The 115343-nt window shown below is 39.9% G+C and carries 107 protein-coding genes, 2 tRNA genes and 1 pseudogene (1 of these 110 running past the window's edge); 63 read left to right on the top strand and 47 right to left on the bottom strand.

Features of this window, described 5'->3' with window-relative positions; translation table 11 throughout:
- From WH223_RS11175 to WH223_RS11155, 5 genes are all read right to left on the bottom strand, one after another.
- Positions 1-73 carry the 5' portion of an asparaginase gene (locus tag WH223_RS11175; protein WP_340047735.1) on the bottom strand. It extends 950 nt beyond the left edge of the window, so 73 of the gene's 1023 nt are visible here — the first part of the coding sequence; it begins with the start codon at positions 71-73; the stop codon falls past the left edge of the window.
- An 8-nt stretch (positions 74-81) separates the two neighbouring features.
- Positions 82-864 (bottom strand): TatD family hydrolase, encoded by a 783-nt coding sequence (locus WH223_RS11170; RefSeq protein ID WP_340047734.1) that lies wholly within the window; start codon positions 862-864, stop codon positions 82-84.
- Between the two features lie 116 nt (positions 865-980).
- Positions 981-1970 carry an FKBP-type peptidyl-prolyl cis-trans isomerase gene (locus WH223_RS11165; RefSeq protein ID WP_340047733.1) on the bottom strand — a complete coding sequence of 330 codons (990 nt, stop codon included), beginning with the start codon at positions 1968-1970 and terminating at the stop codon, positions 981-983.
- Between the two features lie 21 nt (positions 1971-1991).
- A complete protein-coding gene (locus WH223_RS11160; protein WP_340047732.1) occupies positions 1992-3002 on the bottom strand; it encodes a DHH family phosphoesterase in 1011 nt (336 codons plus the stop codon).
- A gap of 98 nt (positions 3003-3100) precedes the next feature.
- A complete protein-coding gene (locus tag WH223_RS11155) occupies positions 3101-5725 on the bottom strand; it encodes a hypothetical protein (RefSeq protein ID WP_340047731.1) in 2625 nt (874 codons plus the stop codon).
- A 324-nt stretch (positions 5726-6049) separates the two neighbouring features.
- On the opposite strand from WH223_RS11155, the gene WH223_RS11150 reads away from it, so the two are divergent.
- Together WH223_RS11150 and priA are read left to right on the top strand one after the other, a co-directional pair.
- Positions 6050-6439: a DUF423 domain-containing protein gene (locus WH223_RS11150; protein ID WP_340047730.1), complete on the top strand. Its 390-nt coding sequence runs from the start codon at positions 6050-6052 to the stop codon at positions 6437-6439.
- A gap of 160 nt (positions 6440-6599) precedes the next feature.
- Entirely contained in the window at positions 6600-9080 is a 2481-nt protein-coding gene (gene priA / locus WH223_RS11145; RefSeq protein WP_340048291.1) for a replication restart helicase PriA, read from the top strand.
- 4 nt (positions 9081-9084) lie between these two features.
- On the opposite strand, the gene ispG is transcribed toward priA, so the two are convergent.
- On the bottom strand, positions 9085-11085 hold the full coding sequence (gene ispG / locus WH223_RS11140; protein WP_340047729.1) for a (E)-4-hydroxy-3-methylbut-2-enyl-diphosphate synthase: 2001 nt from the start codon (positions 11083-11085) through the stop codon (positions 9085-9087).
- A gap of 107 nt (positions 11086-11192) precedes the next feature.
- Positions 11193-12125 (bottom strand): LiaI-LiaF-like domain-containing protein, encoded by a 933-nt coding sequence (locus WH223_RS11135; RefSeq protein ID WP_340047728.1) that lies wholly within the window; start codon positions 12123-12125, stop codon positions 11193-11195.
- 176 nt (positions 12126-12301) lie between these two features.
- On the opposite strand from WH223_RS11135, the gene WH223_RS11130 reads away from it, so the two are divergent.
- From WH223_RS11130 to WH223_RS11115, 4 genes are all read left to right on the top strand, one after another.
- Positions 12302-13036: an MlaE family ABC transporter permease gene (locus WH223_RS11130; RefSeq protein ID WP_340047727.1), complete on the top strand. Its 735-nt coding sequence runs from the start codon at positions 12302-12304 to the stop codon at positions 13034-13036.
- Positions 13037-13038: 2 nt separating this feature from the next.
- Positions 13039-13794, top strand: coding sequence for an ABC transporter ATP-binding protein (locus WH223_RS11125; protein WP_340047726.1), 756 nt, complete (start codon positions 13039-13041; stop codon positions 13792-13794).
- A gap of 31 nt (positions 13795-13825) precedes the next feature.
- Positions 13826-14728, top strand: coding sequence for a class I SAM-dependent methyltransferase (locus WH223_RS11120; protein WP_340047725.1), 903 nt, complete (start codon positions 13826-13828; stop codon positions 14726-14728).
- A gap of 235 nt (positions 14729-14963) precedes the next feature.
- The gene (locus WH223_RS11115) at positions 14964-16088 is read left to right on the top strand and encodes a lipid II:glycine glycyltransferase FemX (RefSeq protein ID WP_340047723.1); all 1125 of its coding nucleotides are present in this window, start codon (positions 14964-14966) and stop codon (positions 16086-16088) included.
- Between the two features lie 56 nt (positions 16089-16144).
- Here WH223_RS11115 and WH223_RS11110 read toward each other — a convergent pair whose 3' ends face one another.
- Positions 16145-16723, bottom strand: a complete 579-nt coding sequence (locus WH223_RS11110) for a pentapeptide repeat-containing protein (RefSeq protein ID WP_340047722.1) — start codon at positions 16721-16723, stop codon at positions 16145-16147.
- A gap of 185 nt (positions 16724-16908) precedes the next feature.
- Between WH223_RS11110 and WH223_RS11105 the strand changes: the two genes are divergently transcribed.
- The 5 genes from WH223_RS11105 to WH223_RS11085 all read left to right on the top strand — a co-directional run bounded on the left by WH223_RS11105 (position 16909) and on the right by WH223_RS11085 (position 20810).
- Positions 16909-17457 carry a YeeE/YedE family protein gene (locus tag WH223_RS11105; protein ID WP_340047720.1) on the top strand — a complete coding sequence of 183 codons (549 nt, stop codon included), beginning with the start codon at positions 16909-16911 and terminating at the stop codon, positions 17455-17457.
- Between the two features lie 17 nt (positions 17458-17474).
- Positions 17475-17888: a DUF6691 family protein gene (locus WH223_RS11100; RefSeq protein ID WP_340047718.1), complete on the top strand. Its 414-nt coding sequence runs from the start codon at positions 17475-17477 to the stop codon at positions 17886-17888.
- Positions 17889-17962: 74 nt separating this feature from the next.
- On the top strand, positions 17963-18742 hold the full coding sequence (locus tag WH223_RS11095) for a sulfite exporter TauE/SafE family protein (protein WP_340047717.1): 780 nt from the start codon (positions 17963-17965) through the stop codon (positions 18740-18742).
- Between the two features lie 52 nt (positions 18743-18794).
- Complete coding sequence (locus WH223_RS11090; RefSeq protein ID WP_340047716.1) at positions 18795-20180, top strand: MBL fold metallo-hydrolase; 1386 nt, start codon at positions 18795-18797, stop codon at positions 20178-20180.
- A 3-nt stretch (positions 20181-20183) separates the two neighbouring features.
- Entirely contained in the window at positions 20184-20810 is a 627-nt protein-coding gene (locus tag WH223_RS11085; protein WP_340047715.1) for a Crp/Fnr family transcriptional regulator, read from the top strand.
- A 102-nt stretch (positions 20811-20912) separates the two neighbouring features.
- On the opposite strand, the gene WH223_RS11080 is transcribed toward WH223_RS11085, so the two are convergent.
- From WH223_RS11080 to WH223_RS11060, 5 genes are all read right to left on the bottom strand, one after another.
- Complete coding sequence (locus tag WH223_RS11080; protein WP_340047714.1) at positions 20913-21818, bottom strand: serine hydrolase; 906 nt, start codon at positions 21816-21818, stop codon at positions 20913-20915.
- 100 nt (positions 21819-21918) lie between these two features.
- Positions 21919-22920, bottom strand: a complete 1002-nt coding sequence (locus tag WH223_RS11075; protein WP_340047713.1) for a beta-ketoacyl-ACP synthase III — start codon at positions 22918-22920, stop codon at positions 21919-21921.
- 382 nt (positions 22921-23302) lie between these two features.
- Positions 23303-23806: an FKBP-type peptidyl-prolyl cis-trans isomerase gene (locus WH223_RS11070; RefSeq protein ID WP_340047712.1), complete on the bottom strand. Its 504-nt coding sequence runs from the start codon at positions 23804-23806 to the stop codon at positions 23303-23305.
- Between the two features lie 5 nt (positions 23807-23811).
- Positions 23812-25839 carry a thioredoxin domain-containing protein gene (locus WH223_RS11065; RefSeq protein ID WP_340047711.1) on the bottom strand — a complete coding sequence of 676 codons (2028 nt, stop codon included), beginning with the start codon at positions 25837-25839 and terminating at the stop codon, positions 23812-23814.
- 70 nt (positions 25840-25909) lie between these two features.
- Positions 25910-26398 carry a SixA phosphatase family protein gene (locus WH223_RS11060; RefSeq protein WP_340047710.1) on the bottom strand — a complete coding sequence of 163 codons (489 nt, stop codon included), beginning with the start codon at positions 26396-26398 and terminating at the stop codon, positions 25910-25912.
- Between the two features lie 414 nt (positions 26399-26812).
- On the opposite strand from WH223_RS11060, the gene mraZ reads away from it, so the two are divergent.
- The 14 genes from mraZ (at position 26813) to WH223_RS10990 (ending at position 43978) form a co-directional block, all read left to right on the top strand.
- Entirely contained in the window at positions 26813-27286 is a 474-nt protein-coding gene (gene mraZ, locus WH223_RS11055) for a division/cell wall cluster transcriptional repressor MraZ (RefSeq protein WP_340047709.1), read from the top strand.
- Positions 27279-28193, top strand: coding sequence for a 16S rRNA (cytosine(1402)-N(4))-methyltransferase RsmH (gene rsmH / locus WH223_RS11050; protein WP_340048290.1), 915 nt, complete (start codon positions 27279-27281; stop codon positions 28191-28193). The genes mraZ and rsmH overlap by 8 nt, the downstream gene beginning before the upstream one ends.
- Positions 28194-28205: 12 nt before the next feature.
- Positions 28206-28610, top strand: coding sequence for an FtsL-like putative cell division protein (locus WH223_RS11045; RefSeq protein WP_340047707.1), 405 nt, complete (start codon positions 28206-28208; stop codon positions 28608-28610).
- 21 nt (positions 28611-28631) lie between these two features.
- Complete coding sequence (locus tag WH223_RS11040) at positions 28632-30752, top strand: penicillin-binding protein (RefSeq protein WP_340047706.1); 2121 nt, start codon at positions 28632-28634, stop codon at positions 30750-30752.
- 4 nt (positions 30753-30756) lie between these two features.
- Positions 30757-32211: a UDP-N-acetylmuramoyl-L-alanyl-D-glutamate--2,6-diaminopimelate ligase gene (locus WH223_RS11035; protein ID WP_340047704.1), complete on the top strand. Its 1455-nt coding sequence runs from the start codon at positions 30757-30759 to the stop codon at positions 32209-32211.
- A gap of 9 nt (positions 32212-32220) precedes the next feature.
- Entirely contained in the window at positions 32221-33465 is a 1245-nt protein-coding gene (gene mraY / locus WH223_RS11030; RefSeq protein ID WP_340047702.1) for a phospho-N-acetylmuramoyl-pentapeptide-transferase, read from the top strand.
- Positions 33466-33468: 3 nt separating this feature from the next.
- Entirely contained in the window at positions 33469-34845 is a 1377-nt protein-coding gene (gene murD / locus WH223_RS11025) for a UDP-N-acetylmuramoyl-L-alanine--D-glutamate ligase (protein ID WP_340047701.1), read from the top strand.
- Positions 34846-34856: 11 nt separating this feature from the next.
- Positions 34857-36050 carry an FtsW/RodA/SpoVE family cell cycle protein gene (locus WH223_RS11020; RefSeq protein ID WP_340047700.1) on the top strand — a complete coding sequence of 398 codons (1194 nt, stop codon included), beginning with the start codon at positions 34857-34859 and terminating at the stop codon, positions 36048-36050.
- Between the two features lies 1 nt (position 36051).
- A complete protein-coding gene (murG, locus tag WH223_RS11015) occupies positions 36052-37149 on the top strand; it encodes an undecaprenyldiphospho-muramoylpentapeptide beta-N-acetylglucosaminyltransferase (protein WP_340047699.1) in 1098 nt (365 codons plus the stop codon).
- 3 nt (positions 37150-37152) lie between these two features.
- Complete coding sequence (gene murC / locus WH223_RS11010; RefSeq protein WP_340047698.1) at positions 37153-38511, top strand: UDP-N-acetylmuramate--L-alanine ligase; 1359 nt, start codon at positions 37153-37155, stop codon at positions 38509-38511.
- Complete coding sequence (locus tag WH223_RS11005; protein WP_340047697.1) at positions 38504-39325, top strand: cell division protein FtsQ/DivIB; 822 nt, start codon at positions 38504-38506, stop codon at positions 39323-39325. The genes murC and WH223_RS11005 overlap by 8 nt, the downstream gene beginning before the upstream one ends.
- A 39-nt stretch (positions 39326-39364) precedes the next feature.
- Entirely contained in the window at positions 39365-40732 is a 1368-nt protein-coding gene (gene ftsA, locus WH223_RS11000) for a cell division protein FtsA (protein ID WP_340047696.1), read from the top strand.
- Between the two features lie 139 nt (positions 40733-40871).
- Positions 40872-42578, top strand: coding sequence for a cell division protein FtsZ (gene ftsZ / locus WH223_RS10995; protein ID WP_340047695.1), 1707 nt, complete (start codon positions 40872-40874; stop codon positions 42576-42578).
- Between the two features lie 260 nt (positions 42579-42838).
- Complete coding sequence (locus WH223_RS10990) at positions 42839-43978, top strand: sugar phosphate isomerase/epimerase family protein (protein ID WP_340047694.1); 1140 nt, start codon at positions 42839-42841, stop codon at positions 43976-43978.
- Between the two features lie 6 nt (positions 43979-43984).
- Here the strand turns inward: WH223_RS10990 and WH223_RS10985 are convergent, their stop codons facing one another.
- A complete protein-coding gene (locus WH223_RS10985; RefSeq protein ID WP_340047693.1) occupies positions 43985-44632 on the bottom strand; it encodes a response regulator transcription factor in 648 nt (215 codons plus the stop codon).
- A gap of 176 nt (positions 44633-44808) precedes the next feature.
- On the opposite strand from WH223_RS10985, the gene mscL reads away from it, so the two are divergent.
- From mscL to tsaB, 5 genes are all read left to right on the top strand, one after another.
- Positions 44809-45213 (top strand): large-conductance mechanosensitive channel protein MscL, encoded by a 405-nt coding sequence (gene mscL / locus WH223_RS10980; RefSeq protein ID WP_340047692.1) that lies wholly within the window; start codon positions 44809-44811, stop codon positions 45211-45213.
- A 153-nt stretch (positions 45214-45366) separates the two neighbouring features.
- Complete coding sequence (gene rpmH, locus WH223_RS10975) at positions 45367-45525, top strand: 50S ribosomal protein L34 (protein ID WP_075991291.1); 159 nt, start codon at positions 45367-45369, stop codon at positions 45523-45525.
- Between the two features lie 51 nt (positions 45526-45576).
- On the top strand, positions 45577-45984 hold the full coding sequence (locus WH223_RS10970; protein WP_340047689.1) for a ribonuclease P protein component: 408 nt from the start codon (positions 45577-45579) through the stop codon (positions 45982-45984).
- A complete protein-coding gene (gene yidD, locus WH223_RS10965) occupies positions 45947-46201 on the top strand; it encodes a membrane protein insertion efficiency factor YidD (RefSeq protein ID WP_340047688.1) in 255 nt (84 codons plus the stop codon). The genes WH223_RS10970 and yidD overlap by 38 nt, the downstream gene beginning before the upstream one ends.
- Positions 46202-46210: 9 nt before the next feature.
- The gene (gene tsaB / locus WH223_RS10960; protein ID WP_340047687.1) at positions 46211-46903 is read left to right on the top strand and encodes a tRNA (adenosine(37)-N6)-threonylcarbamoyltransferase complex dimerization subunit type 1 TsaB; all 693 of its coding nucleotides are present in this window, start codon (positions 46211-46213) and stop codon (positions 46901-46903) included.
- Here tsaB and WH223_RS10955 read toward each other — a convergent pair whose 3' ends face one another.
- Entirely contained in the window at positions 46904-47782 is an 879-nt protein-coding gene (locus tag WH223_RS10955; RefSeq protein WP_340047685.1) for a CorA family divalent cation transporter, read from the bottom strand.
- A 136-nt stretch (positions 47783-47918) separates the two neighbouring features.
- Positions 47919-48542 carry an OmpH family outer membrane protein gene (locus WH223_RS10950; RefSeq protein ID WP_340047684.1) on the bottom strand — a complete coding sequence of 208 codons (624 nt, stop codon included), beginning with the start codon at positions 48540-48542 and terminating at the stop codon, positions 47919-47921.
- 199 nt (positions 48543-48741) lie between these two features.
- Here WH223_RS10950 and gyrB point away from each other — a divergent pair, with 199 nt between their 5' ends.
- Together gyrB and WH223_RS10940 are read left to right on the top strand one after the other, a co-directional pair.
- Complete coding sequence (gyrB, locus tag WH223_RS10945; protein ID WP_340047683.1) at positions 48742-50700, top strand: DNA topoisomerase (ATP-hydrolyzing) subunit B; 1959 nt, start codon at positions 48742-48744, stop codon at positions 50698-50700.
- A gap of 90 nt (positions 50701-50790) precedes the next feature.
- The gene (locus WH223_RS10940; protein ID WP_340047682.1) at positions 50791-51669 is read left to right on the top strand and encodes a pirin family protein; all 879 of its coding nucleotides are present in this window, start codon (positions 50791-50793) and stop codon (positions 51667-51669) included.
- Positions 51670-51711: 42 nt separating this feature from the next.
- Here the strand turns inward: WH223_RS10940 and WH223_RS10935 are convergent, their stop codons facing one another.
- The 7 genes from WH223_RS10935 to WH223_RS10905 form a co-directional block, all read right to left on the bottom strand.
- Positions 51712-52284, bottom strand: coding sequence for a hypothetical protein (locus WH223_RS10935; RefSeq protein WP_340047681.1), 573 nt, complete (start codon positions 52282-52284; stop codon positions 51712-51714).
- Entirely contained in the window at positions 52284-53096 is an 813-nt protein-coding gene (locus tag WH223_RS10930; RefSeq protein WP_340047680.1) for a metallophosphoesterase family protein, read from the bottom strand. The genes WH223_RS10935 and WH223_RS10930 overlap by 1 nt, the downstream gene beginning before the upstream one ends.
- 159 nt (positions 53097-53255) lie before the next feature.
- Positions 53256-55187 carry a 30S ribosomal protein S1 gene (rpsA, locus tag WH223_RS10925; RefSeq protein WP_340047678.1) on the bottom strand — a complete coding sequence of 644 codons (1932 nt, stop codon included), beginning with the start codon at positions 55185-55187 and terminating at the stop codon, positions 53256-53258.
- Between the two features lie 155 nt (positions 55188-55342).
- Positions 55343-56323, bottom strand: a complete 981-nt coding sequence (locus WH223_RS10920; protein WP_340047677.1) for a YihY/virulence factor BrkB family protein — start codon at positions 56321-56323, stop codon at positions 55343-55345.
- A gap of 3 nt (positions 56324-56326) precedes the next feature.
- A complete protein-coding gene (locus tag WH223_RS10915) occupies positions 56327-56734 on the bottom strand; it encodes an acyl-CoA thioesterase (RefSeq protein WP_340047676.1) in 408 nt (135 codons plus the stop codon).
- Positions 56735-56788: 54 nt separating this feature from the next.
- On the bottom strand, positions 56789-57832 hold the full coding sequence (gene mltG / locus WH223_RS10910) for an endolytic transglycosylase MltG (RefSeq protein WP_340047675.1): 1044 nt from the start codon (positions 57830-57832) through the stop codon (positions 56789-56791).
- 13 nt (positions 57833-57845) lie between these two features.
- Positions 57846-58544 carry a PASTA domain-containing protein gene (locus tag WH223_RS10905; protein ID WP_340047674.1) on the bottom strand — a complete coding sequence of 233 codons (699 nt, stop codon included), beginning with the start codon at positions 58542-58544 and terminating at the stop codon, positions 57846-57848.
- Between the two features lie 272 nt (positions 58545-58816).
- Here WH223_RS10905 and WH223_RS10900 point away from each other — a divergent pair, with 272 nt between their 5' ends.
- The 7 genes from WH223_RS10900 (at position 58817) to WH223_RS10870 (ending at position 63965) form a co-directional block, all read left to right on the top strand.
- Entirely contained in the window at positions 58817-59824 is a 1008-nt protein-coding gene (locus WH223_RS10900; RefSeq protein ID WP_340047673.1) for a D-alanine--D-alanine ligase, read from the top strand.
- Between the two features lie 79 nt (positions 59825-59903).
- Entirely contained in the window at positions 59904-60662 is a 759-nt protein-coding gene (locus tag WH223_RS10895; protein ID WP_340047672.1) for an MlaE family ABC transporter permease, read from the top strand.
- 6 nt (positions 60663-60668) lie between these two features.
- Positions 60669-61442, top strand: a complete 774-nt coding sequence (locus WH223_RS10890) for an ABC transporter ATP-binding protein (protein WP_340047671.1) — start codon at positions 60669-60671, stop codon at positions 61440-61442.
- Between the two features lie 6 nt (positions 61443-61448).
- Positions 61449-62411: an MlaD family protein gene (locus WH223_RS10885; protein WP_340047670.1), complete on the top strand. Its 963-nt coding sequence runs from the start codon at positions 61449-61451 to the stop codon at positions 62409-62411.
- A gap of 119 nt (positions 62412-62530) precedes the next feature.
- Positions 62531-63220 (top strand): RluA family pseudouridine synthase, encoded by a 690-nt coding sequence (locus WH223_RS10880; RefSeq protein ID WP_340047669.1) that lies wholly within the window; start codon positions 62531-62533, stop codon positions 63218-63220.
- A gap of 63 nt (positions 63221-63283) precedes the next feature.
- Positions 63284-63553 carry a hypothetical protein gene (locus WH223_RS10875; RefSeq protein WP_340047668.1) on the top strand — a complete coding sequence of 90 codons (270 nt, stop codon included), beginning with the start codon at positions 63284-63286 and terminating at the stop codon, positions 63551-63553.
- A 4-nt stretch (positions 63554-63557) separates the two neighbouring features.
- On the top strand, positions 63558-63965 hold the full coding sequence (locus WH223_RS10870; RefSeq protein ID WP_340047667.1) for a DUF983 domain-containing protein: 408 nt from the start codon (positions 63558-63560) through the stop codon (positions 63963-63965).
- Here the strand turns inward: WH223_RS10870 and WH223_RS10865 are convergent.
- Complete coding sequence (locus WH223_RS10865) at positions 63962-64252, bottom strand: DUF4286 family protein (RefSeq protein WP_340047665.1); 291 nt, start codon at positions 64250-64252, stop codon at positions 63962-63964. The genes WH223_RS10870 and WH223_RS10865 overlap by 4 nt on opposite strands.
- A gap of 143 nt (positions 64253-64395) precedes the next feature.
- Between WH223_RS10865 and WH223_RS10860 the strand changes: the two genes are divergently transcribed.
- From WH223_RS10860 to WH223_RS10815, 10 genes are all read left to right on the top strand, one after another.
- The gene (locus WH223_RS10860) at positions 64396-66288 is read left to right on the top strand and encodes a S9 family peptidase (protein WP_340047664.1); all 1893 of its coding nucleotides are present in this window, start codon (positions 64396-64398) and stop codon (positions 66286-66288) included.
- Position 66289: 1 nt separating this feature from the next.
- Complete coding sequence (locus WH223_RS10855) at positions 66290-67963, top strand: sensor histidine kinase (RefSeq protein WP_340047663.1); 1674 nt, start codon at positions 66290-66292, stop codon at positions 67961-67963.
- Between the two features lie 5 nt (positions 67964-67968).
- On the top strand, positions 67969-68664 hold the full coding sequence (locus WH223_RS10850) for a response regulator transcription factor (protein ID WP_340047662.1): 696 nt from the start codon (positions 67969-67971) through the stop codon (positions 68662-68664).
- Between the two features lie 125 nt (positions 68665-68789).
- Positions 68790-69263, top strand: a complete 474-nt coding sequence (gene greA / locus WH223_RS10845; RefSeq protein ID WP_340047661.1) for a transcription elongation factor GreA — start codon at positions 68790-68792, stop codon at positions 69261-69263.
- A gap of 126 nt (positions 69264-69389) precedes the next feature.
- A complete protein-coding gene (locus WH223_RS10840; RefSeq protein WP_340047660.1) occupies positions 69390-69812 on the top strand; it encodes an HIT family protein in 423 nt (140 codons plus the stop codon).
- 58 nt (positions 69813-69870) lie between these two features.
- Positions 69871-70515 carry a DedA family protein gene (locus WH223_RS10835; RefSeq protein ID WP_340047659.1) on the top strand — a complete coding sequence of 215 codons (645 nt, stop codon included), beginning with the start codon at positions 69871-69873 and terminating at the stop codon, positions 70513-70515.
- Between the two features lie 8 nt (positions 70516-70523).
- Entirely contained in the window at positions 70524-71066 is a 543-nt protein-coding gene (locus WH223_RS10830; RefSeq protein ID WP_340047658.1) for an inorganic diphosphatase, read from the top strand.
- 10 nt (positions 71067-71076) lie between these two features.
- Complete coding sequence (locus WH223_RS10825) at positions 71077-72393, top strand: hemolysin family protein (RefSeq protein ID WP_340047657.1); 1317 nt, start codon at positions 71077-71079, stop codon at positions 72391-72393.
- 9 nt (positions 72394-72402) lie between these two features.
- On the top strand, positions 72403-73119 hold the full coding sequence (locus WH223_RS10820; protein ID WP_340047656.1) for a 16S rRNA (uracil(1498)-N(3))-methyltransferase: 717 nt from the start codon (positions 72403-72405) through the stop codon (positions 73117-73119).
- Between the two features lie 94 nt (positions 73120-73213).
- Positions 73214-73981: a DUF3050 domain-containing protein gene (locus tag WH223_RS10815; protein WP_340047655.1), complete on the top strand. Its 768-nt coding sequence runs from the start codon at positions 73214-73216 to the stop codon at positions 73979-73981.
- Between the two features lie 8 nt (positions 73982-73989).
- Here WH223_RS10815 and WH223_RS10810 read toward each other — a convergent pair whose 3' ends face one another.
- From WH223_RS10810 to WH223_RS10800, 3 genes are read right to left on the bottom strand one after another with little or no spacing between them, the layout of a single operon-like run.
- Positions 73990-74472, bottom strand: coding sequence for a hypothetical protein (locus WH223_RS10810; protein ID WP_340047654.1), 483 nt, complete (start codon positions 74470-74472; stop codon positions 73990-73992).
- Between the two features lies 1 nt (position 74473).
- A complete protein-coding gene (locus WH223_RS10805) occupies positions 74474-75943 on the bottom strand; it encodes an ABC transporter permease (RefSeq protein WP_340047653.1) in 1470 nt (489 codons plus the stop codon).
- A gap of 2 nt (positions 75944-75945) precedes the next feature.
- Positions 75946-76584 carry an ABC transporter ATP-binding protein gene (locus WH223_RS10800; RefSeq protein WP_340047652.1) on the bottom strand — a complete coding sequence of 213 codons (639 nt, stop codon included), beginning with the start codon at positions 76582-76584 and terminating at the stop codon, positions 75946-75948.
- 280 nt (positions 76585-76864) lie between these two features.
- On the opposite strand from WH223_RS10800, the gene WH223_RS10795 reads away from it, so the two are divergent.
- The 5 genes from WH223_RS10795 (at position 76865) to rlmB (ending at position 83893) form a co-directional block, all read left to right on the top strand.
- Positions 76865-79594, top strand: coding sequence for a TonB-dependent receptor (locus WH223_RS10795; protein WP_340047650.1), 2730 nt, complete (start codon positions 76865-76867; stop codon positions 79592-79594).
- A 98-nt stretch (positions 79595-79692) separates the two neighbouring features.
- Positions 79693-80862, top strand: coding sequence for a hypothetical protein (locus WH223_RS10790; RefSeq protein ID WP_340047649.1), 1170 nt, complete (start codon positions 79693-79695; stop codon positions 80860-80862).
- A gap of 356 nt (positions 80863-81218) precedes the next feature.
- Positions 81219-82361 carry a DNA polymerase III subunit gamma/tau gene (locus tag WH223_RS10785; RefSeq protein WP_340047648.1) on the top strand — a complete coding sequence of 381 codons (1143 nt, stop codon included), beginning with the start codon at positions 81219-81221 and terminating at the stop codon, positions 82359-82361.
- Between the two features lie 33 nt (positions 82362-82394).
- Entirely contained in the window at positions 82395-83027 is a 633-nt protein-coding gene (locus WH223_RS10780) for a hypothetical protein (protein WP_340047647.1), read from the top strand.
- A 92-nt stretch (positions 83028-83119) separates the two neighbouring features.
- Positions 83120-83893, top strand: a complete 774-nt coding sequence (rlmB, locus tag WH223_RS10775; protein WP_340047645.1) for a 23S rRNA (guanosine(2251)-2'-O)-methyltransferase RlmB — start codon at positions 83120-83122, stop codon at positions 83891-83893.
- Positions 83894-84167: 274 nt separating this feature from the next.
- Here rlmB and WH223_RS10770 read toward each other — a convergent pair whose 3' ends face one another.
- From WH223_RS10770 to WH223_RS10755, 4 genes are all read right to left on the bottom strand, one after another.
- Positions 84168-86039: a DEAD/DEAH box helicase gene (locus tag WH223_RS10770; RefSeq protein ID WP_340047643.1), complete on the bottom strand. Its 1872-nt coding sequence runs from the start codon at positions 86037-86039 to the stop codon at positions 84168-84170.
- Positions 86040-86307: 268 nt separating this feature from the next.
- Complete coding sequence (locus WH223_RS10765) at positions 86308-87624, bottom strand: OmpA family protein (protein WP_340047642.1); 1317 nt, start codon at positions 87622-87624, stop codon at positions 86308-86310.
- A gap of 145 nt (positions 87625-87769) precedes the next feature.
- Complete coding sequence (locus tag WH223_RS10760; RefSeq protein ID WP_340047641.1) at positions 87770-88642, bottom strand: universal stress protein; 873 nt, start codon at positions 88640-88642, stop codon at positions 87770-87772.
- Positions 88643-88655: 13 nt separating this feature from the next.
- Entirely contained in the window at positions 88656-89507 is an 852-nt protein-coding gene (locus WH223_RS10755; protein ID WP_340047640.1) for a universal stress protein, read from the bottom strand.
- Positions 89508-89676: 169 nt separating this feature from the next.
- Here WH223_RS10755 and alaS point away from each other — a divergent pair, with 169 nt between their 5' ends.
- The 5 genes from alaS (at position 89677) to WH223_RS10730 (ending at position 97690) form a co-directional block, all read left to right on the top strand.
- Positions 89677-92289, top strand: coding sequence for an alanine--tRNA ligase (alaS, locus tag WH223_RS10750; RefSeq protein WP_340047639.1), 2613 nt, complete (start codon positions 89677-89679; stop codon positions 92287-92289).
- A gap of 16 nt (positions 92290-92305) precedes the next feature.
- The gene (locus WH223_RS10745; protein WP_340047638.1) at positions 92306-93403 is read left to right on the top strand and encodes a TlpA disulfide reductase family protein; all 1098 of its coding nucleotides are present in this window, start codon (positions 92306-92308) and stop codon (positions 93401-93403) included.
- 95 nt (positions 93404-93498) lie between these two features.
- A complete protein-coding gene (locus tag WH223_RS10740; RefSeq protein ID WP_340047637.1) occupies positions 93499-94188 on the top strand; it encodes a response regulator transcription factor in 690 nt (229 codons plus the stop codon).
- A gap of 149 nt (positions 94189-94337) precedes the next feature.
- Positions 94338-96380, top strand: coding sequence for a heavy metal translocating P-type ATPase (locus WH223_RS10735; protein WP_340047636.1), 2043 nt, complete (start codon positions 94338-94340; stop codon positions 96378-96380).
- 188 nt (positions 96381-96568) lie between these two features.
- Positions 96569-97690 carry a Fic family protein gene (locus WH223_RS10730; protein ID WP_340047634.1) on the top strand — a complete coding sequence of 374 codons (1122 nt, stop codon included), beginning with the start codon at positions 96569-96571 and terminating at the stop codon, positions 97688-97690.
- 242 nt (positions 97691-97932) lie between these two features.
- Here WH223_RS10730 and WH223_RS10725 read toward each other — a convergent pair.
- Positions 97933-98014: transfer RNA gene (locus tag WH223_RS10725), tRNA-Leu, on the bottom strand.
- A 243-nt stretch (positions 98015-98257) separates the two neighbouring features.
- On the opposite strand from WH223_RS10725, the gene WH223_RS10720 reads away from it, so the two are divergent.
- Complete coding sequence (locus tag WH223_RS10720) at positions 98258-99442, top strand: class I SAM-dependent rRNA methyltransferase (RefSeq protein ID WP_340047633.1); 1185 nt, start codon at positions 98258-98260, stop codon at positions 99440-99442.
- Between the two features lie 30 nt (positions 99443-99472).
- Here the strand turns inward: WH223_RS10720 and WH223_RS10715 are convergent, their stop codons facing one another.
- The 15 genes from WH223_RS10715 to rplS all read right to left on the bottom strand — a co-directional run bounded on the left by WH223_RS10715 (position 99473) and on the right by rplS (position 113504).
- Positions 99473-100228 (bottom strand): SGNH/GDSL hydrolase family protein, encoded by a 756-nt coding sequence (locus tag WH223_RS10715; RefSeq protein WP_340047631.1) that lies wholly within the window; start codon positions 100226-100228, stop codon positions 99473-99475.
- A gap of 45 nt (positions 100229-100273) precedes the next feature.
- Positions 100274-101461, bottom strand: coding sequence for an aspartate aminotransferase family protein (locus WH223_RS10710; RefSeq protein WP_340047630.1), 1188 nt, complete (start codon positions 101459-101461; stop codon positions 100274-100276).
- Positions 101462-101524: 63 nt separating this feature from the next.
- Positions 101525-101944, bottom strand: coding sequence for a hypothetical protein (locus WH223_RS10705; protein WP_340047629.1), 420 nt, complete (start codon positions 101942-101944; stop codon positions 101525-101527).
- Complete coding sequence (locus WH223_RS10700) at positions 101944-102126, bottom strand: hypothetical protein (RefSeq protein WP_340047627.1); 183 nt, start codon at positions 102124-102126, stop codon at positions 101944-101946. Before WH223_RS10700 ends, WH223_RS10705 begins: the two co-directional genes overlap by 1 nt.
- Positions 102092-102760, bottom strand: a complete 669-nt coding sequence (locus WH223_RS10695) for a hypothetical protein (protein ID WP_340047626.1) — start codon at positions 102758-102760, stop codon at positions 102092-102094. Before WH223_RS10695 ends, WH223_RS10700 begins: the two co-directional genes overlap by 35 nt.
- A gap of 35 nt (positions 102761-102795) precedes the next feature.
- Positions 102796-103341, bottom strand: a complete 546-nt coding sequence (locus WH223_RS10690) for an RNA polymerase sigma factor (RefSeq protein ID WP_340047624.1) — start codon at positions 103339-103341, stop codon at positions 102796-102798.
- Between the two features lie 15 nt (positions 103342-103356).
- Positions 103357-104310: a transketolase family protein gene (locus WH223_RS10685; RefSeq protein WP_340047622.1), complete on the bottom strand. Its 954-nt coding sequence runs from the start codon at positions 104308-104310 to the stop codon at positions 103357-103359.
- 129 nt (positions 104311-104439) lie between these two features.
- Complete coding sequence (locus WH223_RS10680) at positions 104440-105288, bottom strand: transketolase (RefSeq protein ID WP_340047620.1); 849 nt, start codon at positions 105286-105288, stop codon at positions 104440-104442.
- Positions 105289-105446: 158 nt separating this feature from the next.
- Entirely contained in the window at positions 105447-106001 is a 555-nt protein-coding gene (locus WH223_RS10675) for a NifU family protein (RefSeq protein ID WP_340047619.1), read from the bottom strand.
- A gap of 66 nt (positions 106002-106067) precedes the next feature.
- The gene (gene purB / locus WH223_RS10670) at positions 106068-107417 is read right to left on the bottom strand and encodes an adenylosuccinate lyase (RefSeq protein ID WP_340047617.1); all 1350 of its coding nucleotides are present in this window, start codon (positions 107415-107417) and stop codon (positions 106068-106070) included.
- Positions 107418-107551: 134 nt separating this feature from the next.
- Positions 107552-107761 carry a hypothetical protein gene (locus WH223_RS10665; RefSeq protein ID WP_340047616.1) on the bottom strand — a complete coding sequence of 70 codons (210 nt, stop codon included), beginning with the start codon at positions 107759-107761 and terminating at the stop codon, positions 107552-107554.
- Positions 107762-108086: 325 nt separating this feature from the next.
- Complete coding sequence (gene yidC, locus WH223_RS10660) at positions 108087-109892, bottom strand: membrane protein insertase YidC (protein ID WP_340047615.1); 1806 nt, start codon at positions 109890-109892, stop codon at positions 108087-108089.
- 38 nt (positions 109893-109930) lie between these two features.
- Positions 109931-111538: a CTP synthase gene (locus WH223_RS10655; protein WP_340047614.1), complete on the bottom strand. Its 1608-nt coding sequence runs from the start codon at positions 111536-111538 to the stop codon at positions 109931-109933.
- 281 nt (positions 111539-111819) lie between these two features.
- Positions 111820-112926, bottom strand: a complete 1107-nt coding sequence (locus WH223_RS10650) for a carbohydrate-binding family 9-like protein (RefSeq protein ID WP_340047613.1) — start codon at positions 112924-112926, stop codon at positions 111820-111822.
- Between the two features lie 230 nt (positions 112927-113156).
- The gene (rplS, locus tag WH223_RS10645; RefSeq protein WP_445265611.1) at positions 113157-113504 is read right to left on the bottom strand and encodes a 50S ribosomal protein L19; all 348 of its coding nucleotides are present in this window, start codon (positions 113502-113504) and stop codon (positions 113157-113159) included.
- A gap of 333 nt (positions 113505-113837) precedes the next feature.
- Here rplS and WH223_RS10640 point away from each other — a divergent pair.
- From WH223_RS10640 to WH223_RS10630, 3 genes and pseudogenes are all read left to right on the top strand, one after another.
- Positions 113838-113911 (top strand) — tRNA-Pro (locus tag WH223_RS10640).
- Positions 113912-114072: 161 nt separating this feature from the next.
- Positions 114073-114426, top strand: a complete 354-nt coding sequence (locus WH223_RS10635) for an ISAon1 family transposase N-terminal region protein (protein WP_340046147.1) — start codon at positions 114073-114075, stop codon at positions 114424-114426.
- Positions 114419-115343, top strand: a pseudogene (locus tag WH223_RS10630) (ISAon1 family transposase); the annotation flags it as partial. The gene WH223_RS10635 and the pseudogene WH223_RS10630, both read left to right, overlap by 8 nt.

Genomic DNA, 115343 nt, shown 5'->3' with positions numbered 1-115343 from the left:
CGAAGGTCCCTGTTTCAGGGTCTTGTACCATGCCAATAGTGCCTCCGGTGTAGATGATAAAAATATTCTGCATAATTGTTGTTAAATACCAAAAATGCGTGTTGCATTCTCGGTGGTTATGGTAGCGAGTTCTTTAATGCTTATCTGCTTTAAGTCTGCTACTTTTTCTGCAATGTGGTATAGGTAACTACTTTCATTCTCTTTTCCGCGATACGGAGAAGGTGCCAAATAAGGTGCATCAGTCTCTAAGACGATGTGCTGCAAGTCAATTTCTTTAACAACAGCATCAAGTCCTGCTTTTTTGAAGGTTACAACACCGCCAATTCCTAAGGCAAAGCCAAGGTCTATCGCACGTTGTGCCTGCTCTAGAGTGCCAGTAAAGCAATGTAAAACACCATAAAGCTTTTCGTCTTTAAGCTCCTCTAATAGTGGAAAAAGTTCATCAAACGCTTCACGGCAGTGGATATCTATAGGTAAGCTTAATGCTTTAGCCCAAGCAACCTGTGTACGGAAGGCATCTTTTTGTATTTCTAAGGTGCTTTTATCCCAGTACAAATCAAGACCTATTTCTCCGATAGCATATACTTTATGTTGAGCCAATGCTTTTTCGATATGTGCTAATTCGGCTTTATAATCTTCTTTTACAGAACAAGGGTGTAGCCCTAGCATTGGAAAGCAATTGGCAGGATATGCCGCTGCGGTACTCATTACAGGGGCAATAGATGCCTGATCTACATTGGGTAAGAATAGTCTGTTAATTTGTTGGTCAAAGCAGCGTTGCATTTGATCTTCAAGCTTATCTGTACCGGCATGATAGTAAATGTGCGTATGCGTGTCGGTTAGGGTATAGGATTCAGCGAACATAAACGATTAATGATGGGGCTAAATTTACCCTTTTCGTATTAAACGACCTAATGGAACATAAAAAAACGCAAGATTTTTAAAGATCTTGCGTTTTCATTGCTAAATTTTCAGCATTCTTATTTTTGTCCTGCTGGTACTTGCACTGGAGCTGCTGGAGCTGGTGCCGGAGCTTCGCCTTTAGGGCCAGCAACGATGTCTACCAATTCAACTTCGAATACTAATGGAGCATATGGAGGGATTGAGCCACCACCGCGCTCGCCATAGCCTAAGCTAGAAGGAATTAAGAAAATAGCTTTAGAACCTTTGTTCAATAATTGAAGACCTTCAGTCCATCCTTGAATCACTGGATCATGACCTACACGGAAACGAATAGGCTCATACTGACGCATAGGGCTGAATGTATTTTCTTTTTTAGCTACCTCAGCATTGTTTGTATCAAATACTTTTCCGCTAACTAAAGTTCCTGTATAGTTTACAACAACAGTATCACCTGCTACTGCTTTATTACCTTTACCTTCTTCTTTGATTACATACTGAAGACCTGAAGCCGTTTTCTTAGGCTCTAATTTCTTGTCAGCTACGTATTTCGATAATTTAGTTTCTTCTGCTTTTTTAAGACCTTCGATTTCACCTTTGAAGTAAGTATCGATTTGTGAATAAAGAGCTGAATCCGTTAAATTACCTTTTTTGAAATGCTTTCTAACCTTAACAGTGAACGTAACAAATTTATCCGCAAATTCTGGTTTCGGTTGGCCAGTTTTTGCTGCCATTGTATCCAAGTTTAAACGGAAAACAGCACTATCGCCTTCACCTAAGAATTTAAACATAGAGTTGTAGTCACCAGCATATAAACCAGGAATTGAATCTGGTGCAATGTTTACGATTTGTGGTAAACCGATATCGTATGTACTTTGTAAAAGTGAGTCCTTACGGTCAGATTTTACAATAAGGTCTACGGATAATAAATCTCCTGCTTTAGCTTTCTCTGCTCCGGCGTCTTTGATAATGTTGTATTCAAGACCGCCGTCTCCTTTTTTAAAGTTTTGACAAGCTGCAGTCGCTAGTAGCGTCACAGCTGCCGATAGGAATAAAATTGATTTCTTCATTGTTTTGATGTAATCACTAAGTTATTTTGTTAATATTTCTTTGTATTCTGGTAATATAGATTTGAACTTTTCAACCACTTCGGCTAAGCTCGCACTAGAGCTACCACCAGAAGCATTTAAATGTCCTCCTCCATTAAAATATTTCTTGCAGATTTCATTACATGGAATGTCGCCCGTAGAACGTAAAGATAATTTAATTAATTCAGTTCTATCGACAAATAAGCCAGCTAATCGAATTCCTTTGATAGAGAGCGCATAGTTCACTAGCCCTTCCGTATCACCTGTAGAAACTTTAAATTTAGCTAAGTCTTCTTTACTAATGGCGAAAAGTGCTGTATTGTACTCTTCAATAACCACTAAGCAATTTAAAAGACAGTAACCCAGGAAGTTCAATCTGCTTTCCGTGCCACTGTTATATACTTTTTCATGAATTTCCCAGTTGCGTGCACCAGCCTCAATCAAGCTAGCGATGATATGGTGAACGGCAGCTGTAGTAGAACGGAATCGGAATGACCCTGTATCCGTCATAATCCCAGTATATAGGCAGGTTGCTATTTCATGTGTAATAGCTGTAGCATCCTTGCAAACTTCAGTAATGAAAGTATAGGCCAGCTGTGCTGTAGCAGCAGCATTGGAGTCCCAATAGCTGAGCTGAGCAAAATCTTCAGGATCCAAGTGATGATCAATCATCCATTTTTGTCCTGTTGCTTTTTGTATCAGCGGTTCTAATATATTCGTTCTGCTCAAGGCACTATAATCTAAACAGAAGATTAATTCGGCTTCTTGTAATAGTTTTTCTGATTTCTCTTGCTCTTTAGGATAGATGATAACATCTTCACGGCCAGGAATCCAATCTAGAAAATCAGGGAAGTCAGAAGATAAGACCACTTCAACATGATGACCTTTAGCTTTTAGCCAGTGGTATAGTCCTAAAGATGAGCCTAGTGCATCACCATCAGGTTTGTGGTGCGTGGTGATGACGATTCTTTTAGGTTGGTCGAGTAGCTGTAAATTATTTTCTCCTTTTAGCATAACAAATTTAAGAATGCAAACCTACTACAATTTTGTTGTTTATTGAAATTTTTTAAAAATCCGAAAGCGTTAAAATTTGCTTAATTATTTAACTGTTTCTAGTTTTTAAAAGCATATAATTTCTTGTCTCTACGCACACAAAGGAGGTAATTGCTACTGTTGTAATCTATCTTCCCGTAATAGAACATAGGCATCGCTTCGATGGGGAAACCATCATAAACTACCCCTTTTTCATCAAATAGGTAGACCAGGTTATTGGCGCGAACAGCTACACCTATCCAATTTTCTTTTTTGTCGTTATTAAAGAATTGAGGTGTCTCGTCTGTTTCATGGCTAAAGCTGTAGGTAAAGCTAGGTATACTATCTGTTAGATTGTATGCTGAAAACTCTTTTCCGTCGATTGCAAAAAGCGTAGGCGTGGAGGATGCTCCAAGGTTAGCAAAGGCTAATTTCACCTTAGGCTGCCAATTGGCTACTTTATGCTTAGTAGGTGCCGTAATAAAATCCATGCTGTATAGTTGATTGTTTGAATCTACCGCATAGAGCTTAGGTGTTCCTTTCGCATCTGCCGAAATAGCAATCGCTTGTTGGAAGCGGCTATTGGCAATCTGTTCTTCTTTGATAAGGGAACCTTGCTGGTCAAATTGGTAAAAGTGTCCACTCGTGGTACCGACATATACATGATTGTTGAAAACCTGTACCGCAGATAGTATAGACCCGTTGAGGTTCTTATTTTTCCAATGCTCCACTTCTTTACCATCAATATCGTAAACCAATAGCTGATTTTCTGCTGGAATGAAAAGCAACTGCTGATTATTAAGGGTAGCTATGGTTGGTGAATAGCTTGGTCGTTGCGCAAGACCTACCGAAAATCCCGGTAAAGGTTTTCCCATAGGATCGAAACGATATAATCTACTTTTATCGGTAACAAGAACGATAGATCTATCTTTTAACTGCTGTGCTTGTCCGATGACACGTCCAGAGAATACCGCAGACCAGAGTTTTTTTCCTGAAGGATGAATTCCATGCAAGCTATGGTCTTGCTCTTGAATCAAGATAAACTGACTCGTATCTGAGTGGTCAAATACCCAAGGTTGCGTAATCGGTCTATTATCAAAAGAATATGTCCATTCTGCTGTAGCACCTAAAGCGTTTTTACTTTTAAAGATTCCGTATATACTCGATAGAAATTTTCCATTATTACCTGATATTTGGAATGACCAAGAGAAGAAATCTTGATAGCCGAAGTTCTTTTTGTCATTAAAAATATTGGCATACGGCTGTTTAAGAAGACGGCTAATAATAGGAGAAGATGTTCTTGTACGTGAAAAATAGGTGATGTTGGCTTCGTTACCTTGAATTTTCTCAAAGTTCTTAAAGCCTAAAGTACCAATCAGAAGGTCTTTACGCTGCCAATCTCTCGTATATTCTTGAATTACTTGAAGGCTATTTGCCATAACAAGAATATCACCCATCTGAATAAAATAGGGGCGTGTAAACGATTTAACAGGGTCGCCCAACCAACCATATACAAGTTGCGATGTTGTATCAAAGCGTTGTATAGAATCCGTTGCTGTAGTAGATAGTTTTGATAGGATTTGACGTGCAGAGTCTGCGTGTGCTACTTTTACGAACAACAATTCCGTTTGATTGCTTTGCTCTACTAAAGCGAACTCATTTCCGAGCAAGCGCGGAAGATCTTTTTCAATATCTACCCCTTTTTCTTTAAGAATAGACTCTTTTAGGGTTTGTAATTTTTCTCTTTCTTTACGTTTTCTAAAAAGCTGCTTTAAGTCTTCTTGAAATCTTTCTTTGCTGCTTAATGAAAAGGAAAGATAGGAAGCCGTACTTTCAGGGAAATATTGATAAAGTTCCTGTGTAGTCTTACTCTGTGCACTGAAAAGCTCAATATAATTTTCTTTTTTCTGTTCCGTTTCACTCTCCCCACTTAAAATAAGAGCGTCATTTTTAAAGTTAAGGTTCCAGGCAGATTGTCCGCCAAGGTTGTCAAACAGAGAGATGACCTGCCCATAGTTAGAACGCATCAGTTGTTGCGCAATATTCTTTAATTGGTCATGGACGAAATAAACACGTAGTGGTGAATTTCTACCTTTATTCTCGCCAAAGAATGTTATTTGTTTGTTTTCGAGTTTCGGTGTTTTGTCTTCAAGGACGCGTGCTAGGAGGTCTTTAGAATACGTAGCAAAAAATACATCGCGAGAGCAACCAATATACAGTAGGCTATCTTTATGCGCATCCTGCAAGCTATATATATTGTATTCGCTAGAGTCTACAGGATTCACGGTAAAGCTTTTTTTAAGCTCACTTAGGAGAAAGCCAAAGTCTTTCTTCTCCATTTTTTTTATGCTCGGAATGATGAGTAGGCTGCTAATTTTGTCTTTGTCAGGCTGGAAAGACAAGAATATTTCCGTGTCTGTAACAAACGGTTGTAAGCTGGTATTTTGTAAAATATCCTTCTTCAATCGTGTTAAGCGCTGCATTTCTTCTTTACCAACGAGGGCATCAAATATTTCAAAATCTTTGAAAATATTCTCCGTGGCTGCATCATTATTGAATGCCGCTACCAAGAATGTTTCTCGAGGAAGGAACGTAAAAGGTTTAATATCTCCATTTTTATCTCCGTTTAAATCGGAAAAATAATAGATAGAAGCGCCAATTACGGCTACAAAAAGTAAAACAGTTATGATAATTGTATTTCTCATTACGCACAAATCAGTATCTATACCAAATTTAAAAAATATCTTCAAAGTCTAACTAAGCTGCTGTTAAAAATTCTGAAAGAATAGGGATATGCTTGTTGACAGTATATGATTTGTCGTTTAAGTAAAATTTAGAGAGCCCCCATTTTTTATAGCCCGATTTGGATGCTATTATAATGTCTAGGCGGTCTGTAAATTGGGTTAAAAAGATTGTTTTTTAGCCGTCTTTTATTTGTTTTCAATAAATAGTTGAAGAAAAAAGAGGCTTTATGCGGTATATTTTATACATTTATAAGCGTAATGAAGTTTTAGCAATTGTTCTTTTTTATGAATAAACAGATTATACTAGTAGCCTCCTTATTCGGAGTATTGGCGGTAATACTAGGAGCTTTTGGTGCACATGGTTTGGTCGGCAAAGTGGAAGCGAGTCAGTTAGAAACTTGGAAAACTGCAAATCAGTATCATTTTTACCATACCCTAGCCTTATTGTTTCTTTCTACATTTTCTCGTGCAAAAAACGCCTCAATTCGCGTTTCTTTTATTGCTTTTGTATTAGGGATTTTATTGTTCTCCGGGTCGTTATACCTGCTTAGTGTACGCCAACTTATAGGTATACAGAATTTAGGTATTCTAGGGCCAATCACGCCTTTGGGAGGATTATGTTTCATCATTGGTTGGGCTGGTTTATTTGTTGCAGCGGTAAGAAATCGCTCTTAAAATAGACGTCTTCATATTTTTAGAAAAGCCGTATTTCTTACCTTTTGGTGGAATACGGCTTTTTTGTGGAGATTGCTCTTTCAAAAAATAACATGTTCTATTAAATGTTAGCGTCGGTAGCGCGATATTGTCCATTTTAAAATTCGTATTTTTGAAGCGTATGGAAACAGCCTCCTTATTTAGTACATCTCGCGAAACGCTCTTCGTTGAAGTTATTTTGCCGCTTTACATTGCTAAAACGTATACCTATCGGGTTCCTGTAGAATGGACAGATGCCGTAGCCGTTGGTAAGCGCGTTATTGTACAGTTTGGTCGCAATAAGATCTATGCAGCTATCATTTATAAGGTTAGCAAGGAACCTCCTTTAAATTATGAGGCCAAATATTTGCTCAACGTAATAGATGATGAACCAGTCGTCGATGCTACTCAGCTCGCCTTATGGGAATGGATGGCGGACTACTATATGTGCTACTTAGGCGAAATTATGCAGGCTGCTTTACCTGCAGCCCTGAAGATGGCTAGTGAAACTAAGATTGTGGCTTCCGATAATCCAGATTTAGACCGCTCCTTGCTTAACGATAGGGAATATATGGTGATGGAGGCGCTAGATGTAGCGAAAGAGTTGACCATCAATGACGTCATAAAGTTATTGGGGCAGAAGACTGTTTTTCCACTATTAAAAGGGCTTTTTGACCAGGGGTATGTTTTAATTTCCGAAGAGATTAAGGAACGCTATAAACCGAAGGTCAAATCTTTTCTATTGATGAATCCTACTTTTTCAGGACCTACAGGCCTGCAAACGCTATTGGAATCTTTAGACCGCTCACCAAAGCAACAGGATGCTGTCTTAGCCTTCCTTCAACTTATTAAAGTGAATAAGGAAATTTCACGTCAAGATATCATGGAGCGTGCAGGGGTTAGTGCAGGCGTAATTGCAGCATTAATAGAGAAAGATATTTTTGTCGTTGAGGAGAAGATTGTTTCTCGACTAGGTGGAGAAGATGTTGAGATAACGGCTGAATTTGAGTTGAATGAGGGGCAACAAAAAGGATTAGCTGCTATTCAGCAAAATTTTACAGAAAGAGAAGTTGTTCTTCTCCATGGGGTTACGGCTTCGGGGAAGACACAAGTATATATACGGTTGATTGAAGCAGCGATAGAAGAGGGGAAGAATGCCTTGTATCTATTGCCTGAGATTGCTTTGACGACCCAAATTACAGAGCGACTGAAGTTGCATTTTGGTGATAAGCTAGGTGTTTATCACTCAAAATTTAATGATAATGAGCGTGCTGAAGTATGGCAGAAGGTGCTACGTGGCGAGTTTAAAGTCGTCATAGGAGCCCGCTCGGCGGTATTTTTACCTTTTCAGAAGCTAGGGTTAATTATTGTTGATGAGGAGCACGAGAGCTCTTACAAGCAGTATGATCCGGCACCACGCTATCAAGCACGTGATACAGCGATATACCTAGCGAATATTCATCGTGGGAAGGTGTTGTTGGGTTCTGCCACACCATCTATTGAGAGCTATTACAATGCTAAAGCTGGAAAGTATGGTTTGGTAACCTTGGCGGAACGTTATGGTGATTCTAAGCTGCCCGATATTGAGGTAGTAAACGTTACTGAAGAGGGTAGAAAAGGCCATATGAATGGTTATTTTAGCCATATATTGTTGCAACAGATTTCAGAAACGTTGGCTAAAAAAGAGCAGGTTATTCTCTTTCAGAATAGACGTGGTTATACTCCTTTTGTGCAATGTAGCACCTGTGGGTGGGTTGCTAAATGTGTGAACTGTGATGTGAGCATGACTTATCACAAAAGTAGTAATCACTTACATTGTCACTATTGTGGGCACCATGAACCGCCTGTGGCGGTATGTCCAGCCTGCGGTATGGCACATATTGAGAATAAAGGGTTCGGTACGGAGCGTATTCAGGAAGAACTGGAATTGCTTTTGCCGGAATCGCGTATCGGTCGTTTAGACCTGGATTCTGCGAAAGGAAAGCATGGCTTCGAAAAGATTATCGTTGCTTTTGACAATCAGGAGTTTGATATTCTTATCGGTACGCAGATGGTGGCTAAAGGTTTAGATTTTGGCCGTGTTAGCTTGATTGGAATTATAAATGCGGATGCGATGATTAATTATCCTGATTTCCGTGCTTATGAACGTGCTTTCTCTTTATTTTCTCAGGTAGCAGGGCGCGCGGGACGACGAAACCAAGGAGGAAAAGTAATCATACAAACGAACACCCCAAACCATAGAGTGTTGGAACAGGTGATGCAGCATGATTATGAAGGTATGTTTATGACGGAAGTGAAGGAGCGTAAAAACTATCAATACTCACCCTTTTATCGTTTGATACGGTTAGATGTTAAACATACCGATATGCAGGTTACACAGGATGCGGCTATTCGCTTAGCGAGCTTGTTGCGCGTTAATCTTGGTGAGCGTGTTTTAGGTCCTGAACCTCCTTTAGTTGGTCGAGTAAGGAACTACTTTATTCAGACGATAAATTTGAAAATCGAACGTGGCAATGTGAGTATTGCTAAAGTTAAAGAACTGATTCGTCACGCACTTTTACAGTTTGAGATGGATAAAAACAATCGTTCGGTACGGGTCTCCATTGATGTCGACCCGTACTAACGGATTATTCTTCATCGACCCAAAGGTCGTCACTCTTTATAATATCGATAAGCTCGTCTAAGGCTTTAGCCGAGCTAACATTCTTTTTCACGACCTTTTTACCACGGTATAGAGTAATCTTGTCGGGGCCAGCGCCTACATAACCGTAATCTGCGTCGGCCATTTCTCCCGGACCATTCACAATACAGCCCATAATAGCTATTTTCAAACCTTTAAGGTGGTTTGTACGGCTACGTATCATCTGCGTAGTTTCTTGTAGATCAAACAAGGTACGTCCACAGCTAGGGCAAGATATATATTCTGTTTTTGAAATCCGAGAGCGTGTAGCTTGTAAAATACCGAAAGATAAAGATGCGATATGTTGCGTTGCTGTGGCAGGCGAATCTATCCAGATACCTGAACCTAAACCATCAATTAATAGGGCTCCTAGATCGGTAGAAGCATAAAGCTGCAATTTTGATAAAGGCTCTTCCGGATTCATAATATCTCCTTTAGGGCCTGAAAATTCAGACACAGGATAGCTCCTCTTAATAATTACGGGAATGCTGATACCTATAGCCTGTAGGTTTGCGAAAAATTGACGCTGATCGGCCATACCATGCAAATAGTCCGTCTCTACTAAAAATACGATGGTCTTATCGGCTACAAGCTGTGCAAAATCATCACTTTCTAAATCCGTATTACTGATGCGAACAAGGTTTAAGACAGGGTCTTTCGTTGTCGCTTTGTTGAATTCCACTAAGCTGTAAAGCGGATGCTTATTTGCTTTATCAGCTAAATTTATCCAGGTGTTATAATCGTAAAGGACTTTAAGATTTCCCGGTAGGGTAAAGGATGGAAGATTAGCGCCTAAATAGACAAAATCTACCGATTGATCCCCCATATGGTATTTATCGTTGATGGCATCATAGCGATAGCCTACTGCAGTAAGGATAAACGGATCTTTAAGATTTTCTTTAGTTATATCGACAATCACACGAGGAACTAAAGAACCACCAACAAAGGTATTTACCTCATGTGCTTCATAGGCTTTGGTTTCCGTTTCGTTGCTAAGTGTTAGTATTTCTCTTTTGGGAGCCGCTTCGATAGCCGTTTTTCTACGACTGTAGCGGTTCACTAAAGCGATTGCTACAGGAGCTTCTTTTTCAGGCTCTTCAGTCAAAGATACACGTACGGTGTCACCCAACCCATCTTCTAGTAGTGTTCCAATGCCTACGGCAGATTTAACACGACCATCTTCACCATCACCCGCTTCCGTAACACCAAGGTGTAATGGATAGTTCATGTTTTCAGCAACCATTTTCTCTACGAGTAATCGGTACGCTTTTACCATTACCTGAGGATTGGATGATTTCATCGATACACAAAGGTTATAGTAGTTGAGGTCTTCACAGATGCGTATAAACTCAAGGGCTGACTCTACCATGCCTTCTGGCGTATCGCCATAGCGGCTCATGATGCGGTCGGATAGTGAACCATGGTTCGTCCCGATGCGCATAGCGGTACCATAGTTTTTACAAATTTCTACTAGTGGAGCAAATTTTTTGTAGATGCGTTCTAGCTCGCCTTGGTAGGCAGCATCGGTATAGTCTATTTGATCAAACTTTTTCTTGTCGGCATAGTTTCCTGGGTTGACACGTACTTTCTCTATCAAGCGTGCTGCTACTTCCGCCGCGTTCGGCGTAAAGTGAATATCAGCAACCAAAGGAACGTTGTATCCTCGAGCGACTAATCCTTTTTTGATGTTAGCTAAGTTTTCAGCTTCTTTAATACTGGGTGCTGTAATACGCACATATTCACATCCCGCATCGACCATACGTATCGTCTGTTCGATAGATCCTTGGGTGTCCATCGTGTCGATGGTGGTCATGCTCTGTATGCGGATGGGATGGTGTGCGCCCATAGGGATATCCCCGATGGTAACTTCACGTGTCAAGAAGCGACTATATGATGTCTTGGAGTTACAATAAGCTCCCGGTAGTAAGATTGCGTTTTTCGTATCCATTGCTAGCGTCAAAGTTAGCTATTTTTTCTAAAACCCGATGCTTTAGCATAGAGGTAAAGCATCGGGTTTTATAGGAATTACGCCGTAGCGCTGCGTCGCTATTTCTTTTAGTAGCGGCTTATGGTAAATGTATTCGCCGCACCTTCTACATTGATTTCGTATTTGTTGGCTGCCTTGTCGTAATCTTTCGTCATGGCCAATCCTTTGCTGTTGGTTTCGAAACCTTCAAAGCTATTGGAAGATAATACCGACGAATGGGTAACCATAATGGCGGCTTCTTTAGGTATTTTTAAATGAATCGTAGAGGCACCAGTTTCAATTGTAATTTTGGATAGCGCTATTTTCGGCGTACCTAATTTTAACTCCATGGTGCTCGCTCCCGTATTTATTTCCAACTTTTTGAAGCCTAAGTGTGATATGTCACCCGATAATGTTGCAGCGCCATAGTTGAGCTCGATGTCCCAAAGTGTATTTGGTTGTAGGTTAAGATTTACCGTTTCGATGTTCTTTTTCGATTTCTTACCTATACGTTTTGCGTTTAGCGTTATAGTGTGCTTATCGCCAACATGATCTGTCACCAAATTCAATCCCATGTATTTATCGGGGCTATTCGCTGTGATAAGATCATCCGAAGGGTTACTCTGAAAGTCGAATGTGCCGGCACCGCCGTTAAATTCAAATTTTGCTTCTTTATAATTTTCTTCAAAAGGAACACTCACGGTGTTTGCATAGGCTGCGGAGTCGCCTTCATCATTGTAGTTTTCGGTGCGTTGTGTGAAAATAGATTCTTGCCAACTTGATGACTTAGAGGTGATACCTACATATAAAACCCAAGCAAGCAAAACAAGGTTACTTCCTATTTTGACATAGGGGCCATAGGTTCTCTTTTGAACCATAAGGTTAATACCTACTATAATGATAAGTAGTGGCCAATATTTGAATACAGCCCATAGGTTGAAGTCGATTACATGTAAGTTATGTAATAGTAGAATCAGCCCTATGAAGACAAACCAAATTCCCGACGTGATTTTATTTTCCATGTTTTTTAAATCTACTGTAAATATAGAGCTCTAAGGTATAAGATACTAATTTTTTGGCAAACCTCTTTTAGGTTATGTTGTTATTATAGTCGGTGAAATAAAGCTTTATGTCGGTGAATTTTCCTAGGCTAATGTGTATATTGCGTTAGTATTTAATAATAATAGCAAACGAACTTATGATATTTCATCATTTTGGTAAATATGTGTTGTTGCTGAAACAAGTTTTTAAGCGGCCTGAGAAATGGAGAATTTATCTGAAGGATATTTTTCATGAAATGACAGATATAGGGATAGGTTCCTTAGGTCTTATTTTAATCATTTCTACTTTCATTGGGGCGGTTATGACTTTGCAAATTGCCTTTCAGCTTGTTTCTGATTTAATACCATCTTCCGTTATTGGGCAAATTAACCGAGATTCTAATATTTTGGAACTAGGGCCTACTATCTCGGCTTTGGTGTTGATGGGGAAAGTAGGCTCCTCTATTTCTTCGCAAATAGGGTCTATGCGTGTTACCGAGCAGATTGACGCCTTAGAGATTATGGGCGTTAATGCGGCGAGTTATCTTATTCTACCTAAAGTTATAGCGGGTGTGGTTATGATTCCTGTATTGGTGATTATCGCTATCTTTTGTGCCATTTGTGGAGGTTTAATAGGAGGGGCTTTATCAGGAGCTGTACCAGCTACGGATTATATACAAGGTATTCAGGGTGGATTTAACGGATTTACGGTTGTTGTAGCCCTCGTAAAAGCTTTTGTGTTCGGTTTTATTATTACAACTGTTCCAGCATATAAAGGTTTTTATGTGCAAGGTGGAGCTTTAGAAGTGGGGCAGGCAGGAACGAAGGCTGTAGTTATTGGCTGTATTTCCATCTTAGCCTGTGATTATATTATAACTGCATTGATGTTATAGGGATGATAGAGATTCAAAATATTCATAAATCATTTGGTGACAAAACTGTTTTAAGCGGTATTGATGCCATTTTCGAACCGGGAAAAGTAAGCTTAATTATTGGAGGCTCTGGTTCGGGAAAAAGTACCTTGTTGAAATGTATCGTTGGTTTACATGAACCGGAGGAATGTAAAGTGTTTTTCGATAAAGAGGAGTTTACAGCGCTGGACCGCGAGGAAAAGGTTGCTATACGTCGTGAGATAGGTATGCTTTTTCAGAACTCTGCACTTTTTGACTCAATGACGGTGGAGCAAAACATCATTTTTGCCCTCGACATGTTTACTGATATGAGTAAAAAGGAAAAGTTGGAACGTGCCAATTTCTGTTTAGACCGTGTAAACTTAAAGAATACCAATAAACTGTATCCTGCGGAGCTTTCTGGAGGTATGAAGAAGAGGGTTGGTATCGCACGTGCTATCAGTATGAGTCCAAAATATTTATTTTGTGATGAGCCCAATTCGGGCTTAGATCCAGCTACATCCATTTTAATTGATGAGCTCATCAAAGAGCTTACCGAAGAGTATCAGTGTACAACAATTGTGGTTACGCATGATATGAACTCGGTGATGGGGATTGGCGATTATATTTTATTTTTATACAAAGGGCAGAAATATTGGGAAGGATCAAACAAAGATATGTTGCGTTCAGATAATCAAGAGCTCAACGATTTTGTCTTTGCCAGTCCATTGATGAAAGCAGCACGGTCAACAATAAAATAAATGATGTATCTTTGTCGCAAATTTTAACACATTGTCTACAACTACGCAAATACAACTTTTAACGCCACAGCATTGGAAAGATTACGAATTAATCGATTGTGGTGATTTTGAAAAATTAGAGCGATTTGGTGATTTAACGCTAATTCGTCCGGAACCACAGGCTGTATGGCCTAAAGCTTTGAGCGAACAAGAGTGGAATAAACGCCATGATATAAAATTTAAAGGCCGTTCGGCAACTTCTGGCGAGTGGGTTAAGAAAAATGTAAAAGCGCAAGATCGCTGGCATATTTCGTATAAAAATAAAGATGCTGCCATAACTTTACGTTTAGGGTTAACTTCTTTTAAGCACGTTGGTGTGTTTCCTGAGCAAGCGGTAAACTGGGATTATATTTCTGAGTCGGTTAAAAATTTCAAAACTGAAAAACCGAAAGTTCTTAATTTGTTCGCTTACACGGGTGGCGCTTCTTTGATTGCAAAATCTGCGGGTGCAGACACGACACACGTTGACTCGATTAAACAAGTTGTTACTTGGGCGAATGAGAATCAGGAAATTTCATCGTTGGATAATATCCGCTGGGTTGTTGAAGATGCATTGAAGTTTGTGAAAAGAGAGCTTAAACGTGGTAACACCTACAACGGTATCATTTTGGATCCACCGGCTTATGGTCATGGCCCTAAAGGTGAAAAGTGGAAGCTGGAAGATCATATCATGGAAATGATGAAAGATGTGGTGCAGTTATTAGATCCAAAAGAACACTTCTTAATTTTAAATACGTACTCTTTAGGTTTCTCTTCTGTTATTGTAGAAAACTTAATCAGAACATCATTCCCTCAAGTTGAGAATTTAGAAATTGGTGAGTTATACTTACAAGCTACGGCTGGGCCGAAATTGCCTTTAGGTGTTTTCGGAAAGTTTAGAAAATACGCTAAGTAAGTTTCCTTAAAATATATTTGAAAGCCTCCTTTTCGGGAGGCTTTTGTTGTTTTAGGGCTTTTTTGAGTTTGTTTTGCCGTGAAAACGGCTGAAAAACTGTGTTTTAACACGATTATGACAAATAAGGTCCCTTTAGTTAATCATTTTGGCTATGTTTGCCGTTTTGGCCATTGAAATCGTAAGCTGTAGGCCGCTTACTTGATTAATTGCCTGCTATATTGAATGTTAAAATGTTATGATTGCTGACGTAGAAAATAAAGACAAGAGACAAATTTATCAGACTTCCATTATTCAACAAACCTCCTATTGGTCGGAAGTGAAAAAGATGCAAGGTGTAGATTCTAAAGCTTTTAATTTTAAAGTTAAAGGGGAGGATTTATTCAATGATTTCGCTGGTGATACCTACATGATAGGCGACTTGTTGATTTTAATTCAACATATCGATGAGGAAGCTTGTATTGCCTATGTTCCTTACGGACCAGAGATTGAACCAGCTGAGGAAGTGCAAGGTTACTTTTTGGAACAATTGTCGGAAAGCTTGCGTTCTTTTCTACCCAAAACCTGTTTGATGATTCGCTATGACCTATCGTGGGAGTCTCACTGGGCAAAAGAAGAAGACTGCTATGATGTGCATGGCAACTGGCTAGGTGTACCCGATAAGAAAATTCAAGAAATACGCCTGAATTTTAATACCGAAAATTGGAACTTGCGCAAAGCGAATACAGATATTCTCCCTTCGAACACCATATTTATGGATTTGAAAAAAGATACCGATGTGTTGTTGGGTGAGATGAAGTCGAAAACACGCTACAATATAAACCTGTCGAAACGAAAAGGTGTGCGCGTACGTTCTTTGGGGTTCGAGAGTTTAGATATATGGTATGCTCTGTATAAGGAGACCGCTGCGCGGAATAACTTTTTCTTACATGATATTAGTTACTTCCGTATCGTGCTTTCTGCTAAGGCTAACGATAGTACATCGCCAGCCGATGTTTATCTATTGGTCGCGGAAGTCGATGAGCAACCTTTGTCGGCCATGTTTTTAGTGGTTTCTAATAAGCGTGGTACCTATTTGTATGGAGCTTCAGCAACTGATAATCGTAATTATATGGCAAGCTATGCTTTGCAGTGGCGTGCTATGGAACTGGCGAAAGAAAAAGGATGTACAGAATACGATTTCTTCGGTGTAGCACCACAGGCAGACCCATCACACCCAATGTATGGCTTATATCGCTTTAAAACAGGATTTGGTGGAACGATGTACCACCGCTTAGGCTGTTGGGACTATCCGCTTAATAAAGATAAATACCAATATTATATATCGATGGAGTTTAAAAATCAGAGCTACCACCTGAGTTAAGCACATTGTATGGAAGATGAAAAGGGAATATCAAGTTGTTGTTATTCCTTTTTTGTTTAATCGTGTAGGTCTAAACCATAGTGAAGCACCAGTCCGGCGAGATTCGCTGTATTAAATTTAGCCTTCTTCACTTTATTATTTTCTAGCTGAATGCGGAAATTATGTGCTGTTCGAAAATCTGTTTTCTCCAAGTTGCTATTGGAGAAAGTAGCTCCGCTCAATTCGCATTCGTCAAAAATGGCTGTAGATAAATCCGTATGACTGAAATCTACCTCTTTCATACTGCAGCGTTCGAAATGGGTACCTTTTATTTTAAGACCAATAAAGATGCTGTAGTCGAGGATACTGTCTGTGAAAGAAAAAGAATACATGTATTTATTGCAGCGGCTAAAATCACAACCCAAAACCTTGCATCCTATGAAGTGGATGTTCCTTAAGCTTGTGCCATCTAGTTTTACCATGGAGAAGTTACAGGATTCAAATCGGCAATCTTCAAAAGTGTTGTCTCGTAAATCGCTATTGCTAAAATCACAGTGACTGAATGTACATTGTATAAACTCTCTATTGCGAAGTGTGCAATTGGCATACTCCACCTTTGAAAATGTTTTTTCTTGATGTATAATCGTCTCTTCCATTGGTAATTGCATTTATGTTTGATAAATTTACGACACTAGTAGGTTTTAAGCGTACAAATATAGCCATCCTTAGGCTTTAATTTATGGAGATGTCTCGCTGTTTTATTGCGCTCTGTAACTTAAGTAACCGAAAGGTAGTGACAAATGAGGCATCTTTGTAGGAGTAGATACAAAAATATACAATTATGGAATGGATAATGAATCCCTGGCCTTGGTATGTAGGCGGAATATTGGTTGCACTCGTGATGATAGCGCTCATCAAGTTGGGTAAAACCTTTGGTTTTTCCTCAAACTTCAGAACGATGTGTGCCGCTTTAGGTGCCGGTAGAAGTGCCGAGTTCTTTCGTTTCGACTGGAAGGCTCAGCAATGGAATCTACTATTTCTTGTAGGCTCTGTTCTTGGTGGCTATGTATCGGTTCATTTTCTATCCAATGGGCAGGCTCCAGCATTAGCTGATAGCGTGTTAAATAAGCTGCATGCTACCGGTTTTGCTAGCGCAGGTACAAGCTATTCGCCTATCGAGCTTTTTGGCGACTGGAGCTTAAAGAATATCTTGTTGTGGTCGGTTGGTGGTTTGCTAATTGGTTTTGGTACACGCTATGCTGGCGGTTGTACTTCAGGCCATGCCATCTCGGGGCTGAGTGATTTGCAGTGGCCTTCATTAATTGCTGTTATTGGCTTTTTCATAGGTGGACTGGTGATGGTTCATCTGCTTTTTCCTTTTATTTTTTAATACATATTCGACCAACGATGAAAAGATTAATTTATATACTACTGGGTGTTGTGTTTGGTATGGCAATGTATAAAGCCGAAGCAGCGTCATGGTTCCGCATTTACGAGATGTTTAATTTCGCATCCTTCCATATGTATGGCTTTATTGCTTCCGCCTTAGTGATTGGCGTCGTTGCGGTGCAGCTTATGAAACGTAGACATGCTGTTGCGGTAGATGGTAAACCTATCATTTTTGTGCCTAAGGCAAAGACCGTATGGCGCTATCTATTAGGTGGTGTTTGCTTTGGAATGGGTTGGGCATTAGTCGGTGCATGTCCAGGTCCCGTGTTTGTACTTATAGGAGCAGGCCTTATGCCGATGGTTGTCGTCGCTATCTTTGCGCTACTAGGTACGTATTTATATGGTTTAATCAAAGATAAGTTGCCACATTAACGGTAGAGTATTGCTACTTTTGGCAGAGAGATGCAAAAGATCGAAATCATGTTTTATTTAGTAGAATTGACCCTATGTTAATTGGTTTTTTATTAGCCATTGTTGTAGGGGCAACATTGGGGTTGGTGGGCAGTGGTGGTACGATACTCACGGTGCCGATTCTGGTCTATGTGATGGGGGTAGACCCCGTATTGGCCACTACCTATTCGTTGTTTGCTATTGGGATGACCTCTCTTATTGGAGCTGTGCGCGGTTTTCGAGCGAAGGAGGTAGATATCCATAAAATACTAAGCTTTGGTTTGCCGTCGCTTGTGATGGTTTTTATTACACGTGCATTCATTGTGCCTTTAATACCAAAGGTCATTGTCATTGCAGGTTATGCTATTGAGCAGTCCGTTTTGCTGATGGTTCTTTTTGCGATGGTGATGTTAGCATCCTCCTGGTCAATGATTACCGAAGCCGAACGAAAGCTTGATGCCAATTGTGTAATTCCTCTATGGCAGATCGTTGTGCAGGGGCTTTTTGTAGGCTTAGTCACAGGGGCGGTGGGAGCTGGCGGAGGTTTCCTAATTATTCCGGCCTTAGTAAGCTTTTATCATATGCCGGTTAAGAAGGCTGTGTCTACGTCTTTGGTAATTATCGCGGTCAACTCATTGTTTGGTTTGGTGGGCGACTGGGGTAGATTTGAGAAGTTTGATTGGCCTTTGATTTTAGGCTATACGGGCTTTGCTATGTGCGGGATATTTTTAGGCTTCGCCTTATCAAAGAAAATGAATGGCCAGCATTTGAAAAAAATGTTCGGCTATGTAATACTCCTGATGGGACTCTATGTAATCTATAAGGAGTTGGGCTAGGACACAAAGGACTACCCATTAATAAATTGATGTTTAACTAAAAGAGAAAGAGATGTTTTTTCAACAAGTGTATGATAAAACCTTGGCGCAAGGAAGTTACTTTATTGGTTGTCAGGCTAAGAATGAGGCAATAGTGATTGATGCTAAAAGAGATATTGACACCTATCTTGAAATTGCAAAAAGAAACAATATGCGTATAACGCATGTTGCTGAAACACATATTCATGCTGATTTTTTGGCGGGTACGCGCGAGCTTGCCGAGGTGACAGGAGCGACCATGTACCTCTCCGATGAAGGAGGGGCGGACTGGCAGTATGAATTTACACATGTCGGTTTAAAAGAAGGTGATAAAATACAAGTAGGCAATTTAAGCCTAACAGTGATGCATACACCAGGGCATACGCCAGAGAGCATTAGCTTTTTATTGCGCGACCATCCCGCTTCCGATGAGCCTGTCATGCTCTTTACCGGCGACTTCGTGTTTGTAGGCGATATTGGTCGTCCTGATTTGCTAGAGGAGGCTGCAGGCATTGTAGGCAGTAAAGATATCGGTGCCGAGCAGATGTTTGCTTCCTTGAATAAGTTTTTAAGCTTACCCGATTATGTGCAAGTATGGCCAGGGCATGGCGCTGGTTCTGCCTGTGGAAAAGCATTAGGTTCTGTTCCGAGCACGACCGTTGGTTATGAGAAAATCCGTAACTGGGCGCTACAGTTTGGTGATGATTACGAAAGTTTCCGTGATACGTTGCTTAGTGATCAGCCGGAGGCTCCCACCTATTTTGCGATGATGAAGAAGCTGAATAAAGTCGATAGACCACTATTGACAGCTGTTCCTAATCATCCTTCGCTAACGATAGATGCTGTGTTGGGTAAGGAAGGGTATACGCTGGTTGATGCGCGCCATAAGAATAGATTTGCCGCCGGACATATTAAAGGATCGTTGAACATCCAACATAATAATGCGATGGCTAATTGGGCCGGTTGGATGCTGGGCTATACTGATAAACTCGTCATTATTGCTGGCGAAGATGAAAAGGAAGAAATTACACGAAAGCTGATGCGTATTGGTATGGATGGCATTGTGGGCTACGTGCATGATATTGATAAGGCTACGCTAGTAGAAACAAAGCTAGTCGATGCCGCAGATGTTGACGCTTTAAAAGATAAAGATGGTTATTGCTTGCTCGATGTGCGTAATAAGTCTGAATTTCAAAAAGAACATATTCCAGGCGCTATACATCGCTTTGTAGGACACCTGCCTAAGCAAGATTTGACAGACTTACGAGACAAAGATGTAATCATCCAATGCCAATCTGGTGACCGTGCAACCATAGCTTATTCTTATTTAGAGAAAGCTGGATTTACGCAGATTTCGAACTATGCAGGCAGCTTCATTGATTGGTTAGCCCAAGGTAAAGAAACGGTAAAAGGAGCATAACCTATGGACCGCTTAGCCCTTGCATTTTCAAGTATTCTGGAGCCAGCGCTATTAGGGGAGCTTGATAAAGTCGCTTCCGTTAGGTTCTTTCGGGAGGGAACAGTTATTGTAGATTTAGGGCAATCTGTCAAGATGATGCCTTTACTGCTGGAAGGGGCTATCAAGATTATGCGGCAAGATGCAGAGCAGGGAGAATTACTGCTGTATTATTTGGAGCAAGGGGAGACCTGCACCATGTCTCTTGCCTGCTGTGTCGGCGAGAAAGTCAGTGAAATACGAGCGATAGCAGAAATAGATTCTTATGTCGCGATGGTACCTAATGTATATATGCAAGAGTGGCTAGGTAAATATCCATCCTGGCGCAATTTCATCATGCAGAGTTATGCACAGCGTATGGATGAGATGTTGGCGGCTATAGATGGCTTGGCATTCTCCAATATGGAAAAACGTATCTTAGATTATCTGAGGGAGAAGTCTGCCCTGTTGGATGATCGTATACTAACCCTTACGCACCAACAAATAGCGACAGACTTGAATAGCTCGCGAGTAGTCATTTCGCGTATTTTAAAGAAATTGGAAAATGAAGATAAAATTGTGTTATTACGCAATGAGATTCGTGTATTGATCTAAGGAAATTTAACTATTTTTCGACTGTCGTCGGATGAAGAAAGGGCGTAGATATTTAATATCTACGCCCTTTTTTGTGTGCTTTATAAACTCGTTAATTAATTTTTATTTAATAGCAGAATAAGGGGTGAAGGGTTGTTTTGGCTCGAAGTAGTTCCATAGGATGTTTGAAAGTCTTCGCGTCAAGTTTTCTGCCTCATTATCGGAAGACCAACTTTGGTCTTTAATATTTTTAGTGAGTATGGTGAATACATAATCGCCCGAAGGTGCATTTACAAAGACCGTTTCGCCGCGCGCATCATCTACCGATCCAGACTTCGCTGCGGTGGATATATGTGCTGGAATTTGTGATAAAGATCGTCCATTGTAGAATTGATTCTTTAGGTAACGATACATCTTGTCTGATAGCTGTGGAGAGAATATCTTCCCATTGCGGATGAGAGTCATTAAGGTTGACATTTCACGAGGTGTTGTTTGTCCCCATCCATATACTTTCCAAAGGTCCTCACGGCCTGCCGTTCTAGAGTTTATCTTGGTTTGCGGGAGACCTAACTTCTCCAGTAGCGGGTTGATTTCAAGGCCACCACCAGCGAGCTCTTGGCACCATATGGAGGTGATATTGTCGCTATAGGTAAGCATCAGTGATATCATCGTTGAAAGATCCGTTTGTGCGCTATCCCTGTAAAACTGCATTAAGCCTGAACCGCCATAGTTGCGCTTTTGGTCATAGGTAAATCCTTGATTCAGCTTTAGCTCACCCTTATTTATTTTGTTGAACACACCTACAAGTATCGGTACCTTGACGATGCTGGCCGTCGGAAATAGACTGTCCGCTTGTATGGCAGCATAGCTTTTCTTGCCGAAATGTTCTACATAGATACCAATGTCTCCTTGGAAGTTGTTGATTTCATTTTGTAGAAGCTGTGTTAATGCTTTATCGTTTTTTTGCGCGAAAAGGAGATTGCTACAGCAGCTAGCTCCAATAAAAAGGGCGATGAGAAGTGTTTTCATAATTTGATTTAGTCTGTCTAAAATACGGAATATCAACGTATATAAACAAAAAATGCCTTGAAAATATCAAGGCATCCTAATTTTATTCGCTTTAGCGGGATTAAATCATCCAACGGAACAAGCTTGCTCCCCAGGAGAATCCAGCGCCGAAAGCTGTCAGCATAACCAAGTCGCCTGTTTTAATTTGTTTAAGGTTTTCCCAAATACAAAGCGGAATGGTTGCTGCTATCGTGTTTCCTAAATATTCAATATTACTTAAGGTCTTCCCTTCAGCAATGTTTATAGAGCGACCTACGGCATCGATAATGCGTTGGTTCGCTTGGTGTGGCACCAACCAGTTAACGTCGTCTACCGTTAGGTTATTACGTTTTAAGACATTCAAACAAGCATCACTCATCGATTGAACAGCATGTTTGAATACTGTTTTGCCATCTTGCTTTAAGTACATCTTATCCGTAATGTCTACATCAGGTCTATCTAGTGGATATAAAGATCCTCCAGCTTCGATATTCAAGAAGTCGCGTCCTGATCCATTACTTTGCAATAGCGCGTCTATTACGCCCCCTTCTTTCGATGGTTCTAACCACACGACACCAGCACCGTCACCAAAAAGAATATTGGTAGAGCGGTCGTGAATATCTACATAGGTACTGATGTTATCGGCACCGACGATTAGTACATTTTTATAACGGCCTGTTTCCACTAAGGATGCCCCCATATCGAGTGCATACAAAAATCCAGAACAGGCAGCATTGATATCAAAAGCCCAAGCCGTTTTGATGTTTAATTTATCGGCAATAATGTTCGCTGTGGCTGGCATTGGCATATCAGGCGTAGAAGTCGCTACCAAAATAGCGTCTACATCTTGTAGATTTTTACCAAACTGACTTACTAAATCTTGAATGGCGCGAACGGCCATATCGGAGGTTGCTAATTCCTCTTCTAGTATTCGGCGTTCTTTAATACCAGTGCGCTTGATAATCCACTCATCGGAAGTATCACATACTTGCTCTAAGTCAAAGTTTGTGCGTTTGTTTTGTGGAATATATCCGCCAACTGCTGTAATCGCTGCAAATACTTTGTTTGATAAATCTACACTCATATAATCCGGTTATACTTTTATTCCAGGGTAAAGCCTGTTGTTATTTATTGCTGTAAACCTTATCTAGGTAGACAGAGACTATTTTAAAGGTGCAAAAATACGATTATTTGTGATTTTGTAATGTAGTAATCGTGCTATTGTGACAAAATCATTACTAATATTAGTTTATATTTTGTTTTTAGCTTTTTGCTGACTTTTTTTATTTGTATAATAGCTTTTATCAGAATAAAATTCTGCTCGGTGGGTTTGAGAGAAACATGCTTTTGTTGCCGTTAGGCGGTAAGGTAGGAGCTTAATGCTATTTTGAGGGAAGGGTCTAAAAGAAAAGCTATTGCTTTCCAGAAGAATATTCACTTCCAGAAAGCAATACTCTTATAGTTACTTATTCGTGGCCTGCTTCGCCATCGATACCGTGTGCATGACCATGAGCTAACTCTTCTTCCGTTGCTGGACGAACAGTTAAAATCTCAACGTCAAAGCTCAACGTTTTTCCGGCCATTGGGTGGTTTAAGTCAGCTACCACAATTTCTGGGCTCACTTCAATCACAACCGCGCGGAATTGATTTCCTTGGTTATCTTGTAATGGGATTACTTCTCCTACTGGAGGTAAACCTGTTTCGTTAAACATATCTGCAGGTAATTGAGCAACTGCGCGCTCGTCTTTTTCACCGTAAGCATCATTAGCTGTTAAAGTGAATGAACCTTTATCACCTTCGTTTAAAGCAGCGATGTTTTCCTCAAATTTAGGAAGCATCATGCCTACTCCATATAAAAATGTTAACGGATTTTCAGCTGTAGTTTGTTCTACGAAAGTTCTCTCACCATTTTCTTCAACGATGTGAAGGGTGTAATTTAAAGCAACTACATTGTTGTTTTCTATAGCCATTTTACTTAGTTTATTGGGGTGCTATCCCCGTTATTGTTTATTAATTCAATGATATGTGCAATCGAACTTTGTGGAAGACTGCATGTTTTATTTCTGCAAAGGTATGATTTTGCTTCCATACCTGCTTTGTCCTTTAGTAGTGGAAGTGTACTTTTTGTTCCTCCCACGCATATTTTGTTCGGAATATAGTATTTATCGAGTTCTTTTCTCCAATTTAACGCATCTTTTCCGGTGATAGCGACCTCATTGACTCCGTAAACATGTTCAATCAGTTGGATGCCCCAATTGGAATAGGCCGACCCATATTGTTGCATATGTGGGAATACATTGGCGAACACTTGATCTGCTATGGCTAAGTAGTCCGTGTTGTCCAATATTTCGCTCAATCTATACAGGCTGCGCACCATGGTGGAAGAAGAAGATGGTATTACATTATCCATAATTTCGCTCTTGCGCGCAATTAATGCTTCCGCATCTTTAGCCGTATAATAAAAGGCTTTGCTATCAGCATCATAAAATAATGCGATAGCCTTTTCAGCTAGACGATTGGCTTTTAAGAGCCATTCTTCTTCGAAGGTAGCTTCATAAAGCGCAATAAAAGCCTGGGTGGTCATGGCGTAATCATCTAAGAATGCTAATATTTGACGGTTTTCATCTGCTTTTTGGTGTAACAAATCGTCGTTAAGGTAGCAGTGCTCCTCAATAAAGAGGGCAGTTTGTACCGCTAGTTCGAGGTAGCTGCTCTCATTAAACACGCGATAAGCATCGACAAGACCTTGAATCATTAAAGCATTCCAACTTGTGATCTGTTTGGTGTCAAGTCCTGGTCGAACTCGTTTTTCACGATATAGACGCAGCTTTTCCTTGATTTCGAAGAGGTAATCTTCCCATTCTGCGGGAGAGAAGCCTGCTTCTTGTGCCATCGTGTCGGCATCCATGGCGCAGTTTAAAATATTGATATGTTCTTCGTGCCAGTTGCCTTGAGCTGTGCAGTTGAAATAGGCGTTGAAAAGCGAAGCATCTTTGCCTAAGACTGTTTCTATTTCTTCTTGATGAAAGGTGTAAAATTTCCCTTCTACGCCTTCACTATCGGCATCAAGTGCGGCATAAAAACCTCCGTTAGCATCGCGCATTTCTCGCTGTGCCCAAGCTATCGTTTCGTCCACAATCCTTTTGTATTTTGGATTAGGTTGATGTTGATAAGCCTCACTGTAGAGCGATATTAATTGACCATTATCATAGAGCATTTTTTCAAAATGTGGAACAAACCATGCGTCATCTACTGCATAACGGGCAAAGCCTCCACCTACGTGGTCATAAATTCCGCCGTTGGCAATTTTCTCCAAGGTAAAATGAATATGCTTCAAGAGTACTTCATCTTTCGCTAAAGCGCCATAGCGCAGAAAAAATAGCCAGTTGTTGGGAAGCGGGAATTTGGGCGAACGAAGATAACCTCCTTCTTTATCGTCAAATTGTTCTTTCCAAGGATTGACCAAATCTAACAAGTCCTGCTGCTGATAGGCAGGAGGGATAGGATTGATGGGTAGTTTTTCTGCTTTGTGAATTCCTGCGGTCAAACGTTCCGCATAATCCATTGCTACCTGTGGACGTTCCTCCCACATACGGGCGATTTGCAGTAAAACGCTTTGCCAGTCTTGTGGTTTGAAATAAGTACCTCCATAGATAGGGCGACCGTCGGGTAAGCAAATGCAGTTTAAAGGCCATCCACCAGCATTTGTCATCAATTGCACCGCAATCATGTAAATCTGGTCGATATCTGGCCGTTCTTCGCGATCCACTTTTATAGGTACAAAAAAACGGTTCATGGTTTCCGCAATGGCTTCATTTTCGAAGCTCTCCCGTTCCATAACGTGACACCAATGGCAGGCAGAATAACCTATACTTATTAAGATTAGTTTGTTCTCTGCTTTCGCCTTGTCCAAAGCCTCTTGTCCCCATGGTATCCAATTTACAGGATTGTGCGCATGTTGCTTGAGGTATAGTGATGATTCGTGTTCCAGTTTGTTTGCCATAGCCTACGAAGATACAGAATAGCCTTTTAAATCGTTTGTTTATGAGTCTCTTTTATCGCTCCATTACCTGTTAAATAACTTTATGTAAATAAGCTGTATTTGCGGATAGGGTGCTGAAATCGATGTTTTCATCAAGCGTTAGGTAGGCAATATCAGCAGTTGCTAAGCCGACATAATCATCCGTCAGGTAGGCTGTCAAATCGGATAAACCGGGGTTATGTCCGAAAATTAAAACCTGTGCATCTTCCGACGAGCAGTCGTTAAGAACCTTTAAAAGTTCCAAATAATGGGCTTCATAGATTTTAATTTCGTAGTGAATTTGGTCCAATGGAATTTGGAGTATGGAACAGAAAATCTGTGCCGTTTGTTTTGCTCTGTTTGCAGGGGAACTGATGATATGTGTTAAGGCTTTAGTATGGAGGTCTAAATCTTGTGCAAGTAAGGTTGCTTTTTGTATTGCTTTTTCTACACCTTCAGGTAGAAGGTCTCGTTCGAAATCCGTACCCTCAAAAGTTGGGTTTTCTGCTTTAGCATGACGAATAATATAAAGTTTTTTCATGTTTATTTTTTCTCCTGTTTTGCGGTTGAAGTTAGCGTATGTAGGTTTCGAATATGCCTATTTTCATCCCCTTGAATAACATAATTCGAAAATAGCATTTTTTGTTCTCCACTTTCCCCCACTTTTTCATGTTTTTATTGATAATCGATAGTTAAGTTGCTTGTTTGTTACGAGTTGATGGAAAAAACATAAAAATAAAATTGCTTTTCACTTTATTTTTTTTGGTTTGGTTTTGTAATTGTTTTTAAGCTTAAAAACTGTGTTTTTTGCTTTTAAATAGGGTTTTTTAGACCTCTATTGTTGTCGTGAAATGAGCGTAAATTTGCTGTGGAAAACTTTTTTGTGTTGAAAAGTGGGGTTAAGTGGGGGAAAGTGTATACTTTTACATAACATTTTGATTAGGCAAATAGACTAATGGTTTTTTTAATAGGAGAATACGAATGCAAGTTGGACACCAAGGGTAGAATGGTGGTTCCCGCTGCGCTCAAAAGGCAACTGCCTGATGTAGAGCGTGAGGGGCTTGTTGTGAATCGTGGTTTCGAAAAAAATCTAGTAATCTATACGCGTGCGGAGTGGAATAAAATCCTGAAGCAGCTGTCTCGTTTAAATCAATTTCAAGTCAAAAATAGAGAGTTTGTTCGTCGTTTTATGAGTGGTGCTACCGAGTTGATGTTGGATGCGGCGGGTCGAGTATTATTGCCAAAGGCGCTCTTGGAATATGCAGAAGTGGGAGCAGAGTTGGTGTTGGCGTGTAACCTAGAGAAAATTGAAGTTTGGTCTAAAGCTAAATATGAAGAGCAGATGGCAGCCGTATCGGCTGAGGATTTTGCTGATCTAGCAGAGGATGTAATGGGGATATTTGGTGAGGAAGGAGGAAATGATGAGTAATGAAGCTGTGTACCATGTTCCAGTAATGCTGGAAGAATGTATGGAGGCTATGAATATTAAGCCGGATGGCATCTATGTAGATGTTACTTTCGGTGGAGGAGGGCATTCTCGTGAGATTATGAAGCGTTTAGGACCTAATGGTCGCTTGATTGCTTTTGATCAAGATCCGGATGCTGTTAAGAATGCTTTGGATGATCCTCGTTTTACATTGGTGCATCAGAACTTTAAGTTTTTAAAGAATAATCTGCGCCTTTTGGGGATTAAAGAAGTTGATGCTGTATTAGGTGACTTGGGTGTTTCTTCCCATCAGTTTGATTCTGCAGAGCGTGGCTTTTCCATTCGTTTTGATGCGGATTTGGATATGCGCATGGATCAAGTGGCAGACTTGGACGCTAAAAAAGTGTTGAATACGTACTCGGAGGAAGATTTACATCGCATCTTCGGTATGTATGGTGAGATTCAGAATGCTCGTTCTTTGGCGAAGACCATTGTGATAGCGCGCTTGCAAGCACCTATCGAGACGGTGGCGGGTTTGAAGGAGGTGATTAAGAAGCATGTTCCACGGGGAAAAGAAAATAAATACCATGCGCAGGTTTTTCAAGCGCTACGTATTGAGGTAAACCAAGAACTAGAGGCTTTACAGGATTTCTTAACACAGACCATCGCTGTTTTGAAACCAGAAGGACGTTTGGTGATTATGTCTTACCACTCTTTGGAAGATCGCTTGGTAAAGAGCTTTATGCAGAAGGGTAAGTTTAGAGGGGAAGTGGAGAAAGATTTTTTTGGTAATGAAATAAAGCCATTTCATGTAATCAGTCGCAAAGCTATTGTGGCAGGTGATGCAGAATTGGCTATTAATAATAGAGCACGTAGTGCGAAATTACGGGTCGCGGAAAAAATCGCTTAGTGTTTTGTAGATATGTCGAGAAATACGATAAAAGACAAGGAGCTAAGTGAGGAAGTTCAAGAGCAAATGAACGATTCCGTCGAGGAGAAAGTAGAGGAAACACGTGATTTTATACGTTCTCTAGTCTCGACAAAGAAATTATCTAGCTACTTAGTGGCTAGAAATTTACCGTTTGCAGCCTTTATTGCCTTTTTGGGATTGTTATATATCTCAAATCGACATTTGGCGGAGCGTACGGTAAGAACAATTGACCGATTAGGGCGCGATGTGAAGGAGTTGAGCTGGGATTATAAATCGCTGTCTGCTGAACTAATGAAAATGACGACCCAAACGGAGATTGCCAAGCGAGCAGATACGTTGGGTTTAAAAGAACGTAAAGAGCCGCCAATTAAAATTGAAGTTGTAAAAAAGAAATAAAAATAATAACACGGTAACGTTATGAATATTAGGAAATCTATACTTATGCGAGTGTACCTAGCGTTCGGGCTTATGGTGTTTGGTGCGTTTTTAGTTTTTGGAAAGCTGTTGCACTTGCAGTACGTCGATGGTGGCGAGTGGCGTGCAATGGTGGATAGCTTAACTATTCGCGAACGTGTAATTGAGGCCGCACGCGGGAATATTTATTCCAACGATGGTAGCTTGTTGGCGACTTCAGTTCCTGAATATGAGTTGCGTTTCGACGCGATGGCAATTCCGGAAGAGGAGAGTGATGTATTTAATTCGAAAGTGGATTCATTAGCCATTCGTTTGGCGAATTATTTTCAAGATAAATCGTCACGTCAATATTTGATGATGCTGAAAAATGCGCGTTCAAAAAAGCAGCGCTATACGTTGATAAAGCGTAATGTTTCGCATCAAGAGTTAAAAGAGATTAAGACTTTTCCGCTTTTTAAAACATTTAAAGAAGGAAAAAGAAAATATTCGAGCAGTTTAGTAAGTATTCGTGAGAACAAGCGTATTCTTCCTTTTACAAATTTAGCTGCCCGTACAATTGGCTATAAAAACACCAAGGGGGATACCGTTTTAGTTGGGTTGGAAGGTGCTTATGGTGATTATATAGACGGCAAGAGTGGTTCCCAGTTAATGCAGCGTATAGCTGGTGGATTTTGGGTCCCAATAAATAGAGCGGTAGAAGTAGCACCAGTTGATGGTTCTGATATCATCTCTACGCTTGACGTCAATATGCAAGATATGGCACAGCGTGCCTTAGAGAAGCAGTTGATTGCGAGTGACGCGGATAACGGTTGTGTGATACTAATGGAAGTGAAGACCGGTGAAGTACGGGCAATAGCCAACTTCACACGTGATTCGGAAGGGGTGTTTAGAGAGAAATACAACTACGCTATTGCACAAGGAGCCGATCCGGGATCGACATTTAAGTTAGCCAGTTATCTGGCTTTATTGGATGATGGCTATGTGGACCTAGGGTCTACGGTTGATATTGGAAATGGAACGTATAAAGTTCCTGCGCATACGATTAAAGATTCCCATGCGCCTAAAAAGTCGGTGCTTACGGTGTTAGAGGCTTTTGAAGAGTCTTCCAACGTGGCGGTGGCTAAATTGGTGAATACATACTACGGTGATAAACCGACGAAATATGTGGATAAGCTATATCAATTTGGATTAGCACAACCACTAGGGTTGCAAATTCCAGGCGAAGTGAAGCCTTGGGTTAAACGGCCAGATAGCAGAAGCTGGAGCAAACTATCGTTGGTGCAAATGGCATATGGTTATGAATTACGCTTAACGCCTTTGCAGACATTGATGTTGTATAACGCTGTTGCGAACGATGGTAAATTGGTGGCTCCTTTATTTGTAAAGGAGATTCGTCATTTGGGTAATACAGTGCAGCATTTTGAAGCACGCGTAGTGAGTAAGCAGATTGCATCTAAAGGAGCAATCGATAAGGCGAAGAAAATGTTAGAGGGGGTGATGACTGAAGGAACAGGTAAGAGGTTGAGCTCTCCTTTGTATACTTCGGCGGGTAAAACGGGTACGGCACAGATGAATGATGGCACAAAAGGATATGGAGCAAGACGTTATCAGTCTTCTTTCGCTGGTTATTTTCCAGCGGAGAATCCAAAATACTCCATCATTGTCGTTATTCGTAACCCAAGAAAAGGATATTATGGTGGCGCTATCGCTGGTCCAGTATTCAAAGAATTGGCCGATATGGTATATGCTAATGATATGTCATTGCATGGTACCTTGGATGCTAGAAAAGTGAATACGGCGGGAACGAAAGTACCATTGACGTTGGCAGGGTCAAAAGAAGCATCGACAAAAGTGTATGAAGAGCTGGGGTTACACCCTGCTAATTTGAATGCTTTGGTGCAGGGACGTGATTCGGCAGCGAAGTTATTACCATTTGCGGAATTGCAGGTTAAAGAAGGCGTAGTTCCCAACGTGTTGGGAATGGGCTTGTCGGATGCTGTTTTTGCGATGGAAAATGCAGGCTTCAAAACAAGAATAAGTGGGAAAGGACGTGTGGTAACACAGTCTTTGTTAGCAGGTGAGAATTTTAAAACGGGTACATCTATTAATTTGGTTTTAAACTAAAGCGATGAAGCTAAAAGAGTTATTACATGCGATTCCAGTAAAGCAACTGGAAGGACCTTTAGAGGTAACGGTTGAGGCTTTAAGCTTTGACTCACGAGCCGTGGCACAAGACAGTTTGTTTGTGGCGGTGCGTGGTGTGCATGTAGATGGACATAATTATATTGATAAAGCAATAGCGCTAGGAGCTACCGTTTTGGTATTGGAGGCTCTTCCTTTGCATTTGAAACCTGAAGTAACTTATGTGCTGGTTGACGACTCTTCCTATGTGTTGGGCTTGTTGGCTACTAATTTTTATGCTGATCCTTCGAAAGAGTTGAAGCTTGTTGGTGTTACGGGAACAAACGGTAAAACTACTGTTGCAACGCTTCTGTATAACTTATTTGAAAATTTAGGCTATCAGGTAGGATTGATTTCTACCGTTGAAAATAGAGTGGCTGGTCGCGTTATTCCTGCGACACATACTACACCTGATCCGATTGCATTAAACGCGTTATTGCGTCAGATGGTGGATGAAGGCTGTGATTACTGTTTCATGGAAGTTAGCTCGCATGCTATCGTTCAGCAGCGTATTGCAGGTCTCCGTTTTGCGGGTGGTATTTTCACAAACTTGACGCATGACCACTTGGACTTCCACGAAACGTTTGATAATTATATCAAAGCGAAGAAGAAGTTTTTCGATGATTTAGATCGCTATGCTTTCGCATTGACAAATCTAGATGACCGTAACGGTAAAATTATGTTGCAAAATACAGTAGCACATAAGAAAACCTATGGCTTACGTACAATGGCTGATTTTAAAGCTAAAATTACAGAAAGCCACTTTGATGGTATGTTGCTGCAAGTAGATACGCATGACCTTTGGGTGAAGTTAGTAGGTGGTTTTAACGCTTACAACTTATTAGCCGTTTATGGTGCCGCTATTTTATTGGAGCAAGAGACGATGAAAGTATTGATTGGTCTGAGCGAGATTAGCGGAGCTGAAGGTCGTTTTGAAACCGTTCGTTCGAAGGCAGGTATTGTTGGTATTGTGGATTATGCACATACGCCAGATGCTGTAGAAAACGTGTTAGAAACAATTAATGCGTTGCGTAAAACAGGGCAACAGATCATCACCGTACTTGGTTGTGGTGGCGATCGTGATAAAACGAAGCGCCCAGAGATGGCTGCTGTAGCCTGTAAAATGAGTGATAAATTTATCATTACGTCGGATAATCCTCGTACGGAAGACCCGATGGAAATTATAAAAGATATGGAAGCTGGTGTGCCTGCAGGCGCACGTAAGCATGTGCTTACCATTGCTGATCGTAAAGAAGCTATACGCACGGCTTGCCAATTGGCGCAGCCAGGTGATATTATTCTTGTGGCGGGCAAAGGGCACGAGAAGTATCAAGAGATTCAAGGCGTTCGTCAACATTTTGACGACCGTGAAATTTTAGAAGAGACGTTTAACGAACAATAATAAAGAAGAATGCTGTATTATTTATTTACTTGGTTACAAGAACATATGCATATTCCAGGTGCGGGGCTGTTTCAATACATCTCGTTCCGTACAGCTATTGCTGTTATTGTTTCGTTGATTATTACCACCGTTTATGGCGGACGATTAATCCAAGCTTTGCATAACAAGCAAGTGGGAGAGACGGTACGCGATTTAGGGTTGGAAGGAGAAAAACAAAAAGCAGGAACGCCAACGATGGGTGGATTGATCATCATTGCTGGTATTTTGATTCCTACTCTTTTGTTTGCCAAGCTAGACAATATCTATGTGCTTATCATGATTTTGACAACACTATGGATGGGAGCTATTGGTTTCTTGGACGATTATATTAAAGTATTTCGTAAAAATAAAGAAGGTTTAGCGGGTCGTTTTAAAGTTATTGGTCAGGTAGGTCTTGGTGTATTGATTGCTTTCACGATGTATTTCCATCCTGATATTGCTGTGCGCCAAGAGGTGAAAAATCCAACTTCTACAAAAGCTGTTGAAGTTATGGTGGATACGCAAACAGGCGAGCGTTATTACACGGAGAATGTGAAATCTACAAAAACGAATATTCCGTTCTATAAGAACAACGAGTTTGACTATTCGAAAGTGTTAAGCTCATTTGGCTTGACAAGTAGCCTGGCTACGTTTATTGTGTTTTTAATTGTTGTTGTATTTATTGTTACGGCAGTTTCCAATGGTGCTAATATTACCGACGGAATTGACGGGTTAGCGACAGGTACATCGGCTATTATAGGTATTACCTTGGCAATACTCGCTTATGTTTCGGGTAACGTTATTTTCTCGGATTACCTCAATATCATGTATATCCCTAATTCGGGAGAGTTGGTGATTTTTGCAGGTGCTTTTGTCGGGGCATGTACAGGCTTTTTATGGTACAATGCATATCCTGCTCAAGTGTTTATGGGGGATACAGGTAGTTTGACTATCGGAGGTATTATCGCTGCTTTTGCGATTTTAATCCGCAAAGAACTGTTGATTCCAATTTTATGTGGGGTTTTCTTGTTGGAAAATCTATCGGTGATTTTACAGGTTTCTTATTTCAAATACACGAAAAAGAAATACGGTGAAGGTAGACGTATCTTTTTGATGTCGCCTTTGCATCACCACTATCAGAAAAAAGGATATCACGAATCGAAGATCGTTATGCGTTTCTTCATCGTGTCTATCATATTAGCAATTTTGACAATCGTAACCTTAAAAGTAAGATAAGAGATGGGCAATATCGCACATACATACTATCCGCAATCAGGTTTTCTGGTTGTTTTGGGAGCTGGAGAGAGCGGTGTTGGTGCGGCTATCCTAGCGAAGGATAAAGGTTTTGATGTATTCGTTTCTGATAAAGGAGCTATAGCTACCGCTTATAAGGAACAACTGTTGGCTGAAGGCGTCGCCTTTGAAGAGTTGCAGCATTCGGAAGAACGAATTATGCAGGCCAATTTAGTGGTGAAGAGCCCTGGTATTCCAGAGCGTGCCCCATTGATTCAGGCGTTGCGTGGAGCTAATGTTCCGGTGATTTCGGAAATTGAATTTGCCGCGCAGTACACCGATGCTAAGTTATATTGTATCACAGGGTCTAATGGGAAGTCTACAACAACCATGTTGACCTATGCTATATTTCAAAATGCAGGTGTTAATGTAGGCTTAGCAGGTAATATTGGAAAGAGCTTCGCTTTGCAGGTGGCGCGTTCCAATTTTGATGTATACGTATTAGAGATTTCCAGCTTTATGTTGGACGATATGTATCATTTTAGAGCCGATGTGGCGGTAATCCTTAATATCACCCCCGATCATTTAGATCGCTATGATTATAAGTTGGAGAACTATGTTGCATCGAAGTTTAGAATGGTGCAAAACCAAACAGCGAATGATTACTTCATCTACTGTTTGGATGATGAAGAGACGATGAAAGGCTTGCCCTTACATCCGACGAAGGCGATTCATTTGCCTTTCACACAAAATGAGGTATTAGCCCTAGGGGCTTATCTCGACGAGGAGAGAAATATAGTTATTAACATACCAAATCAAAAAGAAGTATTTACCATGAATATTGAAGAGTTGTCATTACAAGGAAAACATAATGTTTTCAATAATATGGCGTCGGGACTGATGGCAAAAGCGCAAGAATTGCGTAATCAGGCGATGAAGGAGAGTATGGAGTCCTATGTAAACATTTCGCATAGATTAGAGCATGTTGCTTTTATTGGTGGTGTTAACTATATCAATGATTCTAAGGCTACCAACGTGAATTCTGTATGGTACGCTTTAGAGAGCTTTAGTTCCGATATCGTATTGATTATGGGAGGTGTTGACAAAGGGAATGATTACGAAATGTTGCGTGATTTAGTACGTGCTAAAGTAAAAGCTATCGTTTGTATTGGCACCGATACACTACGTATTAATGAGTCTTTTGAAGATGATACAGACGTAATCGTTAATAGTTCTTCTATGCAAGATGCTGTAGAGATTGCTTCCTATTTAGCAACAAAAGGTGATACGGTATTGTTGTCGCCAGCATGTGCTAGTTTCGATTGGTTTAAGAACTATGAAGAACGTGGCGACAAGTTCAAAGAAGCAGTAATGGCTTTATAAAATAATAGGGTATGATTGATCAAATCTTTAATAAGCTCAAGGGAGACAAGTGGATCTGGATTATTGTGATAGTCCTGTCTGGTTGGTCTTTGCTTGCAGTGTATAGCTCCGTTGGGACGCTTGCCTATAAAGAAGGTAAGGGGACGGAATTGTACCTGTTCAAGCATTTCTCTATCGTGGCCGTAGGTTTGATTTTAATGTATCTATCGCATAAGTTGGATTACCGTTATTATGCCGGTATTTCAAAAATGTTGATGATTGTTACGATACCACTTTTGCTGTTTACACTGATTGGTGGTAATAAAGTTAATGACGCAAGTCGTTGGGTAACTATCCCGGTGATTAACCAGACTTTCCAAACATCCGATTTAGCAAAATTAGCTTTGATAACCTTCTTGGCGCGTATGCTGTCGCGTAAGCAAGAAGATATTAAGGATGTTAAGAAGTCCTTTCTTCCGATTATGGGGGCCGTTTGTACCGTTTTTATTTTGATTGCATGGGCAAACTTGTCGACAGCTTTGATGCTGTTCGGGACTTGTATTTTATTGCTTCTAATAGGACGTATTAGTTTCAAGCAAATCATGATAGTGAGTGTCTGTGGCGCTTTCTTGTTGATTTTGGTCATGTTGATTGGTCCACGTCGTGCTACTTATATTAGTCGTATCGAGGGATTCTTTAAGAAGGAAGTGGTCGATAAGGAAGTTAACTTCCAAGAGGATAAAAACTACCAAGCGAACTTAGCGAAGATGACAATTGCGGGCGGAGAGTTCTTTGGTAAAGGTGCCGGGAATAGTGTTGGTCGTAACTTACTACCACACCCATATTCCGATTTTATCTTCGCCATTATTGTCGAAGAATACGGAACATTGGGAGGTGCCGTTTTGTTGTTCTTATACCTAGCGTTGATGTATCGTTGCATCCGTATTGTGACTTTAAGTCCACGAGCTTTTGGTGCTTTTTTGGCCGCAGGCTTGGGCTTTAGTTTGACGATTCAGGCATTGGCTAATATGGCAGTTGCTGTAGGTCTTGGTCCTGTGACGGGGGTGCCACTACCATTGGTAAGTATGGGGGGGACATCGATTTTGTTTACAAGTGTTGCACTCGGAATTATTCTGAGTGTGAGTAGAAATATTGAAGAGTTAAAAGATAAAGAAGAGTTAGTCGAACTACCGAAGCAAAAAAGGGTAGTCGTAGGAACAATTTAATATGGCACATAAAGTAATCATCAGTGGAGGCGGAACGGGGGGACATATCTTCCCGGCAATAGCGATAGCTAATGCGTTAAGACGTATGGAGCCCGAGGTGGAGATTCTTTTTGTTGGCGCTAAAGGACGGATGGAAATGGAGCGTGTTCCTGCGGCGGGCTATAAAATTGTAGGACTAACGATTCAAGGGATAGATAGAAAATCTTTGGTTAAAAACCTGCTTTTGCCATTCAAGCTATTAGGTAGTTTGTTGAAAGCTCGCCAAGTGATTAAAGAGTTTAAGGCTGATGTAGCAGTAGGTGTAGGAGGGTATGCTTCGGGACCGTTGCTCATGATGGCCAATTTTGTAGGCTTGCCTACATTGATTCAAGAACAAAACTCCTATGCGGGAGTAACAAATAAAAGGTTAGGCAAAAAGGCGAAAGCCATTTGTGTAGCTTATGAAGGGATGGAGCAATTCTTCCCGCAAGAGAAGCTCATTTTTACAGGCAACCCTATTCGACGCGAGTCGGTAGCGATAGCTGGAAAAAGAGAAGAAGCATTGGCTTCCTTTGGCTTGTCTAACGATCGTAAAACAATTTTAGTAACGGGCGGAAGTTTAGGTGCTAAGACATTGAACGATTGTGTGATTGGTGGATTTGAAGCATTAGAAAAGAGCCAGATTCAGGTGATTTGGCAATGTGGTTCTTACTATTACGAAGCATTGAAGGCGCAATTGGAGGGTAAGCTTCCTACAGGGATTGTGTTACTTCCATTTTTGCAACGCATGGATTATGCTTATGCCGCTGCTGATGTGGTTGTGTCACGTGCTGGTGCTGGAACTATTTCAGAGCTATGCGTTATTGGTAAGCCTGTTGTGTTGGTGCCTTCGCCAAATGTGGCTGAAGATCATCAAACGAAAAATGCACAAGCATTGGTTGGAAAAGATGCTGCCGTTTTGGTAGCCGACCGTGTGGCGAGAGAAGAGTTGGTCAATGCGGTTTTAAATCTGCTGGCTGATGAAGCGAAGTGCGAAGATTTAGGTAAGCATATTCAGCAGCTAGCCAAGCTAGAAGCGGATGAAGTTATTGCAAAAGAGGTGTTAAAATTAATAAAATAGAAGATGAATCTGGATCGTATAAAACGTGTGTATCTTCTCGGTATCGGGGGAATAGGGATGAGCGGACTTGCTCGTTACTTCAAGCATTTAGGCTGTGAAGTGCAGGGGTATGACCGTACGGAGACGGAGTTGACACAAGCTTTAGTTGCTGAAGGTATTGATGTTACTTATAGCGATGATTTATCGATACTCCCAGAAGCGTATAAAGCACCATCTGAAGAGACATTATTAATTTTTACACCAGCAGTACCGAAGGATTTGAAGTTGAAAAATTTCTTCATCGACCAAGGCTGCACTTTGTATAAACGATCAGAGGTGTTGGGCATTATCTCGGCAAGCCGCTTTACCATTGCGGTAGCGGGAACACACGGTAAGACGACGACTTCAACAATGATTGCGCATGTGTTGAAAGATTCTGGTTATGACTGTTCAGCCTTCTTGGGTGGAATAAGTACAAATTACCAGAGCAACGTATTGTACGGAGATAATAATGTAGTCGTAGTAGAGGCCGATGAGTATGATCGTTCTTTCTTAACGCTACATCCAAATATTGCCGTGGTAACTTCTGCTGACGCAGACCACTTAGATATCTATGGAGACGAGCGTCATTTGATAGAATCGTTCGAGTTGTTCTTAGGTCGTGTTGTTGCTGACGGAAAATCTATCGTTAAGAAAGGCTTGCCTTTCTCTGGGACGATTAGCTATGGACAGGAGAACACCTGCGATGCGTATGCTACAAACATCCGTGTTGAAAATGGAGAGTTCTACTTTGATTATATCTCGGAAGACTTGACCTTGACAGACCTACTTTTAGGTATACCAGGGATACATAATGTGGAGAATGCTGTAGCAACGATTACGGTAGCAAAACTATTAGGCATCGCTCCTGAAAAAATTAGAGCAGGTTTAAGCTCTTTCGCAGGGGTGAAACGTCGCTTTGAATATATTGTTCGTGAGCAAGGTGCTGTTTATATTGATGACTATGCGCATCATCCGGAGGAGTTAAGAGCCTTTTTGAGCTCTATGCGTAAGCTTTATCCAGCGAAGAAATTAACGGTTGTTTTTCAACCCCACTTGTTTAGCCGTACGCGTGATTTCGTAGATGGTTTTGCTGAAGTGTTGGCCTTAGCGGATACTTTATACTTGATGGAAATTTATCCTGCGCGTGAGCTTCCTATGGAGGGAGTAACTTCTACCTGGTTGCTGGATAAGATAAACTTAGCGGATAAGCGGGTTGTTAGTCCGGAAGAGTTATTGGAATTAGTAAAAACTGAGCAGCCGACTTTGTTGGTTACCGTAGGTGCTGGAGATATTGATAGAGTGGTGAAACCGTTGAAGCAAATTGTAGGTCAATATGCTTGAGACGGTTCGTAACATACCTTGGCGAATTGTAGGCTATGCCTCGTTAGCGATTGTGGCGCTTGTTGGCGTAGGCATGCTGATGAGCTTGGTGAATAAGAAGGATGCGACGCAAGTGTGTGCATCGTTGAAAGTGATGGTGGAAGGGAAGGAGACGTTCATTGATCAGCAAGATATTTCAAACTTGATTAAAACGCAGTATGGAAGAATTGTAGGTAGACCGTTGAATGAAATACCAGTGGAGCGCATTGAGCAGAGTTTGGCAAAATTGCCTTACGTGTCTGCGGCAGAGATTCACATGGATATGGACGGTGTGCTACAAGTGACTGTACAACAGCGAGAGGTTGTTTTGCGTGTCATTAATAAAAACGGTCAAGAGTATTATATTGATACAAAAGGGGCTAAGATCCCTGTTACTTTAAAATATGTTCCACATGTTTTAGTAGCGAGTGGAAATATTGCCGAAGGCTATAAAAAGCCATTAGATAGTGTAGAAACCCAGACGGTGAAAGATTTAGTCCAGATTGTGGATTATGTGAGTAAGGATGAGTTTTGGAGCAATCAAATTGTACAGCTCTACGTGAATGAGCAGCGAGATATTGAGGTTGTGCCTCGCGTAGGAACGCAGCAATTGGTGATTGGTAATGCAGATAATTTAGAAGGAAAGCTCAATAGAATTGAGGTTTTCTACAAGAATATCTTGCCAAAAGTAGGCGTAGATGCCTATGAACGCGTAAATGTCAAGTATGACGACCAAATAATATGTGAACGAAAGGGCACTTGGCGTTTAGACAGTTTACAATTGAAAATGAATTAGTAGTAAGACAGAAAATATACAGCAACAAATACACAGCATATGAAACCAAGATTAACAGAAAACGAAAAAGAGAATCCAATCATCGTTGGTTTGGATATCGGTACAACAAAGATTTGTGTGACAGTAGGGCGCCGTAGTGGTACAAACAAAATTGAACTTTTGGGTGTCGGTAAAGCAGAATCGTCGGGCGTGAACCGTGGCGTTGTTGCTAATATCCAGAAGACGGTGAGTAGTATTCGCGAAGCTGTTTCTATTGCGGAATCACAATCAAATGTGGATATTAAAGTTGTCAACGTTGGAATCGCTGGACAACACATTAAGAGTATTCAACACCGTGGTATTTTGACCAAAAAAGACTACGATGAGGTTGGCCGCTTAGATGTGGAGCAGTTGATTTCTGATATGTACAAGCTTGTTCTTCCTCCGGGAGAAGAGATTATTCATGTGTTGCCACAAGAATTTACTATCGATAACGAACCCGGCATTAAAGAACCTATTGGTATGGCTGGACGTCGTGTAGAGGCTAATTTTCATATTATCTCTGGACGTGTTACCGATATTCGCAATATCAAACGCTGTGTAGATAATGCGGATTTAGAAGTATCTTCTCTAGTCTTAGAACCTCTTGCATCATCCGAAGCTGTGTTGGATGAAGAGGAAAAAACTGCTGGTGTTGTCTTGGTTGATATCGGTGGAGGTACTACAGATGTTGCTATTTTCCATGAAGGTATTATCCGTCATACTGCTGTTATTCCTTTGGGTGGAAATATCGTGACGGAAGATATTAAACAAGGGTGTTCTGTGTTGCGTAATCAAGCAGAGCAATTGAAAGTGCGTTACGGATCTGCATTAGCGGATGAAAATAAAGATAATGAAGTGATTTGCGTACCCGGTATTCGTGGTCGTGAGTCTAAAGAGATTTCTGTTAAAAACTTAGCTTATATCATTCAAGCACGTATGGATGAAATTATTGAGCACGTTTATTACGAAATCAAGTCTTCAGGTTATGAAGATAAATTAATTGCTGGTATCGTTATCACGGGTGGTGGTGCGCAGTTGAAACACTTGGTGCAGTCTGTAGAATACATCACTGGTATTGGTTGTCGTATCGGTTACCCGAACGAGTATTTAGCAAAAACAGAGATGTTGAATAAACAAGCATTGGAAGAGCTGAAAAGCCCTATGTATGCAACATCTATTGGCTTGCTAATCAAGGGTGTACAAACTATCGAAGATGATGAGGCTACACAGCAAGAAGTTAATTTTAAAGGAAAAGTTAAAGACGAAAAGGTAACTGAAATCGCTGAAGAAAAACGTAAAAAAGAAAGTTGGTTTACCAAAATTCTATCTGATTTTATCAAAGACGATGCAGGTATCGATGATGATACTTTTATTGGAAAGCGGTAAGTTTTCCACAAATTATTGAGTTTTCCACATTTTAACAATTGTGGAAAACTCTTGTTCATATTTTGTTATTATTACATTGGAATTGTTGAACCCATATAGGTTTTGGGAGTGGTTCAGCATCAGCTAAATAGGATATTTTATGTCGATTCAATTTGAAATGTTAAAAGAGCAATCTTCAATAATCAAAGTTATTGGAGTTGGTGGTGGCGGTGGAAATGCCGTGAATCACATGTACAAGCAAGGGATAACAGGGGTGGATTTTATCGTTTGCAATACGGATGCGCAAGCCTTAGAACTGAGCCCTATTCCAAACAAGGTACAATTAGGAGTTAGTTTGACAGAAGGTATGGGTGCTGGTGCAGATCCTGATGTAGGTGAGAACTCGGCTATTGAAAGCATTGAGGATATCAAACGCATGTTGGGTACCAACACAAAGATGCTTTTTATCACAGCTGGTATGGGCGGTGGTACAGGTACTGGAGCAAGTCCGGTATTGGCTAAAGCTGCGCGTGAGCTGGGTATCCTAACTGTTGCTATTATTACTACTCCTTTTACATTCGAAGGGAAAAGACGTCGCTCACAAGCTGAAGAAGGCTTGGAAGAGTTACGCAAATATGTTGATTCCTATTTAGTGATTTCTAACGACAGATTGCGTGAAATCTTCGGTAACCTAACGATGACTGCTGCATTCGCGAAAGCGGATGATATCTTAACAACAGCTGCGAAAGGTATTGCGGAGATTATCACTATTCCTGGTTACCTAAACGTCGATTTTAAAGATGTGCGTACAGTTATGAATGATAGCGGTGTTGCTATTATGGGTAACGCTATCGCTACAGGCGAGAATCGTGCTATCGAGGCGGTAACAGGAGCTTTAGCATCTCCGTTATTAAAAGATAATGAAATTGAAGGTGCGCGTTACATCTTATTAAATATCACGTCTGGTAAAACAGAGGTGACTATGGATGAGGTAGCGATCATCACTGATTATATTCAAGAGAAAGCTGGTCTTTCTGCTGACTTAATTTGGGGTAACTGTATCGATGAGAAATTTGATGATGAACTTTCCGTTACAATCATCGCAACAGGATTTCAAACGACAGAGGAACGTGTGAAAGAAAAAGAGCAAGAAAAAATTGCTTTGCCTCTTGTTCCTGAGCCTACAATGAACCAGTTTGTAAAACCAGTAGTACAAAACCAATTTGCTGCTAGTCCAGCTGAAGCTGTTTCTGCAAACTCACCATATGTGAAGCCTGTTCAGAATGCGATGCCAGTAACTAGTCAAATGCCGACAAGCTCAGCAGATTTGTTTAGCTCACCAAAACCATTACAAACGGCAGTACATGCTGTAAGTGAGGAGTCTCATATTATTCGTCATACTTTGGATACACCAGAGCCTGAGGTTGAGGAGGCACCAATCGAGCATTCTGGGTTTGAGTTGAAGACATCGACTTCTATGTTTGAGTTCAAAATGCCAACGGTATTTGATGCTTACGAAACAAAGGAAGTAGCTGCTCCTGAAGCTTACGTACCACAAGAGGAATCTTTCTTCGCGAAAGAGCCTGTAGCTAGAGAAGTAGCACCAGAGCGTGAGATTGATTTTGAAGACCAATTGTTGAAAACGAAAGAGCGCATCTTACGTTTGAAAGAGTTGAGCATGAAATTAAAATCTAGCAATGGTTTACAAGAATTAGAAAATGAGCCTGCTTACAAAAGAAGACAGAAATCTTTAGATGATGTTCCACATTCTTCGCAATCTCAAGTGTCTCGTTTTACATTATCTTTTGATGATGGTGAAACTGAAATTAGACCAAACAATTCGTTCTTGCACGATAATGTAGATTAATAGTATCCTATTTATATAAAGGCCATCCCGACAGATGGCCTTTTTTTATGGCGTAACTTTTACATATCAATCCTGGGAAGTGATATCGTCTCTTTTGCTTGCTCTTCGTGTTGAGAACCGCCTTATTGAGCTAGTAGGGTAGGATGAGTAGCTGATAGCTTCTGTTTTTTTATTGCTATTTGCTGGGGGGAATTGTCGTGCTGCAATAGGGAATGCTGGTAGCTTTTGTTATATTTACGCTTGAAACTAACAGGTATTATATGTCGACTAAATTAAATAACCCGATTTGGGTGATGAGCTCCGCTTATGATAAATTAACGCTAGATCAGTTAATTGAAACTTCTGTGGGCGTTGGTGCACAGGGGGTAGATTTATGTGTGTTTAGAAAAGATGGTACACGTGAAGATCATACAGCAACGCATTTGGAGTATGATGGATTTACAAGCGAGCACGCAAAGAAGGTTTTAGATAAATTTAATGGTGCAGGTTTGCAATTGTCTTTAGGGGCTTTTGAAAACATGATTGGCGGTGATGAAGATCAGCGTGTACAGAATCAAAACCATTTGCTACGTTTAATCCGTATTGCTTACCTTTTGGGTGGTGATGCAAATGATGTTAAAGTAGGAACTTTCGTTGGTTACAACCATGCTTTAGGGAATGAAATTGATGGCTTTCAGAAAAATTTAGATGAATATAAACGTGTTTTCGAACCTATCGTTAAGTATGCCGAAAGCTTAGGCGTAACGATTGTTTATGAAAACTGTCCGATGGAAGGATGGCGCTCTTCGCGTTACTCATCTACTTATAACAATTTGCCGGGCGTATTAGCTGCTCGTAAGTTGATGTACAGCCTTATTCCAAGTAAAGCACATGGCGAGATTTATGATCCTTCGCATGATATTTGGCAAAATACAAACCCAGTAGATGTCATTGAGGCTACGGATATCAGCCGCTTGAAGCGCATCCATGTGAAGACAACGCGTAATTTGAAAACTGCCGCTCGCGTAGATTGGGGAGGTATGTACCCAATGCAGCATGTAAATGAAGATTTAGCGCGTTTGGCAGGTGTTAGCATTCCACAGCATGACTGGGATCGTCATCATTATGAGGCTATGTTGCCAGGTTTTGGGGGTACAGATAATATGGACTGGAATGATTTCGTAACTACCTTACATGGAAAAGGGTTCTCAGGGCCTTTTGAAATTGAAAACGAAGCGAAGAACTCTAAGGATACACAAAATATTGCAGCCACCAATCAAGGCTTTAAAAACTGTATTGGTTTCTTAGCTCCTTTGTTGTGGGATTTAGATCCACAAGCTGGTTACCGTTTTCCTGGCGCTAAGCCACTTTCGGTACCAACCTATGCTGACGTGCCAGAAGTAACAATAGATAAGCTGTAATACAGCTTATCCAGGCTCTTCCGTATGGAGCTTATAAAGCTCGATCAATTCAGGGATATTATTAACACTGAGTTTTTCAAAGATTCGACTTTTATAGGTACTCACTGTGGAAGAGCTTAAATCCAATAAGGTTGCTACCTCCAGGATTCCCAATCCTTTGATGAGGTGTTTTGCCACATCCACTTCGCGGTTTGAAAGTTTATTAATCGGATTATTCTTGTTGTACGAAGATTTGCTTGTCGTCAGTTTCTGAACGTAAAGTTCTTTCACATGTTCAGACATATACTTACCGCGTGTCATAATGCTTGAAATGGCATTATTAAGCTCGCTCATCGCTGTATTCTTATTCAAATACCCACAGGCACCAGCGCTAATATAGCGTAGCGCATAAAGGCTCTCATCATACGAGGAGAATACCAAAATTTTAACTGATGGTTGAATATCCAAAACTTCTTTAATCACTTTGATATTATTTCCGCCCGGCATGTTGATGTCAAGTAGAATTAAGTCAAAAAGCTCCTTTTTTAGAAGTTGATATACCTCTGGATACGTTTGTGCTTGAAAGATTTCCGCTTGCGGAAAATTCTCTTTAATAATCACCGAGGCGCCTAACCGTACAATGCTATGGTCGTCAGCTATTAATATTTTCTTCATTTACATTCGAAAACAGCGGGTTTGATATGAGGATGGAGGCTTAAGGCCCCTTCTAGTAACAAATTTAATAAAAAAACTTACAATAGGTTGTACGAAGATAATTAGATTTCTTAAAAAACTTGAAATTTGACTAAAAATTAGCAAATTTGTTTATTAATAACTTTAATAGACAAAATATGGGATTTTTTAAAGAATTTAAAGAGTTCGCCATGCGCGGCAATGTTATCGACCTGGCAGTCGGTGTGGTTATCGGTGGTGCTTTTGGTAAAATCGTAACGTCACTCGTTGACGATATCGTTATGCCTGCCATTGGTGTGGTTATCGGTAAAGTTGATTTTTCTACCTTTAAGTACGTTATCACGGAAGCCAATGCCGCAACAGGAGCAACAGAAGTTGCTATTCGTTATGGTAGTTTTATTAACGTGATTGTTCAGTTTACAATTATTGCTTTCTGTATTTTCTTAGTAATTAAAGGCTTAAATTCATTAAGCAAAGAAAAACCAACAGAACCTGCTGCAGAGCCTGCACCATCCAAAGAAGAGTTATTATTGACCGAGATCCGGGACTTATTGAAAAAATAAGTAGCCTTCTAGGTTGTTTATTCGCATGATACATTGGGTTTTTAGATTTTATTTCAAAGAATACTTGTGTAATTTCTAAATAAACTGTAATTTTGCGTTCCCTTGTAGGGAGATAAATTGATCACAAAATATTAATATAAGCATAATAGCGTCATGAAAAGAACATTTCAGCCTTCGCAAAGAAAAAGAAGAAATAAACACGGATTTAGAGAGCGCATGAGTTCTGCTAACGGTAGAAGAGTACTTGCATCTCGTAGAGCAAAAGGCAGAAAACGCCTTACTGTTTCTGACGAATACCGTCACAAAGGATAGTAAAATTTGCCGGTGACTCGATCCGAGCTGTTTAGCTGGCAACTGGTCATCATGAACTATACATTTACAAAAGAAGAACGATTATGTAGCAAGAGGCTTATTGATAGTCTTTTCCATAATGGTTTTTCTTTTGTTTTGTATCCTTTCCGAGTGGTGCTTCAACCGCTTCCTAAAGAATCCCTACCGCGTCCTGTACAGTGCATTATATCCGTACCCAAAAGACGGTTTAAGCACGCTGTGGATCGTAACCTCCTAAAAAGAAGGATGCGTGAAGCCTATCGTTTACAAAAGACGGATCTCTACGTTTTTCTTGAAGAACATTCCTTAAATTCGCTTATCGCTTTTCAGTATGTTGGGAAAGAGGAAGTTCCTTTTGCCTATATGCAGGAACGTATGGGACTCTTGATTACTAAAATAAAGGATGAAGTTACTACACGTTGTTTGGGAAAAACTGATTAAATGGCCACTACGTGTGCTGTTTGTTCTGATTATTCGCTTTTACCAGCGTTTTATATCTCCTTTTTTGGGAGCCAATTGCCGTTATACCCCCACTTGTTCTCAATATAGTAAAGAAGCCATTTTAAAATATGGCCCTTTTAAAGGTGGTTGGTTGGCCATTAAAAGAATTTTAAGCTGTAATCCTTGGGGTGGTCATGGTCATGACCCAGTCCCATAATTTTAATGTATGAAAGAGGTCTATATCTTGCAGATTGAAACGGCTACGCCAGATTGTTCGGTGGCTGTCAGTAAAAATGGTGTTTGTATTGCAGAGATTTCGGGAGCATCCCCAAATATGCATGCCAGTCATTTGACGGTTTTCGTAGATGAAGTATTGGCACAAGCAGGAATTTCGAAAGCTATGCTTGCTGCTGTGGCTGTAAGTATGGGGCCAGGTTCTTATACAGGCTTACGTATTGGCGTGTCTGCGGCCAAAGGCTTATGTTATGCTTTGGATATACCTCTTTTAGCTATTAACACCTTAGACGCTATGTTAGCTGGTTTTATTGGCCAAGGGCAAACAGTCGTGGGAGCCGACAGTCGTTTGTTACCGATGATTGACGCACGCCGAATGGAGGTATATACTGCGGTATATGATCAGCAAGGCAATGTTTTAGCGCCTACTGAAGCTAAGATTGTTGATGAGACGTCTTTCGGTACAACGGGTGATTTTATCCTTTTTGGTAGTGGTGCTGATAAATTTGTTCCCCTTTTTGAAGGGCAGGAGCATATCCGTATTGTCACTGAATTTCATAATGCAGCAGGCCATTTCTCGGCAAATGCTTACCAGAAGTTTGAGGCAGGTCTATTTGAAGATTTAATTTATTTTGAACCCTTCTATCTTAAAGATTTTATGGTTTCAACACCTAAAAAACGCTAGTTAAAGCCATCGTTTGCGCTTAAACCAGAAATAGATGATAAGCGCTAACATAACCATGAGTAGCATGATAAGTGGGTAGCCGTAATCCCATTCCAGTTCGGGCATATTACGGAAGTTCATGCCATATACACCCACGATAAAGGTTAGTGGCATAAAGAACACCGATATAATCGTCAAGGTGCGCATAATATCATTCGTATGGTTGGATTCCATGTTGAAGTAGATACTGAGCAATTGCGATGTGTTCTCGGCACTATTTCGATACAAGGTAGTCGCACGGGCATAGATATCCTTCAAGTCTTGTGTATAGACATTCTTAAAGGCCGATAGATGAAAGAAGTCTACGATGTCTTGGTATAACGTCAGGATAATACGAATGTGATCCGTTTGTCTTTTGATATAGTACAGTTGCCTAACAAAATTCTTTTTCCTCTTCTTAAGAAATACAATCTCCTCATAGCTGTCTAGTTGAATATTAAGCTTATTGATAACGAGGTTTTCAAAGGTTTTTAATGCTTCAGCCGTTAAGTGATTGATGAAAAATTTACTCGTATGTAATTTGCTAGGCTTAAATGTCTCGGCTATTTTTTCAAGGTAGTCGATTCTCCCACGGTGTACAGTGATGATATAATCTTCGCTAAAAAAGACAGATACGCGTTCTGTTATCTCCGTCAGGGTGTCGGCAAAGTTATCAAATGAGGTAGGTATGGATCGAATAATCAGAAAATAATAATTATGAAACTCTTCTATTTTGGGAAGTTGTCCGATTTGTAGACAATCATCGATGGAAGCGTCATGTAGATGGAACTGTTCTTTGAGTACAAGAAGCTCCTCTCTCGTCGGATCTTGAACATCAATCCACTGAAAGGGTGTATTCATCTTTTTTTCTAGAATCGTTCTTACCATACATTTTGGGAGCTAGTTTACGACAAATTACGAATCAATTTGAACATAAACAAACAGGGGCTTCATCGCGATTGCGTTAAGCCCCTGTTTCTATTTAAAAGTCGAAAGACTATTTTTTGTCTTTCGTTTGTTTGCTTTTGTATTCTTTGTTCAACGACTCAATAACGCTGTTAGTGATGTCCAATTTAGAATCAGCATATAAAACAGTTGGGTTTGATTTAGAGTACGTCAACACCAATGTGTAGCCATTCTCTTCCGCATGTCTTTTTAAGTATTCTGTGATTGCGTTGTATACGTTGTTGAATTCGGCACTTTCATCTTGAGCGATAGAAGAAGAAGCATTTTGATCTAAACGGCCAAGCTCATCTTGTTTACGTGCTAATTTCTCTTCTGTAGCTTGACGCTCTGAAGCGCTCATACCACCAGCTTTTTGTTGGTATTCTGCTACTTCACGTTGGAATGCCTGTCCTTTAGCTTGCAAGTCGCCTTGTGCTTTTTTGACTTTAGCTTCCATTTTAGTTCTAATGTCTTTGAAGTATTCATATTTTTCAGAAAGAGAGTCCGAATTGATGTAAACAATTTTTTCTTCTTTCGCTGCTGTCGTTGCTACTGTTTTTGTTGAATCAGAAGAAGATGCTGCTCCTGTTTTAGCACCTTGGTTGCAGGCAACTACCGTAGCAGTTAACGCAAGACCTAAAGATACTTTTGATAAGGTTGTAAATAGTTTATTCATTATTTTTTTAGTTTTTCCATGTTCAAAAAACAAACCTAATATAAAAAAATTAAATATTCAGTACGTGGCATGTATTCTTGCTAAAAAAGATGCTTTTTTGTACCCTCCTAACTGCGTAAATAGATTGTTGAATGTTCGGTTTTTAGGTAAAAATTTCGTATATTTGAATGTTAAACAGTAGTCATTTTAATTTAATTTCATGGGCGAAGAAAACAAAAACACATCAACGTATTCGGCGGATAATATCCAGGTATTAGAGGGGTTAGAAGCAGTACGTAAGAGGCCTTCCATGTATATTGGGGATACGGGTGTAAAAGGCTTACACCACCTGGTATACGAGGTTGTGGATAACTCCATTGATGAGGCCGTTGCTGGATATTGTACAGATATCTATGTTACCATCCATCAGGATAATTCGATTTCTGTGAAAGATAATGGTCGTGGTATTCCTACGGGCATTAACAAAAAAGAAAATAAATCAGCCTTGGAGCTCGTTATGACGATTCTCCACGCGGGTGGTAAATTTGATAAAGATACCTACAAAGTTTCCGGTGGTTTGCACGGTGTGGGGGTTTCCTGTGTGAATGCCCTATCTACACACTTGTCGGCCGTAGTACATCGTGATGGTCAAATTTTTCAACAAGAGTATGAAAAAGGAAAACCTATGTACGAAGTTAAAGCCATTGGTGTAAGTGATATTACGGGTACCATTGTAACGTTCCATCCAGATCCGGAGATCTTTACCATGACCACTACGTACAACTACGATACCTTGGCTAACCGTTTACGCGAGTTAGCATTCTTGAATAAAGGTGTTCGTTTGTCATTAACTGATGAGCGTGAGGTCGTAGAGAATGGTGCTTTTAAATCGGATGAATATTACTCTGAAGGTGGTCTTCAGGAGTTTGTTAAGTTCTTAGATGGAACGAGACACTCGCTTATTCCTGATCCTATCTATGTTGAAGGTATCAAGCAAGGTATTCCTGTCGAGTTGGCTTTACAGTACAACGATACGTATGCGGAGAATGTACATTCTTACGTAAACAATATTAATACGATTGAAGGAGGTACACACGTAGCAGGTTTCCGTCGTGGATTAACACGTACGTTGAAAGCTTATGCGGATAAGTCTGGTTTACTGAAAAACTTAAAAGTAGATATTACTGGTGATGATTTCCGTGAGGGATTAACAGCTGTAATTTCTGTTAAAGTTGCAGAGCCTCAGTTTGAGGGACAGACGAAGACCAAATTAGGAAATAATGAGGTGATGGGTGCGGTAGATATGGCTGTAGGCGAAATTCTAGGTGCTTACCTAGAAGAGAACCCACGTGAGGCTAAAACTATCGTACAGAAAGTTGTTATTGCCGCTCAAGCGCGTGCGGCAGCACGTAAAGCGCGTGAGCTTGTACAACGTAAAACGGTAATGGGTGGATCTGGTTTGCCAGGTAAACTAGCCGATTGTTCTGATAGTGATCCAAAACAATGTGAAATTTTCTTCGTCGAGGGAGATTCCGCGGGTGGTACGGCAAAACAAGGCCGTGACCGTCGTTTTCAAGCAATCATGCCACTACGTGGTAAGATCTTGAACGTAGAGAAAGCAATGGAGCATAAGATCTACGAAAACGAAGAGATCAAGAACATGTTCACCGCATTAGGGGTGAGTGTCGGAACAGCTGAAGATTCTAAAGCACTTAACATAGAGAAACTACGCTACCATAAGATTGTCATCATGACGGATGCGGATGTGGATGGTTCCCACATTGCAACATTAATTTTGACGTTCTACTTCCGTTATATGAAAGAGCTTATCGAAAAAGGATACGTCTATATCGCTACGCCTCCTTTATATATGGTGAAGAAAGGTAAAGAGTTTGAATATGCATGGAACGAAGATCAGCGTCTTTCTGCTATCCAGCGCCTGAAAGGTGGTGGTAAAGAAGATTCTGTTCACGTACAGCGTTATAAAGGTCTTGGAGAGATGAATGCGGAGCAGTTGTGGCAAACGACTATGGATCCTGAGCACCGTACTTTACGTCAGGTGACGATTCAGAATGCTGCAGAGTGTGATCGTATCTTCTCTATGTTGATGGGTGATGAGGTTGCTCCTCGTCGAGACTTTATCGAGCGTAATGCCCGTTATGCACGTATTGACATCTAAAATATTCGTTAACACGCTATAAATTGGAAATCCCAACCTTTTAGGTTGGGATTTTTATTTGTACCTTGTTGTAACATATAAAATAGGTTTATGTCGAATATAGATTTTATACATGAAGAGAAAGCTGCTAATATTGGCAACTTTTTGGTCGGTCGTTTATTGCCTTTTCGGCAGAAGAGATCTATCGGTCCTTTTGTCTTTATTGATCATATGGGGCCTACCTGTCTAGCAGATTATGAAAACTTAGATGTTCCACCACATCCACATATAGGCTTATCTACGCTAACGTATTTATTTGATGGCGCTATTATGCATCGCGATAGTATGGGCAATGAGCTTGTTATTGAGCCTGGTGCAGTAAACTGGATGACTGCCGGTAAGGCTGTCACTCACTCGGAGCGTACGCCCGAATATTTACGCCATAAAGATAAGTTCTTACATGGATTGCAAATTTGGGTGGCTTTGCCGAAGGATCTTGAATTTATGAATCCTGAGTTTTCTCATATTGAACAAAAAGATATTCCCCATTGGGAAGAGAACGGTGTAAGCTACCGTCTGATTGCTGGTGAAGCATTAGGTAAGAAATCTCCCGTGCCCGTATATTCTCCGCTCTATATGATAGAGATAAAAACAGAGGAGGAGCGGCTTATAGATATTGGTAGTCATCTTTTTGGAGAGAGTGGTCTTTATATCCTTGAAGGAGCTGTTCGTAGCCAGGATCACCGTTATGGAGAGAAGCAGATTCTTATCACTACGGATGCGAGTCTTTGTAGTTTTACTTTAGAAGCCAATAGTACGGTTTATATCTTTGGCGGTACCCCATTTCCGGAGGAACGTTTTATCTCATGGAATTTTGTGGCTACCAGTAAAGACACGCTGGAGGAAGCTAAGGAAAAATGGCGTAATCATGAATTTCCAAAAGTACGCAACGATGATGGCTATGTTCCTTTGCCGGAATCTCGCTTTTAGCAATTCAATCGTATAATTACTACTTTTTAGTATTGGGATTGTTTATTTTAAGTGATAAACAATCCCAATGCTGAAATTCCAGAGGTTATTGAAATTTAAAGACTTCGTGTTTTTTACGTAGTTTATTAAATGTTTTTCCGTGGTGCCTACCTCATAATAGGCGCCTATTTTTTTATAGCGTATTTCGCTACCGGCAAATAAGCCCAGTTGTAATGAGGTCGGGAAATAGTAATAGCCCTTATCATAGTAATCGGGCAAGCCTAAGAAATATTGCTCTCCAAAGGAGTAATTTAAAAACATTCCTGTATGAAGCCAGTTTACTTTAATATCATTTTCATACGCACGATTGATGGGCGCGAACTTCGCTTTCAATGTAATGGAGTTGATAGGGTCATCGGCATACTTGGCAGGAACAAAACCATACATTAAATCCCCCTTCCATTTTTCATTTTTACTGACGTAGCCTATTCCTGCAGATATGAACCCGATGTTTCCAGCATGTTGAACCTTCACATTGTCGGGCATTACTTTATAGAGCCAGCTTTTCTGTTGTTCTTGGGCCATAGTGCTGCCATACGCCAAATAGGCGATTAAAAATAGAATAATCTTCTTCATTAAAAATAGCGTATTTCTTGGGAAACATCTTCGCCGTCCACAGATACTTTTACATAGGAACGGTAGAGTAAAGTTGGTGCAATTAAGTAGTCTAAGTCATCGCCATAAGGGCGTACAAATTCATATGAATGGGTGTGGCCATGTATGGAATAACGTGCCTTTGGATGGCTTGTTAGCACCTTATAGAAAGCATCTACTTTGCTAGGGTCAAAATCTGACGACATCGGAGGCACATGCGATAAGTAGAATATATTACGAATAGTGTCGTTGGTGTTTTTTATCTCTCCCTCTATCCATTCCAAGTTGGGTAGTGTGCCATCAAAGGCCAATTCTCTAGAATTGTTATTAAAAACAATAAACTTTGTCCGTCCGTAGTTGAAGCTAAAGTTTTCGGGGCCAAAGTATTTACGAAATATCTCTCTTCCGTTGCCCAGCATATCATGATTCCCGATTACGCCAACGACAGGGAACTTTATTTTCTTGATGATATCATAGTAGTAATTGTACTCAAAGTTGGCTCCATAGTCAGTAAAATCACCTCCATGGAGAATAAAGGAGATACTGTCGTCGTCTATCTTATTGGCATGTTTAACGAAATCTGCGAGTTCATCATAGGCTATTTGTGTGTCAGCTATGATTAAGAAACTGAATTTGTCGTGTATAGGAAGTTGTTTTATTTCATTGATAGCCGTCAGATTTAAATCGCGTGCTAAGGGTTTTACTTCCAACACAGAGTATTGAAAGTAACGATCACAGGATGTTGTGGAGATAAAAATGATTAAAGAGCATATGATGCTTAAATAAATACGCATTATGAAACTGATTCTTGGATTTGACTTTAAAGAACTACAATGTTAATTATTAATTTTTTAACTATTGTAATCAAAAAGTCAATAAAAAAGTACAATCAAAAAAAATCCCCAACCTTGCGATTGGGGATCTTCTATGATTTAGAAATGTAACGAAAAGGATTAACCTTTTTTCTCGTCACCTTCCATTTGTTCTTTCAATTGTGCAAGAACGTCTAAGTCACCTAAAGTAGATTTCTCAACAGAGTCTTTTACTTTTTTCACAGCTGAAGTAGCTGCTTTAGCTTCTTTTTTACGTGCGTTGAACTCTTCGATACGAACTTCCGCTTTGTGATCTTCCCAAATACGTGAGTGAGAGATAACTAAACGTTTGTTTTCTTTGTTGAACTCAATGATTTTGAATTCAGCAACTTCGTCAACTTTCAATGCGTTACCGTCTTCTTTCACAGAGTGTTTGTTCGGGCAGAAGCCTTCAACACCGTACTGTAAAGCTACGATATCACCTTTGTCACCAACTTTGATTACTGTTCCTTCGTGTACAGAACCTTCAGTGAAGATGGTTTCGAATGTATCCCAAGGGTTTTCTTCTAATTGTTTGTGACCTAAAGATAACTTACGGTTTTCTTCGTCAAGTTCTAAAACAACTACGTCTAAGCTTTCACCAACTTTAGTGAATTCGTTAGGGTGGTTGATTTTTTTAGACCATGATAAGTCAGAGATGTGGATTAAACCATCGATACCGTCTTCTAATTCTACGAAAACACCGAAGTTAGTCATGTTTTTAACTACAGCATTTTGTTTAGAACCGATAGGGTAACGCTCAGTGATGTTTTTCCATGGATCAGGAGTCAATTGTTTGATACCTAAACTCATTTTACGATCATCACGGTCTAATGTTAATACTTCCGCTTCGATCTCGTCAGAAACTTTTAAGAACTCTTGTGGAGAACGTAAGTTTTGTGACCAAGACATTTCAGAAACGTGGATTAAACCTTCAACACCTGGGATGATTTCTAAGAAAGCACCGTAATCTGCAACAGTTACGATTTTACCTTTTACCTTAGAACCAACTACTAAGTCTTTGCTTAAAGACTCCCAAGGGTGCTCTGATAATTGTTTTAAACCTAAAGCGATACGTTTTTTCTCATCATCAAAATCCAATACAACAACGTTGATTGTTTGATCAAGAGCTAAAACTTCTTTTGGATGCTCGATACGGCCCCAAGAGATATCAGTAATGTGAAGTAAACCGTCAACACCACCTAAATCGATGAACACACCGAAGTCAGTGATATTTTTAACTGTTCCTTCTAATACTTGACCTTTTTCTAATTTCGCAACGATTTCAGATTTTTGGTTTTCTAAATCGTCCTCGATTAACACTTTGTGAGAAACAACAACGTTTTTAAATTCGTGGTTGATTTTTACTACTTTAAATTCCATTGTTTTACCAACGTAGATATCGTAGTCACGGATAGGTTTGATATCGATTTGAGATCCAGGTAAGAAAGCTTCTACACCTTTGATGTCAACGATTAAACCACCTTTTGTGCGTGATTTTACAAAACCGTCAATGATAGTGTCATTTTCCAATGCCGCATTGATAGTTTCCCAAGATCTTTGTGTTTTAGCACGTTTGCGGGATAAGATCAATTGACCGTTTGCATCCTCTTGCGATTCAACAAATACGTCAACAGTATCACCTACTTTTAAGTCAGGTAAGTCACGGAACTCAGATAATGCTACAAGACCGTCTGATTTAAAACCAACGTTCAAAACAACATCTTTGTTGTTGATAGAAACAACAACACCTTCGATAATTTCACCTTGGTTAATTTGGTTGAAAGTACCAGCGTATTGTTCTTCTAGTTTAGTACGCTCAGCTGTGCTGTAGCTACCAAACGCTTTCTCATCAAGATCCCAATCGAAGTCACCTTCTGGTGTGCTCCACGTGTTAGATTTGATTTGGTCAATCAAAGTTGAATCTGCTTCAGATTCAATTTTCTCAGTGTCTTTCACTACTTTAGTGTCAGCACCTTGTAGCTCTGCGTTTTTCGCCGCTAACTCTTTTTCTGCTTCTTGTTTTTTTGCCATTAATTAATTAATCTCCTTTTCCCCACATTGTAGGGACTGCAAAAATACGAAAAACTTTTATATACAAGAGATTAAGTTTAAAAAAAGTCGAATGTAGTATAGTTGGCCCTAGCAACAATATTTTTTGTGTCACATAAAGCCTGAGTAGGAGTAGGCTAGTTTTCCTCTTCGTTGGTCCTGAAGGCGTTGTAAACCTTTGGTTTTACATAGCGTATCGTCTGTTTGGATAGTGCGATAGCTGCATTGAGCTCGAATCCTATGAGCAGGATTAAGGAGTTTAAGTACATCCAAATCATCACCACAATAAGTGTCCCAATAGAGCCATAAAGCTTGTTGTAGGCCCCAAAATTATTAATGTAAAAGGTGAAGCCGGTAAATGTCAATATCGCTAAGATGGTGGCTAGTGTAGCCCCAGCATTGAAGAATTTCCACTTTTTAGCATCACTAGGTCCAAATTTATAGAGCATGCTGACAGTCATGAAATAGATGCCAAAGAGCACGATCCAGCGGGAGCAGCCAATAATGAAGGCCCAGAACCATGATAAATCGTAGTCAATATGTGCTTTTAAGTAGTTGATGACAAGTCCGGTAAGGGTGAAAATAGTGATGCCAACCGCTAAGGCGAGGATGATGCCGAATGATAAGCCTGTAGCGATGAGTCGCTTCCGCAGCCAACTGCGTTGTTCTTTTGCTAATGATGCTTTATTAAAGGCTAACATGAGCGTTGTCATTCCGTTTGTTGCAAAAAATGCCGCTAACAGGAAACCGATTGATAGTAAGCCTGAATTTTGCTTCTTAACGATATCTTCCAAGGTGGTTTGTAAAACCTCGTAAGCATTATGTGGGAGAGCCACCTGGATGAGGTCGAGGAGCTTTTGCTGAAAGTTGTTTACCGGAATGTATGGAATCAGCGTGAAGAGGAATAAGATTCCTGGAAATATCGCTAGCATAAAGTTATAGGCTAGCGAAGATGCTTTATTCAATATCGACTCGCGTGCAATTTCTTGAAAAAAGAAAGCAAACACCGTATACAAAGGGAGTGATCCAAAGCCGGGTATAACGGCACGTTTCGTCCATTCAATGAAGGAAGCGTAGGATTTAAACCTAAGTAGATTATGGTGTAGCTTCTGCTGCATACGTTACGAAAAGTAGGGCTTCATTTTGTCTTGAAATATTTGAGGTGCTTTGCATGGGCGTTTCGTCTGCATATCTACGAACACCAATTCGGTGCTTCCGGTATTTAATAACGTTCCCTCTTCATTGAATATTTCATGCTCAAAGCGTAGACGTACGAGCGGTTTTTCTTTGATGTATGTTTTTATGGTGATTAAATCATCATAGCGTGCTGGTTGGATATATTTACATACCATTTCCTTTACGGGAAGCATAACGCCCATTTCTTCTAGCTTTTTGTAGGAAAAGCCCGTGCTGCGCAACATTTCGGTACGTGCTACTTCATAGAAAGAAGCGTAGTTACCGTAATATACATAGCCCATTTGGTCGGTTTCAGCGTATCGGATTCGGATTTGTGTTTCGTGCGTAAACATATAGGGTATTATAATAGATGGAAGGAAGAAAATAAGCTATGCACTAGGCATAGCTTATTTTTTAATATTTCGAGCGTCTAGCGCTTGTTGGAATTTACGAGCGTTGATCAAATGATCAGCTACAGTAACGGCGAAATTATGGTAGCCTGAGAAGTCATCTTTAGCACACATATAAATATAGTCGTGATGTTTGTAATTCAATACAGCATCAATTGAGGCAATGCTAGGAAGCATAATCGGTCCTGGAGGCAAGCCTTTGTATCTATACGTGTTGTATGGATTATCAATCGTTAGATGACGATTTAATACACGACGGATAGTGAAATCATTATTTGCAAAGATAACGGTAGGGTCTGCCTGCAATAACATTCCTTTTTTCAGTCTGTTAAGGTATAGTCCTGCGATAGCAGGCATCTCATCACGGTGAAGGGCTTCTCCCTTTACTATAGATGCCAATACACTTACTTGCTGAGGTGTTAGGTTTAAGGCTGCAGCCTTTTCTTTACGTTCTGCTGTCCAGAAACGTTGATACTCCTCATGAAAGCGAGCGAATATTTTTTCAGGCTCTGTGTTCCAGAATATTTCGTACGTATTTGGAATAAACATGCTGAAAAAATTGTCTGTATTGAAGCCAAATTTTTGAGCTACAGAGTCGCTTTGTAGTAAATGAACAAACGTAGTTGAGTCTGCTTCAAAGTTGTTGCCTAATAAAGCGGCGAAGTTTTCTTTTAAGCGTAAGTTTTCAAAACGGAACTTTACAGCCTCTTGATAGCCACCACGTAAGTTCCCAATCAAACGTCTATTCGACATCCCTTCGGTAAGTTTATAGCGACCTGCTTTCACGGCGCTAGGGTATTTCATGCTTTTGGCAACAATGTCAAACCCTGTTACATCATCTACGATGCCTTTATCTTGGAGTTCTTTTAATACATCAGCATAAGTGGCATTGGTATGTACAAATAGGTACTGCTCTTTCGCTGTTACATTGCCAGCAAAAAAGAGCTGATAGCCTTTCCATCCAATAGCAACAAGAAGGAGTAAAACCACCGCAAGTGTGATTTTTAACCATTTTGGGAACTGTTTTTTAGTCGTTGTCATAGTGCTATTTCGCTTAGTTGGATAGTGTTAAGTTGACTAGAGAGCCGATGCCGATGATGCGTGTTGTTGTATCTGGCGATTGGCTGATTACTTTAGCCGTGAGGCTATCCGTGACACCACCTTGGTACAAAATCTTACCTAAGTTTAGTCCACTACCATTTAGCACAAAGCGTGCCTCACTTAATGATAAGCCGATCAGATTCGGTAATTCAACCTCGTTGTTGCCGCGTCCATTTCCTAAAACTAAGGTTATTTTCGACCCTTTAGCTATCATACGGCCACTTTGTAAGGGTTGTCCAGCGAATTTCACATCTAATACCACGTCTCTAGCAATATCTGATACATAAACGGTGTCCCCAATTTTAAGCGATTGGTTTTTTAAGATTGCTGTCGCTTCGATCAATGTTTTGTCGATGATATTTGGGAAAGCTACCTCTGGCGAAATTTGCGTTATAAAAGTCAAGTAGATCGTTCTACCAGTTTTTACATGTGCATGAGCCTCGGGATCCTGCTCGATAACCAATCCAGGTTTCATGTCCATTTGGTAAACAGAGTCTAATTCGTATTCCAGATTTGCTTTTTCTAAAACTGCAATAGCTTGCTCGATTTGCATGCCTTTTACGATGGGAACCTCAATAGCGTCACCATGTTTGGTATATACTTTCAGACCAAAATATAAGCCTAAAAATAAAAGAAGGGTTACAATAAGCATTGTAACAATGTTTTTCCGAAAGGTAGTCGTTTTTAGATACGAAAGTATTTTTGACATCGATGTTAATTTATATTTAAAAACAAATGCAGCCTTATGCCGTCATTCACATTTTTAATAAAGCAAAATTATTCGTTTTTCCGTGTAACGCAAATTATATTTGTCTACGTTTAACAATAATTAAAAACCAAGCGAGCTCAATTTAGTTTACTATCTTATAAAATTAAGTGGTATTCTTGATATTAGCGGCATCACAAGAGCATCAAAACGAACAAATGAAAACAAAATTAGCATTAATTACCGGAGGTTATACAGAGGAGTTGGTTATTTCTCTAAAGAGTGCTGCCTTTGTGGCGCAAAATCTGGATACCGATAGGTATGCTATTTACTCGATATATATAACACCAGAAGGTTGGTACTATAAAGATGAAGCGGACATTCAATATCCAATTGACAAAAGTGATTTTTCATTGTCGATAGCTGGAGAAAGGGTGACCTTTGATGTCGCTTTCATTATTATACATGGTACTCCAGGAGAAGATGGACGCTTACAGGGCTATTTTGATATGATAGGCCTACCGTATACCTCTTGTGGTGCGTTGACATCAGCGTTAACGATGAACAAAGGCTATACGAAAGCTATCTTGAAAGGTATTCCTGATATGTATAGTGCGGAGTCTGTTTTACTGTTGGCTTCGCAGCGTGCTGAAGGGGCCACTTTAGTTGGGGACAGTTTGAAGCTTCCTTACTTTGTGAAGCCAAATGCTGGTGGTAGCAGTATAGGGATGTCTAAAGTTAAGGAGCAAGGTGCTTTACAGGAGGCCTTAGATAAAGCTTTCGATGCAGAGGGCACTGGGCATCAAGTATTGGTGGAAGAGTTTGTGTCGGGCAGAGAGTTTTCGCAAGGTATTTATCGTAATGCTAAAGGAGAGCTTATCGTGTTGCCGGCTACAGAGGTGAAAACAACACGTGAGTTTTTTGACTTTGAAGCTAAATATACACCAGGCTTGACTGAAGAGATTACACCAGCCGACTTAAATGCTGAACAAGTGTCACGTGCCTCACGTATTATTAAGGAGATTTATGTGCGTTTAGATTGTCGTGGCATGGTTCGTGTAGATTTCTTTTTAGAACATGGGACGGATAAATTTTATTTTATTGAGATAAATACCATCCCTGGACAGACGGCACAGAGTTTTATTCCGCAGCAAGTACGTGCTTTCGGGATGAAAGAGTCAATATTTTACAGCGAACTGATAGAAGCGGCTTTGGTCGGTTCTTAGTAGTTTTGTACCTTTGCAAGGTTTTTTTAGGATGAACGCCTAAAGAATAAATATATTTAGCCACACCTTAGTGTATTAAATGAAACAAAAAATAGAAAATCTGCTACTCGAATTTGCACGAATTCATCGTTTTATGATGCGTTTTCTGAGAGAGGTCGTATCTCCTCCGTATGAATTTAAAGAGATTATTAGGCAGTGTTACGAAATAGGGTGGAAGTCATTCCCGTTGATTAGTTTAACGGGTTTTATTGTAGGATTTGTGTTTACAAAGCAATCACGTCCTTCATTAGAAGAGTTTGGAGCGACTTCTTTGTTACCTTCTTTAATATCTATTGCTATTGTGCGGGCTTTGGCTCCTTTAGTGACTGCCTTGATTGGTTCTGGAAAGATAGGTTCGCAGATTGGTGCCGAATTAAGCTCCATGAACGTAACGGAGCAGATTGATGCGATGGAGGTGTCAGGTACTAACCCGATGAAGTTTTTGGTGTCTACGCGTATTTTAGCATCTACATTGATGATTCCTGTACTTTGTTTTTATGTTGCAGGTATTGGTTTGTTTGGTGGTTTCTTAAGTATAGCAGCAAAGGATGACTTGAGCTTTTTAGCTTTCTTTACGCAAGTATTCGAGGCGATAGCGCCTAAAGATATTTTCGCCATGGTTTTGCGTGCTGTTGTTTTCGGATTTACAATTGGTTTTGCTAGTTCTTATGTAGGTTATTATTCCTCTAAGGGAACAGAAGGCGTTGGTAAAGCGGCAAACTCGGCAGTTGTAGCCTCCATGTTTTTAGTATTTATTGAGGAGCTGCTTATTGTGCAGATTCTTTCATTGGTAGAATAAGTTCATATGGAGAAGAGTAGAACAAATATCGAGAAAGATGAAGTCGTTATCCACGTGGATGGCGTAAGCAAGTCTTTCGGTGATTTACATGTATTGCGCGATGTTGATTTGAAGCTCTATGAGCGTGAGAACTTGGTCGTATTAGGACGCTCGGGAACGGGAAAGTCGGTATTGATTAAACTTATCTCAGGTTTGTTGAAGCCTGATAACGGTGATGTTACCGTGTTGGGAGAGGTGGTGAATCATTTGAACGAGAAAGATTTGCGTATGCTTCGTCAGCGTATTGGCTTTTCGTTTCAAAATAGTGCTTTATACGATAGTATGACCGTTAAGGAAAACTTAGAGTTTCCATTGGTTCGTAATAAAAGAAATTTGACACGTGCAGAGATTGACAAGGAAGTTGATGAGGTGTTGGATGGTGTTGGTCTATCGCAGGCTAAATATCAAATGCCATCGGAACTTTCTGGTGGTCAGCGTAAACGTATTGGTATTGCACGTACCTTGATTTTACGTCCTGATATTATGCTTTATGATGAGCCTACAGCGGGATTGGACCCTATCACTTGTTTGGATGTCAATTCGCTAATCAATGAAGTTCAGGTACGCTATAATACATCTTCTATAATTATTACCCACGATTTGGCTTGCGCTAAGATGGTGGGCAACCGAATAGTGATGTTGTTAGATGGGAAGTTCGAAAGACAGGGGACATTCCAAGAGATTTTTAGCACGGATGACCAACGTGTTAAACCATTTTATGATTATAATTTTATTGTTTAAAGATATATGAGTACGAACGAAAGGAAGCGCACGCTAACCGTTGGATTATTTGTTTTAGTAGGTTTAGTTATTCTTGTTGCAGGAATATTAGTGCTCGGCACACAGCAAAACAAGTTTAGTAAAAATTTAGTGATTACTACTTTTTTTAAGGACGTGAAAGGCTTGAAAGTTGGAAATAATGTTTGGTTTTCCGGGGTTAAAGTTGGTATCGTTAAAGAAATTACATTTCAGAGTATTGACGACGTAAAGGTTGTTATGCATATCGAAGAGAAGTCCCGTAGCTTTATCCGTGAGGATGTTGTCGCTAAGTTGGGCTCTGATGGATTGATTGGTAATTCTATTGTTAACCTAATTGGTGGTACAGGTTCTGTACCAGAATTGAAGAGTGGTGATGTCGTGAAATCCGTCGCCGGTACAGATACTGAAGCTATGTTTGCAACACTGCAAGCCAATAACGAAAACTTGGTAGAGATTACAAAGAATTTCGCTCTTTTATCCAAAGATATGGTTAACGGAAAAGGAATGGTAGGCGCCTTGTTGACGGATTCTTCTATTGTTGTTTCCCTAAAGAACTCTATGGGTTCATTGGATAAAGCAATGGCTAATGCAAACAAAGCGACAACCAACTTATCTGTTTTAATGTCTCGTTTGAATGGCAACCAAGGTTTAATTCACGACCTAACGACTGATACAGCAGTTTTTGCGAGTTTACGCCAGTCGGCAGCACAGTTGCAAGGGGTTACACAAACGGCAGCTGCCTTGATGGGTAATTTAAACGCTACTTCGCAAAAGTTAAACGACAAAGACAACGCGGTAGGTGTTTTGCTTAACGATCCTGCAACGGCAGATGATATTAAGCAAATCATCAGGAATTTGAATAACAGTACAGAGAAGTTGGACGAAAATATGAAGGCTTTACAAAGTAATTTCTTATTTAAAGGTTACTTTAAAAAGAAAGCTAAAGAATAAGTCGTTCACATCCCTCGGTGTAAAAGAATATAAGGCAATTTGTATAGATTGCCTTTTTTTAATTTGATTGAAAGATAGATTGGGCTCGTTGGAGCCTAGTCATAATTATATAGTTTGCTATGAAAATAACGGATAAAGACGTTATATACGAAGATAACCACCTAATTGCGATTAATAAACGTGCAGGCGATATCGTTCAAGAGGATACGACAGGTGATTTATCACTTGAAGATATGGTCAAGGAATATTTGACGGTTAAGTACAATAAGCCAAATACAGCTTTCTTAGGTGTTATCCACCGTTTGGATCGCCCTGTGAGTGGTATGATTCTCTTTGCAAAGACGAGCAAAGCTTTGGATCGTATGAATCGTATGTTTCATGATCGTACGGTTTCCAAAAGCTACTTAGCTGTGGTGCGAAATAAACCAGACAAGAAATCGGATACATTAAAAAACTGGTTGTTGCGTGATCGTAAGAAGATGATCACCAAAGCATATGACCGTGAAGTTAAAGGAGGAAGTTTCGCTCAATTAGACTATGCCGTCATCGGTGAGCTGGATGGTTATTATCTGTTGAAAGTAACACCATTGACGGGTAGAACCCACCAGATTCGTTGTCAACTAGCCTATATGGGCTGTCCGATTGTGGGCGACAATAAGTATGGCTACCCACGAGGAAGCATGCGTCGGTCGATTTGTTTGCATTCGCGTTCTTTAGGATTTGTACACCCTGTTAAGGAAGAACCAACGACTTTAATTGCGCAATTGCCGCATGATGGTTTCTGGGAAAAATTTGATGTATTATTATAGTCACGAAATAGATTCTACAAGGGTCTATTTAGGTGACCTCATTATTTTTTGATACTTTTGTATATGAAATCTAGATATTTAGCGTTTTTGCTTGTTTTTGCTGTGCTGTTTATCGGCCTAGGGTCCATTCAGGAGGTATCCGCACAATGTGCGATGTGTTCACTCACTGCTGAAAATAGTACGATTGATGGAAATAACCAAGGTAAGGGTTTGAATGATGGCATTCTGTTCTTATTGGCTATTCCTTATCTTATCGCTGCAGGAATAGGTATTCTATGGTATAAGAAATACCGCAAAACTAAAGTTAGACAGATTTTCCCAACACAGGAATAGATATATGGCTATTTCTAAGTTTACGGCCTTACTCCAGTCTAAGTGCCCACGATGCCGCGTGGGAAAAATGTTCGATGGTCCTGTTTATGGGTTTAAGAAGCAGCATATGCATGAGTATTGCCCTAGCTGCGATCTTAAGTTTGAAATCGAACCAGGCTATTTCTATGCCGCTATGTATGTGAGCTATGCCTTTTCTGTGGCACAGGTTGTTTCTTTAGGATTGGCGACAGCCATGTTGACTAATAGTGAGTCCCCGTGGCTGTACGTAAGTATCCTATTTGTAGCAATTGTTTTATTTGCTCCGTTTAATCTTCGTTATTCTCGTTTAGTTTTATTGCATTTTCTGACGCCTAAATTGAAGTACAACCCTTCTTTTATAAAGGCGTCTAAGCAACAGAAAGTGGAAGCTTAGTCTAAATCAAGATATTGCATCTTGCTGTCGAAGATAAAAGCTTTTTCGTTGTGGTTGTTTCCGATGTAAGCTTGTATCGTTTGTAAGACGTCAGTTTGAAAGTGTTGAATTGTCTCTTCATCTGCAGCAATCACTTGAATACAGTAGGTTGACCCTTCATGCGGACTGTCCAACATTTTTAAGAACTTCGTCTCATAGCTAATTTCACGTAGCATATTTTTTAACCAACTGAATAAATCGTGGTGTGCACCATCTTCAATAATAATGGAGATATTGTATAAAATCATATACAAAAATATAAAAAAACTTCGATGGCCAATTGTTTTTCCGCTGTAGAGCCCAGCGCTATTCCTGTAAAAATAAGGTTGCATATGTTAATAATCATCAAAAATTGATAATCTTTGGCTGGATAATAGGAAAAAGAATAGATATGATAAGATTTTCTTTCTGCTTTTTGATAGGATGCGTGCTGTTGGCTTTTGTTTCATGTGGCAAAAAGCAGGGGGCAAGCAGCCTGATTCCTGTAGAGAACTTTTTTGTTAAACCGGAGAAATCGAATTTTAAGCTTTCGCCGGACGGTAGCCGTATTGCCTATTTGGGGATAGACGACCACTGTAAAAACATCTTCATTTTAGACTTAAACGACAGGCGTAAGTCTAAGCAGTTAACTTATCAATCGGATATGAATGTTCAGTATTTTTTCTGGGCCTCCGACTCCATGCTTGTTTTTTCTAATGCACATTCTTCGACGGATAGTTTACGTATGTATGCTATTGGTGTAGATAACGAAGTTCAAAAACAAATTATTCCAACCAAGAAAGCTAAACTACGGTGGTTAGCACCACAAAAACTAATGGATGACTACTTGTTGGTATCCCTCAATGATAGAGACTCTTCTGTTTTTGACCTTTATAAAGTTTTTGTCGATGGACGTGCACCTCAGCTTGTCACTCAAAATCCAGGTAATGTATCCAATTGGTTTGCTTCCCCGGATGGGAAAGTACGCTTGGCGGTAACCAGTGATAGCGTTCAAGAAAGCCTCTTGTACCGTGCTGGAGAGCAAGACCCTTTTAAGCAAGTGGCTGTAACCGACTATCAAACGATTATTGAGCCTATTGGCTTCGTGAAGAACTCATCCACCAATATTTATGCGCTATCAAATAAGAACCGCGATAAACTAGCGCTTGTAGAGTATAATTGCACTACTGGCGATGAAGAACGCGTTATTTATAGCAATGAGGAAGTAGATTTAGAATCTTCAGGCTACTCTCATTATTTGCAAGAGTTAATTTACAGTTCGTACACCATTGATCGTGGAGAGAAGTATTTTTTTAATACTACGTTTAAAAAGCAATTTGAAAACCTCTCTACACAGTTCAAAGGACAGTCTATTGATATTATTGATACGGATAATGCGATGCAAAATTGGATTGTACGTATAGCAACGGATGTCAACCCGGGAGGTATCTACCATTATGATGTGCGTACTAACGAAGCTCATTTATTGTCGGAGACCAATCCTAAGCTGGGTGAAACACCATTGGCACCAAAACAGGCTATTAATTTTCAAAGTAGAGATGGCTTAACACTGCACGGCTACCTGACATATCCTGCGACGGGGGGTAAAGATGATTTGCCCGTTGTAGTTTTGGTACATGACGGCCCTTATCGCCGTGAAACGGCAAACTATGATCCTGAGGTTCAATTTTTAGCTAATAGAGGGTATTTAGTATTTCAGCTAAATTATAGAGGGTCGTCGGGCTATGGTAAGAAATTTTGGGCTGCTGGTTTCAAACAGTGGGGTGGTAAAATTCAGACGGATATCATCGATGGTGTCACTTGGCTGATTCATCAAGGGATAGTTGATAAAAATAAGGTCGCTATTATGGGGACAGGTTTTGGTGGCTATTCCGCATTGCATGCTGCGACCTACAATTCTTCTTTTTATAAGTGCGCAATTTCCATGTCGGGTTATACGAATCTTTTTACTTATCTTAAAGAGATTCCGCCTTACCAACAGCAGTATGCTAAGTTGTTCTATAAAATTATAGGAAACCCGGTTAAAGAGTATGATATGTTTAAGGCTATTTCTCCTGTTTTTCATGCCGATAAGGTTAAAATACCTGTGCTTTTCGCACAAGGAGGGAAAGATGCTTATAGCTCCTTGATGGATGCAAATCAGTTTGTGCAACGTTTGAAGAATAATAATATCCCCGTTCGATACTTGTATCGTGAAGAGGAAGGTAGACGTTTTAGAAATGAGGAAAACGTAGTTAATTATTACCAAGAGGTGGAGACATTTTTAAAGGAATATTTGAAGTAGTTTGGGATACAATCAGTTAAAATATCGCAAAATTTTTGGTTTGCTGGTTGCCTTTATGGTGCTGGTGACCTTGCTTTTTATTGGGGCCATGATTTTTGCACGTACGATGCTTGCCAATTTAGTGGAGAGTGAGTTTAACAACCGCAAAGTAGAAGTGCTGGACCAATCGGTACAGCCTTTCAACGAGTTTTTTAACGATAAGATTCCGGAGATATCGTATTACCAAGGTTTCTTAGACTCGGTGAAAGCATCCGACTATGCGAATGATGTGTTGCGTAAAAATCCCTTTGTAGAGAAAGTCCTTTTCTATGATGTGACGGTTACCAACTCAGACTCTGTCGAAAAAGGGATTAAGTACAACCACTTGATGGTATATCCGAAAAGCATTATTTCCTTTGTGTTGAATAAAGAAAATAAATTTATTGCTGAAAGGAAGAATAGTGCCGGTGTTCAGGATTATGTTGAAGATTTTAATAGCATGGTTCTTAAGTTTGTTGGCTTCTTGGATGGGGTTACCGATTCGACAACGATGACAGACACCGACATCTACAAGGTCTTTTATGCGATGGGAGCGGGGAAGGTTTCGTATATGAATATTCCGCGGGTGACAGACTTATTGGCTTACAAGCGTATGATGCTCTTGGCAGATATGCCGAAAATGGCCTATGACCAAGACTTATTCATGTTTGTAATTAATCCTAATAGGATAAAAATTAAGAATGTGGTACCCAATTTGTATGAGAAGATTATGGTAGTACCCATTGTGTCGGGAAATGTCACAGATCAACGTTATTATTGGGAAACGGAGCTGGCGCTGCCCAACGCACTGTCGGACTATAAGTTGCAGTATGTGAGCTCTGAGCGTTTTATAAATAAGGAAATAAATAGAAGATTTTTTCCAGTTAGTCTTGGTATATCATTGATTTATTTAATCTTGCTGTCGATATCGTATTTAATTTATCGCAATGTGATTATCAATAAGAAGCTGTTTCAGCTACAGTATGATTTCATCAACAACCTGACGCATGAGTTTAAGACACCTGTTAGTGTGATAAAAATTGCTGGAAATAATATACAGAGTGGTGATAAGCTGTCTATTAGTGAGCAAAAGATGTATGGCAAAATTTTGGATCAGGAGGCTGATAAACTAAACAGCTTAATGAACAAACTACTATCTTTTGCGCAGATTGAGAATAAAGCGATAAAAGCAAACAAGGAGCAGGTGGATGTCGTTCAATTTTGTGAGCCTATTTTTGCTGCTGTCAAGTTGAAATATCCGGATTTTAATTTTTCGTATAAAATTCAGATTCAGCATGATATGATGGTGGATACCACCTTGTTGCAGAGTGTTTTTCAGAATTTAATTGATAATGCCTATAAGTATTCCGAGCCGCAGCGTAAGTATCTGCATATCGATGTGCAACAAAATAAAAAGAATTTTGTTATTAAGTTCAAAGATCGCGGAATAGGTATAAATAAAAAGGAATTTAATAGTATTTTTAAAAAGTTTTATAGGGTAAAAAACCAATTCAATCAGCAAGGAAGTATAGGCTTGGGATTGGCTTTTTGTAAAGAAATTGTTGATTTTATGGGGGGAGAGATAAAGATTGAGAGTGTGCTGAATGAGGGTACTACTTTTATTTTATTTCTACCACTAGGTCCAAAAAAGATTTAACTATCATGAGTAAAGACATCACTATTGCAGTTGTTGAAGACGACGAGAACCTACGGTTCTTAGTTACACATCGTTTGCAGACCGAAGGTTATAAAGTCGTGCAGGCCGGAAACGGTCAAGATGCGGAGGCATTGATTCTCCAAGATCGACCAGATGTCGTTCTGTTAGACTGGATGTTGCCTGGCAAAGAAGGTATAGCAGTATGCGAGTCTGTGCGTAAAGCAGGCTTTGAAAATATTATCATCATGATGACGGCAAAGTCGCAGGATGTAGATAAAATTGACGCCTATAGCTATGGGGTTACCGATTATATCACTAAGCCATTTAATATGGATGTTTTAGTGGCTATGATTGAAAATAAAGTTCGCTTCTTCTTGCCGAAGAGCAACGATGTGTACACCTTTGGTAGCACAGAGCATCACCCTAATATCCACTCGTTGATTCGCGATGGCAAGAAAATAGAATTGACTATTTTGGAGAATCGTATTTTACTATATTTCTTACAAAATATAGGTAAAGAGATCACCCGTGAAGAGCTTATGGAAGTGGTATGGGGTTATAGTTCTAATGTGAACACACGTACGTTGGATATGCATGTTGTGCGTTTACGTAAGAAAATTGAGGCTAATCCAGACAAACCATACTTTTTACAAACGGTAAGAGGTTTAGGCTATAAATTCGTGGATAGCGAAGAAAAATAAAATTTGCTTTTGTAAGAGCTGATTGCTAATTTAGCAAATAACGTGCAAGACCATGTTGTCCAGATGAAGGGCAGTATGGTCTTGTCTTTTTTTTGAATTTTAGAAAATAAAATAAAAGTATAAATATGGCAGAAGTAACTTATTACACACAAGAGGGTTTAGATAAGTTGAAACAAGAGTTACACTATCTAAAATCTGAGGGTAGAATCAATATCGCGAAGGCTATTGCTGAAGCTCGTGATAAAGGCGATTTATCCGAAAATGCAGAGTATGACGCCGCTAAAGAGGCTCAAGGCTTGCATGAAACAAAGATTGCTAAGCTAGAAGAAGTGTTATCTAGCGCACGTCTTATTGACGAATCAACATTAGATACATCTAAAGTTTTGGCTTTATCTTATGTGAAGTTGAAAAATAAAAAGAATAACTCCGTAATGACTTACCAATTGGTTTCTGAAACAGAAGCAGATTTGAAGTCAGGCAAGATTTCTGTGAAATCACCTATTGCTCAGGGCTTACTTGGAAAATCAGTAGGAGATGTAGCACAGATTGAAGCTCCAGTAGGAGTAATGGAATTTGAAATCTTGGAAATCTACCGTTAGATTTCAGTAGGTTATGCGCGGTTTTGCCATAACCGTGCATACTATCAATATGAGAATTCTGAAAACGGTTGCAAATTGTTGCAACCGTTTTTTTATATTTGTTAGGTTTCTTAAAATAGATAAGATATGTCAACAATTTTTTCAAAGATCGTTTCCGGTGAGATTCCTGCTTATAAAGTTGCGGAGAGCAATGATTATTTAGCCTTTTTGGACATTAGTCCATTGACACGCGGGCACGTGTTGGTTATCCCTAAAAAGGAAACGGATTATATTTTTGATATTAACGACGATGAATACATGGGCATGTGGGTTTTTGCGAAAATCGTCGCTCAAGGTATTCGAAAAGTATTCCCTTGTCTTAAAGTAGGTGTTGCTGTGGTAGGCTTAGAGGTCGCTCATGCGCATATTCACCTTATCCCTTTAAATGCTATTCAGGATATGGATTTTTCAAGACCTAAATTAAGTCTTCCAGAAGATGAAATGACCCAGATAGCTGAAGATATCCGTTTAGCAATTTCTGCTGTAACCAACCCCACGGATGCTGAATAATTACGAAATCCTTACTAACGTTGAGGAATCCTTCTTTACAAACTTTTAACTAGAAAATATGCAAGATTTGTGGCTATCGTTCCAGCAATTAATGGATCCCGCGCACTTACTGAGTCATGGTGGGTTCTATATTGTTGTGTTGATTGTCTTTGCTGAAACAGGATTGTTTTTTGGCTTTTTCTTACCAGGAGATTATCTTTTGTTTTTGGCGGGACTTTTTTGTGCCTTAGGAAAAATAGATGTCGATATCGTTACCATGTATTTTGGTATTCTTGCCGCCGGTATACTCGGGAATTTTACGGGCTATTGGTTTGGTTATCGAACGGGGCCCATGCTTTTCAAACGGAAAGATTCCTTTCTCTTTAAACGTAAGTACGTAATCATGGCGGAGGAGTTTTATCAGAAATATGGTGGAACAGCCTTAATCATAGGGCGCTTTGTTCCTATTATTCGTACATTTGCGCCTATATTTGCTGGCGTTGTAAAACTTAATTTCAGAAAATTTGTCATTTATAATATTTTTGGCGCATTCTTATGGGTGAGCCTATTAACATTATCGGGCTATTTTCTTGGGGTAGAGTTTCCTGGCATCATTAATTATGTAGAATATATCATCGTTGGATTAATCGCAGTTGCCTTTTTACCTATTGCTATTGCGCTTTTAAAACGATGGTTAAGAATAAGAAAACAAAATAAACAGTAATATTTTAAATGAGTAAACAAAATCCTTGGCACCAAATATCTCCTGGAAGTGATGTGCCAAATTCCGTGAATGCAATTATTGAAATTAGCAATGGTTCAAAAGGGAAATATGAATTAGACAAAGAAACCGGTCTTTTATTATTGGATCGTGTATTGAGTTCTTCTGTTGTATATCCAGCAAACTACGGTTTTATTCCGCAAACATACTGCGATGATAAAGATCCTTTGGATATCTTAGTGATCTGCTCGGTAGACATTATACCGATGACATTGGTAGATGCAAAAATTATTGGTGTTATGCACATGGTTGATGGTGGTGAGCAAGATGATAAGCTTATCGCTGTAGCTAAGAATGACCCAACTTATAACTATATTAACGATGTTGAACAGTTAGCTCCTCATGTAATGAAAGAGATTGTTCAATTTTTTGAAAGTTACAAAGCTTTAGAAAAGAAAGAAGTGATCGTTCAAGGTGTTGAAAACCGCGAAAAAGCACAGCAAGTTCTTTTAGAGAGTATTGCTTTGTATAACGAGACATTCAACAATAAATAAGCGATAACGCATGGGCCTCGACATTTTCTGGACGATATTTTTGGTAGCAGCTAACGGTTTTTTCGTAGCAGCGGAGTTTGCCATTGTTAAAGTTCGGGCCTCGCAGATTGAGCTTCAAGCTAAATCTGGGAGTAAAGTTGCTAAAATAGCAAAAAATATTACAGATCATTTAGATGGCTATCTTGCTGCAACGCAGTTAGGAATAACATTAGCTTCTCTTGCCCTTGGTTGGGTGGGAGAGGCTGTAATGACACAGATCGTCCAAGAGTTCTTTGGGCTTTTCAATGTGGAATTGACGGGACCGATTTCCAAAAATCTAGGTCACGTGCTTGCCTTCAGTATTATTACTGTACTTCATATTGTTTTTGGTGAGTTGGCACCTAAGTCTATTGCTATCCACCGACCAGTGGCTACAACGATGCGTATCGCTGTGCCGTTGCAATTTTTCTATTTCATCTTTAAACCTATTATTTGGGTGTTGAATGGCTTCGCCAACGCTTTACTCCGCATGATGGGCATTGAAGTACACGGACATGAGTCTAACCACTCTTCCGAGGAGCTTCAATATTTGTTGGAAAAAGGAAAGGAAAGTGGTGCTTTGAATACTTCGGAGCATGAGCTTATCAAGAACGTATTTGATTTCAATGAGCGTATTGTAAAAAATATTATGGTGCCCCGCACCAAGATTATTGCTGTCGAGATGGCCGATACGGCCGAAGACTTTATCAATACGGTTACCGAAGAGGGATATTCACGTATTCCTATTTACGATGATAACATCGACCAGATTGTAGGTATTGTACATACAAAAGATATCCTTCCTATCATTGTGAAAGGAAAAGAAGTAGTCTTAAAAGATATCATGCGTAAGCCTTACTTCATTCCGGAGACGAAGAAGATTAACGACTTGATGACGGAGTTTCAATTGAAACGTATTCAAATCGCAATTGTCTTGGATGAGTTCGGTGGAACAGCAGGTATGGTGACTTTGGAAGATATCGTCGAAGAGCTTGTTGGTGAGATTCAGGATGAGTACGATGAGGAAACACCTGTAGTGGAACGCATCTCTGAAACGGAGTATATGGTCGATGCAGGCTCTAGTGTGCATGATGCCAATGGCTATTTGCCTTTGTCATTGCCAGAGAGCTCTGACTATGATACCATTGCTGGTTTGGTGAGTCACTATTTTGAAAAAATACCTGATGTTGGCGAACGTATGGAAGTGGAAGGTTATTCTTTCACCATCATCAAAAAAACACAGCAAAATATTGAATTTGTGAAGTTGGATTTGGTGGAGCGTGCGGACGATGATTCGAGTAAAGATTAACAGTTAACTATGCATTTGTTTTATACAGCAGATATTGAACCTCATCATAAGCAATTTATCTTGAGTGAGGAGGAGAGTAAGCACGCTGTTCGTGTGTTGCGCTTAGTGCAGGGAGATAAAGTTCAGCTTATTGATGGTAGAGGTGGATGGTATGACGCTACGATTTTGGATCCACATCCAAAACGTACCGTTTTGCATATTGATGCCGTAGAGACCAATTATAAGGAGTCTAGTTATTCGTTACATGTGGCGGTAGCGCCCACGAAGAATATTGATCGTATCGAGTGGTTTTTGGAAAAAGCAACGGAGGTTGGTATTCAAGAAATCAGCCCTATTATTTCTGCACATTCAGAACGTAAGGAAGTAAAGGTCGACCGTCTGAATAAGGTGGTTATTTCAGCGATGAAGCAATCGTTGAAGGCCTATATGCCGAAAGTTAATCCTGCAATTACCTTTACCCAATTTTTAAAACAACAGTCTACCGTTGAAGGTGTGACGAAAATGATTGCTCACTGCGAAGATGGTACTAAGTCTTATCTTGCAGATGTATGCAAGCCAAAGGAAAAGTACCTTATCCTTATTGGTCCTGAGGGTGATTTCTCAACAGAGGAAATCCAGCAGGCATTAGCCGCAGGCTTTCAGCCTATCTCTTTAGGCGATAACAGGCTACGTACAGAGACTGCAGCTTTGATGAGCTGTTTGGAAGCATCTGTACTCAACCGTTAATTTTATATAGCCCCGAAGGAGGGGCTTCACTCATCTTTTTGCCATAATTTCTATTCTTTTCGTATAAATAGTAAGAAGCACTTACTTTTGTGCCATGGATAGAATTACAGCAATCAACACGGCCATAGCGCCGGAGCGCGAATCTTTGCTTCAACACCCTTTGTATGCGAAGATTCATGAGATAGATCATCTACGCAGTTTTACAGAAGGCCATGTGTATGCTGTTTGGGATTTTATGTCGCTATTAAAAGCACTACAGATTCAGCTTACATGTACAACGGTACCTTGGTTTGCTAGTACCTATCCAACAACACGTTATTTAATTAATGAAATTGTATTGGCTGAGGAGTCCGACGAATACGTAGATGGTCGTCGTTTGAGTCACTTTGAAATGTACCTCGACGCTATGGAGCGTATGGGGGCAGATACAGCAACGGTACAGAATTTTCTGAAGCAGGTACAGGCTAATCAAGATATCTTTAAAAGTATTGATGAATCAGGCTTAGATGTGCGCATTCAGGATTTTCTACGTTTCACCTTTGAGGTAGCCTTGAAAGGAAAACCACACGAAGTTGCTTCTGCCTTCACATTTGGTCGTGAGGATCTTATTCCAGATATGTTTACTTCTATTTTAAAAGAGATACAACAACGTTTTCCAGCCGTGGCTTTGGAGCATTTTGTTTACTATTTCCAGCGTCATATCGAGCTTGATGGGGATGAGCATGGTCCACTAGCGATGAAGATGATTGATGAGCTAGCAGGAGATGATGAGCAGAAATGGGAAGAGATGACGCAAGTGGCTAAGCAAGCGCTTCAAAAACGGATAAAATTATGGGATGCCATTTTAGATGCGCTTGCTTAGTCTTATTTCTACTTGACTAAGACAGCGTCAATAATCTGAATTTCCGCATTTCCTTTTAATGGTTCGGGATTAAATTTCATACGGCCTTTTACTTTAATAGGCTCTTCTGTGAATTTAACCGAGCCATTTTTCATAAATACCTCTACCATCGGTGGAATACCGTTGGAACCACAAAACATACATTGCATAACGGGTAATACCGAAATCATAAATGTGCTGTGTGTACGTCCGCTATTTAGGGGTACCAAGTAGCCAGGTAATTCCACTTCTTTATTTTCCAATGCCTTTAGCGCTGGTGGATAGGTTGGTGTATATACTTTTTTGCTTCCTTCATAGGTTACCTTATACATCATTTTGTCTATCGCTTCCCATGTTTTATTCATCATCGGTGTATGATCGGGAACATTTGAATCAGGGAATTTGCCTATTTGCGCATGTGCCATGCCTAAAGTAAGCAACGTAATAAATAGGGTTATTATACTTTTTTTCATGTTATTTGTCGGATAAAATAGTAGAGATAGATGTTTTATAAGCCTTGATAGCTGGAATTAATGCCGCTAAGATACCTAATATACAAGCTACAGCTATTAAAAGAAACTCTTTGTCGTTGACGACAAATGCTTGAATAAAATCGGCACTTTGGCTCGTCTGTTTATTGATGAAGTATAGGGCTAGGTGGCCTAAGGTTAGTCCGATGATGCCTCCCAAAAAGGTGATAATCCAACCTTCTAGAATAACAAGCCCGAATAGTTTGCCTTTAGAAGCGCCCATGCTACGCATAATCGCTAAGTCGTACTTTCTGTCTTTTAAAGCATTGTACAAGCTGATGAAGACGCTCAAACCAGCGATAAACATTATGATGTAAGCTAGTATAGCTAGCGAGTCTAAGCCTACGCCCAATAAACCAAAGAGGCGTGAGCTTTCAATCGCTGGCGATGCCGCCTGCATATCTGTAGATTGATTGACCAAGCGAGGGATAACACCGATGGCTGCTGGTGAGCTATACTTAATAAGTAAAGCCGTAACTTCTTCACCACGGTCTTCAACCATGTCATCTCCAATGTTTTTGACGAAAACGTCAGGTCTTGGTCTTTCAGAAACATATTCTTCAACAGGCTGAGCAGGTGCTGCTTTCGCACTATCGACTACCTCTGTTGGTGTTGTTTTTGCTAATACTTGTGTTGTTGTATCTACCGCTTGTGTCCCTGTTTCTGGAGTAGGCGTTACCGCTACAGTTGCCGGCGATTCTGCTTTAGGGGCTGTTGTTGGATGCGCGTGGTCATGATCGTGGTCGTGGTCATGTGCATGGTCGTCATGTTGATGATCTTCATCGGCATGGTCATGCGCTAGTCCATGTACATCCCAAACGCTCTCCAAGTTGCAGAGGATAAGGTTATCAACGACCGAGTTTGAGATATCTAAGATACCCACTACGCGAAAAGGATGTTCATCATGCACATGTCCTTCGGCAGCGAGTCCATGTGAAGTATGGAAAGAATCACCAATTTTTAGTCCTTGCTTACGGGCTACTTCAGCACCAATAACTGCTTCGAATGCTTTTTTCCAAACAGCACCTTGATCTAAGCGTAGTTCATAAAGGCTGAAATAGGAAGGCTCGGTCCCTATAAGGCGATGGCCTTTATAATTATCACCTAAGGAGATGGGAACCGCAAGTTCAACAAAAGGGTTTTCTGCCAATCTGCGTGCTTCACTAAGCTTAATATTTCCCGTAGGGTTATCTACATGGTAAAGGGAGCTTAAGATAAGCTGTAAGGGGCTACCTTTGGCCCCCACAACAAGGTCAATATTTTTACTGTTATTGCTGAGTTGCTTCTCAAAGCTATCGCCTGTGATATAGATTACACAAAGTATAGCTACTCCAAATGCCGTCAGGAGGATGCTCAGTAGGGTGGATCCCAACTGTTGTTTACAATTTTTCCAGACAAGTTGTATATTATTCATAGCTACAGTTGGTATGCGTTTGTAAAATGATCTTTAATCCGTTTGTCATGCGTTGCGATAAGCAAAGTAGAGCCATATTCATTAGCAAGGTCAAACAGGAGCTGGAGAACACGCTCCGTATTGGTATCATCTAATGATGCTGTAGGCTCATCGGCAAGGATTAACCCTGGTCGGTTGATTAAGGCACGTGCTATAGCTACGCGCTGTTTCTGTCCACGGCTTAACTGGTTGGGTAGACTATTCGCTTTATCTGTAAGCTGCAAGCTGTGCAACAAGTTATGGATGCGCGTTTCGTCGATACTATTTTTCGCTAGCGACTGGGCTAGTTTAATATTCTCTACAACGCTTAAGTTGCGAAGCAGATGCGCTTCCTGGAAGATGAATCCTAAATTTTGTGCACGGAAAGCATCCCTTTTAGAGCTGCCTAAACTGTAGAGGTCATGACCTAATAGTCGTACTTCACCCGCTGTAGGCGGTGTTAATCCACTCAATAGGTGTAGTAAGGTTGTTTTCCCTGTTCCTGAATCGCCTAGCAACAAGCTATGTTGATGTGCTTGTATTGCTATATCCGGGAATGATAAGGGAGTAGCCTCAGGGTATTGGAAGCTTAATCCTTGTGCTGATAATACTGTGTTCGCCATAATATGCTCGAATATGTCGCAAAATACTAACAATTCTATAGAAGTCCGAATAATCAAGTAGCGAGCTTCGGCATCTAACAAAAAAAATACAAAAGAAATATTGTTGCATTAAGAAAAGTGTGAGTTTGTGTTGTGTATCCAACTGTGGTGCCCCCGAGTGGTATGTGCTTGTTTTATGCTTGTTAACAATTTATTAACCATAGTATGATATAATAGTAATTTAAGGTTAATAATTGGCTAATATTTACTTCATAGTATTGCAACATAATATTAACAAGCTATGAACAAGTTTAACTTTTATTTTGCTCTAATCATTTCACTTATTCTTTTGCAGGCTTCCATTGCGGCAGCACAACAATTCGGTGTAAAGGGGAAGGTCTTAGATGTCGAAACTTTTAAACCTATTCCAGGGGTAAGTATCAAAGTCGTTAACACTGCTTACGCTACGTCTACGAATGAAAATGGCGAGTTCGTTATTGAGCTTCCAAACAAAGTTACCGATTATACTTTGGTCAGTAGTTACCTAGGTTACAAGCCCGATTCTACAAATTTTAAATTACAAGTAAGCAGCTGGTCATTTGTTCCTGTATCGTTGCTAAGCACTAGTTCTACGTTGGACGCTGTTGTCGTTACACGAAGACGTGAGCAAGCTAGCGAGATTGCTTTATTAGATGAACGCCGTCTTTCGTCCCTTACGGTCGAAAAAATTGGGGCAGAAGAGCTGTCACGTAAGGGAATTGATGATGCGGCTTCAGCATTAGCTAAAATGTCGGGTATCTCCAAACAGGAAGGGAATTCCCAGCTTTATGTGCGTGGTTTGGGCGATCGTTATATCTCAACCTCTTTAAACGGATTGCCTATTCCATCAAATAATCCGAGTTTGAAGAATATTGCCTTAGCTATGTTTAATACGGATGTCGTGGATTATGTTGGAGTAGATAAATTACATAGCGCTGGTTTGAATGGTGATTTCGGTGGTGCACGTGTGGATATCGCATCGAAGGACTATAAAGGAGAACAATTGTTTGAAGTCTCTCTAGGAAGTACAATAAACACGAATGTGCTTAGCAATACGGATAAACTTTATATGCAAGATGGACCTAATTTTTGGGGATTCTCAAATTACAAGGTTCCTGCTGATGCGACAGGAAGTTACCACTTTAAAAATAGCTGGGTAGATAAAAAGAAGGCTATGACTCCTATTAATTTTGGATTCAAAGCTGGAAATGCTTACAAAATTGGTACAGAGGGGCGTCTAAGCTTATTTGCTACTGCAAATTTTGCAAACGGATTTGGATACCGTGAGGGGGTAAATAATAATTACAGTTCGCAGGGAGCTAAATTAAGAGCTTTAGATCAACAACGGGTGAGTTATACGACGTCTAGTACAGGGATGCTTAACGCTAATTATCAGGCAAATAGTAGAACTAAATTGGCTTATAACTTCTTGTTTGTGAATACGTCAGATCAGTATCGTGATAATTTCACTGGTTATCTTGTCGATAAGGCTGAGGATAATAATGGGTTGATTCAACGTGGCGTTTATGAACAAACGCAATTAATTATTAACCAATTATTAGGGAAGCATCAATTGAATGAAAAGGTAGACCTACAATGGGGACTTGCTTATAACCGTGTCAATGGAGATATGCCTGATCGTATGCAAAGTACGTTAAGATCGTTAGAAAATGGAGACTGGGTATTTGTGCGTAATAACTCTGCCGACAATCACCGTTATACGCATCATTTGACTGAGGATGAAATCGCTGGAAATATTGCTGCAAGCTACAAATTGGGTACTTCTGATCGTGGAAAGTTGACTGTAGGCTTTGATGGTAGAAAGAAGAAGAGAGCGCTGAAAGCAATTCAATTAAACTTTGATATTCGTCCAGATTACCGTACGGTTCCTGTTGATCCTAAAAATCTAGATGCTATTTTAAATCAAGCAAATTATGGTATAGCCTATGATTTAGAATCATTCTCTGGCAATGGTTATCAAACCTATAATGGTGATCAAGATATCTACTCGGGATATGCCAGTTTAGATTATAAATTGACGGATCGCCTGACTTCTGTTGTAGGGTTTCGCTATGAGAATATTAAACAATATATCGATTATTATAGCATTGAGATGCCTGCTGGAGGGAACAATACGTTCACAAAAAATGGTTTTCTACCTAGCTTGAACATGAAGTATACTTTAAATGATAAACAAAATTTGCGTTTTGGAGCAAGTAAAACCTACACCTTGCCACAGTTTAAAGAACGTGCCCTATTTCCTTTTGAGGAAGAAAACAACACGTATATCGGTAACCCTTATTTGTATCCATCAGATAATTACAATGTGGACTTAAAATGGGAGATGTTTCCTACATCGTCAGAGTTACTTTCTGTTAGTGCGTTTGGTAAGTTAATTCAGAATCCAATCAATCAAATTACCATTAGTTCAGCAACAAATGATATCTCTTATTTGAATACTGGAGATAAAGGTTATGTATATGGGGTAGAATTAGAGTTGAAAAAGGACTTATTGACTTTTAATGGAGGACAAGATAAATTATCCTTTGGATTTAATAGTGCCTTAATGCGTACGACACAAGATTTGGACGCGACGAAGGTAAATAGGGAAACAAAGGGTTTGTTTAACATTGATGTGAAATCTAAAGCTGGGTTTACGGGGGCATCAGATTTATTGATCAATGCTGATTTATCCTACATGAAAAAGTTTAATGCAGCAAGAAGTCTTTCCGCGACAGTTCTTTATAATTACTATTCAGATAAGTTATTTGCTATTGGTGTAAATGGTCTGGGCGATCAGGTAGATAAAGGCTTAGGTGGTTTAGATTTTATTTTAAAAAGTAAACTTTCCAAGAAGGTGGGCTTAGATTTTTCTGCGAGAAATATATTGAATCCATCCTTTGAAAGATGGCAAGAGGATGCTATTCCAGTAAAAGTATTATCCTACAAGCGTGGTGTAAATTTTGGACTATCGCTCAAATACCAACTTTAAATGTTAATTAATGTAAGCTTAACATCTTATTAATCATATAGATAAATTGTATCCATTTCTTTGTTATTAACTGAGCAAAAACTATAAAACGAAAAATAATGAAAAAATCAATTTCTACACTACTAATCCTAGCAGCATTATCTTCATCTGCTGTTGTACTTACTACAGCTTGTAGTAGCAAAGATAATGTTGAAACTCCACCAACGGGGAATTTTGATCGAGATAATTTACAAGGAACAATTAAATCTGGTGAGAACCTTGTTTTGGAATCAGGTACGTACAAGTTGACGGGTGCATTGACAGTTGAAAAAGGCGGTAAATTAACGATTAAGCCTGGCGTTATCGTAGAGGCTACGAAGTTTGTTTCTGGTCAGCAGATTCGTTATATCGCGGTTGCACAAGGTGGACAAATCTTTGCAGAAGGAACAAGTAGCAAGCCTATTGTAATCACTTCAGCAGAGAAAGTGCCAGGAGCATGGGGTGGTATCGTACTTTGTGGTAATGCACCAATTAATAAAGGGGCAACAGCAAGTGCGGAGGTATCTAACTTGACATATGGTGGTACAGTAGCAAATGATAACTCAGGTATTCTTAAATATGTTCGAATTGAGTATTCAGGTTATGCATACAATAGTGAAAAAGAATTTAATGGCCTTTCCATGTTTGGTGTAGGTAGTGGTACAACAATTGAATATGTACAAGTACACGAAGGTGCTGATGATGGTTTTGAGTGGTTCGGTGGTACGGTTAACTCAAAATTCTTGGTATCAACTTCCAACGAAGATGATCAATTTGACTGGACAGAAGGATGGAATGGTACAAATGAAAATTGGTATGGTAAAGAAGGTTTAGGAAGAGGAAATAGAGGTATTGAGGCTGATAACAATGCTACCAATCATAAAGCAAATCCGATTGCAAATCCTAAGATTAAAAATCTAACCTTAATAGGTTTGGGTAACCAAGGGCCAGAACCACAAGCAATCAAAATGCGTGTAGGTACAAATGGTAGTTTTGATAATGTTGTTTTGAGTAATTGGAATGTAGGTTTTGATATTCAGCATGATGAAAGTATCGCTTTTATTAACGCAGGTGAACTTAAAGCAACGAATGTTAGATTCGATAATGTACCAACAAAATCTAAAGGGTCTAATACCGCAGGTGCTGCAGTAGATGTTAGCAAATTGTTTACAGAAAAAGCTGATGCTACAGGTGCAGGTGCTGGAACAGCAACGCCAGAATGGGCTAAAGGCTGGACAGTGGGTATCTAAGCTCATCCTATAATAGCAAGAAGTTAGACCGTATCGCAATGTATATTGCGATACGGTTTTTTTTTGTGCTAGAATTTAGTGCTATCGAAATTGTATTTCAGCTAACTGCTATATTGACGTAGGCTATTTGTGGCATAAATGGAAGTTAAATTATATAGGTCGTAACGATAACAGCGTTGACTTTCTGAAAAATTAACGTGAATGAGAGTGGTTTTTATCGTCTAGTACAATTCGAATGCACCTTGTTGGGTGTTTTTTTTGTTCTTTAAGGCTGAATGAAAAGATGTTGGTAAAAGGGGAGGGAGTGGATGCATATAGTTTTGGCTTTTACTTTATAAATTTCTTATCTTCGTGCAATGGATAATTTTATTGTATCGGCTCGGAAATATCGCCCTGTAACCTTCGACTCTGTCGTAGGTCAACAGCATATTACAGGCACCCTAAAAAACGCAATCCACCACAACCAACTGGCGCAAGCTTTTTTGTTCTGTGGACCGCGTGGTGTAGGGAAGACTACTTGTGCCCGAATTTTAGCCAAAACAATAAACTGTGAAAATGTTTCCGACCAGATTGAAGCGTGTGGCACTTGTGATAGCTGTCGCTCTTTCCAGCAAGGAAATTCCTTCAGTATCCATGAGCTTGATGCTGCATCGAACAACTCCGTAGATGATATTCGTAGCCTAATCGAGCAAGTGCGTATACCGCCACAAACAGGAAAGTATAAAATCTATATCATTGATGAGGTGCACATGCTTTCGCAAGCGGCCTTCAATGCTTTTCTGAAAACATTGGAAGAACCACCTTCCTATGCAATCTTTATCTTGGCGACCACCGAGAAGCATAAAATATTGCCTACTATTCTTTCACGTTGTCAGATTTTTGACTTCAATAGAATTAAAGTAGATGATATGGCTTCCCATTTGGCCGCTATCGCGGATAAGGAAAGTATTACCTACGAACAAGACGGTTTACACATCATCGCCCAAAAGGCGGATGGCGGATTGCGTGATGCGCTTTCTATGTTTGACCAGATTGTCAGCTTCTCGAATAAAAATATCACCTATCAGTCTGTTATTGATAATCTGAACATCTTAGATTATGATTATTATTTTAAGCTGATTGATGGTATCGCAAAAGAAGAGGCTGCAGATGCTTTATTAATCTTTGATAAAGTGTTGAATAATGGCTTTGATGGCGGTCATTTTATTGGCGGTCTATCCAACCATTTGCGTAATCTATTGGTCGCTAAAGAGCCTGCAACACTCAAGTTGTTGGAAGTTAGTGATACCATTAAACGTAAGTATTTAGCGCAAGCGCAAGCCTTGAGTTCAGGCTTATTGCTTTCCGCGTTGAATATTGCGAATCAGTGTGAGATAAACTACAAAAGCAGTAAAAACCAACGTCTTCAAGTGGAGTTGGCTTTATTGAAGATGTGCCATATAAGTGCAGCAATCTTGCTAAGTCAGCAAGGTTCATTCACACCTTCAACGGGAGTTTAAGTAAAAAAAAAACTACCTGAGCAACCCGTAGCTATGCCAGCAGCAGCGCCAACGCCTGTAGCGACCCCAGCAGTGGCCCCTGCAGCGGTAAATCCTCCTGCACAAGAAGCTGCTCGTTCAGCAGCAACTCCAGCATCAGCGTCGCCATCCATTGCCGCAGAAGAGCCCGCAAAGCCTGCTCCTGTGAAAAAAGGATGGGGAAAGATTGAATCAGCTGTTCAAGTACCTAATTTGAATACTATTTTCGAGGAGAAAGCAACGGAAGAAGCTGCAGAAATCGACCTCGTAGAGGGGAATGACTTTCAGGAAGTAACGTTAAATAGTTTTCTTGCCAAATGGAACGAGTTTGCCGCAACGCTTAAAAATACAAGACGTGTAACCTTGTATATGTTGATGACGAATACACCTCCTCGCTTGAATGGAACTAGCATTGAGATTGATGTAGAGAATGCCGTTCAGTTGGATGAGTTGAAGTTAGGGAAAATCGATATCCTGAATTTCTTACGCGTAGAGCTTCGGAATTTTTCTTTGGATATACAGCCGGTACAAGCGGAGCTTACCCAAGCGCGCAAGCCTTATACCTCGCAAGAGAAATATAATGCCATGGTGACAAAAAATCCAGCCTTAGACAACCTTCGTAAAGCATTTAACCTGGGATTGAGTTAATCCCGTAAAAAGCCTATTAATTTCTTATCTTTGCCTAAATCTAAAAAAATATTGTTTTTTAGGTTTGTTTATACATTTTATACAATTTCAATATGCAACAAAACTTCCAACGAAGAGATCGAGACGATAAAAGAGAATCCAACCAAATGGTATTTGGTATTCGGGCTGTCATTGAAGCGATAGATAGTGGCAAGGAAATCGAATCTATATTTGTGCAACGTGGGTTGGGAGGAAGCTTATTTTTAGAGCTTAAAGCGATATTGAAAGAGCATAATATTGGTTTTCAATTGGTTCCTGTAGAAAAACTAAACCGCATTACGCGTAAAAACCACCAAGGGGTAATTGGTGTAATTTCGCCGATTACATATCATGATATCGAAAGCTTATTGCCTACGATTTATGAAAAAGGAGAGACTCCTTTGTTGTTGATGTTGGATGGCGTAACAGATGTACGTAATATGGGAGCTATTGCACGTACGGCAGAATGTGCTGGTGTGCATGCTATTATTGTGCCTAGAAAAGGGTCAGCAGAGATAAATCCAGATGCAATCAAAACATCTGCAGGAGCTTTATATAAAATTCCTGTTTGTCGTCAAGATTCATTGGGTAAAATTGGTCGTTTCTTAATTGAATCGGGTGTTCAGTTGGTGGTAAGTACCGAGAAAACTAACGACTCAATTTATGATGTTGATTATACGGTACCTACTTGTGTGATTATGGGAGCTGAGGATGTAGGGGTTTCTGATGAGTTAATCCGTATCTCCGATAAATTAGCTAAGATTCCAATGTCAGGTACAATTGGTTCGTTAAACGTATCCGTATCTGCGGGAGTTGTTATTTACGAAGCAATCAGACAACGCGGATAGGTTATTAACATAACGTTGTGCTTTTTGCACAATATGTGGAAAACCTGTTAGCATCTTCTTTAGGTAGATGTTAACAGGTTTTTTTTATGATGTTTTCTTCCGTGCATCTCTTTTGGCTTATTCGAAAAATAGGAGGGCGGTAATTGTTTGACTACTGTAGCTCGTATTATATCTTCTTATGTCTGTTGTTAATGGTCCTTAGAAATAATTGGAATAACAAAAAAAAGCGGCTGTCCTTGTCGAACAGCCGCTTTCTTTATATACTATTGGAAAACTAATATTTAGATCTTGGAGAACCAGAGCTTTGACGTTTGCCAGAGAAATCTCTGAAACCGCCTTCACTTCTTTCTCTACGTTCGCCACCGCCGTTACGACTACCGTAACCACCAGAGCGCTCGCCGCGACCAGAACGGTCACCACCACCTCTACGTTCGCCACCGCCACTGCGGCCACCATAGCCACCGCCGCCGGAGCGTTCGCCACGACCACGACCACCACCACTACGGCTACCTTCAGCACGGTCTCCCGATACTTCGATACGTACTTGACGGCCATTGAAGTCGATGTCATTGAATCCTTCGAATACTTTAGTTACTTCAGCATCTTCTACTTCGAAGAATGTGAAAACACCTTTTAAGTCAATTTTACCAATTGATTTACCAGAAATTTTCGCTGTGTTACAGATGAAACCAAGCATATCTCCACGGCTAAACTCATCAACAGAACCTAAGTTCATAAATAAGCGTGTGAAGCCTTTGGATCCTGCGCGACTTCTACGGTCATCACGTTCACCTCTTTCGCCTCTAGCACTTTCGCGAGCATCAAGATTTAAATCTGGAGCATCTTTGTAGTAATCTAAGAAACGGTTGAACTCTAAGGATGCAAAACGTTTGATGATATCTTCTTTCGATAAATCTTCCATGGTTTCCATGATAGATGGCAAGAAAGGCTCGATACGTTCTTCGTCAATCGTTACATTGTGAATTTTATCTACAATAGCTAAAAGTTGTTTTGCACAAACTTCGTCGCCTTGAGGAACTTCTTTCTTTTCGAAAGATTTACCAATGATTTTTTCAATGTGACGGATCTTACTTTGTTCTTTAATGTTTACTAAAGATAAAGAGATACCTGTTTTACCAGCACGCGCTGTACGACCAGAACGGTGTGTGTAGTTTTCTACTTCATCAGGAAGAGAGAAGTTGATAACGTGTGTTACATCGTTTACGTCAATACCACGAGCTGCTACGTCTGTCGCGATCAACAACTGTAAGCTGCGGTCACGGTAACGTTTCATTACCTTATCACGTTGTTGTTGTGAAAGGTCTCCATGTAAAGAGTCTGCATTATAGCCATCACGTACTAAAGCTTCCGCAATCTCTTGCGTTTCGATTTTTGTACGGCAGAAAACAATACCGAAAATTTCTGGATAGAAATCCACAATACGTTTGAACGCCGCATATTTATCTTTAGCCTTAATTAAATAATAATGGTGCTCAATGTTTGCATTCCCTGTGTTTTTTGTACCTACAGTAAGCTCGAAGGGATTGCTCATGTAGTTTTGTGCGATACGACGCACTTCTTTTGGCATTGTCGCCGAAAACAACCATGTTTTCTTTGTGCCTGGAGTTTCCGAAAGGATATTGTTGATATCTTCTTGGAATCCCATGTTCAACATCTCATCTGCTTCGTCTAATACAACGTATTTTACGTCAGAGAAGTCGATGGCATTTCTGCCGATAATGTCTAACATACGTCCTGGTGTTGCTACAACGATTTGTACACCACGACGGATTTGACGCAATTGATCAGAAATGTTTGCACCACCGTATACTGCAACAACGTGAACGTTGTCGATATACTTGGAAAATTTCTCGATGTCTTTTGCGATTTGTAAGCATAGCTCGCGAGTAGGACAAAGTACTAACGCTTGCGGGTGCTTTTGAGAAAAGTCAATTAACTCTAAAAGTGGAAGACCAAATGCCGCTGTCTTTCCTGTGCCGGTTTGGGCTAATCCGACAAAATCGTCGTTACCAGTCAATAAAACAGGAATGGCTTTTTCCTGAATAGGAGATGGTTTTTCAAAACCAATCTCAGTGATGGCGTTAACAACTTCATGACGGATTCCCAATTCTGAAAATGGGTTCATGAAAATAATTATACAATAGGCTCTATTGCCTAAGGCGGTGCAAAGATAAGTAAAATTTTTTAATTAGTATAATTATCAGGTCATTAGTTGTTTAAATAATGTAATCGATTCGCTACATCTGCTGGAGCGCCTGTTTATGAAGGGATAAGCTATTTCTTGCCCACAAATACGATAGGGGTATTTTTGTGGGCCTGCTAAGTAAGGTTCTTGCTAAACGAAAGAAGCCTCCAGTAGGAGGCTTCTTTGTTGTATTATAGTTAACTAATGTCTAGTATAACGTGAATTCTACACGACGGTTTGCTTGACGGCCATCTGCTGTTGCATTTGTAGCAATAGGTTGTGTTGGTCCGTAGCCAGTCGCTTCGATACGTGAAGCATTAGCTCCTTTAGATACTAAGTATGCTTTTACAGACTCTGCTCTTTCTTTCGATAAGCGTAAGTTTAATTCCATAGAGCCTGTGTTGTCTGTGTGACCAGCAAGTTTTAAACTGAAGTTTTTCTCAATTAAAATTGCAGCTACACGGTCAAGAGATTCGTAAGATTTCGTGCGGATTGTAGATTTACCTGTCTCAAACTCTAAGTTTTTGATAGCCTCATCAACAACGCGTTTGTCTTCTTCTGTTACGATTTTCTCGATGATTTTTGTCTCATGTTTGATTTCTGGAAGCGGACATCCTGATCCATCTACTTTCGTACCTGAAGGTGTGTTTGGACATTTGTCGTATTTGTTTGGTACGCCATCTCCATCATCATCTTTCAAGTCATTCTCTAAGTTATCTAAACGAGATGTTAAGGCACCATTAGATGCTTTTAATGCATCACGCTCTGCTTTTAAAGCATCGTAACGTAAGTTGTTGTCCTCGATTAAAGTCGCTACAGGGTTGCTGTTTCCTAAGTATGGTTTGCTTGGTGATCCCAATGCAAATTCAACACCTGCGTGGATGTATGTGAATACATCTGGAGTGAACGTGCCATTAACAACACCATCGAAGTTTTTGTTAACGAAGTTCAATTGGTAACCTAAATCAAAGTTTACACCTTTAGAGATTGCAAATTTCAAACCGATATCAGCAGGAACATACATCTTCGTGATTTTATCGTTTGTTGTTTTTGCTGATCCAGCGATTAAAGTTGTTTCACTGTTCATCACACCAAGACCTAACGATGCGTAAGGCTTGATGATGCTGTTGTACAATCTCCAACTTGTGTTTGCTAGAGTGAACTCACCAGATAACGCTACAGAGTAAGGTACCTTTGTTTCAAAACCTGTTCCTAGTTCTGGATTGTTACCAGCTACTTTACCACCCAAATACTGTGCTTTAATACCAAAAGATGGTGTTAATTGGTTTTTGATGTACAAACTGTAGCCCGCATTTGTCTTCATGTCGGTGTTACCACGACGAGCAAAGTGGAATAAGTTTGTTTGGTTTAAGATACCACCGTTCACACCAATAGACCACGTACGGTATTGGGTAACGTCTCCTAGTGGCGTAGTGCCTTCAACGGTAGATTTGTTTTGTGCATGTGCGCCTACGGATAATAATCCAGCAGCTAATAAAAATGAAAAGGTCTTCAGATTTCTCATACTTGTTTTTATTTTTTATCCAAAAGTATAGTTTTTAATAGTTAACTCTGTAATCGGTCTTTTAAAATGTAGTTTTATGCTTACAGTTTTATTTTAATTGATTTTTAATTAAATATTTGTTGCTAATAACTTTTGTTGGTTAAAACTATTTTTGCCCAGTCGCATGAACACGGGCGAACAGTTTGGGTATAGACAAATCGTATGCCATTCTTTTTACAATATTTTCTTCAACGAGTTTTCGGAATATACTTTTTCTACTTTTTGTGACGAGCAGAAGGTCTATGTGTTCATCAATAATCACGCTATCAATAGCGCTAGACAGGTTTTCTAGATTGCGATTATACAATGCTTGTGATTTTACTGTGTATGAAATATTTTGAACACCCGTTTGCGTAATAATTTCTTCAATCCAATTTTTGAAGCGTTCATCAATGATACTTATTTTCTCATCATTCTTATTTACATGGATAAGTACGAGCTCAAAACCATTGCCTAATAAGTTGATGGCCTGCTGTAGGGCCTCAATTTCTGCAGGCTTAAAATTGCATAGTAAGCCTATTCTATCTTTCTTGAAATTCGCCTTTTCTACAGGAAGCGCTAGAACGGGCGTTTTTGTGTTTAGGATAACATCATAGGTATTGCTCCCTAAAAATAAGGCTTCTATGCCTGTTGCTCCTTTTGTTCCCATAATTATTGTATCGTAATTAAAGGCGGCAGTAAGCTTGCTTATTTCCTCATACAGATTGCCGTCTTTATATATCGCTTGGCATTGTAAGGACGGGTATTGCGTCTTAATGGAAGCTAAAGCCTGAGCCATATTCTTTTCGGCAATGACCACCTGTGGGTCTGAAAGGTCGACATTAACCTGTCGGTTAGTGTACATATTGGAATGCGTAGTGTAGACGTGAACAAGATCTATTGCTTGCTTTACGGTATTATGCTCAATAAGTTGGCATGCGTAATCAATCGCTGCTTGCGAATGCTCAGAAAAGTCTACCGGGATTAGAATTTTTTTCATGATACTTATTTATTTAAACAGTTTTACTAAAAAAAGCAGGTTTAGGTAAGTCTAGTGTTAAGGCCTTAGATACCGATGGTGTAAACAGTTTTTTAAGAAATGGTCTACGGCTGTTTGATACGAGTAGCATATCAATCATAGCGATATCTACCAGTTTGCTAATAACCTCTGGAACGGTATCTAGTTCTTGGTCATCTTTAACTGTTGGGCCTATGACATAGCCAATTTTTTCAATATGGTTAAACTTACGGATATTAAAGATCCATGATTCTATGCGTTCTTTAACCTCACTTACCTCTTCACCATAGTTGTAAATATGAATTAAGTCGAGGTCTACTTGCCCTTTGAAAAGTTGCATATACTCTTTCAGAGTTACAAGTTCTTCGGCTTTGAAGTTGGTTAATAGTCCGATTTTTTTAATTGTATGGCTGCCTTCTATATTAGGAATGGCAATAACTGGAACATGCGATTTACCGATTATTAATGCGGTGTTGCTGCCCCAGAAGATATTTTTATTTCTCGATGTACCTGTGGTTCCCATCACGACGGCAGCATAATCTGCTTGTACGGTTTCATGGGGTATTACCTCTTCTAGTAATCCTCTTTCATTGCTGAAAGAAATCGGCAGTTTTGGATATTCTTTTTGAAGTTTTTCTACCCATTCTTTCATCGTTTGGTCCGCTTGTAGAATTGGGTCATCATTAAAATCGTCTTCTCCATTTTCATGACTTAAGTAAGTGGTGGAAGCCGTGTAACAATGGAGGAGGTGCAGGCTGTAATGTTGTTCTATGCCCATTTTTGCGGCATATTGAGCAGCCCGATAAGCATTGTCTGAAAAGTCTGTCGGCACTAAAATTTTCTTCATAACCCGTTTTTGATTGCTTCTTAAATATACGCATATTAACCATAAAATGGGAGAACTTGGTTAAGATTGTGTCAGAATTCCCTTTTCCTTCCATATATTGAAGCTTCGCGCTTTGTATGGGAAAGCATTTTTGAGTAAGTTTGCACTTCAACTATTAGTATAGAATTCAATGACCAGTAAAGAAATACGTGAAGCTTTTTTAGCGTTCTTTAAAAACAAGTCACACCAGATTGTTCCTTCGGCACCTGTTGTTGTGAAAAATGATCCGACTTTGATGTTTACCAATGCAGGGATGAATCAATTCAAAGATTTGTTCTTGGGGGAAGCGCAAGCTAAATATTCACGTGTCGCCGATACCCAACGTTGTCTACGCGTTTCGGGTAAGCATAATGATTTGGAAGAAGTAGGTATTGATACCTACCATCACACCTTGTTTGAGATGTTGGGTAACTGGTCTTTTGGAGATTACTTCAAGAAGGAGGCCATTGCATGGGCTTGGGAGTTGATGACTGAGGTTTATAAGCTCGATAAAGACCGTTTGTATGTAACCATCTTTGAAGGGGACGAAAAGGAAGGTTTAGCGCGCGATATGGAAGCTTTCGACTTTTGGAAAGCATTGATTGCCGAAGACCGTATTTTATTGGGTAATAAAAAAGATAACTTCTGGGAAATGGGGGAAACGGGTCCTTGTGGTCCTTGTTCCGAAATCCATTATGATATGCGTCCCGATGCAGAACGCCAACAAGTTGGTGGTCATGAATTGGTGAATGCTGATCATGAGCAGGTTATTGAAATATGGAACTTAGTATTTATGCAGTTCAACCGTTTGAAGAACGGTAGTTTAGAGACTCTTCCAGCACAAAATGTGGATACAGGAATGGGCTTTGAGCGTTTGGTACGTGCTATTCAAGGGAAAACGTCAAACTATGATACCGATGTGTTCCAGCCGATGATTCAATTTATCGCTGAGAAATCGGGTATAGTGTATGGTGCTGATGTGAAAACTGATGTTGCTATGCGCGTTTTGGTCGATCATATTCGTGCTGTAAGTTTTGCTATTGCTGATGGGCAGTTACCATCAAATAATAAAGCGGGTTATGTAATTCGTCGTATTTTACGTCGTGCTGTTCGCTACGCTTATACTTTCTTGGGCTTCAAAACGCCTTTCTTTAATGAGTTGGTTCCTTTGTTATCAGCGCAGTTTGCTGGCGTATTTGATGAACTGTCCCAACAAGAAAGCTTCGTGCAAAAGGTTGTGTTGGAAGAAGAGGTTTCTTTCTTACGTACCCTGACTACTGGTATTCAGCGTTTCGAGAACTATGTTGCTGACCACGCACAAGTGGATGGTGATTTCGCCTTTGAGCTTTTTGATACGTATGGATTCCCAATCGATTTAACAGACTTGTTATCGCGTGAGAAAGGTCTTTCTGTAGATATGGAAGGTTTCCAAAAGGCTTTGCAAGCGCAAAAGGAACGTTCGCGTGCGGCTACGGCTATTGATACGGGCGATTGGGTATTGGTACAAGAAGATGAAGAAACAGAATTTGTGGGCTATGATTATTTAGAGGCTACAACACAAATTGTAAAATATAGAAAAGTAACCGCTAAAGGTAAAGAGCAATATCAGCTGGTATTGTCTGTGACGCCGTTCTATCCAGAAGGTGGTGGTCAGGTAGGCGATACAGGCGTATTGGTATCTGAAGCTAATGAGAAAGTTTACATTACCGACACGAAGAAAGAGAACGGCTTAATCGTTCACTTCGTTAATCAGTTGCCTCCAGTATTGGAAGGTGATTTTAAAGCTACGGTAAATAAAGACAAACGTATCGATACCGAAAACAATCACTCCGCTACGCATTTATTGCATGCTGCTTTGAAGCAGGTATTGGGTGACCATGTTAACCAAAAGGGATCGATGGTTTCGCCTGAGGTTTTACGTTTCGACGTTTCCCACTTTGCGAAAATTACGTACGATGAGATTAAGCAGGTAGAAGATATCGTTAATGCACGTATCCGTGCAAATATCGCATTGAAAGAAGAACGTCAAGTTCCTTATCAGCAGGCAATCGACTCTGGTGTTACGGCGCTTTTCGGAGAGAAATATGGCGATTATGTACGTGTTATTACGTTTGATGATGCTTTCTCTAAAGAATTATGTGGAGGTACACATGTGAGCTCGACAAGTCAAATCGGCTTCTTTAAAATAACGTCTGAATCTGCTGTTGCAGCTGGTGTTCGTCGTATTGAGGCTATCACAGGAACGCATGCTTATGCGGTAATCCGTGAGCAGTTTGAGCTGGTTGATAAGCTGCGTGAGTTGATGAACAATCCTAAAGATTTTGTATCCTCTATCGGCAAATTAATTGAAGATAATAGCGACTTAAGAAAAGCTGTTGAAAATAGTATTCGCGAGCGTTCTTTGGCTTTGATGAGTGATCTTACTTCGAAAGTTGAAAACATCAATGGTGTTAATTTCTTGGCTGTAGAAGTAGACCTTCCAAATGCTGATGCGGTTAAAACATTGACTTATGCTTTAAAAGGAGCTGTAGAGAATGTATTTATCGTAATTGGTGCTGATTTCGATGGTAAGCCAAGTTTGACGGTTGCCATTTCGGATGAGCTAGCGAAAGAAAAAGGTTGGAATGCAGGTGCTATCGTGAAGGATTTAGCTAAAGATATCCAAGGTGGTGGCGGTGGTCAGCCTTTCTTTGCTACAGCGGGTGGTAAGCTGAGCGCTGGCTTAGTGAAGGCAATTGCGCGTGCTAAGGATTTTGTGAATTAAGAAAAAGAAATAAGATATGCAGAAAGTTTTAGGTTTTGTGGGGATGTTGGGAGCTATGCTCTTGGCAAGTTGTTCGAATAAGAATGTTATTCATATATCAGGTCAAATAGAAAATCCAGGAAATATTAAGGTAGTCTCTTTTTATGAGGGCGATCGTAAGCTAGATTCTGTGTTTTTGGCGGATGGCAATAAATTTAAATTCGAGCGAGAGGCCACACAACCTAGACTACTTTCTATTGCGGTTGGTAACAATAAATACCCTGTTATATTGACACCAGGGGAACAGTTGACCTTCAATGCAGATATGTTTAGTCCAGAGGATTATAAGGTGGAAGGGTCTGAGCTATCGGCCGTATTGAAAGACTTCGCTCCTTATAAGCGACGTAAAGAGTTTGTTCAAGATTCTTTACAGTCGTCTTTTGCGCAGGCTACTTCCGACAAAAGTTCGGAAGAAATTGAGAGCTTGCGTTTCGCTTATTTGACAGAGTTTAAAGCGAAGTTGGCTGCTTATACGCAGCAGGCGGTGGCCTTTGCGCAGAAGAATCCTAATTTAGCGGGATTCTATGCGATGAGTACGCTTGATCCAGAGGTTGCCGAGAAGGAAATTCTTGCTTACACCGATCAGATAGCAGATAAGTTTACGGAGAACCGTTATGTTAGCCAGTTTAAAGAGGAAGCGCAGAAGCTGAAGGTGCTCGCTATTGGACAGCCGGCTCCGGCATTCTCTTCTTTCACACCAGGCAATAAGCCGGTAAATTTAAGTGACTTCAAAGGCAAGTATGTGCTTGTTGATTTTTGGGCTTCTTGGTGTGCTCCATGTCGTCAGGAGAATCCAAATATTGTGCAGCAGTATAACCTGTATAAAGATAAAGGATTTACTGTTCTAGGGGTGTCCTTAGACAATAACCCAGGAAGCTGGATGCGTGCTATTAAAGATGATCATTTAGACTGGACACAGGTGTCAGATTTGCAAGCTTGGAGCTCCGACCTTGTGAAATCTTACCGTTTAAAATCTATTCCAACATCTTATTTATTAGACCCTAACGGGTTGATCGTAGCGAAAAACTTGCGTGGGAAAGAGCTAAGCGACTTTTTAGCGAAAACATTGCGTTAAATTTTATGTTTAGCTATTGTTAAGTGTTAACAATAACATAACATTGCTTTAATATTGACTTACCATTTAGTACATAATTTAGCAAAAAAACAACTATGACTGCCAAACAGAAAATACTAGTGGTGGATGATGAACGAGATATCGTTGATTTAATCTCTTACAACCTAACGAAAGAGGGATATCAAGTTTATCAAGCGCATAACGGTAAGGAAGGAATTGAAGTCGCGAAACAAGTAAATCCAGATTTAATTATCTTGGATGTGATGATGCCCGGTATGGATGGCATTGAAGCTTGTCGCTTGATGCGTTCCATGCCTGAATTCAAGCAAACTTTTATGGTTTTCTTGACGGCCCGTAGCGAGGAATATTCCGAAATTGCTGGTTTTAATGTGGGGGCCGATGATTATATCGCGAAGCCGATTAAGCCTAGAGCTTTGATGAGCCGTATCAATGCAATCTTGCGTAGAAATGCTTCAGAGTCTGCTATTGAAACTTCGGATAAGTTAGAGATCTTAGATTTAGTAATCGATCGTGACTCTTTCTTGGTGTACCGAGGTACGGATAAGATTGTATTAGCTAAAAAAGAATTTGAACTGTTGTACCTTTTAGCTTCTAAGCCGAATAAGGTTTTTACAAGAGAGCAGATTTTAAAAGCTATATGGGAAGATTCCGTTGTAGTAACGAATAGAACAATCGACGTACATATTCGTAAGTTGCGCGAGAAAATCGGCGAAAACTATGTATTCACTGTAAAAGGTGTAGGCTATAAATTTGAACTTAATTAAGCCGGCTTAGCTGTCGAAAAGATATAAATCCTCAACCTTTGGTTGGGGATTTTTTTATGGACTAGAATTCCTTTTTTAGAAACATAAAGCTTACATTTAGAGGAGCTTTATACTTTAATGATGCGTATTTTAGAATTAAAATAGTCAGTATGGAACATGTACATAAGATGAAAGATGGCGTTTGTACGATTTGTGGACAAACCGAAAAAATATATACACAAGCAGGAGCGGGCGATTTAGTGGGTAAAGTAAGCACCAAGGCTACTGCTGCAGATAGTGGTTCTTGTTGTTCCCATGATCATGGGCATGACCATAGCCACGAGGAAGGCGGTAGCATCGTTAAGTTATTTGCCCCCGCTATTGTTAGTTTGTTGCTCTTGCTGGTAGCTTTAGCATTCGACAATCTGTTGAAGCCGGAGTGGTTTCAAGGATGGGTTCGTTTAGTTTGGTATGTGGTAGCTTATATTCCTGTTGGTCTTCCTGTTTTGAAAGATGCCGTAACGAGTATAACAAAAGGGAACATCTTCTCCGAATTTTTCCTAATGGGAATTGCTACCTTGGGGGCTTTTGCTATTTCCGAATTTCCTGAGGCCGTTGCGGTGATGTTATTTTATGCCGTTGGCGAAAACTTTCAAACGCTGTCAGTATCGCGTGCCAAAGCGAATATAAAGGCGTTGCTGGATCAGCGTCCTGATGAAGCTACAATAGAGGCTGATGGCAGCACGCGAGTGGTGAAGGCGGTGGATGTCCGTGTGGGCGATGTATTGTTGCTTAAGCCGGGGGAGAAGCTAGCGCTGGATGGTACTTTGTTGACCGATACAGCTTCTTTTAACACGGCTGCCCTGACGGGCGAAAGTAAGCCTGATACAAAAAAACAGGGCGAAGTGGTGCTTGCAGGTATGATCAATCTTCAAACCGTGGCTAAAGTGCGTATCACGGCTGCTTATGAAGATAGTAAGCTGAGTAAGATTTTGGCATTGGTGCAAGATGCTACAGCACAGAAAGCGCCTACGGAATTGTTTATATCGCGTTTTGCAAAGATCTATACGCCTATTGTTGTTTTCTTAGCGATAGGAATAACCTTCTTGCCGATGCTTTTTGTGGAGGATTATGCTTTCCGTGATTGGTTGTACCGCGCCTTGGTTTTCTTAGTTATCTCTTGTCCTTGTGCTTTGGTTATTTCTATTCCGCTGGGTTACTTTGGCGGAATTGGGGCTGCAAGTAAAAATGGCGTGCTTATAAAAGGTAGTAACTACCTCGATGTGTTGGCCGATGTGAAGCATGTGGTGATGGACAAAACAGGAACCATGACCGAAGGGGTATTTGAGGTGCAGGAGCTTAATTTTAAAGGACATATTGAACAGGAGCGTCTCTTACGTTTGGTAGATGCGATGGAGTATCATAGTTCCCATCCAGTAGCTACGGCTATTCATAAGTATGTAGGCGAAAGAGACAATAGTATCACTATTAATAAGCTGGAAGAGATTGCCGGGCATGGTTTGCGTGGTGAGGTTGATGGTCAAGAGCTCTTAGTGGGTAACTTTAAATTGTTAGCTAAATTTGGTGTAGACTATGATGTAGACCCGAATAGTATTGTCTACAGTACGATTGCGGTGGCCTATGGCGGCATATTTCAAGGCTACCTTACCATTGCTGATAAAATTAAAGAAGATGCGGCAGAGGCTGTAAAACGCCTGCATGACCTCGGTGTGAAGACGACTATGCTGAGTGGCGATAAAAACAACGTGGTGCAATTTGTGGCTGATTCACTAAAAATAGATCAAGCATATGGCGATTTATTGCCGGAGGATAAAGTAAGTCGTTTTAAAGAAATTCAATCGGATAAATATAAGTTGGCTTTTGTTGGTGATGGCGTTAATGATGCGCCTGTTATTGCGTTGAGTGATGTTGGTATAGCTATGGGCGGATTAGGAAGCGATGCGACTATTGAAACTGCTGATGTGGTTATTCAAGATGATAATCCGTTAAAAATACCTTTGGCCATCCATGTCGGTAAAAAAACAAAGCAGCTGGTATGGCAAAATATCAGTATGGCTTTTGTGGTTAAAGCTATTGTTTTAGTGTTAGGAGCCGGTGGATTAGCAACGATGTGGGAAGCTGTGTTTGCCGATGTCGGGGTTGCGCTATTGGCAATTCTTAATGCGGTGCGTATTCAGCGGATCAAGTTTTAATTTGTTTACCGTTTATGTAGCCAAGAATCTTTGTTTACAATATTTAGCTTATTTATGTAATCAAAGATTCTTGTTTACCGTTTATGTAATCAAAACCTTTTGATTACAATATTTACTAAAATTATGTAATCAAACTTTTTTAAGTGCATAATAAAATGTAAGTTTAAAGATTAATTTACACTTTAGCTATGGATTATAATTTAGCGAATGCCGTTGATTATCATTACGATAAGTTTCCTCCTCAACAGGAAGATATTCTTTATCCTTCCTTTATCTTAGAACTTCTTAACGCTACAGAAGCATTAGCTCGTTTTGATCAAATGCTTAAGAATCTTCATAATTCGGAGATATTATTGGCTCCTTTACGTAATCAAGAGGCTGTGCTATCGTCACGTATAGAAGGTACGATTAGCACCATGGACGAAATAATGCAGTATGAGGCTGATAATGAAAGTCTGGATAATCCTGCTGTTAGGTCTGATGTTATAGAAACTATTTTATATCAGCGTGCTTTAAAAAATGCACAGGAAGCTTTGCAAGATGGATATGGATTCTCTATAGGGTTTATTAAGCAAATGCACCAGCAATTATTGTATTTTGGAAGGGGAGCTAATAAATCCCCAGGGGAGTTTAAAAAAGAACAAAATTATTTAGCCGATAAATTGAAAAAAGAAATTCAGTTTATTCCTATTAGTGCTGAAAAGTTAGAAGAAGGGTTGGATTGCCTTTTTTCATTTATAGAAGAGAGTAGCTTACCTCCATTGATTAAAACTGCAATTATGCATTTGGAGTTTGAAGCATTACATCCTTTTAAAGACGGGAATGGTAGAATTGGTCGCATGCTGATTACTTTGTTACTTTGGAAAACAGGAATTATTTCCCAACCTCATTTTTATATTAGTGGTTATTTCGAAGAACATAAAGACGCATATATTCAGGTAATGAGAGACGTTTCCAGTTCAGGGAATTGGAATCCATGGATCAAGTTTTTTTTGCAGGCGGTCAATGAGCAAGCGATTAATAATTTACAAGTTGCCGAACGTATTAAAAACCTATATGAGCAATTAAAAAATGAATTTTCTACAGTATTAGCTTCCAAATGGAATATGGAGATTCTAGATTTTATTTTTACACATCCTGTTTTTAGAAATAATAAATTTGTTAGCCGTACCGGAATTCCTAATGCCACGGCAATGATTATTATTAAAAAGTTAATTGAAAAAGGCTATTTGGTTGTCAAAGAAGAGTCTGCCGGTCGAAGGGCTGCATTGTATTCTTTTGAACCTATGATGAGCTTAGTTAGGGTTTAGTTTATTTTGTATGTTGTCATTTTCGTGCCGCTCTTAGCGGCATTTTTATTTTAAAGAAGGAGCACTCGTAAATCCAAATTTTGTGTTTTTATTTTGTTAATCACCTAAGTTAGGTCTACAAAATATCTGTAAAGTGTATATAGAAATTGAGGGTTTTTAAAAAAAAGAATGTTTCTGATTGGCCTTTAAAGGTTTTTTTCATGAGCAATAAAAAAGGCGAAATCGTTATGATTTCGCCTTAGTACCCAGCGCCGGAGTCGAACCGGCACATCCGAAGATATTGGTGTTTGAGACCAACGCGTCTACCGATTCCGCCAGCTGGGCTTGCTGTTCGTTAGAGTGATGCAAATATAGAAGTTGTTTTACTTTTTCCAAAACATAATTGCATTATTTTTATAAACCATTTGATTTTTAGGCTATTTAATTTTTGTCTTTTTTTTCGGAGGTTTGTTTTTGGTGGATTTGAGTAGGTATTTAGGAGAAAAAATAGTTTTTGAGTGACTATTTTTTCTATTTACTAAAAAAAATAATCCAATTTTTTCCGGTCTATGCATTACTTTTGCATCGATGAATAAAATAATCCTGCATAAAGGAAAAGATAAAGCCGCTTGGCAATTGCACCCTTGGGTGTTTTCGGGCGCAATAAAAACGGTGGAAGGATCACCGGAAAATGGTGAGGTAGTCGCTGTTTATAATGTCGATTTAGAATTTGTTGCTTACGGCGTTTATAGTGCGGTATCACGTGTTGCTGTTCGTTTATTGGAGTGGCATCCTGATCGCGTTATTGATGAGGCATGGTGGCGCAATCGCGTGCAACGTGCGGTGAAGATGCGTGCACATTTGTTGAACGATACGAACGATACCTGCCGTTTGATATTCGCGGAAGCGGATTTCTTACCCGGATTGATTGCCGATAAATATGCAGACTTTATTTCTATTCAGGTACATGCTGCAGCTTTGGAGCGTGTGAAGCCATGGATTATCGATGAGTTAGTTAGCTTATTGAAGCCTAAAGGAATTTATGAGCGTAGCGATATCAAATCACGTACACATGAAGGTTTGCCGGATAGCAATGGTCTTGTTTACGGTGAAGTGCCACCTGAGTTTGTCGATGTCTTAGAAAATGGTATTCGCTACCAGATTAATATTGTTGAAGGACAGAAGTCTGGTTTTTACTGCGATCAGCGTGAAAATCGCTTTTTGACAGCGCAATATGTAAAAGGAAAGCGTGTGTTAGACTGTTTCTCTTATTCTGGAGGCTTTACATTAAACGCTTTTCAAGCAGGAGCTGCTTCGGTATGTTCTGTAGATAGTTCGGCTTTGGCCATCGATACCTTAAAACGTAATATCGCCGTTAATGGATATGATGCTGCAAAAAGTACAGCTGTTCAGTCTGATGTGAATAAATATTTACGCCAGTTGGGTGAAGAGGGAGAGAAATTTGATCTTATCGTTTTAGATCCACCTAAGTATGCGCCTTCACGTTCTTCACTAGATAAGGCTTCACGTGCCTATAAAGATTTAAATCGTCGTGGCCTGATGCTTTTAGAGAGTGGTGGCTTGTTAGCTACGTTCTCCTGCTCAGGAGCGATGGATATCGATACTTTTAAACAGGTTGTTGCTTGGGCTGCGCTTGATGCTGGTAAAGAAATACAATATATACGCCAATTCCACCAACCGGAAGATCATCCGGTACGGGCTTCATTCCCTGAAGGGGAATATTTAAAAGGCTTGTTGGTACGTGTAGTATAATAAAAAAAGCGGATGTTAAATCCGCTTTTTTTATTGAACGCTGTCCAGCCAAGCTTGTGCCATTAGGTTAGCGCCTGCTAGCGAAGTATGGATGCCGTCGGTAGTCCAGTAGCCTCCATTGGCCTGCTGTTCTGCATGATCAAAAATCTGTTGGTAGGGGATGAATAGAGCTTTGTATTCTTGTGCAATTTCGCGTGATGCCTGTTGGTAGGTCGGAAATTCGGGATACCAAGCGTCAGTTACATGTTTCACATTTTTGACCGCAAAAGGCTCGCCGACGATTAGCTGTACATTGGGCAGCTGACGTAGCGTTTCATCTAGTAGTTGTTGGTATTGACTTTTGTATTGTGCGGCAGAGTTTTTTGCTCCTTGGTCCATGGTGCGCCAAAAATCATTTACACCGATCAGTATGCTTAGCACGGTAGGTTGCAGAGTAATGGTGTCTAAGTCCCATCTTTTTTGTAAATCGGGCACACGATTACCACTGATGCCTCGGTTATAAATCTGCATATTTTTGTCGGCGAATTTATTGAGGAGGGTGCTTGCTGCAAGCATCGCATAACCATTGCCTAGGGCATTTGTTTGGTTCGTATATTGCTGTTGATCCCGATTGCGGCCAGCATCGGTAATGGAATCACCCTGAAACAAGATGATATCATTTTGCTTTAGGGTGATTTTATGTTGTGGTTGTGTGCGTCGTTCTTCCGCAAACAGCGTGTGGCTGGCTAGCGAGCTTGCGCCTAATGTTAGCAACCCTTTAGTGATAAAGTTTCTTCTTGACTCCATATGTAGGCTTTATAATGTGCTTTAGTATGAAGTAAAAATAATGCTTTAGCAGAACTTATCAATAGCCTCGCGAATGATTTTGCTTGCGGCTATAATCTCTTCTTCACTGATGGTCAGGGGAGGAGCAATACGTAAAGCTGTTTCGCAATGTAAATACCAGTCGATAATCAAGCCTTGTTGTGCACAATAATTACTTACGGCATATACTTGGTCGAAGTTTTCTAGTTGTAGACACATCATTAGCCCTAAACCACGGATTTCTTTAATCTTGTCCGATTGTACCGCTTCGCGGAATAGCGCTGCTTTGCGCTCTACGCTATCGAGTAGCTTCTCTTCTTGGATTACTTTGAGTGATGCGCGTGCTGCAGCACAACTTACTGGATGTCCACCGAAGGTTGTAATATGGCCTAGCATTGGGTTGTCTTTGATAACGTCCATAATTTCTTTAGGTGCGACAAACGCTCCTAAAGGCATACCTCCGCCAATTCCTTTTGCTAATAATAGGATATCAGGAACGATATCAAAATGTTCAAAGGCGAACATTTTGCCTGTACGGCCAAATCCCGTTTGTATCTCATCAAATATTAATAAGGTACCAGTTTCATCACAACGCTTGCGTAATGCTTGCATGTAGGCAAGCTCAGGAATACGAACGCCTGCTTCACCTTGCACTGCTTCGATGATAATAGCAGCAGTTTTATCGGTTATTTGTGCTAAGCCTGCCATGTCATTGAGGTCTACGAAATCAATTTCAGGTAATAAGGGGGCATAGGCTTCATGATAGGCTTTATTGCCGATAAGACTTAGCGCACCTTGCGTACTTCCATGGTAGGCCTTGTTAAGGGCTATAATCTGTCTTCTGCCAGTATACCGCTTAGCGACCTTCATAGCTCCTTCTACAGCTTCAGCACCGCTATTTGTTAAATAAACCGATTGGAAACTGTCGGGAAGTACAGCCAGCAGGTCAGTAGCAAATTGTACTTGTGGTGCCTGCACAAACTCGCCATAAACGGTTACGTGCAAATATTTATCTAGTTGTTCTTGTATCGCTTGAATAACTTGTGGGTGGCGGTGACCAATATTGCTCACATTAAAACCGGATACAAGATCCATATATTTTTCGCCATTAGGCCCATATAGGTAAACACCTTCAGCTTTTACAATTTCTAATAATCGAGGGGATGATGATGTTTGGGCGGTATTTTGTAGGAATAACTCTCTATTGCTAATCATAATAATACTAAAAAATCAAAGGTAGGAAGTAAAAATAAAAAAGGAGTTGTTTTCAACCCCTTTTTATTTCTGTATTCTTTTAATCAGCAATTCTGTAAAACTTTGTTCTACTTCAAAAAACTGTGAAGCGCGGGATTGTCCTACGACATCAGCAAATTTTTTGCGGTATTGTTTTTTCAGCTCTACTTCCTGTGCATCATAGGATATAACATCTCTTCTTGCGGTCAACGAATTGACACCTGCTGGTGCTGTTGATCCTCTTCTTCTTTCCGATTTAATGTCCCACATCTCTGTATTATACTGATTGTATATCGGGAAGAATTTTTGTGCCTCCGCCGGCGTTAAATTCATTTCTTTTGTGATGTAGGCTATCTTCTCGTTTTCAATAGCCGAGAATTTTTTCTGATTTGCTTGCCCAAAGGCCACCGTTAAAGAAAAAACTAAGGCACAAATTGTCGTCAATGCATACTTCATACTCCACATTATAACATGTATTTTAAATAATCTTCTATATCTTCCTTATCTACGCTAAGTCCCACTTCTTCTTCATTTGGCTGATAGATGGATTCCATAACATACATAAGATCATTACTATCCATGGCATAGGACAAATAGTTAAGGATTTCCTTATCAGAAACTCCAGCTAGTTGTTCCGTTTGTTTCACTTCTTCGGCTTGTGGCGCTATCGCTTGATAAGAGGCTACACCGAGTACTGTAGCTACACAGGCAGCAGCAGCATAGCGAATCCATCGCTGGATAGGCAACTGGCGTATTGGCGTGGCTTTTTGTGGCGCTGTCGTGGGTTTTTTTTTGCAGTGTTTTCGTTAGTTTTTCAAAGTAACCATCAGGTGTTGTAAAACCTGGCGTGCTTACTTTGTCACGCAACTTCTCTTCTGCAACTTTAGCTTGCATGTTTTCCGTTAACTGGTCGAAGTATCCTGTCGGAACATGGAATGTTTCTTTACCTGCTAAGGTATCCAAGTTTACTTGTGCTTTGATACGTGCTGAAAGATCGTTAAAATAGTCCTTTGGCTGCTCCATGCCTCCATTTTTGTGCTGTCCTATTTTATTTTCGATTTTCGCTGTAGCGATTAGTGTTGCGGTAACGTTTTGGAAATAATCGTCAGGAACGGAAAATGAATTTTCCTGTAGATTCATTCCTGTTATTTTGGCCTGTGCTCGAATATTTTCTGCAAGGTCTTCAAAATAGTTGGGAGGTACCGTGAAAGGATTTCCACCGAGTGATTGTGGGAGATTTAGCTCTTCCATGCCCTCATGATATGTGTTGTTTCCTTCCATTGTATCTTGTATAGATAAGAAAAGCCGGCAAAGGTTTAATCGTTAGATTGAAAAAAGTGTTCTATTTTTTTGACAGCGTGATGATAGGATGCTTTAAGGGCTCCTACACTAGTGCCAAGTATCTCAGACATCTCTTCATACTTCAAATCTTCAAAGTATTTCATATTAAAAACGAGTCTTTGTTTCTCCGGAAGCGTAAGTATCGCTTGTTGTAATTTCATTTGCGCCTGGTCGCCATTGAAGTAGCTTCCTGCGGCTAAGGTATCGGCAAGATAAGCAGAACTGTCGTCATCCAACGACAGGTTCTGCTTCTGCTTTTTCTTATTCAAGAAGGTTATACACTCGTTGGTCGCTATACGGTATAGCCAAGTGTAGAGCTGTGAGTCTTCTCTAAATTTATCGAGATTACGCCACACCTTTATAAACACATCTTGTACGACATCATCGGCGTCATCGTGATCAATCACCATGCGACGTACATGCCAGTATATTTTTTGTTGATATTTTTGTAGTAAATGGCCGAACGCTTCTTCACGCGTGGCTTCATCAGAAAATTTTGCAATGATCAGTGCGTCTTCCATTTGCTTAAAAATATATTATTTTCTAGTGATAACTTTACGTGCTGCTGCTACAATAGAAGTTGCATTTAAGCCATATTTCTCCATCAACTGAGCTGGAGTTCCTGATTCGCCAAAGCTATCATTTACCGCTACAAACTCTTGTGGTGTAGGAAGTTTCGTCGCTAATGCTTGTGCTACGCTATCGCCCAAACCACCTAAACGGTTATGCTCTTCAGCCGTAACAACACATCCTGTTTTAGTAACAGATTTCAAGATAGCCTCTTCATCCAACGGTTTGATGGTGTGGATGTTGATGATCTCAGCGCTGATACCTAATTTTTCTAATTCTTCACCCGCTTGTATAGCTTCCCATACTAAGTGACCTGTTGCGATGATTGTTACATCTGTACCTTCGTTTAAAAGAACAGCTTTACCAATTTCGAATTTCTGATCTGCTGGTGTGAAGTTAGGAACAACCGGACGGCCGAAACGTAGGTAAGCAGGACCTTCATGGTCTACTAATGCTAAAGTAGCCGCTTTTGTTTGGTTGTAATCGCATGGGTTGATAACAGTCATGCCTGGAAGCATTTTCATTAAACCGATATCTTCCAAGATTTGGTGTGTAGCGCCATCTTCACCTAAAGTAAGACCTGCGTGTGAAGCACAGATTTTTACATTTTTGTCGGAGTAAGCGATAGATTGACGGATTTGGTCATACACACGACCTGTAGAGAAGTTTGCAAATGTTCCTGTGAAAGGGATTTTACCACCAATAGTAAGACCTGCAGCGATACACATCATGTTTGCTTCAGCAATACCAATTTGGAAAAATCTTTCTGGGAATTCTTTTATAAAGTCGTTCATTTTTAACGACCCAATTAAGTCAGCACATAGTGCTACCACGTTTTCATTTTTCTGACCAGCTTCTAATAAACCAGCGCCGAAACCTGAACGGGTATCTTTTGACTCTGTGAATGTATATTTTTTCATCAAAACTTATTTTTTAAGGAGTCTATCAGCGTAAGCTTTAAGCTCCAATGGCTTTTGTCGATTGTTTTTTCTTTTCTAAGCTTCCGAAGGAGGTATGAAAATTAATTAGACAACCGTAGTACAATATAATTAATAATCTCCAAGTGTTACAGGCAGTTGGTTTAATGCTGATTCTAGCTGCGCATCGTTAGGCGCTACACCATGCCATTTGTGTGATCCCATCATAAAGTCTACACCACGTCCCATTTCAGTGTGCAATAAAATAACGACAGGTTTACCTTTTCCTGTTAAAGCTTTCGCTTCTTCCAAGCCTGCTACGACAGCAGCCATGTCATTACCTTTTTGTACTTCTAGAACATCCCATCCGAAAGCTTCCCATTTAGCACGTAAGTTGCCTAAAGAAAGAACCTCATCGGTAGAACCATCAATCTGTGCTTTGTTGTAATCTACAGCAGCGATGATATTGTCCACTTTATTGTGTGGCGCATACATCATAGCTTCCCAAACTTGACCTTCTTGAAGCTCACCATCACCCATTAAAACATAAACTAAGCTGTTGTCTTTGTTTAGTTTTTTCGCTTGCGCAGCACCTAATGCTACAGAAAGACCTTGGCCTAAAGAACCTGAAGCTATACGGATTCCTGGAAGGTGCTCATGTGTAGTCGGGTGTCCTTGCAAACGGGAGTTGATTTTACGGAAAGTAGCCAATTCACTGATTGGGAAGTAACCAGCGCGTGCTAGTGTACTGTAAAATACGGGTGAAATGTGACCGTTGGAAAGGAAGAATAAATCTTCACCAATACCATCCATTTTGAAAGAAGGGTCATGTTTCATCGCTTGAAAGTACAAAGCTACTAAGTAGTCTGTACATCCTAATGAACCACCTGGGTGACCAGATTGGCAAGCGTGTACCATACGGACAATGTCACGTCTTACTTGAGTTGCAATCTGCTCAAGTTTGTTAATATCTGCACTCATTTTGAAATATAATGTTTCGATTATTATTGCAAGTAAAGGTAATGATTTTTAGCAGAGTAGGGACTATAAAAATGAATTTACTGGCAAGGGAGGACCCTATACACGAAAAGCTGTCCAAAATAGGACAGCTTTTCAAAATATTATGTAGTAAGTCTTTTTTACATGGCTTGAGCCACGACTTCTTCCACTTCAGGAACCATTCTTTTTAATAGGCCTTCAATACCTGATTTCAAGGTGATTGTTGACGAAGGGCATCCACTGCATGAACCTCTAAGCTCTACGGTTACGGTACCACCTTCAAATGATTTGTAGGCGATAGCACCACCATCTTGCTCTACAGCAGGGCGTACGTAGTCGTGCAATACTTGTTGAATTTTGATTTCAGTTTCCGTTCCTTCAAAATTTACATCCTCACTATGTTCAACAGGTTTAACGGCTAATTCCGATTCAACGGCTCCTTTTACGAAGTCTTTAAGTAAAGGCTCCACATCTGACCAGTCTGTTTCGTCTGTTTTAGTAATGGTAACAAAGTTACTCGCAAAGAACACACCGCTCACAAAGTTGAACTTGAATAGTTCTTTTGCGAAGTCTGACTCTTGCGCCTTTTCCTTAGTAGGATAGTCCAAACTACCGTTTATTAACAGCTTGTTGACCAAGAATTTCATGGTCGACGGGTTTGGAGTTGATTCTGTATATACGTTGATTGTAGCCATATTTATTTTTGAATATACAAATATACGTGAAATGTAAATGAAGCCCCGTCATGTAGACGTCAAACCTTATTGTACGATTCCTGTATAATTGCTTGGTGTTATTCCTTTTATTTCTTCTTTAATTGCTTGCGACACATTAAGACCTTCCACGAAAGTGGCGATGGTTTCTTGTGAAACACCGGTATTTGTACGTGTTAAATCTTTCAATGCCTCGTATGGTTTTGGATAACCTTCACGACGTAAAATCGTTTGGATAGCCTCGGCAACTACCGCCCAGTTGTTTTCTAAATCTGCTTGAAGAGCTGCTTCGTTCAATATTAATTTGCGTAGACCACGTAGCGATGATTTTATCGCAATTACGGTATGTGCAAATGGAACGCCAATGTTACGTAGAACCGTCGAGTCTGTAAGGTCACGCTGTAAACGAGAGATAGGTAATTTCGCTGCTAAATGTTCGAATAGCGCATTTGCTAAGCCTAAGTTTCCTTCCGCATTTTCAAAGTCAATAGGGTTTACCTTATGCGGCATCGCCGACGAACCGATTTGTCCTGCGGTAATTTTTTGCTTGAAGTAGTCCATGGAGATGTATGTCCACATATCGCGGCATAAATCTATTAAGATATTGTTGATACGCTTGAAAGCATCACAGCTTGCTGCAAAGTTATCGTAGTGCTCAATTTGTGTAGTCGTCTGCGAGCGCGATAAGCCTAAGGAGTCGTTCACAAATTTATTTCCGAATGCTACCCAGTCCGTTTGTGGATAAGCAACATGGTGAGCATTGAAGTTACCTGTAGCACCGCCAAATTTTGCAGAGAAAGGAACTTGTTGCAATAATGTTAGTTGTTTTTCGATACGCTCGATGAAAACATGAATCTCTTTACCTAAGCGAGTAGGGGATGCCGGCTGTCCGTGTGTACGTGCCAACATAGGGATTGCTGCCCATTGTCCTGCTAGCTCCTTCAATTCGTTGGTCAACTCGTTGATTTGTGGTAGGTAAACTTGATTTACGGCTTCTTTCCATGAGTATGGAATCGCTGTATTATTGATATCCTGAGATGTTAATCCGAAGTGGATAAACTCTAAAGAGTCATGTAAGTTTAATTTTTCAAATTCATGTTTTAAGAAGTACTCCACTGCTTTCACATCGTGGTTGGTTACTTTCTCTTGATCTTTAATCCATTGTGCATCTGCTAGCGAGAAGTTTTTGTAAATATCACGTAGCTTATTGTTAAGGGATCCATCAAAGTGTTTAAGCTGTGGGATACCCGATTCGCAAAGGGCGATAAAGTATTCTACTTCTACTAATACGCGGTATTTTATTAAAGCAAATTCTGAAAAGAAATTGGATAACTCATTTGTTGCGTTGTGGTATCTTCCGTCAATCGGACTTACTGCTGTCAGGGCTGATAAGTTCATGGTCATGAATATTGTTGTTGTTGATCTCACAAAAGTAAGAAATTATGCAAGATAAGTATTTACAAAAGGGGATAAAAAAAGAAAGCCTGTACTTTGCAGTACAGGCTTTCAAAAATCGTTAAGTAATATTTGGATTACTGAGCGTTTTTAGCTACTGAATCAACAGCAGTTTTAGCTGAATCAGCAACTGCAGTTACTGTAGAATCAACAGCAGCAGCTGTAGAATCGATAGCGTTAACAGCTGAATCAGCAGTTTGCTCAGTTTTAGTTTCTGCACCACCACATGAAGCGAAAGCGATAGTTAAAGCTAAACCTAAAAATCCGAATTTGATTAAATTTTTCATCTTGTAATTTTCTATTTTAATTGAAACAAATTTGTTTATTACTCTTTAATACCGGTAACCGAAAAAGGTAACCCAACTTTTTGAAAAAAAATAAAAAAACTTAAAACGGCTGATATTCATTGTTTTAGTTTTTCATTTCTCCCTAAGCCGGCGCAAATATAATACTGTTTTTGCGATATGCAACATTTTTTTTGCAATTATTTTTAGGTGTTTTATTAATTCGTAGTTTATACCTTTTCTTCGCTTTCAAAAAGGGGTGTTGCTAAGGTATTTACAAAAAAAAGCGGCTCGAAATTAATTTCGAGCCGCTTATCATTATTTTTTGTTATTTCTTATTGTTTTGCTGTTGTCTCATCATTTCTTCCATTTTTTGTTGGAATGATGATTTCTTTGCTTCTTTAGGATTTTTCTTGTTGGCTTCTAATTTAGCTAAGATTTTATCGTCATCAATAAATTGACGGATGATAAATTGCGTTAAGAAAGTCAATACTGCTGCTAAGAAGTAGTAGTAGTTTAATCCAGCAGGGAAGCTATTCAACACGAAGAAGAATACTAATGGCATGATGTAACCGATGTATTTCATCTGGTTGTTTGCTGCTCCTGATGTTGAGTTGTTATACCATGTTGTTAACAAAGTCGTCAAAGTCATCAACACACACATCAAAGAGATGTGGCTAAAACCGAAGATAGCAGGGAAAGTAATAGGTGTATCATACGTTGATAAATCTTTTACCCATAGGAAGCTCTCGCCACGGAGTTCAAACAAATTCGGGAAGAAGAAGAAGAAAGCTAACGTGAAAGGCATTTGTAGCAACAATGGCAAACATCCACCGAGCGGATTTACACCGGCTTGCTTATAGAGCTTCATGGTTTCCTGTTGTACCAACATTGCGTTGTCTTCACCTACTTTTTCTTTGATAGCGTCAATTTGTGGCTTCAATACGCGCATTTTAGCCATCGACTGGTACGATTTGAAGTTCAACGGGAACAAGATACCTTTTAAGAAGATGGTTAAGATTAAGATAATAATACCGTAACCCAAGTGGTAACCATCCAAGAAGTCAAAGATAGGCACCGTGATGAATTTGTTAATCCATCCCATTGGTCCCCATCCCATGTTGATAATCTTTTGGAAGTCGTTTCCTTGCGCTTTCAACACTTTGTACTTATTCGGTCCGAAAAAGAAGTTGAATGCGTAGTTATTATCTTTCTGCGCGGAGAAGTCTAAATCAGCAGATGTACTGTAATGTTTAACAATATGATCTTGAGTGCTGAAGTTTACAGCTACTTTTGTGTTGCTAAGTGCTTGCTTAGAAGTTAAGACAGCCGAGAAGAAGTGTTGCTTGTAAGCAATCCAGTTTACTTTTTTGTCTAATTCTTCTTTTTCGTCACCTGTTTCTGAAAGGTGTTTCACCGATCCGTCTAGCTCTTTATAGAAAATCGTGGAACGCTCACGCTCAGATTTGGCATTGAATTCTTTTTGGTGTAAGCTTGTTTCCCAGTTTAAGGTCAACGTACTCGCTTTAACATCCATTAGATTCTGAATACCTACCGTTTTAACATCTAAATCAAGATTGTAACCTTTACCTTTTAAGGAGTATGTATATTCGATATACTGATTTTCGTTGTAACTTAAACGGAAAGAAACGGCTTTAGAGTCATCACCTGTAACGGTTACATCGCCACTCTGTGGAGCGAAGTTTAAATCGTTGGTGTTGATGTTTTCGCCATTAGCTTTAAATAAGAATCCAAACTTATTGTTGTCATCTTGAAGAATCATCAATGGCGTGCCATCGTAGTTTTTCTCATGCTTCAGTTCTACTGACTTAACACGACCTCCTCTGGAACTGATTTTCGCAATTAAAGCATCGTTTTCTAAAGTAACGACTTGCTCTTCGCCTAAACGAGCAGTACCGAAAGGTTTGCTAGCTACTGCTGCTGTATCAACAACAGCTGGTGTATTTGCTTTCAAGGAGTCTGAAAGCGGAGCTAATCCTTCTTTTACTCTTTTTAGTGAATCTTGTAATCTTTGTTCTTGTTTAATTTCATGATCTGAAGGTTTCATTAAATAAAATGAACCGGCCAGAATTCCGAAAATCAGCACTACTCCGATAAGGGTACTTCTATCCATTTTTTATTTTTTAGTTTTCGTATACTCAAATTTTGCTACTAGCTTTTCTTATTTGCCAAAGAAGCGGCTACAAAGCTAACAAAAAGTGGGTGAGGATTTGCAACAGTTGACTTTAATTCTGGGTGAAATTGACCCGCAACAAAGAAAGGGTGGTTTTTAAGCTCCACAATTTCAACTAATCCGGTCTCTGGATTGATACCTGAAGCAATCATTCCTGCTTCTTCGTATTGTTTCAAATAGTCGTTGTTAAATTCATAACGGTGTCTGTGACGTTCCGAGATTTTAGCTTTTCCGTAGCTGGCGTAAGCTTTTGTTCCTTTTTTAACTTCACATTCGTAAGCACCTAAACGCATTGTACCACCCATATTGGTGATATTTTTCTGCTCTTCCATTAAGTTAACAACAGGGTGTGGGGTGTTTTCGTCCATCTCCACGCTGTTTGCACCTTTTAAGCCAAGTACGTTGCGACCAAATTCAATTACAGAACATTGCATACCTAAACAGATACCAAAGAAAGGAATTTGATTTTCACGAACAAACTTGATGGATGCTAACTTGCCTTCTAAGCCTCTTTCACCAAATCCTGGAGCAACTAATACGCCGTCTAGGTCTTTAAGTTTATCAGCAACATTTTCGTCGTTTACACTTTCTGCTGCGATGTATTTTAGTTTAACACGCGTTTCATTTACTGCACCAGCGTGGATAAATGCTTCCACGATAGATTTGTAGGCATCTGGTAGCTCTACATATTTACCTACTAAGCCGATTTGTATTTCATCGGTAGGGTTTTTCAATTTACCTAAGAAAGCTTTCCAGCTTGTTAAATCTGGCTCTTGCTTCGTAGAAAGCTTAAGCTTCGCTAATGCTGTTTTGTCAAGCTGCTCTTTAAGCATGTTCAACGGTACATCATAGATTGTGGAAGCATCGATAGATTCTACAACGGCATTGATGTTTACATTACAGAATTGCGCTAATTTTTTACGAATTTCTTGCGTCAATTTATGCTCGGTACGACAAACCAGAATATCAGGTTGAATACCGTATTCCAATAATGTTTTTACCGAATGTTGTGTAGGTTTTGTTTTTAGCTCACCCGCAGCAGCCAAGTAAGGCACTAAGGTTAAGTGTATAACTAGCGAATCGTTGTTGCCTAGTTCCCAACGTAGCTGACGTACAGCCTCGATAAATGGAAGAGACTCGATGTCACCTACTGTTCCGCCCAATTCTGTGATTACGATATCGTATTCGCCTGTTTGACCTAATAGCAACATACGACGTTTTATCTCGTCAGTGATATGAGGAACAACTTGTACCGTTTTACCTAAGTAAGCACCAGCACGCTCTTGTTGGATTACATGTTGGTAGATTCTACCTGTTGTTACGTTGTTGGCTTGTGAAGTAGGGACATTTAAGAAACGCTCGTAGTGGCCCAAGTCAAGGTCAGTTTCTGCGCCATCTTCTGTGACGTAGCATTCACCGTGCTCATAAGGGTTAAGTGTTCCTGGATCGATATTAATGTAAGGATCAAACTTTTGAATTGTCACTTTAAAACCGCGCGCTTGAAGAAGTTTGGCAAGTGAGGCTGCAACAATGCCTTTTCCTAACGACGAGGTTACGCCGCCCGTAACAAAGATATATTTACTCATAGCAATTAATGGGATTTCAGCTATAAAATCGCTTTAAAAAGGCGTTTTTATCTGCTTTATGTACGGGATACAAAGATAATGTTTTTTCGGAATTAAGCGAAAATAAAACATAATGTTGAAAATTCATGATTATTGAACACTACCTATTATAGCCATTTAAAGCCTTTTTTGCCTTTCTTTTTGGGTTGTGTTAAGTTGTTGATTGTTATGTGTTTGCTGCTGTTTTTGGGTGTTGTTTTGTAACAGTAATTTTTGCCTTTGTCACAATTTTAGCTACGTTGTTATTGTGTAAGAAGATTGTAATTTCCAAAACTATCGATGGAAATAGTTAAATCGTGCTGTTTATCGATTAATGTTAATTTATAGAACGTTTTTGTCTTGTTTGTAACCAGGTGATTGGTGAACGACAACGCCTCTATGCTGTGGTTGGGAAACTGTTTTTGTAAGCTTTCTAACGATGTGGCATAGCTTCCTTTCTTGTCTTTAAAGATTTCTTGCAGATAGGAAATGTTCCAAGCAGCTTGTTCGATAGCATGTGTTGCAGGATAGGAAGCTGTATCTGTTGTTTTTTCAACAAATTGAATATATCCCCATCTTTCTGGATAATGCATGTTTATTAATCCGATAGGAGACCATACCCAATTGGCTTCATCCATAAGTTTATTATCCTTTTTTATGCGTGTGTATTTTCCGTCTACGATTTCATGTTGCCATTGTACCCTTGAGAAATTAAGGCGCCAACGTTCGTTGAGCTTGGGTGTTATGTTTTTTCCGAAAGTGCTTATCGATTTGAAGGGTATCGCCATTTCCACCGCCCAATATTTGTCGGTGTCAGTAGGGGCATTCAAGGAGCCCTCAATGTGGATAGCTGATTTTAACCCTTTGACATCCCAATGCATTATGGCATCGCCAGCAAAACGATAGGGCTTGTTCATCATGAGGTCCATGATGGTATTTAATGCATTTACCTCAATCTCGTAATAGAATGGTTGTGAGGCGTAAGGTTTTATGAAAACTTCAAAGTCATTATTGTGGTAAATGATGTCGTCGTGCTGAAGGATGTCTCCCCATACGTGGGGCTCTTCCATATGAGCATAGATGTATAGGTATTCATCATCCCAAAGCATCTTTACTTTGGTGTCGTATGTAGGTTTAGCTTTCTCTTCACCTTCAATATCTATAAAGCTGTCTGTCCATGGTGCTGCTTGCCAAGCTTCTTCGTCTGCTTTCCCATCAATTTGTATTGTGTTTGTCGCTCTTGGTGCAGCATAGTTTTTTACAGGCGACTGCATTTGTTTGAATACGTTTATGTTGCTTTGAGCATAGAGGTGAGTCTGCGAAAAATAAAGGCTGAAGCCACATAGGAGGTACGTTACAAGCTTTTTCATATAATGCTTCAAAATAGCGATTAAATGCTGAAAAACGGGTTTGTAACACAAATGTTGTAGTTTGTACTAACTCGCGAGAAGTAGGTTGTTGGATGGCTACATCTAAAGAGGAGGGGACGTTAAGCCTAGGAGGAGAGTAGGTGAAGGAATTCTATTCGTGCTTGCTGTTTGTCAACGAAAAAAAGGCTTCTTTATATAAAGAAGCCTTTTTTATGTCGTTGAAGTACAAACTAAACGCGTTTAGATTTGATACGAGCAGCTTTACCAGTAAGGCCACGTAAGTAAAACAATTTCGCACGGCGAACTTTACCTACACTGTTCACTTCGATTTTATCAATGTTTGGTGAGTTTACAGGAAAAATACGCTCAACACCAATACCGTTAGAAATTTTACGTACGGTAAAAGTAGCATTAGTACCTTCACTGTTTAATTGGAGTACTACTCCTTGGTACACTTGAACACGCTCTTTATTTCCTTCGCGAATTTTATAATGAACGCTGATGGTATCTCCTGCTTTAAAAGCGGGAATTTCATTTCTTGTAACCGCTTGCTCTTCTACAAATTTTACTAAATCCATGATTTTGACTAATTATTAACGATTTATATCCTGTAAAAATCGGATTGCAATATTACAGTATTTTTTTGAATAAAAAAAACACTTTCTAAAGAATCTTAAATACTATTTTATTAATTGAGTGCAAAGGTACAGAAAATAAGTGTTGGTTTACTATTTTTTTTACATTTCTAATTTTTAATGAATTTATGAGTCCCTTATTGGGTTAGTTTTTGGCTGATGAAAAATTATCTCGCAATAACATAGGCTTTTAGCTAAAATCTTTGTTTTAGGCCTTGACAAGAATATAAATTGCCGTATCTTTGTGCCAACGAAAAAATAAAGGGGATACCTTTTCGGGGTGTAGCGTAGCCCGGTATCGCGCCTCGTTTGGGACGAGGAGGTCGTAGGTTCGAATCCTGCCACCCCGACAAAAAAAGAGTTTTAACGAAAGTTAAAACTCTTTTTTCGTTTACGGGGTTTGGCAGATTCGAACCGTGGTTCGATCCGTAGGAGGGGATCAAGGGATCATACGGAATTCTTGGGGGGTAAATTTAATTATTGTTAGTTTAGCGTTTTAAATAGATATACTTTGCAAGACGCTGAACGTAAACTTCTGACTTTATTGATGCCCGAAGGGCTATTAGAATATTTTGATATCATGGATGTTGTCTCAAAAGACAACGAACTTCATATTTATCTCGATGAAAAGAACATAGCCCCTTCAGGTTATGAAAATGCTAAATTAGAATCAAAAGGTTTTATGCCATCCGCTGAGATTAAGGATTTTCCTATTCGCACTCAGAAAGTTACACTTCATATTAAACGCCGACGTTGGACAGTTCTAGCTGATGGGAAAATCATTACTAGAGATTGGAACTTGGTGCGTGAAGGGGCTCGAATGACTACAGAGTTCGGGCTTTTTTTAAAGGGGATATTTGGATAATTATCCCATTAGTGCTCATCTATTAGGTCTTTTCTTCCAGTTAGATGGAAAACAGCTCCAGGAGCACTATAAAAACCATCTTAGTGACTTTCATGATTGGAATCAAAAGTCTCATGCAGAATATTGGACTGTTTTCCCTGAGAACACAACAGAAAAGTTAAGTATTGACGAAACGAGCTTCAGTAACGGTGAACTCTATACGATTGTAAGTAGTAAAGCTGCTAAAGGAAGAAAAGGGACTATCTTGGCTACCATAAAAGGAACTAAGGCTGAAGATATTATTCATGTTTTAGAGCGTATACCACTTAGACTAAGAAATAAAGTAAAGGAAGTCACGATGGATATGGCTCCTAATATGGCTAAAGCTGTTCGCAGATGTTTTAGTAATGCTAAACGAGTAATAGATAGATTCCATGTCCAGAAATTAGCCTATGATGCTGTTCAGGAACTGCGCATTAAATATCGTTGGGCGGTCTTGGATGATGAAAGTCGAAAGATTATCAAGGCGCGTAAAGAAGGGAATCACTATGCTGCAGAGATATTAGCTAACGGAGATACGCTTAAGCAATTATTAGCGAGATAAAGATATTTGCTATTTAAACACACTTCTCGGTGGTCTGAGAGCCAGAAGCACCGTGCAGAGCTTCTTTTCTTACATTTTCCAAGACTTAAGAAAGCGTATGATTTAGCGCTAGCATTGGGCGATATCTTTAATAAATGCAAGAGTAAAGAAGGTGGGTTAACCAAACTCGCGCTATGGCATCATCAAGCCGAGAATGCAGGGATAGAATCTTTTGAAAGTGTAGCAAGGTCTATTGCTGCACATCACCCAAATATCCTTCATTACTTTGATAATAGGAGTACAAATGCTGCCGCGGAGTCTTTTAATGCTAAGCTGAAAGCCTTCAGAGCAATAT

This window comes from Sphingobacterium sp. MYb382, from assembly GCF_037572665.1.
In the GTDB taxonomy this organism is placed as follows: domain Bacteria; phylum Bacteroidota; class Bacteroidia; order Sphingobacteriales; family Sphingobacteriaceae; genus Sphingobacterium.
This window is presented reverse-complemented; position numbering and strand designations above follow the sequence as displayed.

Coding starts and splice junctions, on each gene's coding strand:
- WH223_RS10780 (WP_340047647.1), top strand. CDS start 82,395: ATGCCAGCAGCAGCGCCAACGCCTGTAGCGACCCCAGCAGTGGCCCCT.
- WH223_RS10885 (WP_340047670.1), top strand. CDS start 61,449: ATGAGTACGAACGAAAGGAAGCGCACGCTAACCGTTGGATTATTTGTT.
- WH223_RS10940 (WP_340047682.1), top strand. CDS start 50,791: ATGTCGAATATAGATTTTATACATGAAGAGAAAGCTGCTAATATTGGC.
- WH223_RS10955 (WP_340047685.1), bottom strand. CDS start 47,782: ATGAATACACCCTTTCAGTGGATTGATGTTCAAGATCCGACGAGAGAG.
- WH223_RS10735 (WP_340047636.1), top strand. CDS start 94,338: ATGGAACATGTACATAAGATGAAAGATGGCGTTTGTACGATTTGTGGA.
- WH223_RS10870 (WP_340047667.1), top strand. CDS start 63,558: ATGGCTATTTCTAAGTTTACGGCCTTACTCCAGTCTAAGTGCCCACGA.
- WH223_RS10950 (WP_340047684.1), bottom strand. CDS start 48,542: ATGAATAAACTATTTACAACCTTATCAAAAGTATCTTTAGGTCTTGCG.
- WH223_RS11045 (WP_340047707.1), top strand. CDS start 28,206: ATGTCGAGAAATACGATAAAAGACAAGGAGCTAAGTGAGGAAGTTCAA.
- WH223_RS10860 (WP_340047664.1), top strand. CDS start 64,396: ATGATAAGATTTTCTTTCTGCTTTTTGATAGGATGCGTGCTGTTGGCT.
- WH223_RS10920 (WP_340047677.1), bottom strand. CDS start 56,323: ATGCAGCAGAAGCTACACCATAATCTACTTAGGTTTAAATCCTACGCT.
- WH223_RS10820 (WP_340047656.1), top strand. CDS start 72,403: ATGCATTTGTTTTATACAGCAGATATTGAACCTCATCATAAGCAATTT.
- WH223_RS10865 (WP_340047665.1), bottom strand. CDS start 64,252: ATGATTTTATACAATATCTCCATTATTATTGAAGATGGTGCACACCAC.
- priA (WP_340048291.1), top strand. CDS start 6,600: ATGGAAACAGCCTCCTTATTTAGTACATCTCGCGAAACGCTCTTCGTT.
- WH223_RS10915 (WP_340047676.1), bottom strand. CDS start 56,734: ATGTTTACGCACGAAACACAAATCCGAATCCGATACGCTGAAACCGAC.
- yidC (WP_340047615.1), bottom strand. CDS start 109,892: ATGGATAGAAGTACCCTTATCGGAGTAGTGCTGATTTTCGGAATTCTG.
- mraZ (WP_340047709.1), top strand. CDS start 26,813: ATGGTTTTTTTAATAGGAGAATACGAATGCAAGTTGGACACCAAGGGT.
- WH223_RS10985 (WP_340047693.1), bottom strand. CDS start 44,632: ATGAAGAAAATATTAATAGCTGACGACCATAGCATTGTACGGTTAGGC.
- rsmH (WP_340048290.1), top strand. CDS start 27,279: ATGAGTAATGAAGCTGTGTACCATGTTCCAGTAATGCTGGAAGAATGT.
- WH223_RS11125 (WP_340047726.1), top strand. CDS start 13,039: ATGATAGAGATTCAAAATATTCATAAATCATTTGGTGACAAAACTGTT.
- WH223_RS10665 (WP_340047616.1), bottom strand. CDS start 107,761: ATGAAAAATTTAATCAAATTCGGATTTTTAGGTTTAGCTTTAACTATC.
- murG (WP_340047699.1), top strand. CDS start 36,052: ATGGCACATAAAGTAATCATCAGTGGAGGCGGAACGGGGGGACATATC.
- WH223_RS10880 (WP_340047669.1), top strand. CDS start 62,531: ATGAAAATAACGGATAAAGACGTTATATACGAAGATAACCACCTAATT.
- ftsZ (WP_340047695.1), top strand. CDS start 40,872: ATGTCGATTCAATTTGAAATGTTAAAAGAGCAATCTTCAATAATCAAA.
- WH223_RS11160 (WP_340047732.1), bottom strand. CDS start 3,002: ATGCTAAAAGGAGAAAATAATTTACAGCTACTCGACCAACCTAAAAGA.
- WH223_RS10830 (WP_340047658.1), top strand. CDS start 70,524: ATGAGTAAACAAAATCCTTGGCACCAAATATCTCCTGGAAGTGATGTG.
- WH223_RS11115 (WP_340047723.1), top strand. CDS start 14,964: ATGATTGCTGACGTAGAAAATAAAGACAAGAGACAAATTTATCAGACT.
- WH223_RS10680 (WP_340047620.1), bottom strand. CDS start 105,288: ATGAGTGCAGATATTAACAAACTTGAGCAGATTGCAACTCAAGTAAGA.
- WH223_RS10900 (WP_340047673.1), top strand. CDS start 58,817: ATGAAAACAAAATTAGCATTAATTACCGGAGGTTATACAGAGGAGTTG.
- WH223_RS10650 (WP_340047613.1), bottom strand. CDS start 112,926: ATGAAAAAGCTTGTAACGTACCTCCTATGTGGCTTCAGCCTTTATTTT.
- murC (WP_340047698.1), top strand. CDS start 37,153: ATGAATCTGGATCGTATAAAACGTGTGTATCTTCTCGGTATCGGGGGA.
- WH223_RS11075 (WP_340047713.1), bottom strand. CDS start 22,920: ATGAGTGTAGATTTATCAAACAAAGTATTTGCAGCGATTACAGCAGTT.
- WH223_RS10815 (WP_340047655.1), top strand. CDS start 73,214: ATGGATAGAATTACAGCAATCAACACGGCCATAGCGCCGGAGCGCGAA.
- WH223_RS10895 (WP_340047672.1), top strand. CDS start 59,904: ATGAAACAAAAAATAGAAAATCTGCTACTCGAATTTGCACGAATTCAT.
- WH223_RS11040 (WP_340047706.1), top strand. CDS start 28,632: ATGAATATTAGGAAATCTATACTTATGCGAGTGTACCTAGCGTTCGGG.
- WH223_RS11105 (WP_340047720.1), top strand. CDS start 16,909: ATGGAATGGATAATGAATCCCTGGCCTTGGTATGTAGGCGGAATATTG.
- murD (WP_340047701.1), top strand. CDS start 33,469: ATGGGCAATATCGCACATACATACTATCCGCAATCAGGTTTTCTGGTT.
- mltG (WP_340047675.1), bottom strand. CDS start 57,832: ATGACAACGACTAAAAAACAGTTCCCAAAATGGTTAAAAATCACACTT.
- WH223_RS11035 (WP_340047704.1), top strand. CDS start 30,757: ATGAAGCTAAAAGAGTTATTACATGCGATTCCAGTAAAGCAACTGGAA.
- WH223_RS11090 (WP_340047716.1), top strand. CDS start 18,795: ATGTTTTTTCAACAAGTGTATGATAAAACCTTGGCGCAAGGAAGTTAC.
- WH223_RS11130 (WP_340047727.1), top strand. CDS start 12,302: ATGATATTTCATCATTTTGGTAAATATGTGTTGTTGCTGAAACAAGTT.
- WH223_RS10800 (WP_340047652.1), bottom strand. CDS start 76,584: ATGGCGAACACAGTATTATCAGCACAAGGATTAAGCTTCCAATACCCT.
- WH223_RS10770 (WP_340047643.1), bottom strand. CDS start 86,039: ATGAACCCATTTTCAGAATTGGGAATCCGTCATGAAGTTGTTAACGCC.
- WH223_RS10795 (WP_340047650.1), top strand. CDS start 76,865: ATGAACAAGTTTAACTTTTATTTTGCTCTAATCATTTCACTTATTCTT.
- WH223_RS10905 (WP_340047674.1), bottom strand. CDS start 58,544: ATGCTTATTGTAACCCTTCTTTTATTTTTAGGCTTATATTTTGGTCTG.
- WH223_RS10875 (WP_340047668.1), top strand. CDS start 63,284: ATGAAATCTAGATATTTAGCGTTTTTGCTTGTTTTTGCTGTGCTGTTT.
- alaS (WP_340047639.1), top strand. CDS start 89,677: ATGACCAGTAAAGAAATACGTGAAGCTTTTTTAGCGTTCTTTAAAAAC.
- WH223_RS10810 (WP_340047654.1), bottom strand. CDS start 74,472: ATGAAAAAAAGTATAATAACCCTATTTATTACGTTGCTTACTTTAGGC.
- rplS (WP_445265611.1), bottom strand. CDS start 113,504: ATGGATTTAGTAAAATTTGTAGAAGAGCAAGCGGTTACAAGAAATGAA.
- mscL (WP_340047692.1), top strand. CDS start 44,809: ATGGGATTTTTTAAAGAATTTAAAGAGTTCGCCATGCGCGGCAATGTT.
- gyrB (WP_340047683.1), top strand. CDS start 48,742: ATGGGCGAAGAAAACAAAAACACATCAACGTATTCGGCGGATAATATC.
- WH223_RS10790 (WP_340047649.1), top strand. CDS start 79,693: ATGAAAAAATCAATTTCTACACTACTAATCCTAGCAGCATTATCTTCA.
- WH223_RS10655 (WP_340047614.1), bottom strand. CDS start 111,538: ATGAGTAAATATATCTTTGTTACGGGCGGCGTAACCTCGTCGTTAGGA.
- rlmB (WP_340047645.1), top strand. CDS start 83,120: ATGCAACAAAACTTCCAACGAAGAGATCGAGACGATAAAAGAGAATCC.
- rpsA (WP_340047678.1), bottom strand. CDS start 55,187: ATGGCAAAAAAACAAGAAGCAGAAAAAGAGTTAGCGGCGAAAAACGCA.
- WH223_RS10835 (WP_340047659.1), top strand. CDS start 69,871: ATGCAAGATTTGTGGCTATCGTTCCAGCAATTAATGGATCCCGCGCAC.
- WH223_RS11135 (WP_340047728.1), bottom strand. CDS start 12,125: ATGGAAAATAAAATCACGTCGGGAATTTGGTTTGTCTTCATAGGGCTG.
- WH223_RS11005 (WP_340047697.1), top strand. CDS start 38,504: ATGCTTGAGACGGTTCGTAACATACCTTGGCGAATTGTAGGCTATGCC.
- WH223_RS10730 (WP_340047634.1), top strand. CDS start 96,569: ATGGATTATAATTTAGCGAATGCCGTTGATTATCATTACGATAAGTTT.
- WH223_RS10760 (WP_340047641.1), bottom strand. CDS start 88,642: ATGAAAAAAATTCTAATCCCGGTAGACTTTTCTGAGCATTCGCAAGCA.
- WH223_RS10705 (WP_340047629.1), bottom strand. CDS start 101,944: ATGTGGAGTATGAAGTATGCATTGACGACAATTTGTGCCTTAGTTTTT.
- ispG (WP_340047729.1), bottom strand. CDS start 11,085: ATGGATACGAAAAACGCAATCTTACTACCGGGAGCTTATTGTAACTCC.
- WH223_RS10825 (WP_340047657.1), top strand. CDS start 71,077: ATGGGCCTCGACATTTTCTGGACGATATTTTTGGTAGCAGCTAACGGT.
- WH223_RS11165 (WP_340047733.1), bottom strand. CDS start 1,970: ATGAAGAAATCAATTTTATTCCTATCGGCAGCTGTGACGCTACTAGCG.
- WH223_RS10805 (WP_340047653.1), bottom strand. CDS start 75,943: ATGAATAATATACAACTTGTCTGGAAAAATTGTAAACAACAGTTGGGA.
- WH223_RS11170 (WP_340047734.1), bottom strand. CDS start 864: ATGTTCGCTGAATCCTATACCCTAACCGACACGCATACGCACATTTAC.
- WH223_RS10785 (WP_340047648.1), top strand. CDS start 81,219: ATGGATAATTTTATTGTATCGGCTCGGAAATATCGCCCTGTAACCTTC.
- WH223_RS11065 (WP_340047711.1), bottom strand. CDS start 25,839: ATGGCAAACAAACTGGAACACGAATCATCACTATACCTCAAGCAACAT.
- WH223_RS10745 (WP_340047638.1), top strand. CDS start 92,306: ATGCAGAAAGTTTTAGGTTTTGTGGGGATGTTGGGAGCTATGCTCTTG.
- WH223_RS11110 (WP_340047722.1), bottom strand. CDS start 16,723: ATGGAAGAGACGATTATACATCAAGAAAAAACATTTTCAAAGGTGGAG.
- WH223_RS10990 (WP_340047694.1), top strand. CDS start 42,839: ATGTCGACTAAATTAAATAACCCGATTTGGGTGATGAGCTCCGCTTAT.
- WH223_RS10740 (WP_340047637.1), top strand. CDS start 93,499: ATGACTGCCAAACAGAAAATACTAGTGGTGGATGATGAACGAGATATC.
- mraY (WP_340047702.1), top strand. CDS start 32,221: ATGCTGTATTATTTATTTACTTGGTTACAAGAACATATGCATATTCCA.
- WH223_RS11060 (WP_340047710.1), bottom strand. CDS start 26,398: ATGAAAAAACTTTATATTATTCGTCATGCTAAAGCAGAAAACCCAACT.
- WH223_RS11150 (WP_340047730.1), top strand. CDS start 6,050: ATGAATAAACAGATTATACTAGTAGCCTCCTTATTCGGAGTATTGGCG.
- WH223_RS10765 (WP_340047642.1), bottom strand. CDS start 87,624: ATGAGAAATCTGAAGACCTTTTCATTTTTATTAGCTGCTGGATTATTA.
- WH223_RS10850 (WP_340047662.1), top strand. CDS start 67,969: ATGAGTAAAGACATCACTATTGCAGTTGTTGAAGACGACGAGAACCTA.
- WH223_RS10710 (WP_340047630.1), bottom strand. CDS start 101,461: ATGATTAGCAATAGAGAGTTATTCCTACAAAATACCGCCCAAACATCA.
- WH223_RS11100 (WP_340047718.1), top strand. CDS start 17,475: ATGAAAAGATTAATTTATATACTACTGGGTGTTGTGTTTGGTATGGCA.
- WH223_RS11155 (WP_340047731.1), bottom strand. CDS start 5,725: ATGAGAAATACAATTATCATAACTGTTTTACTTTTTGTAGCCGTAATT.
- WH223_RS11085 (WP_340047715.1), top strand. CDS start 20,184: ATGGACCGCTTAGCCCTTGCATTTTCAAGTATTCTGGAGCCAGCGCTA.
- WH223_RS10695 (WP_340047626.1), bottom strand. CDS start 102,760: ATGGAAGGAAACAACACATATCATGAGGGCATGGAAGAGCTAAATCTC.
- rpmH (WP_075991291.1), top strand. CDS start 45,367: ATGAAAAGAACATTTCAGCCTTCGCAAAGAAAAAGAAGAAATAAACAC.
- WH223_RS10935 (WP_340047681.1), bottom strand. CDS start 52,284: ATGAAGAAGATTATTCTATTTTTAATCGCCTATTTGGCGTATGGCAGC.
- greA (WP_340047661.1), top strand. CDS start 68,790: ATGGCAGAAGTAACTTATTACACACAAGAGGGTTTAGATAAGTTGAAA.
- WH223_RS10715 (WP_340047631.1), bottom strand. CDS start 100,228: ATGGAGTCAAGAAGAAACTTTATCACTAAAGGGTTGCTAACATTAGGC.
- WH223_RS10685 (WP_340047622.1), bottom strand. CDS start 104,310: ATGAAAAAATATACATTCACAGAGTCAAAAGATACCCGTTCAGGTTTC.
- purB (WP_340047617.1), bottom strand. CDS start 107,417: ATGAACTTATCAGCCCTGACAGCAGTAAGTCCGATTGACGGAAGATAC.
- WH223_RS10840 (WP_340047660.1), top strand. CDS start 69,390: ATGTCAACAATTTTTTCAAAGATCGTTTCCGGTGAGATTCCTGCTTAT.
- yidD (WP_340047688.1), top strand. CDS start 45,947: ATGAAGTTACTACACGTTGTTTGGGAAAAACTGATTAAATGGCCACTA.
- WH223_RS10930 (WP_340047680.1), bottom strand. CDS start 53,096: ATGCGTATTTATTTAAGCATCATATGCTCTTTAATCATTTTTATCTCC.
- ftsA (WP_340047696.1), top strand. CDS start 39,365: ATGAAACCAAGATTAACAGAAAACGAAAAAGAGAATCCAATCATCGTT.
- WH223_RS10675 (WP_340047619.1), bottom strand. CDS start 106,001: ATGGCTACAATCAACGTATATACAGAATCAACTCCAAACCCGTCGACC.
- WH223_RS11070 (WP_340047712.1), bottom strand. CDS start 23,806: ATGGCTATAGAAAACAACAATGTAGTTGCTTTAAATTACACCCTTCAC.
- WH223_RS11080 (WP_340047714.1), bottom strand. CDS start 21,818: ATGAAAACACTTCTCATCGCCCTTTTTATTGGAGCTAGCTGCTGTAGC.
- WH223_RS10970 (WP_340047689.1), top strand. CDS start 45,577: ATGAACTATACATTTACAAAAGAAGAACGATTATGTAGCAAGAGGCTT.
- tsaB (WP_340047687.1), top strand. CDS start 46,211: ATGAAAGAGGTCTATATCTTGCAGATTGAAACGGCTACGCCAGATTGT.
- WH223_RS10755 (WP_340047640.1), bottom strand. CDS start 89,507: ATGAAGAAAATTTTAGTGCCGACAGACTTTTCAGACAATGCTTATCGG.
- WH223_RS11095 (WP_340047717.1), top strand. CDS start 17,963: ATGTTAATTGGTTTTTTATTAGCCATTGTTGTAGGGGCAACATTGGGG.
- WH223_RS11020 (WP_340047700.1), top strand. CDS start 34,857: ATGATTGATCAAATCTTTAATAAGCTCAAGGGAGACAAGTGGATCTGG.
- WH223_RS10720 (WP_340047633.1), top strand. CDS start 98,258: ATGAATAAAATAATCCTGCATAAAGGAAAAGATAAAGCCGCTTGGCAA.
- WH223_RS10690 (WP_340047624.1), bottom strand. CDS start 103,341: ATGGAAGACGCACTGATCATTGCAAAATTTTCTGATGAAGCCACGCGT.
- WH223_RS10890 (WP_340047671.1), top strand. CDS start 60,669: ATGGAGAAGAGTAGAACAAATATCGAGAAAGATGAAGTCGTTATCCAC.